Source organism: Levilactobacillus angrenensis (genome assembly GCF_003946085.1).
GTDB lineage: Bacteria > Bacillota > Bacilli > Lactobacillales > Lactobacillaceae > Levilactobacillus > Levilactobacillus angrenensis.
On the sequence record NZ_RHOB01000009.1, the window covers coordinates 57,672 to 141,854 of the forward strand.

Here is an 84,183-nt window from a genome sequence, read left to right on the forward strand (position 1 = left end):
GTTAATCCTAATTCATAACCCATCTTAACTTGCTTGACGTCGTCCTTGAAACGCTTCAAGCTACCTAATTTACCTTCGTAAATGACCACGCCGTCACGAATCAAGCGGACGTCGCTGTCAGCGGTAACGTAGCCTTCGGTAACCATCCCACCGACGATTGTCCCGACCTTAGAAGCATGGAAGATATCCTTAACTTCGATTTGGCCAATGACTTGTTCTTCGTAGGTTGGTTCCAGCATCCCCTTCATCGCCGTTTCGATTTCATCGATGGCGTTGTAGATGACGTTGTGCAAACGAATGTCAACCTTGTCACTGTCGGCTTGGGCCCGCGCTTGTGGCGTTGGCCGAACATTGAAGCCAATGATGATGGCATCTGAAGCTTCCGCTAAGGTAACATCACTTTCGTTAATGGCCCCTACGGCAGAGTGAATGATGTTGACCCGGACACCGGAAACATCAATCTTCTTCAGACTCCCAGCTAAGGCTTCGACGGAACCTTGAACGTCAGCCTTGATGATGACGTCAACTTCCTTCATTTCGCCTTCCTTAAGGGAATCAAATAAGTTGTCCAACGTGACGTGACTCGTGTTGCGGCGTTCCTTGACCAAGGCTTCCTTGGCCCGTTCTTCACCGGCAGCCCGCGCCGTCTTTTCATCGTCGAAGACCACGAACCGGTCCCCGGCTTCTGGCACGTCGTTCAACCCTGTAATTTCAACAGGAGTTGATGGGACGGCATCCTTGATGCGACGGCCCCGTTCGTTGACCATCGTCCGCACCCGACCAAAGGTATTGCCGACAACGATCGGGTCACCAACGTGTAAGGTCCCTTGTTGAACCAACAGTGTGGCAACAGACCCTTTACCTTGATCCAAACGAGCTTCGATAACACTCCCGGCACCGTTTTGTTCAGGGTTAGCCTTCAATTCCAGCACTTCGGCCTGCAACAAGATCATGTCGAGTAATTCATCGATGTTCTTGCCAAACTTCGCAGAGATTTCTACGAAGATGGTGTCGCCACCCCAGTCTTCTGGAATCAATTCGTATTCCGTCAATTGTTCCATCACGTGGTTCGGGTTAGCACCCGGCTTATCGATCTTGTTGACCGCCACGATGATTGGCGTTCCCGCTGCCTTAGCATGGTGAATGGCTTCGATGGTTTGGGGCATGACACCGTCATCCGCAGCAACCACCAGCACCGTAATGTCGGTGATTTCCGCACCACGGGCCCGCATTTCGGTAAAGGCCGCGTGTCCTGGGGTATCCAAGAAAGTAATCAGCTTGTCATTGTAGTGGACTTGGTAAGCCCCAATGGCCTGCGTGATCCCCCCGGCTTCACCCTCGGTAATGTGAGAGTGCCGCAAGTGGTCCAGCAACGTGGTCTTCCCGTGGTCAACGTGACCCATGATCGTGACAACTGGTGCTCGAGATACTTGATGATCCTTGTTGGCCATTTCAGCGTCAAAGGCCTTGTCGATATCAGAAACGTCGACTTCGACTTTTTCCTTGGCTTGAATGCCGTAGTCGTCAGCCAAGATTTCAATCGTATCCTTGTCCAGGGATTGGTTTTGGTTGACCATGACGCCTAACATGAAGAGCTTCTTCACGATTTCAGCTGAAGAACGGTGTAAGATTTTCGCCAAGTCTTGAGCGTTCATCCCGTCACTGTAGACTAAGACTTCTGGTAACGCCTTGTTCTTCCGTTCTGGTGCGCCCTTGTGTTGGTTCGTGTCTTTGATCCGTTGGTTCTTCTTGTAACGATTATTGTTGTTATTACGGCGGCGGTTATTGCGGTTGTTCCGGTTATTCCGGCCCCCACGACTGTTGCCATTGTTACTACCACGCCGGCCGTTACTATTATTTGTATTATTATTCAAGCTTCCACCAAATCTGCCGGTGCCGGAATTGTGTTGCTGACTTCCAGCCTGGCTGTTATTTTTATTATTGTTACGGTGATTCTGATTACTGCCCCCATTACCATTGTTATGGTTCCGGTTACCGTTGGCAGTTTGCTGACCACGGTGGCTATCGTTACCAACATGGTTCTGCTGGTTGCCCCGATTGGCAGTGGTCTGTGACTGACTTGCCGAACGCTTATGCGTTGTGGCATGTCCCGTCTGGTTACCGGTTTGGGCCGGCCGAGCCGCTTGCACCTTTTCAGGTTGCGACTGGGTCTTCCCGTGGGACTGAAAAGCAGCCCGTAACTGACGTTCTTCGTTCTCGCCGAGCGTTGACATGTGGTTTTTCACCGGAAAGCCCTTAGTTGCGGCCTTATCGATGATCTGTTTACTGGAGACGTTAAGTTCTTTGGCGAGTTCATAAATTCGCTTTTTCCCCATATCTTCACACTCCTTCATATTCTACCGATCACGAGAACGTCAGGCGGCTACTTAAGTAATTGTTGTAACTTCCGGACGAATCCCGGATCAGTAATTGCTATGACCGTGCGCGCCGACCCGATGGCCGTGCTCAATTGGTCCTTGGTAAATGAGTCATTCAATGGAACGTCATAGCTCGTTGTTTTGTCGCGGAATTGCTTTTGACTACTCTTACCGGCATCGCTGGCCAGAAAGACCAGGCGCGCTGATTTATCCCGCACAGCGGCTAAGACAAAGGATTCGCCGGTGACCAGCTTACCTGCTCGCCGCGCCAATCCTAATAATTGTAAAGCGCGCTCAGAATTAGTCATTGTCAAATAATTCCCGCCGCGCTTGTTGATGATCAACGTACGCAATCAAATCATCGTAAAATTGGTCATCGATTTTGACACCAAAGGCGTGGTCAAAGGTCCGTTCTTTCTTTGCCTTTTGGGCAATGGCGACATCCAAACTAATGTATGCGCCGCGACCGGACTGCTTCCCCGTCGGATCAATGCTGACCTCTTGAGCTTGGTTCCGGACGACCCGGACCAATTGCTTTTTCGGTGCCATTTCCCCAGTCACAATATCTTTGCGCATGGGGACCTTCCGTTGTTTCATGGACCTAACCCTCCTTTAGCACAACGCTACTCGGCGTCGTCGCCGTTATCAGTCGTGTCAGTGGCATCGTCAGTAGCGGCTGCTTCATCAGCAGGCGCTGCCGGCGTTGTCGTGTCATCAGGCGTTGCGTCAGTAGCCGTGTCACTAGCAGCGTCATCAGCAGCTGGTGCTGGTTCAGCCGCGGTGCTATCGTCACTGGCAGCCTCGTCGTCAGTAGCCTGATCAGCTTCCATTATAGCAGATGCTTCGGATTCTGATTTGATATCAATCTTATAACCGGTCAACTTAGCGGCTAAACGAGCATTTTGCCCGCGCTTACCAATGGCTAAGGACAACTGGTAATCCGGCACGATGACTTCACAAGCCCGTTCGTTGTTGGGATCAAAGATGACGTCTAAGACTTCCGCTGGGTTCAAGGCATTGGCGATGAACTTGGCTTCGTCATCCGTCCATTCCACGATATCCATGTTTTCGCCACCGAGTTCGTTAACGATCGTTTGAACCCGTTGCCCCCGTGGGCCCACAGTGGTCCCCACTGGATCGATGTCCGGGTTGTTCGAGCGAACCGCTACCTTGGCCCGGTCGCCAGCTTCACGCGCAATTGCCATAATCTCCACAGTCCCATCGTAAACTTCTGGGACTTCTTGTTCAAACAATCGCTTCAATAAATCAGCGTGCGTCCGGCTAACGAAGACTTGTGGACCCTTAGTCGCATTTTCGACCCGGGTCACGTAAACCTTGATGCGGTCGTGAATCCGGTACGTTTCGTTAGGCATTTGATCTTGACGACCCATGACGGCTTCGACCTTACCCAAGCTGACGTAAACGAACCGTGAGTCTTGGCGTTCAACTTCCCCGGTCACGATTTCGTTTTCGTATTGGCTGTATTGGTTGTAAATGATGTTACGTTCGGCTTCGCGGACCCGTTGCAAGATGACTTGCTTAGCGGTTTGCGCCGCGATTCGGCCAAAGTTCTTGGGAGTCACTTCAAACTTGATGTCATCCCCAATTTCATAACCCTTGTTGATGGTCAGTGCTTCATCCAAGCTGACTTCCAGCCGAGAATCGTAGACCTGGTCAACGACCTTCTTCACGGCAAAGACGTGAATGTCCCCCTTACGTTGGTCGAAGTTGACCTCCACGTTTTGGGCTTGGTCATAATTACGCTTGTAGGCCGACACCAACGCCGCCTCGAGCGCATCGATGACGATTTGCTTGTCGATGCCTTTTTCCGTTTCCAGAACGTCTAAGGCACCCAATAATTCTTTACTCATGTGTTGTTTCGCTCCTTATTTAGAACTTGATGGCCAACCGGGCTTGGGCAATGGCGTCACGTGGAATCGTCAGAGTCTTGATACGACCCTTCAAGTTCACGGTCAGTTCCATGCTGTCAGCGCTCAGTGAGTCTAACGTTCCTTCGTAAACCTTGCTGTTACCGATCTTTTGGTAAAGTGACACGTGGATGTAATCGCCCACGGCTTTTTCAAAATCAGCTGGCTTCTTCAGTGGTCGTTCAGCACCCGGTGAGGATACTTCTAAGAAATACGCTTGAGGAATGGGATCAGGGTCGATGCTGTCTAACTTCTCAGACACTTCATCACTGACCATCGCACATTCTTCAATGTTGATGCCCCCGGGCTTATCGATGTAGAGCCGCAGGTACCAACTCTTGCCTTCCTTGACAAATTCAACGTCAACTAATTCAAACTGATGATGCGCCACGATTGGCTGGGCTAAGGCCGTCACGGTCTCGACGACAGTACTCAAAGAATTCCGCCTCCTACATTTATCCATTAAAAAGAGTGAGCATTGACTGCTCACTCATTTAAAAAACGAGTTTAACTACAAGTACTACAATACTACACTAAGCCCGAGATTGCAACTGTTCTGCCGCCTAGGCTTCGCAAGTTACCAGTAATAAAATAAATCCCACGATGGTAATGAACTCAAAAACTAAGAAATTCAGCCGCGTCGTGGTCATCGACCGGAGACTAATAGTCTTAATCAGGGTCAAAACGAATGCCACCACGAAGTACGCCAGGACCATGGCCAAGAACGTGGCTTCCCCGACGCTCGCCAATGTACCGAACAAAATGTAACCTAAGCCAATCAAACAATAACCTGCCAGAAAAATCCACCCATCTGGTAACCGCACGAACCGCCGTAACATGGTGAACACCCGCTTTCGCTAAAGTTTATTAATGGTTTACGTTTCCTTGGTTCAAGTATAACATAATTCTTTCATTTTGTAAGCGTTTCCATAACGCTAATCCGGTCAATTGCCGGGTGAGTCACTGCCTGCTTTTTTATCCGGTAGAAACGCTGATTTGCCGGTCTTGGCTATGGTTGATAATTAGTTAGTGATTGAACTATCTGATAACTGAGTGACTTGGCGCGACACTCGTTCACCAACTAAAGGGCTAAGAGATAGAAATCAGCTAGAGCCAGATTCAGCATGTTAGGATTAATCGGTTACAGCTTTGTAGCGAGAGCTGGCCGCCTGCCGTCCGCCCAATACAAAAAGAGGTCAGGACCGAAGTCCCCACCTCTTATGCACCAATTTTATTTGGCTGAAACGTGCGTCCACAGACACTGGTTCCGCCTGCTGCCACACGCTTTTACATCATATCATCAAATAAACTCAATTGGTTTTCATCCGGCAAGCCCTTCAGCACGCCGTTTTCCGTCATGAAGTCGATGATGGTCTTGGAAACCTTGCCGCGTTTAGCCAGGTCTTCCTTGGAAATGAATGGCCGGTCATTACGGGCCGCCACAATCTGCTTAGCCACGTTCAACCCCAAGCCAGGTGCGGCTTGGAACGGGGCAATCAACGTGTCGCCGTCAATGATCCAGTCAGCAGCATCGGAACGTTCCAGGTCAATCATCTTGAACTTGAAGCCCCGTTCTAGCATTTCGTTGGCTAACTCCAGCACCGTCAAGAGGTTCTTGTCCTTGGCGGAAGCATCCATCCCCTGGTCATTGATGGCCTTCATGGCCGCCTTGACCGCCGTCTTTCCTTGTGCCATGGCCACGACATCGAAGTCGTCAGCCCGCACGGAAAAGTAGGCAGCATAGTAAATGATGGGGAAATAGACCTTGAAGTACGCTACCCGCAGTGCCATCAACACGTAGGCTGCGGCATGGGCCCGCGGGAACATGTACTTGATCTTCAAGCAAGAATCAATGTACCAATCTGGGCAATCCGTTTGCTTCATCTTCTCTTGCCATTCGTCCGGAATCCCCCGGCCCTTCCGCACGTGTTCCATGACTTGGAAGGACGTTTCAGAATCCAGGCCGAAGTTGATCAAGTCGGTCATGATGTTATCCCGACACCCAATCACGTTGGCAATGGTGGCCGTACCGTTTTTGATCAGCTCTTCGGCGTTGCCCAACCACACGTCGGTCCCGTGAGACAGGCCAGAGATCTGTAGCAGTTGGGAGTAGTTTTGCGGATTGGTTTCTTCCAGCATTCCCCGGACGAAGCGCGTCCCAAATTCAGGCACACCCAGTGTCCCCGTCTTGGACTGAATCTGTTCCGGCGTGACACCTAGAGAATCCGTACCAGAGAACAGCGCCATGACCCCAGGATCATCCATCGGAATCGTTTGCGGATCGACCCCGGACAAATCTTGCAGGGTCCGAATCATGGTCGGGTCATCGTGTCCCAGAATATCAATCTTCAAAATATTATCATGGATCGAATGGAAATCGAAGTGGGTCGTTTGCCAAGCGGCGTTCTGGTCGTCGGCTGGGTACTGGATCGGCGTGAAGTCGTAAATGTCCATGTAATCCGGCACAACAATGATCCCCGCGGGGTGTTGACCAGTGTTTCGTTTGACCCCGGTCACGCCCTTGGCCAGCCGATCGACCTCGGCTCCCCGAAGGTTCTGCTCAGTATCGCGCTCATAGGCCTTCACGTACCCGTAACCCGTCTTATCGGCCACGGTCCCAATCGTTCCGGCCCGGTAAACATTCTTCTCACCGAACAAGACTTTGGTATAGTTGTGCGCGATCGGTTGGTAGTCCCCGGAGAAGTTCAAATCAATATCGGGAACCTTGTTTCCCTTGAACCCCAAGAACGTTTCGAACGGAATGTTGTGACCGTCGCCAATCATCAGAGTCCCACACTTGGGGCAGTTTTTCTCGGGCAAATCATAACCCGAGCTGTACTCACCCTTGGTGTAGAAATGCGAATACTGACAGTTCGGGCACCGGTAGTGCGGCGGCAAGGGGTTCACTTCGGTAATCCCAGTGAACGTCGCCACCACACTGGAGCCAACGGACCCCCGTGACCCAACCAAGTACCCGTCCTTGTTGGACTTGGCTACCAGCCGTTGGGCAATCAAATAAATCACGGAGAACCCGTTACCAATGATCGACTTCAGTTCCCGGTCAACTCGGTGTTGCACCAGTTCGGGCAACGGATCGCCGTACCACGCGTGGGCGGTGTCCATGGTCCGCTGACGAATTTCGTCTTCGGCCCCTTCCATTCGCGGCGTGTACAGCTTGTCTTTTAACGGGTGAACCTCGTCGATTTCGTCCGCAATCTTATGGGTGTTGGTGACCACGATTTCCTTGGCCGTGTCTTCACCCAGATAGGCAAAGTCGTCTAGCATCTCGTTGGTCGTCATGAAATGAGCGTCCGGCAATTCCTGCCGGTTCAACGGGTTGGCACCCCCTTGCGAGTGAATCAAGATCTTTCGGTAAATAAAGTCCTCGGGATCCAGGTAGTGCACGTCGCCGGTCGCCACCACGGGCTTGTCGAGGTCGTGGCCCAACTTGACCATGTTGCCGACGATTTCTTCCAGGTTAGCCTCATCGGCAATCAGACCGGAATCAATCAACGGTTGGTAAGCCGCCTTGGGTTGGACCTCCAGGTAGTCGTAGTACTTGGCCTTCGCCGCAGCCTCGACCTGACCTTTTTGCATCATGGCGGTGAAGACCTCGCCGGATGAGCAAGCCGAACCGACCAGAATGCCTTCACGGTAGTGGTCTAACACGCTACGCGGCACCCGCGGAACGCGGTAGAAATAGTCCACGTTGGACGCGGAGACCAGCTTGAACATGTTCTTCAAGCCCGCTTGCGTCTGTGCCAGCAAAATCGCATGGCTTGGCCGGGCGTGTTTGTAAGCATCGTTATCGGTCATGTGATCGTTCAACTGATCGTGGTACTGAATATCGTAGCGGTCCTCGGCATCCTTTAAGAACAAGTAGTTCAAGTGTCCCGTCGATTCCGCATCATAAACGGCCCGGTGATGGTGTTCCAGACTGACGTGGAAGCGTTTAGCCAACGTATTCAGCCGGTAACTCTTCAACGTTGGGTATAAGAAGCGGGCCAATGTCAAGGTATCAATGATGGGATTAGGAATCTCCGGCATCCCGTGGCGCTGGTAACCGGTGTTCATGAAGCCGACATCGAAAGTCACGTTATGGCCGACGATGATTGCGTCGCCACAGAACTTGCGGAAGAGCTTGAAGACTTCTTCTTCCGACTTGGACCCTGCGACCATATCATCGGTGATACTGGTCAAATTCGTAGTCTGCTCAGACAACGGGAAACCAGGGTCGATGAACTCTTCAAATTGGTCGATCACGTTCTTGTGTTGCATCTTAACGGCTGACAATTCAATGACCTTGTCGTAGATGGCGGACAGCCCCGTCGTTTCCACGTCAAAGACCACATAGGTCGCGCCGTCTAGGGGAACGTGGGCACTGTTGTACCCAATCGGTACCCCATCGTCGACGAGGTTGGCTTCGACACCGTACAGCATCTTCACGCCCGCTTTCGACCCCGCATTAAAGGCGGCTGGGAAGCCTTGCACGTCGGCGTGATCCGTAATCGCCAGAGCCGGCATGCCCCACTTTTTCGCGCGACTGACGTAATCGCCAATCGGGTTGGTGGCATCCATTTGGCTCATGGACGTGTGCAAATGCAATTCAATGCGCTTCTCATCGGCGGGTGCCGTGTCTTGACGGGTGGCGTGCTTGACCTGGTTGATGTCGTAGGCGTTGAGGGCCAAATCATGCATGTACGTGTCTTCTTGGACACTCCCCCGTACCTTAACCCAGCTTCCCTCTTCAACTCCGGCAAATTGGGCTTCGTCTTCCGCTCCCCGTGAGAATTTCTTCACGGCAAACGATGACGTGTAATCGGTAATCTTCAGCGTCAACAGCTGACGACCCGAACGTAATTTCCGAACTTCCTTGTCGAAGACGTAGCCTTCCACCACCACGGAGCGTTCCTCTTGGGTAATGTCGACCATTCGAGTAATCGGTTGGTCGCCCTTGATGGTCTTCCCAATCTGGGTAGGACCCGTGGCGGCTGGGGTATCCCCCTGAGCGGCCCGTTTCTGGTTAGCCTTTTCAATGGCTGCGGCGGCCTGTTGGGCTAGTTGCGCATCCGTTTTTTCCTGTCGCGCCTTGAACTCGTCGATTTTGGCCTGCGACTTGGACTCGTCGACCATCACCCGGATATTGAACTTGGGAAAACCGGCATCCCGGTAGGTGGCTTCCAACGGTCCTAGGGCTTGGTTGGCTAGAAAATCTTTGACCACTTCATTTTGCGCATAGAGTAAGACCCGGTTGTCGGCGTCCAGTTCCGGCACCTGCGACTGGCACAACTCCTGAACCAAATTACTGGTCAGGCCACTGTTTTCGACGACCCATTTCCAATAATCGCCCAGTGCCCGGTTGGTCAATTCGGGAGCGTCGACCTCCAGGGTGGCTTCGACTTGGGCAATGTCTTTGAACGCCATTTGTAAATGGTTATGGAAATCTACGAAAGCCGTGAACGGCATTAAACTAGGCAACTTTAAGAAAAAGTGCCAGCGCCGTGACTGCTCGTGCACCGTTAGCCGGTCAATGGTGGCCGTCTGAAAATACGGTTGTTCCGCAGCGGCGGTCAGATCTAGTTGTTGTAATAATTTTTCAAATAAAGCATGGCGATCTTCGTCCACGAGGAAACTCCTTTCGTTACTTAAAACTGATTGGTGACTAAAATAATTGCGGGAAAACTTGAAATATACTGGGAAATTAGATCCTGGTATCACAGTGATTGACGACCTGTACTTGGGCAAAACACTATTATACCAGCCAGGACCGCGATCCTATATTGACCCCAGTCTAGCTGAACACTCACCTAGATCTTGGCGTAGGCTGATTGGGTCTAACCACTCCCGTAGCCGAGAGTGAAGTGAAATCCAGGCTCAGCCGGGGAATTTAGCAGCGCTCTTGGCTGATAAACTGGTGACTTTGAGACGTGGTCTTCGGCCCAAAGCAAGGGGCGAGACCTTGGCTCGGCCCGTCCTCCCCCAGCGTTCCAGCCTGGCATTTCACGTAACGTCAGGCGGCCAGCAAAACACCAACCTGGGACCAAAAAGACCAGCCGCGACAGCTGGTCTTTACGGTGAGGTTAGTCAATATCTTTAAACAAAATCTCGACGGTACTTGCTACCTCGTCTTTGATCACTTCGACCGTCTCACCAGTCTTGCGAATCTTAATTTCAACGATGCCTTCGCCAGCCTTCTTACCGATCGTGATGCGGACTGGAATCCCCATCAGGTCTGAGTCAGCGAATTTGACACCAGGACGTTCCTTCCGGTCATCGGTCAACACCCGGTAGCCCTTGGCCGTCAATTCATCTTCCAATTCGGCAGTCAGGTTCGCTTGGTCTTCCTTCTTCAGGTTGACAGGAACCAGGTGAATGTCAAATGGCGCGATGTTACGGGGCCAAACCAGACCATTTTCATCAGCTTGTTGTTCCGCAATGGCGGACAATAACCGGCTGACACCGATCCCATATGAGCCCATGACGACTGGCTTTTGCCGGCCGCCTTCGTCTAAGACCGTGGCCCCTAAGGCATCGGAATAACGTGTGCCCAGCTTGAAGATGTGGCCGATTTCGATACCACGGGTAAACTTCAAGACACCGGAACCGTCTGGTGACAGGTCACCCGGTTGGACTTCGCGTAGGTCAGCGTAGGCATCGACCCGGAAGTCGCGCCCGGCGTTGGCGTTTTGGTAGTGATAGCCGTCTTCATCGGCACCGACGATCACGTTGACCATGTCACCAACGTATTGGTCCGCTAAGATCTTCACGTCTTCGCCCACACCCACGGGTCCTAAAGAACCGAAGCTGGCGTTCAGATACTTTTGCGCATCTTCAGGCGTCGCTGGGTCTAAGAAATCAGCGTCCAAGTAGTTCTTTAACTTGGTTTCGTTGACTTCGTGATCCCCACGAACCAGGACCATAACAGGTTGTTCATGGTTGGCCACGTACAACATGCTCTTGACCAATTCTGAGGACTTCACATCAAAGAATTCAGCGACTTCATCAATGGTCTTGGCCCCTGGCGTTGCGACCTTTTTCAGGTCTTCTGGTTGAGCGTGAGACTTCTTACTGATAAAGAGACTCTTGGCCATTTCCAAGTTAGCCGCATAATCAGAAGAGTCGGAGTAAACGATGGTGTCTTCACCAACTGGCGCAATGGCAGAGAATTCCTTGGAATCCTTACCACCCATGGCCCCACCGTCACCAACGATGGCCCGGTAGTTCAAGCCGACCCGGTCAAAGATGTTTTCGTAAGCCTGTTCCATTTGGTCGTAGATCCGGTTAAGGTCTTCATCGTTAATGGAGAAGGAGTAACCATCCTTCATGATAAATTCGCGGCCCCGCAATAACCCATAGCGCGGACGGTCTTCGTCACGATACTTGGGCTGGATTTGGTACATGACCAGCGGCAAGCGTTTGTAGGACTTAACCGCATCACGAATCAACATGGTGAAGGTTTCTTCGTGCGTCGGTCCCAAGATAAAGTCGGTGTCATGCCGGTTCTTGAGCTTAAATAAGTTAGGCCCATAGGTGTCATACCGGCCGGATTCTTGCCAGAGACTTGCCGGCAAAATAGCTGGCATCAACGTCTCCACGGCATCGATCTTGGCCATTTCCTCGCGGATGATGGTTTCGATGTTGGTCAAGACCCGGTAAGCCAGTGGCAAGTAAGCATAAACCCCCGCCGTGACCTGACGGATGTAGCCTGCCCGCAACATCATTTGATGGCTGAGGGCTTCCGCACCGTTTGGCACTTCCTTTAAAGTTGGAATGAGTAGTTTCGATTGTTTCATAGTTCAATATTCCCTTCTCGTAACGACCGAATTTGTTAATGAATGAAGTAGCGTTCGATATCGTTCCACGTGACTAACAACATCAGCAGAACCAAGAACCCTACACCCACCAACGTAATCGCCGCTTCCACATTTTCGGAAAGTGGTTTGCGCCGGATGGCTTCAATGAAGTTTAATAATATTTTACCACCATCCAAGGCTGGAATTGGTAGTAAATTGACAATTGCCAAGTTAATCGACAGAAAGGCCAGGAAATTCAAGACCCCGACGGCCCCATACTGAGTCGCCTGCGACGTCGTAGCAAAGATGGCCACGGGCCCACCTAAGTCATTTAGACTAAAGTGCCCGGAAACCATGTGCCACAGGGCGCCAAAGAGTGCCTTGGTCATGGTCCAAGTTTGCGTAAACCCGGAGGCTAAAATGGCCCCCACGTGTTTGTCTTGGGCCTGGGTAATCCCAATCATCCCGACCGTCTTGCCATTCGACTTTTGACCCGCCGGCGTTAAAGTGATGTCTTTAGTCGTCGATCCCCGTTTGATGGTGACCGTCGTCTTCTTGTTCGCTAGCGGCTGGATGGCGGTACTTAAATCCGTCCAGCTGGTGGTCTTCTTGCCGTTGACCGCCGTAATCTTGTCGTTGTTTTGAATGCCAGCCTTCTTGGCGACGGCAATCGGTGAACTGGCCACTTGAATCTGGTTGGTGCCCATCGCGACGCCACCTTGAACAAATGACATCAACATGAAGGTCACGATGGCCAATAAAATGTTGTTCATCGGTCCGGCAAAGTTGGTCATCAACCGCCGACCCAGCGTGGCTGACTGGAACTGCACGTCTTTGGGCGCAATCTGTAGCTCAGTTCCGTCCGCTTCAATGATGGTGGCGTTGTGGGCCACAGCATAGCGTTTGACCTCAGACTCGTCACCGTTTTCGTACCCTTCGATCCAGAGTTCATCCTCCAGATCCGTGCCGGTGACTTCCAATGGAATCCCATTGAACAAAGTAGATTTCTTACTGGTATTGATACGTTGGACCTGGTCATCGGCGCCGACGTAAAGACTGACCGGCGTTCCCGGTTTAATCTCTTCTTCGTCGTCTTCAGCTCCGGCCATGCGGACGTACCCACCCACCGGCAACAGCCGTAGTGTGTAGGTCGTCCCGTCTTTGCCCCGGTGATAGACCAGCTTAGGGCCCATCCCGATGGAGAATTCCCGCACCAAGATGCCGCCGCGTTTGGCAAAGTAAAAATGCCCAAACTCGTGCACGATGACCAGAATCCCAAAGACGATGATAAAGGTAATAATCGTTGTAATCACAGGTGTCGTCCCTTCTTCAGTTAAGAGTAGCGTGTCGTTTTTTACATCTGCCCCCTAGCATACCCTAAGGACCCTAAGCGGCGCAAGCGAACAGCCACACTTAGATCAATCCGAATAGATGGATGACTGGAAGAACTAACAGTAAACTATCAAACCGGTCTAAAATGCCCCCGTGACCGGGTAAGATCTTCCCGGAATCCTTGACACCATAGTAGCGTTTCAACGCGGATTCGACCAGGTCACCAAATTGGCCCACGATGGAGAAAATCAGCGTTAAGACAATCATGATGCCCAGGTTGAACTGACCGATCGGGAAGAAATACCAAAATACTGTTCCCACGATGGTGGCCACCAGGCTCCCACCGATCGACCCTTCCCAAGTCTTGTTGGGACTGATGTGCGGTGCCAGCTTGTGCTTACCTAATTTACGGCCAATCATGTAGGCCCCGGAATCGGTCGTCCACACGATAAACAGCGCGTACAAGAGTGCCACTAGGCTCACACCTCGGGCAGCGATGAAGAAGTGAAACCCAATCCCGATGTATAGCATGCTCAGGGTGATTACCCCAGCATCGTCAAAGGAAAACCGGTTCTTGGAAACGACCGTCCGTAATAATAATAACAAGACGAAGAGATAGACGACGTACCAAGGGTTCAAATAACTGGGGACCCAGTGCCACCAGCTATTGGGCGCAATCACCGCAATGATGCCGATACCCGAGATCCAAGCTTCCGGGCTGACCAATAACTTTTTGCGCATGATCAGGACTTCTGATAAGGCGACTAGCCCCAAGGCAATGGCCGCAATGTCGACCCAGATACCCCCCGCGATGATGATGGGAATAAAGATAATCAAGGCGATAACCGCCGTAATGACCCGTTGTTTCATAATTAAAAACTCCTCAGTTTAATTTTTCTCCGGTTCAGGTGTCAGCCCACCAAAGCGCCGGTGACGCTGTTGATACTCATAAATAGCCTCTTCCAGGGCTGTTTGGTCAAAGTCCGGCCAATGTTGTTGCATGAAGACAAACTCGCTATAGGCGACCTGCCAGAGCATGAAATTCGAGAGTCGTTCTTCACCGCTGGTCCGAATCAACAGATCAGGATCCCGCAATTCCCCCAAATCATGGGTCATCAACTGGCGGTCAATAGCGGCATCATCAATGGCTTCCGGAGCCAATTGGCCGGCCTGAACTTGTTTGGCCAGTTCTTGAACGGCCGTCACGATTTCAGCACGGCCCCCGTAATTGAGGGCAAAGTTCAACACCATCCCCGTGCAATGCGCGGTATCCGCAATGGCGTTGTTCACGGCTTGCTGGGTTGCTTGGGGCAATTGATCCGTGTAGCCCATAACCTTGACGCGGATATTGTTCTTGATCAGGTCCGGTACAAATGTCCCGAAGAAATCGACCGGTAGCTTCATCAGGTAGTTGACTTCGGTTGTTGGCCGTTTCCAGTTTTCCGTAGAAAATGCATAGAGGGTTAATACCTTAACGCCCAAATGGCTAGCAGCCTTCGCCACCGTTTTAACCGTATTCATCCCCTGCTTATGCCCGGCGATTCGCGGCAAATGCCGTTGTTGGGCCCACCGACCGTTACCATCCATGATGATGGCCACGTGAGCTGGAATCTTGGTCTCGTCTAACTGTCGCTCCTCGACTTCACCTGTCGCTTGATTTTTATTTGAAAATGAAAACACGGCGCACCTCCATTGTGGTCTTTACAACCTCTCATCATAACAAAAAAGAGACCGGGAAACTATCCCGGCCCCCAAATTGAGCGAAAACTTAAATTTTGACCGGTTACTCAATTAACCGCCATTCGCCACGCTTAGCATCTGCTAACGTGCCAAAGTAGCTCAACAGGTTGTTGGCGTCATCGGCGCTAACTTGGCCCAATAGGTTCAAGCCTTCCCCGGTTGGTAATGGATCTGAGAGGTCCGTAATTTCATTGCCATTTTCAATGGTTGCCTTAGAGAAAGCCACGATCCAGTCGTCACCAATTAATTGGGTGACCACGAAGAAGAGGTTGAAATCATCACTCACGAAAGCGGGTTGGGCGTAAACGCCATCTTGGATTTCTTCCAGTTCCGCACCGTTATAGTTCAAGATTGAGACGTTCTCGGCGTTGACCGGGTTGTTCAACCGGAAAACCATCTTGCCGAATTCCTTTGAACCCGGGGTGATTTCAATGTTTTCTGGTTCTTCTTGGTTATTTTGCTTGTCTTCTGCCATGTTTAAGCGCTCCTTGTCCGTGAATTAGTCGGTCATAACTTCTTTTTCTTTGTCGGCCGCAATGGCATCAACACCCTTGATGGCCTTGTCCGTTACCTTTTGAACTTGGTCTTCCAGGTTGTGTAAGTCATCATCGGTGTAATCGCCATTCTTGTGGCCCTTTTTGATGCTGTCCATGGCATCACGCCGGACGTTACGAACCGCCACTTTACCTTCTTCGGCAGTCGCCTTAACTTGCTTGGCAATTTTCTTACGGCGTTCCTCGGTCAGTTGTGGAATGACCAACCGAATGGCCGTTCCGTCGTTGGCTGGCGTAATGCCGACGTCAGATTCCATGATGCCCTTTTCGATGTCTTCCAAAGCAGACTTATCATAAGGGGTCACCATCAAGACCCGGGGTTCGGGAATGGTGATGGACGCCACTTGGTTCAGTGGCGTTGCGGCACCATAGTATTCCACCATGACCCGGTTCAAAATGCTGGCGTTGGCCCGGCCGGCCCGAATCGTTCCCAATTCGCGCTTTAAGGCGTCTTCTGCCTTCTTCATCTTTGTTTCTGCAGTTGTTACAATCTGATCAGCCATAATTATTTACCCCTAACTGTCGTCCCAATATTCTCGCCCTCAACGACCTTGCGGATATTGCCCGCTTGGTTCAAGTTAAAGACGACAAATGGAATGTCATTATCCATTGAAAGTGAGCTAGCCGTGGTATCCATCACGTGTAAGCCCTTGTTAATAATATCTAACTGCGTTAATTGGTCAAACTTCACGGCGTTAGGATCCTTGTTCGGATCAGCTGAGTAGATACCGTCAACCCCGTTTTTGGCCATCAAGATGGCATCAGCGTTGATTTCAGCTGCTCGTAAGGCTGCCGTGGTATCCGTGGAGAAGTACGGGGAACCCGTGCCCCCAGCGAAAATCACGACGCGTTCCTTTTCCAGGTGCCGAATGGCCTTGCGCCGAATGTAAGGTTCTGCAATTTGACGCATTTCAATAGAAGTCTGTACCCGCGTTGGCACCCCAATTGATTCCAGGTTGTCTTGCAGAGCCAGTGCGTTCATGATGGTCGCTAACATGCCAATGTAGTCGGCTTGGGCCCGTTCCATGCCCATCTGTTCGCCAGATACGCCACGCCACATGTTACCGCCACCAACCACAATAGCGATTTGAATGCCCAAGTTATAAACACTCTTGACCTCTTCCGCTACGGTTTTAATTACTGGCGGATTGATACCAAATCCCTTGTCGCCGGCTAAAGCCTCGCCACTGAGCTTCAGCATAATCCGTTTATACTTTACGTCCGCCATTGTGTTTCCTCCTATTGTATTCTGACAATAATTCTATCATAAACGCGGGGCGAGTGATAGTCAGGGGCAACGAAAACCCGGAATTCCTTACAAAATCGCTGATATTTTCCGTTGCGACCCGCTATTCTCCCACCATCAAGTCAGGTCAGTCTAACAAAAAAGCGTAGTCCCTCACCGGAATCTACGCTTTTGTTTCAAAAATTAGCCGTTGATTTGGTCTTGAACTTCTTTGGCCAGGTCAACCGTCTTCTTTTCGATTCCTTCACCAACTTCGTAACGAACGAAGGTGACTAACTTGCCACCCTTGCTAGCAACGAATTGGCTAACAGTTTGGTCGCCGTCTTTAACGAATGGTTGGTCAGCTAAGCTGATTTCAGCCAAGTACTTGTGCAAACGACCTTCGACCATCTTTTCAACGATCTTTTCAGGCTTGCCTTCGTTCAAGGCTTCTTGCTTCAAGACTTCGCGTTCGTGAGCTAAACGATCAGCAGGAATGTCATCGCGAGAAACGAATTCTGGGTTGATGGCAGCAACGTGCATCGCTACGTCCTTGGCAGTGGCTTCGTCAGCACCTTCCAGAACAACCAATGCGGCGATTTGGCCACCTTGGTGCAAGTATGAACCGAAGACTTGGCTATCCGTCTTCTTTTCAACAGCGAAACGACGTAACTTCACGTTTTCACTAGTTACTTGCGTTGTCTTAACGATGGCTTCGTTGATCGTGTCGCCATCAGCAGTTGGTAATGCCAAAGCAGCATCCAAGTCAGCTGGTTGCTTGTCAGCAATCGTGTCAGCAATCGTGTCCACTAAGGCGTTGAACGTGTCGTTCGTGGCAACGAAGTCGGTTTCAGAGTTCACTTCGATGATAGCAGCGGTGTTACCGTCTACCTTCACGCGAGCCAAACCGTTAGCAGCAATGTTGCCGCTCTTCTTCTTGGCCTTAGCGATACCCTTTTCACGTAAGAAGTCGATGGCTTTGTCCATGTCGCCTTCAGAAGCAACGAGGGCCTTCTTAGCATCCATCATCCCAACTTGAGTCTTGTCCCGTAACTCTTTAACTTGTGCTGCAGTGATTTTACTTGCCATGTGTAATGGCCTCCTTTTATCAATTCATTCAAGGCATCAAAAAAGACTGACTCAATCTCAGGCCATTATCGGTCCTAAACATTAAGCCAGCCTAAGGTGCTTTAAATCATATTTGGAAAGTCGCGGTTACCCACGACCTTGCATTTAATTACTTGTTGTCGCCTTCAACGGCGTTAACGATGCTTTCCATTGAGTTGTCAGCGGTCTTCTTGTCGCCCTTAGCGGCATCGGACTTTTGACCTTCAAAGGTCTTTTCGTCAACTTGATCTTCACCTTGACGGCCTTCAACGATAGCGTCAGCCATCTTAGAAGTGATCAAACGAACGGCACGGATAGCGTCATCGTTAGATGGGATAACCACGTCAATTTCGTCTGGGTCAGTGTTCGTATCAACCATGGCAACGATCGGAATGTTCAACTTTTGTGCTTCGTGAACAGCGATTTGTTCCTTGCGAGGGTCAACGATGAACATTACGTCAGGCAACTTAGGCATGTCTTCGATACCGCCTAAGAAACGTTCCAACTTGTCTTGAGACTTCTTCAGCAAGGAAACTTCCTTCTTAGGAAGAACGTCAAAAGTACCGTCAGTAGCCATCTTCTTCAAATCTTTAAGACGCTTGATCCGAGTTTGGATGGTTTCCCAGTTGGTCAAAGTCCCACCTAACCAACGGTGGTTAACGTAGAATTGACCGGCACGAGTAGCTTCTTCTTCGATAGAGTCTTGTGCTTGCTTCTTAGTCCCAACAAACAGAACAACGGCGCCCTTAGCAGCTTCGTCCTTCATGTAGTTGTAAGCAGCATCGATTAACTTCACCGTCTTTTGTAAGTCGATGATGTAGATACCGTTACGTTCCGTGAAGATGTATTGCTTCATCTTAGGGTTCCAGCGACGCGTTTGGTGACCAAAGTGGACACCGGCTTCGAGCAGTTGTTTCATTGAAATAACAGCCATGATAAAATGCCTCCAAATAGTTTTTGATTTCCTCCCCCACGCTCATTTGACTGGAGAACTCGCAAGCGAGCACCCCTCCGGTCATCACGCGAGGTGTGAATTGGCGCATACGCACCGAAAGTTATTATACAAAACACTGGCACTAAACACAAGAGAAAATTACGCCGTCCGCGATTAAATTGGCTTTTTTTTCTGAATATGGTAAACTGCTAAGGAATTAAACGAGGAGGAAACGAAATGATAAAAGCGGTCGTCTTCGATGTCGATGACACGCTCTATGACCAAAAGGCGCCTTTCGTAGCCGCCTTAGCCCCACTAGTAACCAACTCAGAAAGTTTTGATTTCACCCAAGCCTTGCAGGATTACCGTTGCCAAAGTGCTGATGCCTACGCCCAGGTGGCCAATGGCAACTGGACGCACGCGGAAATGGCCGTCAACCGGTTGAATGCCACGCTGCAACAACAGCAGCGCGGCCCGGTGACCCCCGCTATGGCCATGTCCTTTGAACAAGCCTACGCTGATGGGCTCAAGCACATTAAGCTCTTCCCCGGCCTGTCAACGGCCCTCGACCAGCTGAAAGACCAGTTCAAACTGGGCATTATTACCAATGGTAAAACGCAACACCAGCTGGCAAAAGTGATGCAATTACAAATGCACCGCTGGGTCGACCGGGATAACATCATCACGTCTGAAGAATCTGGCTTAGCCAAGCCGGATCCTCAGATTTTCACTTTGATGAATCACCGCTTAGACCTACGCGCCAGTGAAGTGGCCTACGTGGGTGACTGCTACGGCATGGACGTTCAAGGGGCCAAACAGGCCGGCTGGCACGCCTTTTGGTTTAACCATCGCAATGCGGAAATGACGAACGGCAACTGGATTCCCGACCAAACCGTTGGGGATTCGCTGGAGCTACAGGACCTTCTGTTGGCCCTCGCCGCCGTTCCCGAGATGTCATAAGATTACTAAATTTGTAAACTGGTGAGTTGACAGTAATGCTGGCTCGCCAGTTTTTCTTTGGTCAGTTGGTGACTGTGGTGGGCCCTAACCTCAGCCAACACCGTCGACACAGCTGGTTCCAGTGGACTGGTTACTTTCAGCAACATTGTGTTAGAGAACAGTCGCAGATCAGCTGTAACCTGCAGCTTGGGGCTAAGTTGATTGGTACTAGCACGCACTTTTGTAGCCGGGAGTTCGCCAAATATGGGTTCAGCCGTGGGAGTTGTCTTAGGGGCGCGGTTCATGCCGCTTAGACAACTGGCGTCTTTGAGACGTGGTCCATCGGCTCAAAGCGAGGCCGAGACCGTCCCTCAGGCTCGGTCCGGTCCGCCCACCGCGTTCCAACCCATAGTTGGCGGACGGTAGGCGGCCAGTTCTCACTAAGATGCTGTAAACGACTAATTTTACACCATGAGTGCGTGGTGACAATGCTTCTAGCTGATTTTTATCTTTAGCTACATAACAAAAAATGACCAGCCAACTGAAAATTCAGCTGACTGGTCATTTTTAGAATAGCTCGTCCAAGGACCAACTATCAAATTTACAGGTTAATGCTTAAAACTTAACTTCGTTTTCAGCCTTGCCCGTTTCGATCAATTGCTTGTTATTGTTCAAAGCAAATTGAACCATGTTCTTAACGGCAGTCTTGGTGTAGAAGGCAATGTGTGGCGTAACCAGAACATTTTCGCGCTTCATCAAGTTCTTCAACCGTTCGTCAGGAATAGCATCGAAGCTGCCAAAGTCGGTGTTGAAGATACCAACTTCGTCTTCGTAAACATCCAAGGCAGCACCGGCAACCTTGCCGCTGTCCAAGGCACGGATCAAAGCATCAGTGTCGATAAGGGCACCACGGGCAGGGTTCAAGATCCAAACGCCATCCTTCATCTTGCTGAAGGCATCATCGTTCAACATCTTGTCGTTGTCCTTCGTTGCTGGGGCGTGTAAGGAAATAACGTCAGCTTGGGCGTACAATTCGTCCATGGAGTCCACGTAGATCCCTTGCTTTTCCAGTTCTGGGTTGTGGTAAACATCGTAAGCGATGACCTTAGCACCAAAACCTTGGTAGATCTTCATAGCAGCGCGGCCAATCCGACCAGTTGCCACAACACCAACCGTCATCTTGTTCAATTCGTCAGCAATGTCTGGGGCCCAAGTCAGGTCACCGTTGGCTTGCTTGCGGTCGAACGTAGGGGTCCGACGTAACAAACGCATCAGTTGGGTCACCGTTAATTCAGCGATGGCTTCTGGTGAGTAAGCTGGGACGTTCGTAACCTTGAAGCCGTTACGCTTAACAGCGTCAGCATCAACGTTATCAACCCCAACGTTCCGTAATGACAGATTAGTTACCCCATTAGCGGCTAACTTGTCTAAGACTGCCGCCGTGTAAGGCTTTTGTTGGTAGACAACTGCGCCGTCATAGCCCTTAGCAAGATCGACCGTCTTTTCGTCCAGCAGATCTCCAACAGCCTTAACTTCAATCCCTTGGTCCTTTGACCATTGCTTCAAGTAAGGTTGTTCATCGTCACGAATGCCATAAGCAATAATTTTCACAGTTTGTTCCTCCTAAAAAAATATCTGTTTCATTTCTGAAGCACTTAATTAGTTTAACACAAATCTTGGCTTGTGCACCACTAAACACGTATTCCGTGTGCCGCCAAATATGCTAATTTGTGTTGTCGGCTCTGATGCTTGAAGGCCCATTCCGCGTGAAGCGCGTCGTGTTTAGTGTCAAATTCCTCGCTGTAGAGCACTTTGAGCGGTCGATGGACCTTGGTGTATTTCGCGCCTTTGCCGGCCAGGTGTGTGGCAAATCGTTTGGCAACATCCGTGGTGAAGCCGCCATACAACGAGTTGTCTGCGCACAAAAGCACATAGAAATAATACGCCTTATTGGCGGCCATAGAGCAACGCCTCCACTTCTGGCGTGTAGTGGCCCTGCGCATCATACACGGTCAGTGGTGCGGGAAAACGTACGCCACCGGGCTTGCCGTCCTTGATGGCTTCAACCAGGACCATATTGGCTTCACGGTTGGGTTTGGGGTAGACCAACCGAATCCGCTTAGGTGCCAACCGATTGTCAGCCATGAGCTGGAGCAACTGGAACAAGCGGTCCGGTCGATGGACAAAGTAAGCCTTGCCGTTCATTTTGAGTAGTCCACTGGTCGTTTCAACGATGGTGGCCAGGTTCGTCAAAATCTCGTGACGAGCAATCGCCAGGTAGCGATTCGGATTCTTTTGACTGTCCGGCAAATCCTCAAAGTATGGCGGGTTGCAGGTCACCACATCCGCCGAATCCTTGGGAATCCACTGATTCACCTGCGCCAAGTCACCCTCGTAGACAGTCATTTGGCCCGCTAACTGGTTCAAGGCCACACTGCGCCGCGCCATGTCAGCCAGCCGCGGTTGGATTTCCACTTCCGCAATCTGCCCACGGGTCTTGTGACTCATAAACAACCCCACCGCGCCGTTACCAGCACACAGGTCAACGGTTTGACTGCTAGCGCGCAACGGGAGTTTGGCAAAATCCGCGAGCAACACGGCGTCTAGCGAAAAGGCAAACACTTCGGGACTTTGGATGATCTGAATATCTTGACTGTATAACTGGTCGATCCGTTCATCGGGTTTCAAGGTCAATTTGACCACCCACTTTCAAAATTTTTAGAGATAACTTGCAACGGTGCCGTTTTTTTTGCATACTAGATGAAATGGTCTCATTCGAGAGGAGCGCACCACATGTTTTATAAATTTCTACGTGGCGTGGTTTGCACGATTCTATTTCTCATCAATGGTCGCGCCCGCTACGTTCACCAGGCTGACTTACCGGATGGCCCCTACGTCTTAGTGGGCCCGCACCGTACTTGGTTTGACCCGGTCTACTTCGCGATGGCGGCATACCCGCGCAAGTTCAGTTTTATGGCAAAAGAAGAATTGTTCCAAAACCCTATTTTCCGATGGTTGTTGAAACATGTCAATGGTTTCCCAGTAAATCGTGACCACCCGGGTCCGTCTGCTATCAAGACGCCCGTGCGTATCTTGCGTCAAGGCGACTTGTCTCTGATCATGTTTCCTTCCGGTTCCCGCCATTCTAGTGAGCTCAAGGGAGGCGCGGCAGTCATTGCCAAAATGGCTGGTGTTCCGTTGGTCCCCGCTGTCTATCAGGGGCCGTTAACCTTCAAGCAACTGTTCTCACGCAAGCCCGTAACGATTGCCTTTGGCGCACCGATCGTCATTGACCGGAAAATGAAGCTCAACGAAGAAGGCCAAGCCGTCATCGAAAAACAGATGCAAGCGGCCTTCGACCAACTCGACCAGGAGATCGACCCTAATTTCCACTACGTCGATGTCACGGGGGAAAAGAAAGAATAAGCAAAAAGGATTGTTCCGCCAGCAGCCGCTGACGAGAACAATCCTTTTTTGACTACCAATCTTTAACTAACACTGCCTTACTGATAGTCACCAATCCTGGCTGACGCAGGCCCTGTTTTCACTAGTCTTAGTGGCAAAAACAACATATTAATTCCACTTTCAACGTTCCAGACCATAGTTGGCGGACGGTAGGCGGCCAGCACAGACAATTCTACTCCACGTGCGCCGCGTTTTGCAGTTCGATCATGTCGTAGTAGTAGCCGCGTTGGGCCATCAGCTCGTCGTTGGTCCCGCGCTCGACGATTTTCCCTTGGTTCAAGACCAGAATCAGATCCGCGTTTTGAATCGTAGACAACCGGTGAGCAATCGCAATCGTCGTCCGGTTTTCCTGAATGCGGTCCAGCCCGTTTTGAATCATCGTTTCCGTTTCCGTATCAACGTTAGCCGTGGCTTCATCCAAGATCAGAATCTTAGGATCCGTGACCACCGTTCGGGCAAACGTAATCAGCTGGCGTTGGCCGGCCGAATACTCCGTCCCCCGTTCCAGCACTGGTGTTGCATACCCTTGTGGTAGCTGATCGATGAACTCGTCAGCCTGAACAAAGTGGGCCGCGCGTTGGACCTGTTCATCCGAAATATCCGGATTGAACATGCGGATATTGGTCTGAATGTCCCCGTAAAAGAGCTGCGGTTCCTGCAAGACCAGCCCCATTTTCGACCGTAATTCGGCCGCTGGATATTCCCGGATATCGCGACCATCAATCAAGACTTGACCTGATTGGAATTCATAGAAGCGCATCAACACGTTGATCGTTGATGTTTTCCCTGACCCCGTCTGGCCGACCAAGGCGACCGTTTGCCCCGGTTCTGCCACGAACGAAACGTCGCGTAAGACCGGGTGTTCTTGGTCATAAGCAAAGGTCACGTGGCGAAATTCAATCTTGCCGGCCGTGATTTTGGCGTCCGCTACCGGATGCTGTTGCGGTGCCAAGGTCTGGTCATCAATGATCCGTAAGACCCGTGAGCCCGCGACCATCCCGTTTTGGAAATCACTGAGGTTATCCATCATGTTACTCATCGGACTGTAGAAATTGTTCAGGTAAGTAATGAAGGCGTAAATGACCCCGGCCGCCACGACCTCGTGGACCCCGCGAATCCCAAAGATTCCCAGGACAATGACCGTGCCCAACGCGTAAAACAGGTTGATGATGGGACTCAATAGCAGTGAGTTGGTCCGAATCATATCGCGCCGCGTGCCGTAATAGGCCTCGTTGGTCTTCTCAAAGTTTTTAGCCGTCCGCTTTTCTTGCCGGAATTCTTGAATGACACTGATTCCAGTAATAGCCTCGGCCAACTTAGTGTTCAGTTCACTGAGCCGTTCACGCATGCGCCGGTAGACCTTGGAACTGAACCGTTGGTAGTACCAGATCGTTAATGCCAGGAATGGTACCAAGACCAGCGTCCACAACGCCACAGTCACGTCGGTCACGTACATGGCAATGAATGACGAAATAACCGCAAACAGTGCCAGCACCAAGGTGTTGAACAGTGCCCAGAAGTTTGAGAACGTCATGGTGTCGTTCATCAGCCGCGACAGGATCGACCCGCCCGGCGTTTGGTCAAAGTAGCGCATCCCCTTACCATGTAAATCATTAAAGAGTTTGCGGCGAACATTTTCCAGCATGTATTCAGCACCCATGGTACTGGTGTAGTTTTGCCAGAACTGGAAAGTGGCCTTCACGATCATGCCGAACAGATATAGCCCGGCAAATAGCCACATGATAACGATGGTAGCGTTACTGGTTCGTAAATACTTGTCCATGTAGGTCTGCAGCAGCCACGGCAAGAAGACATTGACCGCGCTGATCAACGCCGACAGGACCACGGAGCCGATGAAGAACCACTTATACGGCGCCGCAAACTTGAAGAGCCGCTTGATCACCGTCAGTTGTTCCTTGCTGGACATGCTGTGGGCCCAAGCGGACTTGTGCGTGTTATCTGCCATCACTGATGCCTCCCTTCACTTGTGTTTCGAGCTGTTGCTGGTTAAACATGCGTTGATACCAGCCGTGCGCCGCCATCAGCTGTTCGTGGGTCCCGCGTTCGACCACGGCCCCCTGATCCAAGACCAAGATTTCGTCGGCATTCATGACGGAACTTAACCGGTGGGCGGAAATAATCGTGGTCTTATTGGCCCGTTCGGCCTTCAAGTTTTCCAAGATCTCCGCTTCCGTCTCGGCGTCCACGGCTGACAGCGCATCATCTAAAATCAGTAATTCCGGATTGATCAACAAGGCTCGGGCAATCGCTAGCCGTTGCCGTTGCCCCCCAGATAAGGAAATGCCTTCTTCACCGACTTCGGTATCGTACCCCGCCGGTAATTTAGCAATTTGCCCCGCCAGGTCACTCTTTTCTGCCGCGGCCTCTACCTGCGCTTGAGTGGCGTCGGGCCGGGCAAAGCGAATGTTTTCAAAAATATTTGACGAGAACAAGAAGCTTTCCTGTGGCACGTACCCAATGGCTGGCAAATAGCTATCCAGCGCGTACGCCTTAATGGGATGGCCACCAAAGTCGATTTCACCCGTGTAGTTGTCAAACTCCCGCAGGATCAATTTCATAATCGTCGACTTTCCTGCGCCGACCCGCCCCACGATACCGAGCGTGTGACCGGCTGGTAGCTCAAAGTCGATCCGTTTTAGACTGGCCCCCGCGTTATCGGGGTAGTCAAACTGCTGGACGTGATAACTCAGCGTTCCGGTTGGCCGCGCCTGAATCCCATTGGTCTGATCGATGATGTGGGTCTTTTGGGCCAGCAGATCCATGACCCGGTCATAGCTGGCATTGCCCCGTTCCATGGTATTAAACAGCATCCCCACGGCAAACATCGGCCACACCATCATCGCCAGGTAGCTGATGAAAGAGACCAAGTTCCCAATCGTAATCACGTTATGTGTGACGAACAGCCCCCCTAAGACGATGGTGGCCACGTATGAGATTGAGATGATCAGGGTGATTGCGGGGTCAAACATCGAATCCAGCCGGTTCACGCGTCGGTTGATGGCAATCGTCTGATCGACCTGGTGATCAAAGTCAGCAACATCGGCGTCGTCTTGGCCCAATGCTTTGATGACCTTGATGCCACTGATACTTTCCTGGGCCTTGTTATTCAGCCGCGAAAATGCCGCCTGGGACTCACCAAAAGCCCGGTGAATTTTCTGTCCCAAATACCACGAGATGACCGCGAGAAATGGGAATGGCACGATAGCCAGCAACGTTAGCCGCCAGTCGATCAACGCCATCATGGCGATCAGCGTCGTGCCCCCGGTAATGATGGCATCGGCGAACTGCAGAATCCCCCCACCGGCAACCCGTTGGACGGCTTCCAAGTCGTTGGTTGCGTGGGCCATCAAGTCCCCAGTCCGGTACTTCTGGTAGAAGACCCGGTCCATTTGCATGAAGTGGTTGAACAGCCGGTTACGTAATAGTTGTTCCAACCGTGCCGCTCCGCCCCAGATGGCGTTACGCCAAATGTAGCGCGTGCCGTATTGGGCAAGGGCCGCCAGCGTGACGAACAACAAATCCATGGCTAGCATGCGCCCCGTCATGGTCTGCCCGTGAATGCCGTCGACCATGTTCCCGATGATCCGCGGGGGAATAATCGCAATCAACGCGGTTAACAACAGGCCAATGACCCCCACTAGGTATCGCCGCCATTCCAATCGGAAATACCAAGATAGTTTGCGAAAAATACTCACGAACATCCCTCCTTAAAAATTAGAATATGATTAAAATATAGCACAGACTTACTCATTTTACTGGAAATTTGAGAAATTACAACGAAAAAGACTCGCCCCAGGAAGAAACCTGGAAGCGAGCCTCAAATAAACCAACTTATTTTTTGTGCGCATTTTGTTGCATGGCGTTCATCATTTGATGAAGTTTCCGCTGTGAAGGCTTTTGGCCCATTTGCAACATCATTGCCCGTAATTGGTCTTCGTTGATTGGTGGATTGTCTTTCAGATAGTTTTCCATGTACTTCCGTGCGCCGAAAAAGCCACCCGCTGCACAGGCCAACCCCACGACGATCACGATTAAGATCCAGATCCAAGTTGCCAAGTCGTTTCCCCTCCTTTGATGAAGTCATTCATTTAACAATTCTACACAAACTTAACCCAAATTAAAAGAGCGAATCCTAAAAAGGACCCGCCATGACGCCTTAATCGTCCCGCAAGCCCTTGTCGCGTTGAATCTGCCGGACCTTTTCCGGGGTAACTTCCTTGCCATCCTTGTTGTAGACCTGGAGCATTTCCACTTGGCTACGGAAGCTGGCCTTGAAGAGTTTCAGGTATTGTTGCCGCAGGCCGGCGCGTTCCGTCTTTTCAGCGGGCGTCAAGCCTTCAGCCTTGTTTTTGTGTGCGAGTTCATTGATGCGGACCAATAGCGTGTCCATCGTTGGTTCTGCCATGAACAGTCCTCCTTGTAAAAAAGTATTTGAGTTTAGTTACGAGATTTCCTTGAAAATTCAAGTCGATACCTATCATATCAGGGTTATTTTCAGATTTCAACTAATTCACCCGAACATCTGTTTGAAAACGTTCGCTACCTATGCTACAATTGCACTAAACAAAACTACGAATGACGAACGAGGTGGCAGAAAAAATGAGTAAGGCTTCTGAAAGCAAACAAATCGCCGTTCTCCGCTTCATTTGGGAACGGGTCAATGAAAAAGGGTATCCCCCTACTGTCCGGGAAATTGGAGAAGCCGTCGCGCTCTCTTCAACCTCCACGGTCCACGGTCACATCGCCCGTCTGGAAAAGAAGGGCTTGCTAGTCAAGGACCCGACTAAGCCACGGGCATTGGAAGTCACCCCCGCTGGTTTGGAAGAACTGGGCGTCCACGAAGAACAAACTAAGATTCCTGTGCTAGGCACCGTTACGGCTGGTGAACCCATTCTGGCCGTCCAGGAAGCCACGGATTACTTCCCTGTGCCACCAGAATTTGAAAATGACGATGACCAACTCTTCATGCTAACGATTCGCGGCGAGAGTATGATCAACATCGGCATCCTCAATGGCGACCAAGTCATCGTCCGCCGGCAACAGTCCGCTGACAACGGTGATATCGTCATTGCCATGACGGAAGAAAACGAAGCGACCTGCAAGCGATTCTTCAAGGAAGCTGATCACTTCCGGCTCCAACCAGAAAACGACACGATGGCGCCGATTATCTTGAATCACGTCAGCATTTTGGGTAAAGTCGTGGGTCTCTTCCGCGACGATGTCCACTAACTTTGACATACTTAGATTAAAAGCCAACTCTCAATTTTCGAGGGCTGGCTTTTTTCTGGTTAAATCACTTCGCCTTGGTAATGGCTTTCTGGCAGCGTGGAAAAATCATAGGCTGCCAGGGCTTCGGCTTCGCGGAGGTAAGCGTGCAGTCCTTCCGCTAACATTAAGTTCAAGATAGTATCCTTTTCGTGCAAGACCACGATTGGCTTCTTGCTGTGGAAAGCATAACCAATCTCAAAGGCTGTACCGGAATCGACCTGGTCATCCACGAAGTCGACCAAGGCGACCACCACGTCTGCCTGATCGATTTGTTGGACGTCCATTTGGAAGGTTTCCGTCGCCCATTTTGGTGTGCCCATTTCTAAATCACGGATTTCATTCAACCGCGGGCTAAAAACGTTGCCCACCCGGGGATTGGCAGCTAAGGCCTTTTCCGCCCGTTCAATCCGGGAAATCTGTTCATCATCAAAGAAGGGGCCTGCTAAGTACACGTTAGTCAATCGAATCTCCTCATTTCTCTCTCGAATGTCCTTATTATACCGGAAACGTTAACTCTATGCGATAGGTTTTTGATTAATATTCGGTTATAATTCCTCAAGAAGCCGTTTTCAAGTTCTCAACTAAAGAAATATTCGAGTTTGCCTATTACTTCACGTTCACCCCTGCTTGACGGCCGCCCCCTAACCTTCCCGGCTTCTTTCATGCTATACTTGACTTAACTTATCATGCGGAGGGGTTAACATGTTCTTAGGAATTGCGATTTTGGGTGCCATCTTCATTGTCATTACCTTATTTTCGGTCATCAACGCTGGCCATCGGGGAGAGTCTCGGCGGGGGCCATTACTTGTTTTAGTGCTCACAATTTTAATCACGGCCGGAGCCGTTTGGAAGCTACCTTACTGGTCTGGCCAGCAAAAATCGGCCCAGTCCACCGCCAGTTCCGTCTCCCAGACGTCGACCATCAGCTCACAGTCGGGCCAAGCGTTTGCCAGCAGTGACCACACCATGACTCAGGCCGACGCCGAAAAGCAGGTCACCCAGCAACTAGCCAAGTCATTGAAGAAGTTGGGGCCCGTAACCTTTGACAAGGCGACGAAGACCTACACGCTGACAATTACCAACAAAAATTTGAAACAGACCATCAAAGGCCTCCACGCAGATCCAAGTCAGGCTAAGCAAGCCAAGTGGCCCAAGTTTGCACATAACTTCATCCAGACCAGTGCCTCATTAAAGAAGGCGCTGGGCAAGGGCTACAGCCTGGTCATGCGCGTTGGCAAGCAGTCGCCGGTCCTGGTCTACAAGGACGGCTACCTCACGAAAAACCAATTTGAATAGGTATTATTGAAAATGAAAGCCGGCACGTTTCGGTGATCTAAAGTAAATGCAAACGAGCCTGGGATGTTTGGTCCCGGGCTCGTTTTTTATGGAAATTTAAAGGTTGAAAGCTGAATTAGTGCCTTGACTCCCGGAACAACAGCGTTTTGTCCACCCAAACTAGTGAAACCAAGGCCTGCGTCAGTCAGGATTCCGCCTGCTCTGGGGAACACCTCCAGCCTGAGGAGCGGTCTTCCGGTTCGCTTGAAAGACTGGCAAGGACCGCCAGTCTCTCAAGTCGTCCCACGCTGTAGGCTGAGACAAAACCTCAGCCAACACCGTCGCCACAGCTGGATCCACCCTGGCTGCCTCCGGCGAGGGTGATAATTGTCAGCAACACTGTGTTAGTTAAAGGCGGACTGTCAAATCAGCTGTCACCTGGGGCTGAACCAATTGTTGCTGGTATGCACTGCTGTAGCCGTGAGTCCGCCAAATATGGGTTCAGCCGTGGGAGTTGCCTTAGCGGCACGGTTCATGCCGCTTAGACAACTGGCGTTTTTGAGACGTGGGTTTCCGGCTCAAAGCGAGGCCGAGACCGTCCCTCAGGCTCGGTCCGGTCCGCCCACCGCGTTCCAACCCATAGTTGGCGGACGGTAGGCGGTCAGCTCAAACTACGAAGCTGTGAACGACTAATTTTAACGTGAGAAGTCGCGTGGCGATAATGCTCCTAGCTGATTTTCATCTTTCAACCTTCAGATGCAAGCTTTTATTGTTGGCGATATTGGCGTTGCTGGTGTTGCCGGCCGGCCAAGTAATATGGCGCGGTCTCTTTCCCGACAGCCAGTTGGGTATCACGACCGTCGTTACTCAGCTGTTGTTGGAAAATAGCTTCGTATTCAGAGACACTGACGGCCCGGCGGTTGGTTAATTGTTGCGCCAAAGTTGCCTCGTCAAACCCATCGCGGTAGGTCGGCTGCAGGATACCGCTGAAGAATTCTCCCTCGGCTCCCGACCCATAACTGAAGAAACCTAAGCGTTCACTGCCAGTCAAGGTGCCGTGCCGCAGTAAGGACAAAAAGCTCAGATACAAGGAACCGGTATACAGGTTTCCCACCTCGCGATTGTCCGCTTGACTAGCCTCAAACGCCGCCGTTAAAACGGCCTGTTGCGGGGTGGTTGCCTCTGGTAAAATCTGCCGCAACCCCTTGCGCCCCATTTTTGTGAACGGGAGATGAAACACAAAGGCGGAGAAATCAGCGATTGACCGTTGCGTTTGTGCTTGGTAATCCGTCCAGACCGTCTTGAAAAAATCTAGGTAGACGTTGGTTGAGTATTTGCCATCGACCAGCGCCTCGGTCCGGTAGGTCGGCCGCCAAAAGTCCATCACGTCTTCGGTATGGTAACTGCTGACGGTATCCAACGCTAGAATCTGCGGGTTCGCCGTGACCAGCATGGCAACGGCGCCGCCTCCCTGGGTGACCTCACCAGCCGTGCGCAAGCCATAGCGCGCAATATCGGCCCCAATGACCAGTACCTTGGCCGTGGGGTGAACCCGCACAAAATCGGCCGCCAATTGTAAGCCTGCAGTCGCTCCATAGCATGCCTGCTTCAGCTCAATGGCACGCGTGTTAGCTGGCAATCCCAGTAAGTGCGCCAGGTACACGGCCGTCGCCTTAGAATTGTCCACGCCAGATTCGGTGCCAAACAAGACCATGCTGATCTCAGCCTTCGTGGTCGCTGTGAGAATCTGGCTCGCCGCATTGGCTGCCATAGTCACAACGTCTTGTGTTGGCGGAATGACCGCCTGCTTAGATTGGCCAATGCCAATGAGATACTTATCAGGATCATCCCCCCGAGCCTGTGCCAGATCGACCATATCTAAATACAGCCCAGGCGTATAAAAACCAATCTTATCAATGCCTACAGTTACGGTCATGGTGTCAAAGTCCTCCTAAAATCTTCTCGTTAAGTTAACGGCCATTGGTCGTGTTTTGACCAGTACCCTCTGATTTTTTGTGTGACAATCGTGCCTGTTCTAGTCAAATTACTTTAGCACGACTCACTAGTCATTGGCAAATTTCTTGAAATTGTATGATACAATTCGACTAGTGGATATTCTCACACAATAGCCGTTGTATAGCTTTTTGTCTATTACAATTCGCCTTTTTTCAGCTGATGTAAGGTTCGCTTCAACTGGGCCTGAGTGTCTGCTGTGACGACTGGATACGTTGGATGAATATTCTGCAGGCGTTTGACCAAAATGTTCGAGACAATTAGTCGTGCAGCTCCCTTATCATCGGCGGGAATAATGTACCAAGGCTCCTTCTTCGTGGCCGTATTTTCCAGCATCTTGGTATAGGCAACTTGATAATCAGCCCAAAAGGCCCGTTCACTCATGTCACTGGGCGAGAATTTCCAATTCTTGCTGGGAATCTCGATGCGCCGTTCGAACCGCTTCGTCTGTTCTTCACGGGAAAGGTGCAGGAAAAACTTGATGGTCACAAAGCCCTGATGCCGCAAGTACGTTTCAAAATGACGGAGGTCATGGTAGCGCCGATCAAAAAATTTATCACCGACGTCCGCCAAGGTGTTCACACCTGGTAGATTCTGTTTCAACAGCATTTCCGGGTGAACGTGACTGATCAAGACATCTTCATACTGTGAGCGATTGAAGATTCGAATCTCTCCGCGCTCTGGCAATTCTTGATTGACGCGCCATAAGAAATCGTGATTCAGTTGTAAGTGCGTCGGTTGCTTGAAGCTGATCACACTGGTACCCGAGGGATTCAACCCGCTAAAGACGTGGCGAATCAGCCCGTCCTTCCCCGCGGTATCCATCCCCTGCAAGATGATGATGACACCGGTCTTCTTTTGCGCGTACAGCCGCGTTTGCAGGTCACTTAAGGTGGCCACGTTGGCCGCCAGTGCATTGGTGATCACGGCCTGTTCTGGTCCACGGTCCACCCGCGTAGCCAGCTCACTGAGATTGACGGGGTCTTCCCCGGTACAACGGTAACGACTTTCAGTACTCAAAACGCATCGCCTCCTGTTATTAAAAATCATAGCATTCTTTGCCACCCATGACTGGTTAAAAGTGTTAAAATTCACGAAAAAACTTTTTCCTGTCGAAATGAGTGCGTTTGTTCGGCGGCCTTGCTATACTTAACTTGTAACCACTTACCAAGTTCATGAAGGAGTTTCCAATATGAAAAAAATTACGGCATATTTTGTGCGTCATGGCCAAACGATGTTGAATCATTATAACAAGGTCCAGGGCTGGATCGACTCCCCCCTCACGGAAAAGGGTCGCGCCGATGCCAAGCGCGCTGGCGAACAGCTCAAGAACGTTCAGCTGGCAGCCGCCTACAGTAGTGACTCCGGTCGCGCCATTGAAACGGCACGCATCGCCCTACGGCAAAATCCAGAGAACATGAACATCGTGTCTTACCAATACCCTGAATTTCGGGAACAGTGCCACGGCTACTTTGAAGGCAATGATTTAAATCAAATGTGGCAATTCGTTGGCGCCCAGGTCAAAATGACTTCCGAATCCGCAGTTCTGGGCACCTACGGCTTGGAAAAGGCCCGCGACTTGATTCACAAGGCCGACCTCTACGGAGAAGCCGAAAGTAACGACATGTTCTGGGAACGTTTAGACCGCGGCTTTAACAAGCTTCGGGATAACTCGAAAGACGGTGACACGGTCTTAGTCGTTTCTCACGGGATGACGATTCGTTCCATCGTGGACCGTTACGCCCCAGAACTTGACGAAGGTGTGGCCACAATCAACGGGAGTATCACGAAGTTAGAAATTACCGATGATGATATTCACGTTGACTTCTTCAACAAGACTGATTTCCAATCTTAATTTCTTTTCCTAGGGAGGACAGACTCATGAAAAACATTCATCGCTCAGCCAATAATCGCGTCTTTGCTGGGGTGCTCGGCGGCCTCGCCGAACACTTCGACTGGAACGTGGGCGTCGCTCGGATCTTATTTGTGGTCTTGGCCATCACGCCCGCTTTTCCCGGCATCATTGCCTACTTGATTTTGTGGATGATCATGGGCGATCCTGAATAGTCAGCTTCTCATGCAGTTCCCCGATTTTTTCGGTCGAACTGTTTTTTTAGTTGACGTGGCCGCACCAATCTTCTAGAATTTAGGGTGTAACTTGTTACGTCATGAGCAATGTGCTTGGTTGCTCCAAATACAAGGAGGTCTCTATCATGGCAAACTCAGAAAAGACTTTGGTACTGGTAAAACCTGACGGTGTCGCAGAAGGACACGTTGGTGAGATTATTTCACGGCTGGAAAGAAAGCGCTACCAAATCACGGCATTAAAGGTTATTCGCGCCACTCCTGAACAACTTGAAAGGCACTACTGCGAACAGGTCGACAAGCCCTATTTCCACGAAATCGAGACCTACATGATGGAGGGCCCTTTGGTCGCTATCATCGTGACAGGGACCGATGTAGTGAAGGCCGTCCACAATTTAGCGGGCAAAACACGGCCTAACGACGCCCAACCCGGGACGATTCGCGGCGACTTTGCTCATGAATATCCCGATGGCATCCTGAGAAACATCGTACACACCGCGGATAGCCGCGAAAACGCGCACCACGAAATCGCCATCTGGTTCCCTGAACTAGCGGTCGAAGCCCATCAGCAACAAGCAGCTAAGCAACAAAAAGTCACCGAATAGAAAATCGGCGGGTCTCGCAACTGAGGCCCGTTTTTGTGCCATCTCTGCTATAATCAACTGTAGCTAAGGTGGTGAATCACAATGACTTTTCCGGAAGATATTTTTGAAGCGGCGGCCTACGAATGGCTGAAGCAACAGGACTTGACGCAACACACGCCCAAGGAAGTCACCAATGCTTTGACCGAGGCCATCAGACAAGCCAAGGGCTTAGCACCAGCGACTGAAGATCCGTGGCAAGCTAAACCATAACCAAAGGACTGATTCCATGACCGGTAAATTAGCCTACATCGACGCACTAGCCTTGATCCCGCATCCCGAGGGCGGCTGGTACCAACAAACGTTTCAGAGCAACGATAAAGTTTTTGATAATACCAGCCAAGATGCCCGTTACCAGTACACGAGCATTTACTTCTTGCTGGACGACACGCATCCCTCACATTTCCACCGACTCACTCACGACGAGCTGTGGTTCTTTCACGACGGTGCGCCCATCACGATTCACTGCATCGCCCCCGATGGCAACTACTCGCAGGTAACTCTGGGCGCCGACGTCACTGCCGGTGAACGCTTGCAGTTCAAGGTCCCCCACGACACGATCTTCGCCTCGGAGGTGACCAGACCCAATGCGTTTGGCTTGGTCAGTTGTGTGGTGGCCCCCGGCTTTGATTTTGCAGACTTCACGTTGATGAGTCGCGAAACGTTGCTGGCTGATCATCCGGGGTTGGTGGCTGTGATTGAACGGTTGACGGATTAGGAAATAGATTTTTTTACCGCAGTTGTCCCCACTTAAAGGGCCACGTCTCTCCAGCTCGAAAAGACGTGGCCCTTTTTAATTCATCTTTAATCGACAGCATAACACACTTTTAGCAAGTTTAGCTGATAAAAAAATCACGCTTATTCCTCATCCGAATGTAAATCGTCATTGGCCACCAGTCTCGGAACCAAATCAAATACAGTTCCTATAATACTTAAAAATCCACCACTCGCAAAGACAGTCCCAATAATAGTATGCCCCAGCATAATTAACCAAAAAGAAGCAACAATAAACAATCCACAAAGCATAAGCCCACCGATCATTGCAATCCAAGCAAGACGACCACGTCGCTTTTGACGCTTACTTTCCAATTCACGACGGTGCCTGGACTCGTCCACACCATTTTGAATAATTTCTTTGGCGGCATCTGGATAAAGCTTTTGATAGCCTTCTAAAATTGCTGGATGAGGAATCGGTCCAGAATACATCTCCATCGTTGCAATAATATGTTCTTTATCTTCAGGTGGCAGGTGCTGAATTTTGTCTAAGATTTTCGTGTTTGTGCTTAATTCATCCGATTGTTCACTTTTCGCTTTTTCCTGTGTGGTGTTTGGTGAGCTGTCTGTCATACTTGATTACTCCCGACGCCATATCCTCGCCAACTTTCTTCCAGTCATTCGAAATGGCTTGGCTAGCTGTTTTATTTTTTTGAAATTTAAGGGAATCTTTCGCACTTACCCGCGCTGAAAAAGTCAGATGCTTAGTCAGCGACCTGACAATCTTAGCACTTGTAGCATTCGCCATCCTCATAAAATTAGAAACACGAATTGAGTTGAAGTCTTGCATGATTACTCCTCTCCTTTCAAGTAAACCTAGTTTAGGGTATCCTAGAAAAATTAGCAAGTTAAATATTCTTTAACACTTGAGTTAGCAGCATCGCAACCACCTTCCTTACAAAAATTTAGTAGCTTTATTCAACTATCCAAACAAAAAGTCAGGAACCTTCCTACATAGAAAGACTTCCTGACTTTTTTACTACAATCCAAATATTAAGGAGAGTACAGGATTTAAGCTTCCCATAATGCCGGCCTTTTAAGGCTGTTTGCGCAAAAAACGTGCAAACAAATGTTTCTAAACTAAATTTGTTCCCCCAATTACCTTGCTCACGCGAACGTAGGTTCGTATAATTGAAACCGAGATTGTACACAAAAAAGGCGCCCACCCCGTCAGGAGTGAGCGCCTTCGTGTGTTACTTGATAAAACTGTTAATCTTTTTGTTGCCACTAATAAATAATCCATTAGCAAGCTTAATCCGGGTAGTATCGCCGTATACAACTACCTTAGAAACGTCAAATTGTGTCCCAGCCGGTTGCCAATCAACAACTTTATGAAGCGCCTTATCCCTGTACCGATGTGACCCATGTACCGATTTAACTCGTTTAACGCCACCCTTAGGGCTATAGTACAAGCGATTAACGTTAGCCCGGTTGGACGTAATATACAGTCCATTTGCTAACTGGAACCGGGTAATTTTACCATACTTTACTACCTTAGCAATCGAAAAAACAGTGCCCGCCGGAAAATGGTCTACCTTATGTTTGAACTTAATATCCTTATAGCGATTAATTGGCGTCCGGGCATAGATCATCTTGGGATTGTATCGGTAGTAGATGGCCTTCTTCGGCTTAGTTGCCTTAGTTGCGGTGCCATAGTAGTAGTTTGAGTACATTTGGGACACATCGAAACCACCATAACACCCAGGGAAGTGCATGCTTGACGTCCATTGCCAGCCGTTATATCCAGTATAAAGCTTAAACCCGGACGGGTTATAAGGATAGTTAGCCACCCAACCGCCACGGCCCGAGTTGTTCAATGGCACCGAATTAATCCAGCTACCCATCGTATAAACGTCCGTCTTAGGATAGCCCATGCGGTGGACTTCGTTGATCCAAGCCTTAACAATTTTGGAGTTCTGATTCCAACCAGAGTTGGTGGCTTCAAAATCAAGTACGATCACACTGTTCTTGCCCAATCCTGCCTTAAGCGCACTTCGGGCTGCCATCCGGGCTTCGGCCTTAGCCCCAGCCACTGTCGTAAATCGGGCAAAGTGATAGCCGTTGACGTGTAAGCCAGCAGATACTGCGTTACGAATGCTCGGCTTGGCCGTTTGGTCAGTGAAGTACGTGCCCTCGGATAGCTTAGCTATCATGGCTTTAACCCCATACTTTTTCATCGCACGCCAATTGGCAACGGTCATGAGCCCATTGTTATTGGACGTATCCACAACATCATAATGCGGCATTACTTCACATCTCCCTCCGTAGTGGCCGTGCCTTCTGGCACATTTAAGGGTGCTGGTTCAGCGGGCTCTGTTGCAGACTGCTTGTCCAGTTGTGCTTGCTTATCAGCGAACGCTTGCTCTGTGTCCGCCAGAGCCGCATTGTATTCAGTCTGCTTTGTTTGGGCTTTCGTATTAGTACCCGACATGAGCTGATAGGCCTTCTCAATAGCCGCGGCCACAAGAACTGGATCAACATTATGCCCCCATCCTTTTAGTTGGGAAATCACACCGGCGATTGCTCGTTCTCGTTTCTCTTCTCCTGGCATTTCATAGTTCGTTGATAATTTGTGAACCCAACTTGCGGCCAATTGATCCACTATGCTTAAAACTTCTCGTTGACCAGCGGACTTGTTCGCTGCAATCTTGGTTTTCAATGCCGGGTTGATCCGGGTAAACCAGCCAACCAGGGCAAAAATTAAGACACCTAAGATACCGGTGTCACTGAGTAATTTAATAATCTTCGTAAATTCGTTCATGCGTTTTCCTCCTAAAGCTCACCATACCGTTCCCGGTACGCTTGATTCTCACGTTCTAAAGCGGCATTGCGTTTTCGTAAAGCTTCATTTTCACTAACCTTCAAGGCAATCTGCTGGTTAAGTTCTTGTTCCATGGCATCTTTCTTAGCCTTCAATTCGTTCAAATCTTTCGCAAATTGTGCTTGATCACTCTCACGTTCTTTACGAAGCGACTCATTATCGGCCTTGACTTGTTCCATAATGTACTTCTCCATGCCCTGACGATCATGGTCAGCTTGCCGTGTGTCAGAATGATAACTATGAATAACAGCCCAGATAGTGGTTGCAAACGTTCCCAGTGCGCCTAAAGCAACTGCCCAGGACTTAATATCCATGCGTGTCCCCCCTAATCAACGTACCGACTAGCAAGAACAGCATGAGTAAAGCGAACACCCACGTTAGGTTAAACCGCACATCAAACAAGCCCCGAACAATAAAAGCCACTGATAAGGCCCCCATTGCCGGTGATAGGGCGACTAGGCCACTATCGCGTAACCACCGCTGATTGTGAAAGACACCAACCAGAATAGCGATGCCACAGATAATTAACCACAATGAAAACCACCAGTCGTCAGCAAAGGCAAAGATTGCATGTTCAGCTGGTGAAGGTGGTGGCGGTGGCGTCACCCGTGGATCGTCTAAATAACCTTGATGAAACCAGATATACAAACCGCCTATCATTGAAAATAAGCCAAAACAAAAATGATTCCAATGCGAAAAGGCCCGTTGAACCGGGCCATCTTTAATACGATGCAATCACTTCACCCCTTTCCCACAAAAAATCCCATCAAAAAAGCACCAATCATCAATCCTAGGCCACAGGCGTAGAAGATGAGTCGGTGCTGGTAGAGTTTTTTGCGGAGCCAAGGACATTCTTCACATCGTCCTGCAAGTAGGCTGGGACTTCTTCAATAGTACGACCACCGTCCAAAACGTTGGCGGCATAGATAGCGGCTAAAGCTGAAAATTTAAAGTTTAACATAGTTTATTATCTCCTTATTTGTTTGATTGTAGTTGTGTCAAAGCGGCTTGGGTATCAGACCGAAACGGGACTGGTACGGCTTCAATGGAACGTGTGCCGTCAATAATTGCATGTGCGTAAATCTGTGCCAATGCAGAGTATTCCATTTCCATCACCTCCTAAGATTCACTTGCTGCCGAACTAGCTGGGGCTGCTGAACTCGTTTCAGCTGAGCCAGTGTCAATCGGAGCGCTAGTTGTTGCCAGCTGTGAGGACAAGTAGTCGACAGCCTCCATCAAGCCTTGCTGAGTCAACGCATTGGCTGACTTAAGGCTTTTATTTTCAGTTTGCAATGACTCAACCTGTTTAAGCACTTGAGTATGCGGATCATAAGTTACTTCGGCGTCTGGATCATCCACACACAACATTTGTGGCTTGCCGTCCGAACCTATGATTTGTTTTCCATTATCATCTAAGGCCGGTACTTGCTTCATCTTGACCATCTTCCAACCGATAAATTGGTCAACCCCGTAGGGAACCGGTCCTAAGGCGTACACGGCATAACCGTCCGGCTTATCAATCGGTGCGGTTGCGTAAATTGTTTTCATGTTTGACAATCTCCTTTGCTTTTTTGATCGAACAGTTGGGTTTCACATACTTATGATAGAAGCCATATGAGTTGGTGTGCTTTAGCCAGCCCCAGTAGCTAATCATACTGGCCGCATCATGGTACGTTAGGTGGTCTTTACGCCCAACTTTGGCTGCCTTCCTACGAATCCGGAGAGCTAACTTACGGCGTAAAGTGACATGGTCGCGGTAAAACCGATAGCCCAGAAAGTCAATCGGTCGACTACCAACTCGAAAAAGCTGCCAGTTAGGCTTGATGGCTAGTCCTTCGGCTTTAAGATAGGTATCCATCTGGTCACGGGATCGATGCAACTTCTTTTTGTTACCACTCAACATGACTAGGTCGTCCATATATCTGACATAGTGCGGTACCCGCCAGTTGTTTTTTACCTGATGATCAAAATCCTCCAGATAAAAGTTGGCCAGCCATTGTGAAGTATACAAGCCTAGTGGTAATCCCGGTGAGTATGAGTCAATAATCGCCCCCAACAGTCGTAAAACTTGCGGATCTTTAAAACGGTGTTGCAGTTTTAGTTTCAGAATGTCTGTGTTGATTGAAGCGTAAAAGTGGTGAATATCCATCTTGAGACAATACTTGGTATGTTTGGGGTCGTTCTGTAACCACTTTGGGATCACCTTGCGCCCCTGAGCCATCCCACGACCGGGAACGGTGGCCAGATTGTACTCATACATGCTTTTTAAAAAGATTGGCTGCAGCACCAACATAATCGACCAGTGAATAATTTGGTCCGGGAAAAACGGGGTTGTGGTTATTTGACGGTCCTTATCCATTTCATGGGCTGTCCATGTTTTGACTTTGGCCGGCTTGAATTCACCCGACAGCAATAAATACTGGATCTGCTGAATCGTTTCTTCTTCATGGCTGAGCCTTCGGCTCACCGACTTTCGGTGCCGTTTTCCAATGGCTGCCTGGTGAAGTGCTAACTTAATGGTTTCCGGATCCGCAATATCATGGATCAAATTACCATAGCGTTTCAATCAATCACTTCCTTCTGAATTTAAATAACTTATTAACCTCAAGAACTTTCAATTTACTTACTAGCCCCTGCTTTGTAGCGGCGAATTTTTACCAAGTGGTACGGAGTCGTTGATGCATTACTTGTGTTTGCCGTGTTTCAGTTAATATGGAGGCGAGAGCCGACATTGGAGTTCGTGTCAGACGACGAGTTGTTGCCGTTCCAGTACCAAAGACCGGAGTTGCCAGCGTTCCAATTCCAGCTGCCTGCATCAACAATCCCAAAAGTCCTGGGGGAGAAATCCCCCAGACCTCCTTACAAAGCCTTCTTAAGGAGGCGAGAGCCGACATAGGAGTACGCGTCAGACGACGAGTAGCTGCCGTACCAGAACCAAAGACCGGAGCTGCCAGCGTGCCAAAACCAGCCGCCACCAGTGTAGACCACATAGTTACCACTGCCATAAACATAGCCATAGTCATGATAGTAAGTGTTGTATGAATCACTATTGAAAGAAGTTGGCGCCGTTACTCCAGGATGCTCCTTATCAAATCCAAGGCCAGTAATATTTCCATTCTCAGAATTTAATGAATAATTGAGCTTGTAATAGGGACTTGTGAACACGTCTGACGCATACTTAGTTGCGTCATCGCATGAGTATAGAGACAAGCTATTAATGTTTAATCCGTCTGTCCACATTGCCAAGTTTCCATAGAGATTTTCAATCCCGCGGTAAGTCATTGGTTTGGCACCGCTGGTTACAAATCCAGATGACCCTTTCACATTGTCAGTAGCTCCGTTGTTCATTAAGGAGTTCCCAGTATTGTCGGTGTTCCCTTTCATAATTGACTGGGAATCGAGAGTAGCGAATTCAATCGTGAACAGAACTTGCAAGGCGTCTAGTGTATGCACGTCCCACAAGTGATAGCCCTTCTTACCATCTGTGTTATTAGCAACCGCTGAACTTCTTAGCTGAACAATAGTTTGACTAGCTGTTGGCGTAGCTCCAGTTTTTGACTGTAATTTGCCTGAAGCAATCGACCCTTCGTATCGGGAAACATCGACATAGTCTAGCTCTTTCTTATTGCCAAAATCATAGAAGCAGTTTGGCAAATACCAATCGTCGCCTTGCTTAACCAACGAAACTTGCCAAGTGCTTAATGGTTTATTTTTGTCTTGGGTTTTACGGATGTAGAATTTTGGCACGCGAACAAACGTGTTGCCATACGAATCGGTGACGGTTTTGTCCATCAATCCCCATGGGCCACGAGTATCAAAGTCGTTTTGAGCGCCATTGATACCAGCTTTTAGACCCACCGCAGCATCGGTCCGCTGTAAGGCACCAGATGAAGAACCATCCCAACTAACGCCGTAAATGTTACCGTCAACGGTTGGCAATGGGTCGCTGACCGTAAAGTAGCCGCTTGACCCGGCTGCATTTTCAGCATTAAGGCGGAACAAGTAATCACTTCCAGCTTCAATGCCATCAGTAACCGTCCCAGTAAGGCTATCAGGATTTAGTGCAACTTTCATCCAGTCCGTGCTGCCTTGCTTTTGATACTCCAGGCTGTATCCGGTTATTTCAGAGCCACCATCACTTTTTGGTGCCGTGACCGTGTAGTCGAAACCTTTTTTGCCAGCGTCGTACTCAACTGTCAGTGACGGGATTCCCGGCACTACGGCGGTCCCCAAAGTAATCACATCAGTATAGTCACTGGAACCCACCGCGTTTTGGGCTGCTGCTTTGAAGTCATACGTCTTCGGAATGTCAACGCCAGTGAGCTGGCCGGTTAAGTCATCTGGCTTAACAATGACCGTTGTCCAGTCATCCACGCTATGATCTTTCCACAGCAAATTGTACTGTAGGATGTCACTGAAACCGTCCTTCTCAGGCGCAGTCAGTGTATAGTCAAAGGCTTTGCTAGTTGCGTTGTACTTAACTGCCAGCTTTGGAATTCCAGGCGTCTTCGCTGTTAGAATCCATTTCCATATGGTTGTAGTACCGTTATAAGTGAAGCTCCACATCGCCCCGTCTGGACCTATCCCGTAGCCGGTAACTAAGCCGTCAAAATCGCAGAAATATTCTCCAATAAGCGAATGACCAGTTGGGTTATTTTTAGCGTCAATGTCAACTAAGAGCTTGCCGGTATCTTTGGTGCCGATAATCGCTTTCAGTTTGGTATCCACGTCTTCCCCACTAGCAATCACAAATTTAGCGGAGCCATCGTCACCAGTTAATTTATGTTTTTGCCAGTTAACAGTGTCCGCAGCCTTGACCTTGTCGCCAACCTGTGTGTCCGCATATTCCTTGGCCGATGTGAGTGCTTCCGCGTCGCCATCGGAAACATCCTTGGTGGTCGCAATGGCATTGCCTTCACCGTCCACCGCACCCTTTTCCAGCGTGACGGATTCCTTGAAATCCGCCGGCTTGCTACCATCGATGACGGTGGCAGGGATAAGGCTTTTTACATCGTCCGTTTTGACGTAATCGGCCAAGGTCACCTTCAATTCCTCGTTGGTCACTGCACCAGCTGGGTTGATTGATAGGTCGACGTTACTGGATTGACCCACTACAGTTTCCAGATCAATTCCTAAAGCCGACCCCATTGCATCTTGATGGATATAAACGGGATCTTTTAACACGGTGACACTGTACAGCACCTCCTTACCATCACCATCGACAGCGAACAATCCAACCGAATTCATTTGATAATCATTTGGTGCTTTTGTTTGGTCGATTGCGATATTTACATCCACCGTGCTGTCATTGATGACTGTCACGGTATTAATGTCAGCCGTTTGCTGAACGTTATCCAGCGACGTTAGGACTTGTAGCTCGGTAACCGACTGATTAAAAAGATTAGTGGTACTGATTTCTGCTTTGGTAAATTTGGCCGTTGTTTTATTGGCGATAAGCCGTGCGGCTATTGACTGGGCGGCAGTCGTGAAGATGGTTGTTGCGCTTCTCTGCTCGTCATTACTTGCCACTATTACCCCTCCTTTGCTTTAATCGTTTGTCTAATTTTGGTGACACTAGCTAGCCCTGCTTGTCCTTGCATTGAGATATGGCGGTCCTGCGAGACGTTCATAGTTGACCGGATGTTCTGGTGAACCATAGTATAAGAGGTCATATAGAGATTACTTTTGACTGTCGTCCGGAACTGCACCGTGGCTACCTGCACACCCGCGACTACCGAACTGCGGATACGGTCCAGAACCATGGATTCCTTGCGTTGCGAGTCGATATACTCGGCCGGAACATTGGTGACCTGGATGGCTTGGGACTCATCCTTGACTGGCTCAACGTTGATTTCTGAGTATTTGGCACCCAAAGAGTCTGCAATTAAGCGGATAAGACTGTTATAGGTGCCATCCGTTTGACGCGCTAGCTGACGGGTCTTGATCAGGAAGCGGTAGAAATCGTCGTCAAATCCATTGCGGTTGACGCCCCAGTCAGCTCCAAGTTTGTCCAACCACCCGCCAGCGGCTTCGTCAATGCTTCGGGATTTGTCGACCTTGTCGACAGTACTCTGTGCATTTTCCATGTCGTTAGCTAGCAGTGACCACACGAAGGCCATCACCGAATCCAGATCGTTGGCGACAGGCGTTGGCAGCTCATTGAGCAAATCTGACAGCTCGTAGTGCCCATTACTGTCCATCAACGACCACCTCGATTCCGCCATCGGCCATGACGACCGTTTCAAACTCATCTAGCTGGATGTCACTCGCCCCTAGTGAGTCCGCTGACTTGCCTAGCTTGACGGTTGCTGAGGCAATGCCGGGCACGTTGTAGATGGCCTGAAAGAGCTTGGTATAGACGACCTTCCCTCCCATTTCAACACTCTCAACGTAGTTGGTGATGCCTTGCTTCATGGCATCCGGCCCGTTCGTTGGATCAAATTCATCAGCCGCTTGGATTGTGACGGATGCATGTAAGGCCACCTCAGCCGCCGTATCAAAGCTGATTTGGTGCGGGTGGCCCCCGATATCATCCACTTGCAGGCTGATACCGCCGACTGTTTGAATGCCAGCCCCGATGCTATCCAAAATGGCCGCCGCGATAGCTTGCTGAGTGCCTCCTAAAACATAGATGTGAAGCGACTTGGGGGGGTTCCCCTGGTCGTCCGTCTCCGTGGTCAGGTTAGAGACGATTTGCGCCTTCTTGACCCCGGCCACGTTATAGAGCGCTGTGTAGATTCCGGATAAAGTAGGCCCCGGTTGTGACGTGACCTGCAGGTGGATTCGATTGCGTAGAGATGTGTCTGCCTCGACGTCGACACCCCCACTAGCCGAAGCATCGTTGGTGACCGACTCAACTTGGGCCACATCGTCGACCGGAACCGTGATGGTACCGGCCCCAACATTGCTATCTGGTCCTGTATCAACTGCGGCCGCCCAGCCAGTGCCTCGCCCGGTACCGGTGCCGTCATCGACTAAGTTCACGTTATCGTAGAGCTCGAAGTCGACGCCGTCCTTAGTCCCGTAGGTCATAGGCTCGGTGATCGTATACCCCGGTTCACCGGTGAAGCTCAGCTTGACAGTGGCTGCCACCGCCGGATTACGATGCAAGCCGTAGTTTGATGCCAGCCGATCTAGGCTGACACCAGTCGCCGTATCGATAAATCCCGCGAAGTAAGAGGCTTCGATATCTTGATACAAGATAGCTTGAAACCATGAAAAAAGGCGGATGACAATGCCGAAAGCAGAGGCTTCATCCGTCTTCGTATCTTCACCGTACTTAGCTTTGACCGTATCACTCATTTGGGCGACCAAGTCGTCGTTGTCGGGCACCGCCATGCCCTTGTCATCAATCATCGAGACTCACCTCCGTTTCCAGTGTCTGCTGCTGTGATTCGTCTTCACGCTTCAAGTACACGATTTTCAAGTCAGCTGTTCGGTCGCTATCGGGATCACTCAGCTCGACCGATAGAACCGATGCCACCCGCGGTTCTTGCTCGGTGATAGCATCGGCGATATCTGTGGCTAGATACTCTTTGCTGACCCGCTTACCGAACATGTTTTCGGGGTCAACCCCCATTTCGTCGGCGGGCTCAAACTCCAGCAAGCGTGTCTGGACGATAATTTTGACCGATTGGGCCAGCTCATCATCGCCATTGACCGTGTTCAGGTCTCCGTTGACGATGTCCAGGTCACCATCAGCATTTAGCTTTAAGTCCATCACATCACCTCCAAAATCGTCGCATCATTGATGTCGTGCTTCCGGCTAGACGCCTTGGTGAAGGCGCCGGATCCCGAAAAGTTATCCGTGTCACCATCCATGAAGAGAATTGCCACCGTACTGCCCACCTTGATATCATGCTGGGCGCTTTTCGACACCCGGGCCCCGTGGATGACACCAATCCGGCTCCCGTCGCTGTCTTTTCCCAACGGCTGGACATCGGCGATATGAGAAGCTGCATCATAGCGGACCACTGTGGCGTACTTGCCCACTGAAAGCTGGTCCATGATACTATCCACGACGTCTTGCAATACGTCATGAAAAACTGCCTCGACATTCTTGGCCATTAGGCATACACCTCCATCGTCGTGATCATTCCCGAGTCATCACAAGTATGCTGACCGGACTGGACTCGCTTAGTCCCACTGAAGACGGGGCTATCGACTTGGATGATAGATCCCGTTGATACCTGATACTGCAGGAGCGACTGGATTTCAACCGTCTTCTTTTTCGAATCCTCATCATCCTCGTTGTAGACCGGCTCAGCAATTAGGCCCGTACCTCCGTGTTTTCCCTTCTGATGCATCGTCAAGTAGAGGTGTTCCTGGTAGCCATTTGCCTTGCTCAGGTCATCGACACACAAGATGCCTCGCCGACGGTAGGCCTTAGAACCGCCCTTTTTGGCTGCTTTCTTGATGAGCGTCACGGGATTTCCGTTGGCTGTATAGCCTGACTTGTAGGCCGCGCCCGGCTTCGCTAGCTTGAGCTTGCCAAGTGTGATGCCAGCTTCCCGTGCTATTCTCCGAATGGCGGTGCTGACCGTGGTTCCGGGGCCGAGAGACAGGCTAACCTTTTTCTTGACATTTTCATCATGGCCTTCCTTAAAATCGAAGTTGAAGGTACCAGTCACCCCGTCAGTGCTGTACGGCTGAGTATGCGTAATGAAGCCTTCAGTCAGTAGCCCCACGCCGGACTCACTGTAGCCGGCAAAAAGTTTGATATGGCGTTTTTCCTTGAAAATCTTGCGGTGTGAGGCTGACAGGTTCATGACTGACACACTGCAAGTCTGGGCCGTTGTCGAGTCGCTAAAAGGGACGGTGAAGCCAATGCCAAAAGAGTAGTTAAGCTTCTGGTGGTAGTAGAACTTATAGGTCTGGCTCTTTGTGATCACCCAAAGTTCTACTCGGCGGCCGTACAAGTACTTTGTCGCCATTTAGTCCACCTCCTCATCATCATCGACATCGATAGGCCCCGGCGTCGCAGTATCTTCTGGGTCTAAATCATCTTCGAAAAGAAAGACTGACACCATAAACTCATCGATGCCACACCTGGTCGCTTGCCCCGATTCGTCCATCGGGATGAGTGACGTCGCTGGTAAGCGCGGGTCCGGGTTCCCCTTGAAGAGCGGCGTATCTAAGACCAGCTTCTCGTCACGTACTAGTAGAGTCTCATCAAGTAAACTGACTCTGACGGTGAAGAAATCGTCCTCGTCGTTGTACTTGAAGGTTAGCAGATACGTTCGTCCATCAAGATCGTACTCAAAGGTCTCCGGTAGATTCTCAACGTCTACCGGCACGTAGTTTCTCAGCGCCATATCATCACTCCTTTACTTGACTCGCAGTCGTTTAGGGTACTTGCCCATCTTGGGGTCCGGGTACATGGTCTTCTTCTCAGACCCGTTCCATTTGCGAAGTTGCGTCACAGTTGTGTGATAGGTCTTCGCCAGTCCCCAATAGGTCATACCGTACTTGACGGCGATGGTTTTCTTCTTCGACTTTTTCTTGGTCCCGGATTTCGACTTCTTCCCGGAATTCTTCTTCGTCTTCTTCTTAGTGACCACCTGAGCCTTGTAGGCAAACTGGAAGGTCATTGTGATCTGGATCATGCCCTTGTAGGGCGCATCTAGCGTCTTCTCAAGTCCCGTCATGAAGAGGTGCTTGTAGTAGATGTGGTTGAACCCAGGCTTGACCCAGTCCGACTTATAGACTAGCTCCGTTCCATCAAACTGCCATTTTCGCAGATTCTGAAACTGTTTCTGGACAGTTTTGGCGACCAACCCTGCTCCTGACACATCATCCTTCTTGCCGGACCATAGACGGTCACCAGCTTTCTGATCAAAAAGCCAGCCGGTGACGGTGATGGTCTTACCCGTTCGGCGAACGTGGTCGACGACCGGATCATCGTGATCGATGGGGTAAGTCGTCGCCTCACTTTCGTTGGATTCGGACTCGCTGGACGCGAAGATGAAGACTTCCAGCCCCGTCATTGAATTAGTGGCGTGAAGACTAGCGTGTGGAGCCAGAAACCGCTCGGCATTCTGCTTGCGTTGCGCGGCGATGCGCTTAAGTGCCGTCTTGTGACGCTTAGACTCGTACTTGTCACGCTCAGATTTAGCCGATGAGAGCTTCTTTTGGGCGTTTGATACCTTAGAAGACGCATTGCTAGCCTTACTCTTGAAATCTGAGCTTTTGAGCTTGGCGTTGGCCTTATCGATTTGCGTTTGCAAAGTCGAGATGTGCTTCTTTTGGGCCGCAGTGAGCGGCTTAGGTGTCTTCCGCTTGGTTAGCTTCTTGTCACTCTTTTTCTTCCGGTAGTAGTTAACTCCCTTATTTAAACTGTCAATTTCTTTCTGGTTTGCACTGATTGTTGCTTTGAGATTGGCTTTTTCCGATAGGATCGAGCCATTTTTCTTTGAAGCGCTGGTAAGCTTTGAGCGGGCAGACTTGACCTTAGCCTGCTCGGCTCGCCATTGCTTGGTATATACGGCCATCTATAGCCCTCCTTACTCAAAAGCATTCCCAAGTTCGTTGGTGAAGAGGTTGACCATGACGTCCTTGACCGCAGACTTCATCTTGCCGATGGCCTTGCTGTCAGCATTGCCCATGATCTTAACGTTCAGGCTGACCTTCACGTCCGGCTTGCCACTCTTAGTGCTCCGCAACATCTTCTTGCTGTCGGCATTGCTGGTGACGTGTGAGGCCTTATCGAACTGCATAATTTCAGGCCCTTTTTCGCCTACCAAAAAGGGCTCGTTAACTGGTGTTTGACCACCATTAGCAAACCCTTTTCCGAACGCTGCTTTAATTTTCTGGGCACCGGCCACGTGTGAGCTAGTGTAGCCGCCACGCTCCCATTGTTTGGAGAACTTTGCGGCCAAAGAACTAACGGATCCTTTTCCCCGCAGAACGCTCTTCAAGACTGCACTATCTGACCCATCTCCATTGAGGGCGAAGGCTAATTGAGTGGCAGCTGATTTCCAATTTCCGCCATGTTTCTTGGCATAGCTGATCAAGTTGGATTTACGCCCACCGAGCCATTGGCCTAGTCCAGATGCTCCACCACCGGGATTGATGGCCCCCGAGTTCAGGCCTGATTCAAAGGACCAGTTCCCAAGAACGGCGGCAATCCCGGCACTAGTTGCCGCTGGGTATGCGCTCTTGATGGCTTTGGCCAGAGTACGAGCACGACTAGCCACACTTCCGGACAAGCCACCGACCGAGATGTCATCAGTCTGCAGATTCTTCTTGATCCAGGCGATGGCTGACTTGCCAAGTTGCTGTTTAAAGAGTTTTTGTAGGCCAGTGTCCTTGGTAGACTTGGGCTTGACGCTCTTCATCTTAGTGACATCTTCCCAACCAGCGGTTGAAGAGCCGCCAATGGAAAACATCTTATGCTTGGTAGCCCCAACGTGGACGTGTGTCCCGCTAGGACCCAGTTTAGCGATAGCTTGACCTGTTTTGACCTGGTCACCCTTGTGGACCAACAGAGTAGCCCCAGAGTTACTTTTACCATTAAGTTCTTGGTAGATGAGTGATTGGCCGCCACCACGCGTTGCGATGTACTCACCAATCCCATTACTGCCGCCCCAGTTACGGGGCGCACCTCCGGCACCAGTGACGACACCAGGATACATGGCGTAGACCGTCTTAGCACCGGAGAAATCGACACCATCATGGGAGCTAAAGCCGCCGCTGACAGCGCCACGATTACCGAAGCCCGATGATACAGACCAGCCCGGCCCCGGTGTATGCTTCCAAGTGCCACCGCCGTCGATGAGACTGTTGATGACGGACCAGCCAGCCGAGTACCATTGAGGGCCCACGGAGTTAGCCGCGTCCAGAGTGGCCTTATGCAGACCCCGTCCTAAGTCAGTTCCATTGGTCCCCTTGGCGTTGCCAGCGAAGTCACGGTCCCATGCTGCCTGCGGATGAGCCTGATTTTTCGAAGCCAAGCTGATAAGCTTGCTCTTAGAAGCACCAGTCCCTTTAGCAAAGTGTGGTAGGTAAGGCTTGGCTTTCTCGACCTGATCGCCATTAAAGACTTCGTCGCCCTTGCGAAGCGGAGCAACTACGTCATTGCCGATAGGCTTAAGGAGTTGGTTGCCACGGCCTACCAGTTCTTGGCGTGGCCCCGACTTCGAGTCGTTCAGCACCGCCAGCTGGTCGCTCCCGATTGGCCCGTTAGACCCGGTGGCGTAGTGAATCGGCTTCAAGACAGATTTGTTGCCGCCAAACTGTCCCAGCGCCGTATCGATGCCAGAGATACCGCCATTAAGTGAATTGACCGCTGACTTCATTGCGCTGTGGGCGTATGGCCCCAATTTGCTCATAGCATCGCCAAAGTCACTAGCGGTCGCCTTGGCGTCAGAAGTCATACCCTTGTGGAGTGAATCCATTTGGGAGTTGACCCCATGGCGCATCTGCTTGACCTGCTTGACGCCGCCCTTTTGCATCGAATCAAAATCTGAAACGGTGTTTTTGCGCAGCTTGTTGGTTTGCCGGTTAGTCGATGACGTGATTCCCTTGAAATCCCGTGTGTTCGTCGACTTGAAGGTCTTGACCGTTTTACCGGACTTCTTCGTAGCCTTGGAGTAGTTGCCGGTGATATCTCGCGAAATCTTAGTCATCGACTTCTTGGTCGACTTCTCGGTTCCGGATAAGCTAAGTCCCTTGACACGCGTCCCAACGCTCGCAGAGCCGGCTGTAGGTGATACGTTCGTCGTGCCTGCCACGTATCCGGGAAGCGTCTTCCCAGCGCCTAAACCACCGTGAAGCAGCTTCTGCGTATCCTTGGCGTTGATGACATGCTCACCAGCACGGAGTTGGGTGATAGCCGGCCCTTTACCCAATAGGCGGTAGGTCCCCGTCTTAGGGTTATAGGCAACTTCTTGCCCGGCTTCGTTGACCATGGCGGGTCCCGTCTTCTTGATGGGGCCACCAGCCGCATGACTCAAACCACCGATATCTGTACCGGCACCGGCACCGTAGCCCTGAGTTGGTGATACGATGGGGTGATCATGATTCTTTTTAGCGGTGTTGTTGGCTTGTTCAATGTTTTTCTTCATGTTCGGGATAGCTTTTTTCCACAGCTTGACAAATCGCTGTGTGAAGGCGTCCCCAATCTGAGCCCCGATGATGGCCCCAACGGGGTCACCACCAGTTAAGGCGAGGCCCACCGCGGCCCCAACGCTCTTACCAGTGATGCTCCAAACGGCCTTGCCGCCTTTCTTTGAGCTGACGCCGTATTTGAAGGCGGTCGATACATCAGAGCCAATGTCACTAGCCCAGGCAGCCCAAGCGAGCCCCATGGCCGTGTTGCCCATTTTCAGGCCGATATGCTTACCGGTCCGAGCCGAGCCAGCGTACGAAGCTTTACTAAATGCCGCACCGGATTTTTTACCAGTACGAGCCGCACCAGAGTAGCTGTACTTGGCACTAGTCTTGCCCTGGCGTCGGCCAATCTTTGCGGAATGAGCGTATGAGTAGTTGGTGGCTGTTCGACCAATGACGCGCCCGGTCTTGCCCGACTTGCTTGCCATATAAGTAGCACTAGTCGTCCCGACCTTGCGACCAATCTTGCTACCGTCGCCAAGTGGTGATGACCCGCCACCTGTGACCGTGACCTGAGCAGCGTTGATCGTCATTCGTGAGACGTTCTTACCAGCAGAATCAGTGGCATACGTCCCACTTGGCGAGTAGCTCTTAGGTGTTTTAGCCCAGGGTGCTCGCCCTTGGTTCATGTTGGCCGATAATCGATGGATTTTAGAGTAGACACCCCAGAATCGACTTGCGACCCGTCCTAAGGTCCTGAAGTTCTTGACCAGCATGCCGGTGATTGTCATCAATGGAGAGAAGGCCGCCACACCGATTGCGGTGTACGTGACCCAGGTCTTCTCCTTGCCACTAAGGTCATCAAACCACTTGGTCAACTTGGAGACGTGCTTGAGCGCATCGTTGAGCACTGGCAGCAGGCGGCCACCCATGACCGTGGTGACATTCATGACGTTCTGCTTAAAGATCTTCCACTGCTGCTGGGTCGATTTCATGTTCTTGTTGGCTAGCTGGGTGATGTAGTCTTTCTTTGGAGCCTTCGAAACTTGCTTCTCTAGCTTTTTCAGCTCAGTAGCATTCTTAGACAGTAGCATCGCAGACGTTTGTCCAGTCGTTCCAAAGAAAGTGTGGAAGAAGTCGAATTGCTTTTTGTCTGACATGCCCTTCATGTGCTTTTGGAAGAGCAAGAAGATATCGGACAAATCTTTCAGCTTACCCTTGCTGTCTCGCAAATCATCAGCCGACAGGCCAATCGATTTAAGCGCTGGAACTCCACTCTTTTCGCCAGGAGAAGCCAGCGAGTTGTAGACCTTTCGTAAACCAGTACCGGCAACGGATGCTTCTTGACCATTGTTTGAGAGTTCTCCTAAGGCAGCGGAAACTTGGCTGATAGACTGATTGGCCGTCTTACCAGTAGCACCGACATAGGTCATACCATAGCCTATGTCTTTGAAGTCCGTCGCTGTAAGGTCGGCGGCGTACGCCAACTCATTAACGACTTTCTTGGTGTTTTTGGTCATCGTGGCCGTATTCTTTGACCGCAGACCAAAAGCTTCAAGGGCGGCCGTCGAGTTGTGGACGACGTCAGTATAGTTATCACCAGAGGCAATGGCCCCTTTGACCAGCGTCTCTTGCGCCGCTAATGCTTGCTTAGAAGAGTAGCCCCGTCGGACCAGCTCCTCGTAGCCCTTGGCGATTTGCTGTTGACTGACCCCGTACTTGTTGGAGATACCCAGCGACTGCTGTTGCATCTTCTTAACGTTACGAATAGCCTCGCCAGCCTTTTCACCGCCAGTGGTCAGCAAGTTGGTGATGACCAAGTACTTGTGCTGGAGCTTAGCTGCTTGGGTGACCCCGATTGCTAAAGCCCCGCCCATAGCCGCAGACATGACCTTAGTCTTCTGCCCGGCATTGAGCATCGAGTTTCCGACACGATCTATCCCCCGCGCCATCCGACTGGCTACTGTGTCGCTCTTGCGGTCGAGGTTGTCGTACTGCTTGATCAGCTGATGATAGCCGGCAGAGTTAATCTTCCACGCCATCTCGATATATGAGCTTCGTGCCGCATTATCCATACGCTAACCCCTCCCTTTCGAGCCGAACAGTAGTTCGGATAATTTGTTGGCAAAGACGTTTGCTTGCTCCTCCTGCAGCTTGTAGGCCACCGAGTTGATGACCTGCAACTGAGCCGAAGTCATTGATTCCGCTTCATCCAGCGTGCACAGGCCCATAGACACGGGCCGGTAGTAGTTAGCCCGCTGGCCTGTGACCTCATCAAGCTTCTTGTGATGCCCGATATAAGGGTTAGCGAAACATCCGACTCATGAAGTTGTCGACCTTACCCATTGTGTCGTATACCCCAGATTCTTGAGCCCATTGGATCAGCATTTCAGTGGCGGCATCCATGAGTTCGCTGTAGCCATTGTGGTGATCAAAGTAGTCCAAATCCTTGACGTTCTTGTTGGTAATGATGTTTTGAACGATTCCAAGATTGAATTCATAGTCAAGCACCCGTCCCAAAGCATCCGTGGCCTGGTCCCGCATTTGCAAGATGGTCAGCGTGCCCGGGAATTCGAGATTGTACTTGTGAACGGTGCCGTCATCATCAGTGACTTCGGTCTGCCGTTTGCGCGAACTTTCCGAGACTTTATCATCGAAGAAGCTCCAATCCATTTGTGGATTGTGGATAACGATGTCCATGAAATTTTGGTACAAAATAGCAAGTGATCGCGATCCGTTAGGCATCGAGGCTGGGTCATAAACCTTCCGTTGAGCCCAGGCGGTCCCAGGGAAGACAACTGTCATCTTTGTTCCATCATCGAGATCAATTACTTCGGATTTCAGATTCTTGTTGATTTTATTGGGCTTTTTAGTTGCTTGTGCCTTAGTCGTGGTAGCCGCTACCTTTTCGTCTTTTTCAGTCATATCAAGCACTCCTTAAATTTTGGGATTAAAAAGCGACCCGGGAGTCGAACCCTGGCCGCTTGGCGTTATTCATCTAAAGTTTTGTGTTCATAGTCCAGTACAACAATGGTGAAAGTCCGTGTTGGGAAGTCCTTGCCATCGGCCACTTCTGGTGGCTGCTTGATGACACAGTGATCGCCGCCGACGTACTCCGTCCCATCGTTCTTGTGGAGCGAAAATGTTTCACCGGTATTGTACAAATTCAACAGCAATTTAAAGGATGGCGATCCATACATCATGTTCGCCGTCCCGGTACCCAAGGAGTTATCATTTTCAGACAGCCCCACGTTTCCTTGCGGGTCAGAAATACCCGTGAACTTGGCCTCGTCCTTGGAGAAAGTGATCATGTCACCGTCCTGGAAGTTTTCTAGCAAATGCGTTTCACCGGATTGCAGGACCAGCGGGTATTGGACCTCTTTGGCCCGGTAAAACGCCGCTGTCCGCCCGTTCCCCATCGTCAAGGAATCGCCGGAGTTATAAGTTTCAGCCATATGATTTCACCTCCTAAGCTAAAGCGTCTTGCGTGATACCGACATTGATGTGGTTGATGGCGCCGCTTGGCTGGTAGTCAAAGAAAGCGCCCTTGTACAAGCGCTTAGCGATATCCGTCTTACGCAGGTCAGCGCGTTGCTTGACTGTCAAGTTAAAGATGCCGTCGCCAGTATCGTCATCGGTATCGATAATGGTCTGAGATGTTGCTTGATTGAGGATAGTCCGTAAAACCTGTTCAATCTTGGCGACTCCCGCCTTATCAAAGGTCAGCTTGCCGCTGGTATTGAGCAAATTCTGCAGCTGGTTTTCAGTCTCTGACTTGATCCAGTCGGCACCGTGGTAAGTGTCAATAAAGTCGCCTAGCGGGTTGGCATCAGTCGTCTGATTACTGTGAGCGCCTTTGGTGTAATAGGCGATATATCCGTTCTTATCGAGAGTCTGCATATCAGTGATAGGCAGGCTTTCTGGCGTAATATCAACCAGGTCAGAGACGAACTTCCAACTGATTGAGCCGACAGTCTCGGCACCACCCTTGCCAACTAGTGCGGCCGTGTAGTACTCGTCCGCATCCGTGTGGTAGAAGCACCACGTCCGATGGAAGTCCTTGAAAGGATTCTCCTTGGTAAAATCAGATACTTGTGGGAAGAAGAAGTGGAATCCCTTACCGTCGTACCCACCCTTTTCGATGAGCGTTGCCAAATCCAAAGCGTCTTCTTCGTCGTATTCCGGCATCAAAGCGAATTCCCAGTTACGGTAGAAGTAGTCAGCCACCGCCTTAGCTACCCCAGTGAGCTTAGTCCAGTCCACATCACCGGTAGCAGTCGTAGGCGATTCGCTTTCAGTGATTTCAGCACCGTCAGCCGTCGGCGTGCTCTCTAAGTCTTCTGGCGTCGGAGCGGCCGCTGTAAAGCTCCCAGAGTTGTCCTTGACGTAGCTGGTGATAGCTACTAGTTCTGGTGCGTTGGGTTGCGCAAATACGGCATACGCCGCGTTATAAGCGGGCGTTCCCATCGGGTAGTCGGCCATCACGTCTTCAATGGTCGTGTACTCTCCATAGCCCTCCTTGTCGCCCTTGACGAAGAGATTAGGGTTCGTCAATCCGACGGTTGGCTGCGGGTGGTCGATATCAATTGTGACATTAACATCGGTCACATTTGGAATTACAATTCCTGCCATTTTTAAGCCTCCTTATTTTCTTGTTCGATAGAATCAATCGTTTGAACATCATCAGTGAAGTGGTCTTGCACGCGAATGCGGATGTCGAACCCTACCCGGCGTTTTTGCACACCCTCAATGTAGGGAACATCGCGACGTTCTGCCTGGCCCTCTTCAACTAGGTAGATGCCAACGTCCTCAAATGTCAGTGAAGCTTCTTGCGTCCGCAGAACCTTCAAGGCCTTCTGAGCCAAGCTCATAGCCTTGATCATGTCGTCAGCGACCGCATCGATAGACCACGTGCACTCCCAAATCTCGTCGTCAACCACGTCAACTGACAGCGGGATATAGGGGGTGATTGGTTCATACGTCAAAAACGGGTCCTTAGGCTGGCGACCCTCAAAAGAGGATTCATATACCTCAGCACCCGTTTTATCTTTGAGCACGGCAATCAGGGGCCGAATAAGCTCCCGGTAGTCGTAAGTATCAGTCATCTTCAATCGCCCCCAGTCCGTAAACGATAAATCCGCCTTGGGCCTGGAACCCCGTATGGCGCAGTACCTTGTATCGAATCTTTGGGCTGCCTTTTACTGTAACGTGAGACCCCTCGGGAACAATACGCTGGGAGTACCAGAACGCATCGTAGGTGACAACTTGGCCGCCTAGCTCCTGGCTCATGACTGCTTGCATGTTGGTGTTCAAACTGGCCGGGATAAGCGGTTCGTTGACGTCGTAGGGCTCGGCCTCACGGGGTACGAGTTGTCCTAAGTCATCCGGTTCAGCACCATCAAGACTGGCACTTGGTTCGATATACAGCGGAACTGCCTCTTCAGCCAAGATGTCGCTCACATCTTCTTGCACACTTATCCCTCCTCACTAGTCAGTGGCAGTCGGGTCGCTTTCAGTGATTTCAGCACCGTCAGCCGTTGGGGTGACCGTCAAGTCACCCGGCGTCGGTGCCTTCTGTTTTGGGACCGTCCACCCCTTGACAGATGCTCGGTCAGATTCATCTAAGGTGCCGGTGTCATCGATGTTGGTGGCTTCGTAGTCACCGTCTGCAACGACCGTCCCTGGCTTAAGACCAGTGATGTCAGCCTTCGTCTTAACGCCAGTGAAAGCCGCCTCAGATTCGCCCTTCTTGTAAATTGTTAAATTTAATGCCATTAAAGTTTTCCTCTTTTCGTAATTTTGTACTTAATTGACTTGCCCAGCTTGCCGGTGTCGACTAATGGGTCATTCTTGCCCTTGTTGGCCACAGTAAGCGGGGCGTTAGCTGGTTTCTTTTTACGGCTAATCGATTTCCTAATTTGTTTCTGCATGGTCACCCCCAAAGCTGTCATGACTTGGTTTGCTGTCACTTCACCATTACTACGCACGATGCGGTGCGCTCCAGACGTGATAGTGTGCTCCCATTTTCGATGCTTAGCATCATAAGTGGAACGCAAAAAAGACCGGGCCGGAATATCGACTGATTTAAGCTGGTACACCTTGCCTTTAGGACCTGGGATATAAAGGTATTTACCCTTCTTAGGCTTGATGTGAGCCCCATACTCATTGACCACTGCAATCATTTGCAAAAATTCAGACTGCTTTGGCAGAATCCCAACTACTACAGCCTTACCTGAAAGATTATCTAGTTCACGCTTAATACGAGGGAGGTGGTTGTAATGGTCTTTAATCACTGGACCACGCTCTTCCTTGTGAGCTGTCCAGCCCGTACTGCCGTAATAGTCGAAGATAGCCGTCTAGATATCGGTCATGAACCTTGGAGTAGTCGACCTTGGTCTTGGTGATGGGACCGATGGTGAAAGACTGCACGCCACTGGCCGCGACCTTTTCGGCCGTAAGCAAATGGCACGCAAACAACCGAGTAGCCCGCTCAGCCGCCTTTGGGGGAAGGCTGACCCATTGAGCAACCTCGGCTTGCGCATCATCGATAGCGTCCAAGATTACCTGGTCAGCCAGCGTCGCAAACTGTGGGTATGCCTTGAGTTGTGATACTGTCAGTGTCATCTAACTCACCTCACTTCGATGGGACCAGGGCTAGCAAGTCAGCTTTAACCGTCTTGCCAGTGTGGTCGACATCATGATCATCAAGCCAAGCCGTGATTTCAGCGACCGTGTTGGCTGACGTCGGCTTCACATCAGGGGTGCTTTCGGTGATTGTGGCGCCATCAGCGGTAGGCGTGACGGTTAGCTTCTCGGGTGCTGGCGCCTTTACGCTTTTGGGTCGTCATCCGTGCTGTCAGCCTTTGGCGAGTTGATGGTTGGAACCACAAACTGGCTAGCGACCTTAAATCCATACTTGACGATGCCCAGCTTACGTGGGTCCGTGGCCACCTTGAAGACAGGCTTACCGTCTTCGATAGCTTGCCGGTACCCACTGATGCTGGATACCACGGAGGTATCGATATCGGTCCCGATGACTTGCATCGCTGAGACCCGCTTTTGGATGATGGCTTCGACCCCACCGTTCTTAAACTCGTCTCGCGTGATGACAAAGGCGTTAGCTGGGTTGGCAGTCGCGTAGGCTACGGAGCCTGGTGCAAAGGCATAAGCCGCCGTGGTCCCGTCAGCGGCGACTGGGATATCATCGTCTTGGATGATTTGAAGTCCGTTGTAGTACGAGATTGGCGCTCCGCCTTCGGATGGCTTGACGTCATCAATCAGGTTCTGTGCCCGCATTTCAAAGTAGGCACTCGAATTCATAGCCAATTTGACTAACTTTGGGTTAGCCATGTCGCCCATCCGAGCGAGTGCGGCCAATAAGTCCCCAGCGGACAGTTCCTTTTCAGTGCCGACCCCGTAGGACTTAGCCGTCAAAATGTCAGCGTTAGCGTAGGTCGCATTTAAGACGTTCAGCAGACGCTTCATGTCTTGACGTACCCAGAATTCGGAGAACCGACTGATAATCTGTGACCGAACCGGTGCTCCCGTGACCAATTGGCCGAAGTCAGTGGCCGAGTAGGATTTGTTATCAAACACTTTCATGGCTTGGCTGATACCAGTCGTCAGCGAGTCAGTGTCGATATCCTTGGTGTCGCTCCATTCTTCGGCGTCCCCTGGCAAATCGTTGATGTACGGCATGTCAATGGTCCGTCCGGGCTGAAGCAGTCGGCTTCCCCATACAGGGTCTGCACCCAGCACACCGCTCTTGATGAAGGCGTTCGTGTTGCTGACCTGTTCTTGCACGTAGTCCAGAAAGACTTGTGGTTCAATCAAGTCGGCGAGTGAAGTAATCTTTGTAAATGCCATTGTTTATCTAATCCCCTTTCGATTTCATCCGTTGATACTCGTCCGGGTCCTTGCGATAGAGCTCAACGCGCTCATCAAAACTAAGCTCGCTCCACTTCTTCGTGATCAAGTCCTTAGGCAACCCGCCCGTCTTGGGGTCACTCTTGCCCTTGGCTTGGTCACGGACCTTCTTGTCAACTGATTGGGTGTAGGTATCGTAGAAAGTCTCGACGTTAGCCTTGCGTTTGTCTTTGTCGGTGTCGCTCAGCATGGAAGCAAAGGAAGCTGGCAGGCCCTTATCGGCCAGCAGAACCTTGGTAGCTGATAAAGCATCACGGGCGTTTAACTTAGCCTCACGAGCGTCTAGTTCCTGCTGTCGTTCTTTATCACGCTTCTTGGCCTTTTCATCAGCTGAAAGCTTAGCGTCGTCTTGAGCCTTTTTAACCGCATCAGCAATCAGTTTGGGCAACTCGTTGGTTTTGAAGTCTTCAACGTCCTTCTTACCTTGACCCTTAGCTGCGGCCGCAAGTTGAGCCCGGGTGAAGGTCTTTTCCGACTTCCCACCTTCCTGCTGATTCTGTTCATCGGTTTCATTCGGCTTTGGTTCTTCGTTTTCACTCATCGCAAAAATCCTCCTTTTTAACGCCTCGTGGGCGAATTCACTTCTACGTGCGATAACGGGTCAGCTGTTCTTTTTGACGCCTGCAACCGAAAAAAAGGCATGAAAAAAGCACCCGTGATGAGTGCTAGTTCTATCCTGCTAGTGCATAAAGATGAAATCATCGTGTGGGATCAGCGAGCATCGGCAGTTAGGATGGATAGGTATCCCTGGAGCTTCTTTAAGGCGATATGGCCCCTTGTCAGCAATATCCACACATTTAGGGCAGGCCCCTGGCTCGTTGACCACATCAACTTCATTAATATCGACAATCTCATAAATCTTACGATTCACTTCGTTGATGGCTCGGGCCGATTCAGTCCGTAACAATCGTTGAGCCTTGTAGTCCATTGAATCGACACTACCTGTGATGGTCGAAGGCGTTGCTTGCTCACTATATGGGAAAAGCTTATGAGTAAAGTCATCAATGCCTAATCCCGACGTAAGGTGCTGAGACACGATATTTTGAACTTTTCGCGTCATTTCTTCGTTGTCCTGCCATAGTCGCGGCGACCACTGCTTAGAAGCGTCCTTAAAGCTATCTTTGACATAGGTATCGTAGACTTCACGACGCATTTTGTGAGCTCGATTGATGTAGTCTTGTCGCCGCTCAGCCAGCTTTAAAGCCTCGGCCTTACGATCAACTTCCTCAGTCACATCTTGGGCCAAACGCTTGGCCACTAAAGCATGCTGTTTAGCGGTGGCCACGGCCATGCGGACTGCAATGATGCTCATCAGTAGATACTCGCGGTTAATGCCGGCGGTGACCATCGCATACTTAATGTGGTCACTTGCTTGGGGCGGAATCGTCACGGTACGCAAGTCGTCTAAGGCCTGCTTCCACTGTGTCATGTCCCATCGAGAGATACGCTGGTTGACCTGAGAGATAGTCAAGCCATTTTCGTCGGCGTAGCGAACGTAGAAAGCCATCAAGTTATCCCTGATGCCTTTTAACGCCTCACTGTAGTAACTATCCGTTTGACGATTGCTGACGTCGTCCCGCTGGAGTAGCAGGTCTATCCGTTCCCGCTCCTGCACCTGGCTTATCGTCGGACTCATCATCTAGGCCACCTGCTTTCTTCTGACTGTCGGTCAGGGCATCTAACCCTATAGATTGAACCGTTTTCTGATCAGCTTTTCTCTGATCAGCCATTCGGGACTGTTCTTGCTCCTTAGGCACCCCGGTCACATCGGCTGCCTTATCTTGGATAGTTTCGTCGCTGATGGCACCAGTATCCTTGAGACTCTTGAGGTTGGTGATGATTTCAGCGTCATTCTTCGGCAGATTGAGCGTAAAGGTCGGCTTGAAGCTGTCCATCACGTCGGCCCCCGGAAGTAGCTTGATATGATTCCAGTAATTGCCCAGCAGGCTCAGCCGCCGCATGAGTCCCTTAGTGTACAAAGCTTCTTGTGTGGCAATCTCTTGATCACTACCCCACAGCTTGTAGGACATTGCCGCCCCAGTTGCTTGGCCGGAGAAGTTCTCGTCTGACATGTCGGGCGTGTTGGTGTCCTTGTGCATGTCCTTCATGAGTTGGTCAACGTAGGTTTGCCAGTCGGAGGCGTTGAGTTCCTTGGTGAGGTATTTGGCGTCGGTCGGCACAATGGTCGGGGAACTGCCGGGGTTGTCAATGATACGTGGCTTCAAGAACATCATGTTTTTGGTAGGATCAATCTTACGGACCCGGACCAGTGGATTACCGTTATCGTCGTAGAGCTGCTTGCCCTCGGCATCGGTGACGGTCTCTTTGTACTCATCTTCGATATCGCCGCTGATGACTAGAATCGAATTGTTAAAGTCCTCCTCCGAATTAGCCATCTCAGACAGTGACTTGTCATAGGCATCGATTGTATCGAGTTTTGACTCCCACGCCCCCATCCGGTTGTCAGCCAGACTGTACTCGGTCATTGGCACTTTACCGAAATAATGATCCTCAGTGGGCCCATCAACCGAAAGGTTCCCATTGGGGTTCATATCTGAGCGGTAGTGGTAGATCTTGCTGTCGGTGTAGACGTCCACGTAGAAGACTGGCTTGTGGTCGAAGCGGACCAAGTAGTAACGTACGGCAAAGAGACTGTGCATACCGATGGTCGTGTCATATACGATAAAGGCGTTGGCTGGGTCAACTGGCCGGACTGCTACTGAGTTGCTGTCCTTACGCACGTACATCAACTCGTAGGCGCGCCCGGTAGTGACTAGGTTGGTTCCCATGACCATCTCGTGGTACTGCTCGCTGTTATCGGCATTGAAATCCTTCAGTAAGTCCGTGATGACAGCTTCTTGAGCATCGTCGACATCGGAGTTGTCGTACCCAAACTTGATGGGATTGCCAAATTGGTAACCAACACGGATGTTGGTGATATAGCGCGGTAACCCACTAGCAATGCGGTTGTCCGCCCGGTTGGGGGCCTTGTGTGACGCCCAGTAATGGATGTCATTATCGCCATTGTAGTAGCGCTCCAGTGTGATGATTCGAGGGACCTGCAGGCGGTAGTGGTCAGTAATGTACTTTTGCACCAGTTCGGCCACTTTCGCCGGGTCGTCCTTGATGGCCTCCCAATTGTCCGCCGGCATCCGGTAGACCTGATTGGCGTCGAAATCGAAACGGTCACCCGTCAGCATGGCCTGCTTGCCGTGAGTTGGGTAAGGGCTTGGCAAACTCATAGCCCAAGCCCGCGGGTCGTTGTTGTTGCTCACTAGTAATCACCTCCTAAACCGTATTGTTTGAGCATTGATACCTGACTGGCCATCCGTGGCCGGTCGTCAATGTGGACCTTATTTTGAATGGATTCTGCCACCCCAGTTAGCGCATCGGGGGCATCGTCGTGTTCGTTTTTTCCTTCACGTTGGTAGCGCGTCAAGAAGTCGAATAGGTCAGGCCATCTATCCCGCCAATTTACGGGGAAGTAGATGTGACCCATAACCCAAGTCGAATTTGATAAGATGCGAGCGATTTTGTTCTGGCTATTGTGAAACCACTGCACCTTCGTAACGTTGCTGTGGTAGTTACCGTGCAGCCGTCGCTCAACCTGTCGGGCAAAACCGCGCCCACCGTTGTTAGATTCGATGGTGGCAACGTTGACCTTATTCTCGAATAGCGATTGGGCCACAGCTGGTTCTGTCATCTCCATTGGGTCTTGCGAGAAGACTACGTCCAAGATATAGGCCTCGTCGTTGTATACCCCATAGACGTAATGAGCCAACCAGTCAGAGCCTTCGTCGGCAGTATCGGTGTATGAAAAAATCCCCCGAAAGAGCGGATTGCCCTGCTCATCTCGTGGGATTTCGTCGTAAGTTTTGAAGTGCTTGTACAATCGTCCTTCTTGGTCAATTGGTTTTTGCTGGTAGTTGGCCGCCGCAATCTCGGGCGATTGGGTCTTAAACGTTCGCTCGTACTGCGCACGGGAAAGAATATCCTCACAAAGCATGGTTCCGTCGTCCTGGAGAGCTTTCATACTGATGTGCTTGACCTTATACCCTAATCCGGGTAATTCGGCCAGAGCGCGTCCGGCGAGGTCTTGAGATGACCACCGTGTCATGATAATAATGATTTTCCCGCCGGATTCTAGTCGTGACAGCATGGTGTTTACGAACCATGACCACTGCGCGTCTAGGGCTACTTCGTTGAAAGCTTCTTGGGCGTTCTTGATAAGGTCATCGATGATCATGACGTCAGCCCCGAACCCTGTCGCGGTACCAGTTGGTGACGTGGCCAAATAATTATTGTATCCGCCTTGCAGTGACCACAAGTTCATGGCTCCGTCACCTTGCTTGATGCCGACGCCTGGGAAAACATCCGAAAACACCGGGATATCCGGGTCCGCCTTAACCTCTTGAATAGCGTTCCGTACCCCCTTCGAGAAAGTCGTTGAAAGCGTCTCATTATAAGAACCGGTCATGACCTTTATCGATGGGTCTTTACCCAACAACCACTGAACGAAAAGCCCTGCTGTGCGCGATTTTCCGTGTCGGGGTGGCTCATTGATGACTAGGATATCATCGTCGGATTTAACGAAGTCTTGCAGGGAATCACACATCTCTACTAAATAGCCCCGGCTCCGCTTGTAAAAGTCTGGGGCCATTAACCGAGCATAGGAAAAGAAATGGCGCCGAGCCAGTTCAACCCGCGCGCCTTGTCTGATAAGCTGCATGTCAGCCATCGTCATCATCAGCTAGCTTGGCTAACTGCTTCTCAGATAAATTCTTGTAGGGGTCACTGACCTGTACGCCTACGCCACCAGATAACTCGGTCTCCTTACGGTCACGCCACTCGTCTGGTTTGCGATTCTTTAGCCAAAAGATAGCAGCCGTCGTATCTGGTGGGACCTCACGTCGAACGGTCTTAGTAAGTGTCCCCTCGTCATCAGTGGTCTCCGTTACGTCCTCAGTGATAAAACCTTTAGCTCGTTTGAGCAGTGCCGATTCAACTTCACGGTCAACCACTTCTTTACCCTTTTTTAGGGCGTCAGAAATGTCAGGATGGCTCTTCTTCCATTCATAAAGTGTGGGCCGACGAATTCCAATATTATGCGCAATTTGTTCATCGGTCAGGCCATCTCGGGCCCAGCCCTCCAGCTTGGTCAGTCCCTCATGGGTCAACCAATCTTGATACTTGCCTTTACCCATGGGGGCGCCTCCTAATCCATAAATACACAGGCCATCGTAAACTGACCCATTGGAAATCCCTTGCCGTACACAACGTTCGGACCGTACTTAATATATCCCGAATGGCTCTCGTACAAGTTGTCAGTGTTGTCATCCTTGATAGCCAAGTGAATTGGCTTCTCTTGCCGGACTAAGCTCTTTAGCAGCTCATCCGAAGGCTTGCCCAGTGGGACCATAATCTGAACCAGCTTGTCTACGTAGTTTGATCCAGAGTCAACGACTCTAACTGCCACGTCACTACTAAGACTGTTTAGTTCTTCATCATTGATCAAGACATGGAAATACTTTGGGTCAAAAAGGCTAATTAATGTACCGTCGCTAACCCGGATTGAGTGCTTGTTTTCTTTATCAGTCACGATCAACAACCTCCTGTGCCTGCTTGTGGTTTTCCCACGTCATGGCGCCTTTGTAGTAGACTTTGCCATCGATATCAGCAAAATGAGCTTCTTCTTTGCTATAGCTCTCAGTGAAGATATAGTCCTTGTTAACAATCATGCCATCACCGGAACCAGCTTCGGGCTTAAGCGGGATATAACTAATCAGCTCCCCGTTAGGTTGACTGACGGTAATGTAATTTGGCAGATCGTCCCATAGTTTGGCCTTCTCTTTGTCGCTTAATTGCTTTTTCATTTTTGACATCCTTTCTTCCCGCAATCTCTTCCACAGAAAAAGCACCACTCTTTTGCGAGTGACGCTTTGCATACTGCTCTCTGACCCACGGGTCCAAATCGCGTTCAATTTTATGCCCTGTTTTAGACGCATATGAGCCATTTTTCCAATACATGGGTGTTTGTTTGCGTTTTACCATAAGTAGGCCAACCACCCTATCAGAATACCCACAGCAAGCGCCGTAAGTCCCACTATCAAATCTTCAACACTTCGTCGCCACATCGAGCATCCCTCCAAAACGGATAGACATAAGTCTAACCACCAAATTTATGTAACAAAAAAGACCCAGTCGTCCAAACTGAGTCTCTACGAAATCACCTAACCGATGCAGGCGAGACTTCTCACTGAGAGGAGTCTTCACCTCTTTTCAATTAGATTTTTGACCCAATGTTAAGCAAGATTTGTTTAGGGCCAATGTACTGGCAGGGATTCGCACCCTGCATAGCCTTAGTGTGCCATGGCTGGATTCTAACCAGTAACCTCACGCTTATCAGGCGTGCGCTCTTCGATTGAGCTTACATGTCCGACCTTGTCCCATGAAGGTAGGAATTTCAGTTCTTACCCTCATGAGTCAATGCGTCTACCTATTCCGCCACAGTACGTGATGGACGCTATATCCTTGGATGAACGGGAGATCCCATCTCCTTTGAGTTATTTGCCCAATACGTGCAACGGGAGTCGAACCCGTATCTTCTTTACTCTGCCGTTGAGCTATGCACGTTACTCAGGGAGGTGATCTTGTGGCCGGTTCATCATTCCACCACAATGCACGCAGCGGGGTTCGAACCCGCGTCGGGCAATGACTGCCTGCTCTGCCATTGAGCTATGCGTGTTTTTCTTAATTCTTTCGATGATACTAGAATAACCCTTAAATATGGCCAGTGCCTGCTGACTTACTGCACAAAAACTGCACTTAAACTGCACCAAAACTGCTTTTTTTAAAAACATGGAGGTCATCTAGCATGTAACAATCGGCAAACTCTAGCAGTGCCTGCGGCTTACGAACGTGGAAGTAACTCGATTCTGAGAATCCCAGTCCCATGAAGCACATCGTATCTGTGTCCCCCTGCAGGTACAAACTGCTAAGAATGCTGCGGCTGTCCTGTCCACAATGCTTAATGGCCACAACTGTCTGCTTTACGATTTGCTCCGCGTATAGCCGCCGTACGATACGAGCCTCCGCCGCGTTACCTGCTGGCTTGGCCTTTGGCATCCCATCGTAGCTGGGAGACTTCAGATCTGTCATAGACTGACCACTTACCCGGACCATCTTAGGCAGTGTCACCCTAAGGAAGTGTGTCACTTTTTGAGTCGTCGCTTCTTCGTCAACCTCGGGGAACAGCGTCCCCATATCCATACTGTCAAAATCCAACTCTGTCATCCCTCGCCAGCCCCTTCACCGTGCGTTTTGTGGTATAATTTATCCATTCGAATGTTTTGTGGAGGGCTGCTGGCGGGCGGCCCTTTTTTACGTCTACATAAGAATCATCATATCGACAACTCCAGCAATCATCATAAAAATCCAGAATGTGAAGGATCCCATCTTCTTCTGGTTCCAGCGACGATTGGCCATGTCATCAGCGAAGATTACTGTGATAAACGCTAGCAGCAGCTTCCAAAACAATGGCCACGTCATCGCTTCACCTCTGACAGCTGAACCATCGGAACTTCTGACATACCCTGGTGGCCCTTCAACCGCACAAGTGCTGTGAAATTTTTACGTCCGGGGCGCCGAATCACGCCAAAACAATGGCCTGTAAAATCTTCCGCGTTGTGGTGGACCGTGTGTATGACGGGTGCACCCCCATCGTCACGCATGACCACGCCGCTTCTGTACTTCTTGACCGTCTCTGTATCAAATGGTGGCCGGTGCCACACTACCGTTGTGCCTCGCTTAATCATCACTCATATCCTCCAAATCATCAGGTACTTTCCGCTCAATCCATGGCGTCCCAGCGAACTCAGCCACGGCTGCAGCCATTCTAGGTGATACTTGCTGCCAGTAAGGCGAACGAATGCTGTAAGACATGTTTTCCTTGCTGATGCTAATTGCCGGATGGTCCTTGGCGTCGAACATCACAATTTCAGTCGGCACGATTAGTGGTTTGAACCCTTCGCTCTCAGCGATTTTTTTGAACTCAGCGTACTTCATCGTTTGACCTCCTCAGGTTCATCAATCGGCTTAAAGTATTCGGCGTCCTCGGGGTCGACCCCCATAAGCCACGCACCCTCTTCGCTGCCGCACCCCCACAGCATGTCGGGGATACTAGGGGTCTGTGACCACTTGCTACCTTTTTCGACATCGGCGGGCGGCTCGTCGTCAATCGTGAAGCCATCACCGTCACAAGCGTCAGCTTGAAATGATTTGATGCACACGTAAAACTTTTCACCAGTCATTTGTCTTCCTCCCCAATCTGGTACCCGTCTAGCCACGCGCGGGCAGCCACTTCTGGATGATTTCTGATGAATTCCATTCCTGGCGAACCAGCCACCTCCAGCGAACTATAGAATAGGTCAGCAATTCCATCCTCACGTCTATCCTCAATTTCTTGTGCTGCCCATCGGGTAATCACCGGCAACTCGGCATACGTCTTCTTGAAGACCTCATCAGCAATCGGCCAGTGCTCGCCGTCGGTACCTGTGGCAATCCAATCACCAAAATCAAAAATCATGTACTTTTCTTCAAGCTGGTAACATTCATAGTCTTCATTCCACTTGATACCGTACTTGGCTTTCAACTGGTCGAAGTTATCCTGAGTAAGCTGTTCGGCCGTGATGGTCGCCGTCTTGCGATAAATCTTAATCACGGTCGTCACCTCCTGCCAAAATCTTGCCAAATTCGTTAAAGTCAACCTTGACCAGTAACCTTTTATCGCCAAGACTCAACATCGTCCACCCGGGGTTATTTTCCGCTGCATAGTCAATCTTCTTTAGATTTACCCATACGCGGTTGTCGTCTCTGTCTTTGACCATGATCCAACTAGGCTCACTACTGTAGCTGTACATCGGTCTTCGCCCCTTTCGCTTGATGTTCCCGTGCATGTTCCGCCATCCGCCGCTTTTTCTTGCGCATGGTCGACTTTTTCGTGTGTTTCCGCTGCTTACTCATGACTAGCCTCCTTACCCCGTGTCTGTACAATCGCCCATAGAATCTCTGCCGCTGGTCGTGTTCGCTTTAGTCCAACGGTGGTCCGGTCAATTTTCAACGTCAACCGGGACCAGTTTTTATCGGGACAAAGGATGCCATCGACCCGCTGCGGAATCAACCGCTCTTCAAGCAACTGTTGTGCTAACTCCCACTGGCACACTAAGAAATTATTGTCTCCATAGAAGGACAAACCGTGTCCTGATGTGAAGTCAGCCATACACGATTTGACCTCATAGAAGTCAAACTGCCCAAGCTCCACGGCAATCGCTCCGTCAGCGTACTTCTTAGGCTTGAATCCGACGAAATCTACGCGCCTGTTGTCCTCAGTGTCCATGTCGAAGTTCACCTCTGGGCTCCAGTACATCCCCTGGGTGGTGAGCCGCTTCTCGACTAGGTGACTGAGTCTTGCTGTGATGTCTGGTCGCTTACTCATCTTCTACCTCCTCAATGCCATCAAGCTCCGCATCGTACCGGTACTGCTTGTGTGGGTCAATCGATTCAGACTCAGGGAACCACTCAGAAAACGACTGGCTATCACTACACTGTAGCCTCCAGTCCTCTGCGGCTTGCACCATCAACTCACCGCCTGAACTTTGGAATAGGTCTTCGCCTATCTGTTTCATCCAATCTCCTCGATTCTCCAGCCATTAATGACTGGCTTTTTCTGCTGCCATAGAGCCGCCTTCACCTTCCACGTAGGCACGTGGTCCAAGTAGTGTGTCCGTGCGTAGGACAGGCGACACTCGTGGTATCCCTTGCTGCTCGTCAATCTAACTCGCATCAGTAGCCATCATCCCCATCAGAATCATTGCTACCGTCTTTGTAGTTCCCTTCCTGGAAGAGAAACGCGTTGTAGTGGTAGGTTAGGTACAGTGCTTGCGATTCTGTGAAGCCATTATCAATACATGCATCGAAATATTCCTTCTGACTGGCCGCGATTCCCTTAGCTGCCTGTGTAAAAGCTATGAGGCTTAGCTGAAGTTGATTGCTGTCGTAATTGCTCATTTCATACCTCCTGCTTCTGTCACCGTGACTTCAATTCTCGGATCGTCTGAATAATACTTACTAGCCGATAGATCAACAATACAGTTGTCATCCTCCCAGATAACGCCTGTGAGCGCGTCTTCAATAAGCTTGACGTAATTGGACGTGTCAGGCTTAACTATTGGCCGATGAATGTTCTGGGCCCGTCTAGCATGTTCAATTCGGCTAACGCTGGTTTGTATTGGTCGATAAATGGCTATACGGACCACTAATTGCTTCCGGCCAATTAGATCACCGTGATACTGTTTACTAGCTTCTAGTGACACGTACTGCTTATATGCCCGACTCTTCGAGGGATCATATGCATGCCCATTACGATTAAAACGCGGACGTGCTGCTGGTACTGGTTCGCCATATACAACTAACTCAATCACCAGCGACACCTGCCAATGGTAATTCTGTCTGCTGCATCATCATCTTTGTAGCCGTCGATGGCTGCCAGTCATCGATGAACCGCATTGCTTTGTCGAAGTCCTTGGCCTTAATCTGAATCCGTGCACGGACGCCGCAGACCTGATTCAAGCCGCCGTTGATGTCCTTATAGAGTGCTGACCGCTGTTCCTTAGTCAGCTGCAGGTGCCGGTCTTGGATGTACTCACGCACTGCTTTAGATACCCCGTGGCTGACAGCCGTGTAGTCTCCGGATTCCAGCCGGCGATTCTGCTCGAAGTCGTCCATGCGCTCCTCAACCCCAGTTAGTCGTTTGTTGGCGCGATTGGCGTTCTCCATCACCAGCAGAAGCTTTTCTTCCGGTGTCATTGGGAGAACGACCTGTTGAGCTTGTCGCTTGGCCTGCTTCTCCATCGCGATGAAATACTCACGCGCTTGCTTACCCTTAGGAGTCCGCTGAATCATAGACAACTCCTTTGCCATGTCCAAAGTCATGGCGTACTCAATGCGAGGCCGGCCACCACGGCTTTTCGCCGAAATTGGCGTAAAGTCCTGGCCCTCCGTAAAGCCGTATTCAATCATGCCCTTGAACCAGTTCGAAAAGTCCTTGCCGACCTCTAGAAAGTCGTGCAGGTCTCGTGCATCGACGGCCACTGTACCGTCGTCTTGCTTAAAAGTTTTGATTAACTCATTCATTTTTAGTCCTCCTGTTCCGTAAGTGCATCGTCCATCCGGTCCCGCTGCGCCTGTCTGACCACTTCGTCAATTTCTGCAGGGAAGGCGGTCCCAGCGTCATACATAAACGACTCGAACCGCCGTTTGGTGAAGATAGCCTCCGCATGCACGCCCCGGTCACTCTTGACTTCAAAGGTGTGCGGCGAGAAATAGATCTCCGTATCGCCCCGCACGCTGTGTATCAGCGTGTAGTCGTTGAAGTCGTTCGTCATAAACCGTGGATTGAGATGCTCCCAGCTGTACCGCACACCCTTGTAGATGATTGCCATCACGATGTCCCGGACTTGCTCGCGTCCCTTGACCGTGGCTTGTACGCCACTTGTCCGGACGTGGAGCTTACCTTTCTCGGCAATGATCGTTAGCTTACGGCTGTAGACACCCGCCGCTACTGCTTCCTGTACTTGCATGGCTGTGCCTCCTTGCATTTCAGGCTGTTTACTCATGCTTCTGCCCCTTCCTTCTCTGACCGCCGTGCCTTAAATCTTGCGATTCTCTCGGCCAACGCGGCCTTTTCTTCTTCCGTGAATTGCTTGGGGGCCGTTGGCTGGTCTGGCGTCTTCTCAGGCGTCTTCTGAGCCCACGTTGGCAGTGTCTCCTTGGCCCTTGTTGGCTTAGAGCTCCCGCGGCCGTTCTTCATGCGTTGATCGTGTTCTGCAGCCGCCTTTTTGGCCTGATCAAGCGTTGTAATCTTGCGTTTCTGCCACCCATCAATCACGGCTTGCATGTACTTAAGCGCCCCGCGCGATTGGACGTTATGCTCACCGGCGATGGTGATGGCGAAGTCAATCACGTCCGCTGGCAGTTGCTCAAGCCAGTCGTTAATCTCAGGCATGGCGATAGCGTTGGGGAATCCCCACAGGCTGGTCCACTTATCGATCACACTTGATCGGGTGATACCCGCGTCATCATCATCTAAGTCAGTACCAGTCAAGTCAAGGTCAGTACTAGTAAGTTCTTTATGTCCTACCGGTTGACCTCCACCTTGCCCAACTGGTTGGCCTACTTCGTCTAAACCAGTTGACCTACTTTTTTCATTTGTAGTTGGGTTACTGGTTGGGTAACCAGTTGACCTACCGTAAAGTTTGACCACCCGATACTCAGGTGGCTTGACGTTTTTCTTACCTTTGATGTACTTGATCAGTCCAAGTTGTACCAGTGAATTTCTTGCCTTATCGAGGCCGGGCTCGGATAATCCTGTCAGACTAAGCAGTGCCGAATTTTTCATGCGAAACTGAGCATCCAACTTCCCTTCATCGTTCGCGTAGTCTAGCAACTCGCGATACAGATTATTCTGGCCGTTAGAGACGCTCGCTTCATACATTTTAAAATTGCGGTACGCTCGTCGTTGTTTGAAGTAATCCATGCTGGCACCTCCTTTAATCAATCAGTTCATCAGCATCGATGATGTCGCCCAGAACCTTAGTTGACCGACAGTAGTCGCACGTCTCACAGCGCTCCGGTTCTTCCTGGCCATCGATGATGGACTTGAATCGGTGTTCCTGATCCTTGACCCGCCACATCGCATCATCTAGCTTGTCCTGCGGGATTGAGATGACCGCCTTGTCGGGCGGGTCTTGCTTGGTGACTGCAACAATGTAGGGCGTACATAGCACACCGTACTGTTGACGAACTAGCTCTTGGTAGACGGCCATTTGGAGCTGGTAGTCGTAGGCATAGACGAATGGGACGTAGCGCCGTGTGCGGGTATCCCAGACCTGCTTGTGTAGGTCCTGCGTGGTCTTTAAGTCGAGGAAGATGCCTCGCTCAAGGTTCAAGCAGTCCAGCTTGCCCATCCAGTCGATACCGTCAATCGTCCCAGTGACAATCGATTCCTTAGCGCCCTGGTAGAGTGCCCGGAAGGTGGCATCGCCGTCTAGCGTCTTAATCATGCTCTCGGCCACCTTATACGGTGCCTTAAGCTGGCCCTTAGTTTTGCCCCTAGTAGAAAGCATCACGTCTTTGTGAGCTTCTATGAAGCGTTTGTGGGACGCTGGGGACTCGAAATAGCTGTGAAGGTAGTTACCGACCAGCAAGGCCGTTGGGTCTCGCTGGGGCTTCCAGTCGCCGTTGAGTTCTGCTAGCGCCTCAGCCTCACACGCCACGAACTTTTTGAACCACGTTGGGCTCATGTAGTTCTTGTTGGCCGTTTGACTGTAATAATTAGTCGAACTTAGAGTGAACCCCGTTGTTGAAGAGGTCCGTTTGCTCGGTGCCGTCTGCATCACTGTCAGCCTCCTTTTTGTCAATGTCTTTGATCAAGCTGTTCGCCGTTTCGCTGTCGGTCAATGATTCGGCCGATGCGGATTGCTCCGATACTGACGCGCTGGCAACTGATACTGACGCGCTCTCGCTCTTCTGGGGAGCTTCTGACGTCTCCGAGGTGTCCTTGGCAGGCCCCGGTTCAATCAGGTCAGCAACGGTCTTCTTCGGTGTCACATCCTTGGCAGGCTGGTCGTCGTCATACTCGTTGGAAGTTGTGTTGTTTATGGCCCCCACTACCAAGTCCGAATCATCTGAGGTATTCAAGATGTTCTTAGCGGCCCGATTCAACACCGTCCGCTTAGCCATTTCATCGCTAAACTTGTTTTGAACGGCTCCCTTTGAACGGGTCTGCGACCAGCTGTTCTTGATTTGCTTGAAAGTCATGATGGTGTATTGGTGAGTACCATCAGCCATCTCAATGACGGCGTAGACGTACTTGATTTGTCCGTCCAGGCCCTCTAACGTTGGCTCCCAGTTAGTGACGACGATTCGGTCGTCCTTAGCTGATATATCGAATTTATCGCCTTCGTGGACCACGTTGGCCCAGCAATCATCAACATTTGACAGGCGTTTAAGTGCCGCTTGCGTTCCAAAGTATGATCGTTGCATTTGAACCTTCTGGCCATACTTGATGAAGTAGACCTGGGTCTTGGCTGGTGACAGTCCTTGAACGACCATATCCATCAAGGCGTTAGCAATCGAGGTTTTCATCTCGGGGACGTGCGCCGCGATTTGGATAAGGTCACCATCGTTACTGCTCTTTAACGCGAAGAATGCGGATTTAAGGGCATTTCCAACGGCGTAGTTAGCAGGCAATTTCAGCCCGTTTTCCTGGTTCATCATTTGATTGATTTGGTTCTGAACCCCCACGTCCAGTGAACGCTGGGTTTCAGCAACTTCGTTTGTGTTCATCTACTTCTACTCCTCACCTAAGTCTGGTGACCAGCCAATCAGCTTATCGCTGATGCTGTACAGTTCATCGATATCAACGTTTCCAAGCTTGTCGCTTTCGGCCAACTCTTGAATTTTGTGAAAAAGCGCCGACTTAATATCGTCTAACTCGGCGGTGTTGGTACATACCACCGGCTTCGGTGTGAACCTGCTGTTCGTCCGTACCATCACATCCATGAGATCACCTCCGCGTCCTTGAACTCTTCCAGGATTCCGGCGAGATTGTCGTAATCGTAGTTGATTGGGCGGCCGTAGTCCTCGGCCTGACTGTCAAGGTAGTCGTGCATCGAATCTTCGTTGGTCGGAATGTAGCTTCCATCAACGTCCCAGTAGGTCTCGCCGGACTCCATCGGATTGCCATCCGTGTCGTAAACACTGTTATCACTGACTGGTTCAGCATCGAGCTGATTCATGTACCGGTAAAAATCAAACGTCGCATGATCTGGTGCAATCATTGAATCCGCCGCCCTTCTGCTGTAAAATTGAAGTTGAAAATACTTGAGACAAGTAATTTTTCTGTGAGTTCTGACGGCCAGGTCAGGGCTCTTTTTTTGTGCCAAAGTTTCATTTTTTGTCCTCCTTATAGTCCAGTCCGAAGAAGTCATCCGCCCAGGCTTTCCAGCCGCCGTAGTGATGTACCGATTCGGATAGTTTGTAGCCACCGTAAATGCACAGGAACATGAAGCAGAACCACGACGCAAATTCGCCGAAGTAGTAGTAGAACACATCCATTCTTGTCACCTCCTTACCAAGGTAATTCTTCCCAGTGACGGTCTAAGAACTCCGCCATGGGGCCAGCTTTGAAAAGCCAACGTGTCCCGGGCCCCGCAGCCTCTTTGATTTCATGATGGTCAACCATTTGTTGAATCTCTCGGCTGTACCGCGGATTCTCCAGGATGCTGGCTTTGATCCAAGTCGTTGACTTCTTGCCAACCCACTCACGTAAATCTTGCATGGTCCACGTTCGACCGGTCAGTGCTTGACCACGAAGACTCTCGATTTCGTCACGTTGGACCAACTCGAAGTTATCCGGAATGGCGATTTCGATATTTGCTTTGATACTCTGTGGTGCTTGCATCATGTCGTCACCCTCCTATTCGCTTGTTGTATGAATCGAAGACGCTTTGAATGTCCTCACCCGCATACTTGGCTTTCATCGCAATGTCCGTCTCCTCAGCGCCGATTTCTTCAACATATTCCCGGAAGTAGTCCCGGATGAGAAGCGTTTGCTGTGGCGATCTAAGCTCTGGCTTAGTACCGATGGCCTCATCGAATGCATCTTCCAACTTTCGCCGCTCATTCTCTTCTTTTCGCTGTTGAAACAGGGCCGCCATTACATCGTCATGTTTAGTCTTATTTTTCATAAAAGACGGAATATGGTAATCCTCCCGTGCCCCAGAAAAATTAAGCCAAATATTTTGCAGTGTGTCCGCCAACGATATTCTCGTTGGCTTGTCCGTGTTACGAGTGCCGTTCTTCAAACGACTTAGCTGACCGACAGACACATGAACCTTACCAGCTACTTGCTTGTGTGTTAGCGAACCCTGAATCCCATCTAGGGCAAGCGTTAGTTGTTCTGAAAATTTGCTTTGCATCTTTTTCCTCCCATCGTGATTGGAAATTGAATTCAATCACTTTTCCTAAGCTCACAGTTATCATTGATACTGGAGTTCAAATGACTGGTCATTTGCTTTGGAACATTCAATCATGTACAAGCGATCAAGATAGCCCTCGCCATTTGCTTCAACCATCGCCGCAATGATATCTGCGGTATGATTACTACTTTCTGCAACGAAGTTGATCTTTTCTTGCCGTGTCATCTTGGTACCCCCTGTTCCTTGACAATTAAAAAACTGCCTTAATTGACTCAAATATCTTTTGTGCTTCTTCAATTTTAGATATGGGTAAATCATTGATTCTTTTGAGTCGTAGTTTCGTTCGAATGATGCTGTTGAAGGCTTGCGACAATGAATCATATCTAACCGGAGTTTCTTCGGAGATTTGTTTAGCAAAATCTGTAATCTCCTTTTTAAACGTTGCTAACTCGGTTGGAACGTTACCCGGATGATTGTCCGCAATAGCTTTTCTTACCTGTTCTTTGACCATTTGTTGCAACTGTTCTTGTGTTACTTCCATTATTTGGCCACCTCCTTTGGCAATAAATCTTCTACTTGGATTTCCAGTGCCTTAGCCAACTTAATTGCTGTCTTAAGTCCGGGAGTCTTATTTGTATTTTCGATTCCACTAATGGTTGTTTGTGGTACACCACTTAAATCTGAAAGTTTTGCTTGCGTTAATCCTTTTTGACTACGAATCATAAATAGTTCTTGTCCTGATGTCATTTCATCACCTCATCTCTTTCTACTCTTTAGAGTATATACTCAATTGATATAATTGTCTACTCATTTGAGTAACTATGTTCAAAAAAATAATGTTATGTTTAAGACGTACTCAATTGGGTTAGGATGTGATACTAATGGATAAAACACATAGCACCTTCTTTAAAGAACGCTTGTACTCTTATATGAAAGAACAAAACATAACATTAAATCGTGTAGCAACCTTGTCTGGCATGGCAACTACTACACTTAGCAATATTGTCAATCGAGGATCCGCTCCTCGCATTGACACGGTGTATAGAGTTTGCACGGGGCTTGGCGTCAGCGTCCATGACTTCTTCGACTTTCCGCCTTACAACGAGGTGGAAAAATGAACTTAATACCTATATTCCTTTCTTCAATGAACTAATTACTAAATCGTTCATCGAAAGGAGGTGACTAAAATGATCTTTAAGAACCAGCTAATCTCAGTATCTTCTGCCGTTGCTAAGTCAATAGGCAATGGTAACCAAAATCATTTGATTTTATTTACCAGTTCAACCGCCATTATTGGTGATTTACTATCTGATGGTGATCACGTTGAATCTAGCCCCGTTTACTCAGCTTTATTCGAAGGGCTTACCTCTTCTAGCAAGCTTTTCGACGAAACTATCGATAAATTTGGCAAAAGTAATAGCTACGACAGTACTAGTAAACGTCAGATTATTTCCCGAATGAGAGGGCAGAAGGACTCTATCGTCTATCTTCAAAACGTAACTATCCAATCGCTGTCTTCACTGCAGCCCTTAAATGTCGACTTCTTAGCAGTAGACTTGGATAAAATCACTAGTTTCACTATTGGTTCTTCTTCGATGCAGAATTCTCAATAGCTATTTGAACATGACGCTCTTGGTTACTAGCGATAATCTTGAGCGTTTTGTTTAGGTTACGAAGTTCTTTGAGCACCTCAGCTTGGAACTCTTCTTTTTTCATCAGCTCACCTCCTCAGGCTGTTTGTTCACTCTCCGTGATGAATTACTGTAAAAAAATAGTTCATCTGCGGACTTCCCATAGAAATCAACCATCTTTTTCATCGTTTCAAAGGACGGTGTTTTAACACCAGCTTCAATCTTAGACAGCATTGAATAGCTGATTCCAATTGATTTAGCGGCTTCCGGTTGAGTTAATTTCAATTCTTCCCGGGCCTTCTTGAGTGGGTTCATGTTTATCCCTCCTTCACTCTACGTGAATATAGTACCATCACTAAGAGTGAACGTCAACACTTATAGTGAAAATTATTTATTTACTCTTTTTTATCACTTAGAGTGATAGTATGCTGTAAATAAATACAAGGAGTGAAGAGTATGACTAAAGGACAGCGTATCGCTGAACTACGTAAGCGAAAGCACGAAAGTCAAAGCGAATTAGCCCGAGCAGTCAATGTCAGTGCCAGTACGATTGGCATGTGGGAAACCGACCAGCGCGCTATCAAGGATGATGACCTTTCTGCTTTAGCCGATCATTTCGGCATCACAGTCGACTATCTTCTGGGCCGTAAGGTAGATCTAGGTAGTGTCCCTGTTGCTGCACATATCGACGGAGATTTAGCAGATCTAACCGACGAAGAGCGTCAGGAAATCAACGACTACATCGAATTTAAAAAGGCACAGTATAAAAAGCGCCACGAAAAGGACTGAGGCTTATTGAATAGACTTGAAACTCTGATGGCGCAGTATCCAAACATCATTTTCAATTTCGAAAAATTGCCAATGCGCCTAAGCGGTCTCGCTCTTGGGAACGAAGTCGCACTTAATGAAAGCAAGACAGCCGATCAACTATGCCAGTGGATACTAGAGGAAATTGGCCATGTTGAAACTTCGGTTGGCGACATTACCGATTATGGATCGTTAGAGAATATGAAACAGGAACGACGGGCTCGTGTTTGGGGATTTACTCACTTGCTGACACGGGCTGACATGGACCGTTTACGTCGCGAATATGCGTGTGAGGACTCAGATTACCCCGCCGCTGATGACATCGGTCTTGAATTACCATACCTGCATGAAGTTGGTTTGGCGTATGGATTGCAGTACAAACATGTTTTAGACTGAAATATGAGGTGAACACGATGAAATGCCCTATAGACGGGACTGAATTTAAAGACGAATTTGTCCAGCTTAAAGATGGAAAGATATGTACACAGTGTGCGGCACAGGTTGGTATGATTTATGGCTCATCACTGACCGAAGCAGAGTCTGAAAAGCATTCCCTAGCCGAAGTGAAGACGCTGATGTCGACAAACTCGAAGGTGACCACTCAAGATGAAATTGACTTCCAAAAAAACGAGGTCAAGCATCGACGGATACCAACTCACAACCAAAAATCGCAGCAACCCCGGTCTAGTAAATCAGCTATTTTGGGTACCGTCAGCCTAGTCGTAATAATCCTAGTCGGTGGAATTATAGTAAAGACATCTAGTGGTCATGATACTAAGCAAGCCGTTTCGTCCTCTACATCCTCATTGACGCCGAGTGAAAAGCTGGCATCAATCAAGGATAACGAACAATTAGCTTCCTATGATCCGGTAGGCAAAGCATTCGATTTATCTACCCTTTCCGGTCGTTCGAATTCTTGGCTATCAAACCAGGGTGGTAAAGGCATCATCGTCAGCAATGCCAAAGTGATTGGCCTAGGAGCCGACAAACAGAAGAAATATCATATTTTGGCCAAAATCCCTAACTCATCAGTTATGACTCTAACCGTTGTCGGCGGTAAAAAGTCTGGCAAAGTCGTCAAAGGCGGTAAGATCACGGTATATGGCCACTTTGTCGGTAAGACAACTATCGACAGTGCTCAGGTAAAGGCTGGAATCAGTGAAGATTACGCTGGTACATCGGCCTTGAACTTGGCGGCTGATGAAGTTGTGTCTTACCAGTAAAGCCCCTAATCGGGCTTTTCTTTAACAGGCTTAAAGAACATACGTTTGGCAAAGTCAAGTGTTGACCTTGCCATTGAAAGGAGAATTAACCATGGCAAGTATTACCAAGCGAGGCAAGAGCTGGCAGGCCAGGATCAGCTATAAAGATGCCGATGGCAAGTTCAAAACGAAAACCCACGGAGGATTTAGGACGAAGAGCGTGGCTACCGCATGGGCCAATCAGTTTGAGGTAGACAAAAATAACGGTGATCTAGTTGTCGATACTCCTCCACTCTTTCCCGACTACTTCTGGTCCTGGTTCGAGACCTATAAAGAATCGTCCGTACGTGAGCGTACTCGCCTAACCTACGTCACCGCTCACCATATCCTTGAAGAATATCTTCCAGCCGAGAGAATCGACCTGATGGACCGGCGTAAGTACCAACTTTTCCTGAAAGAATTTGGTAAAGACCACTCTAAGGCCACTGTTTCTAAAATGAACTCGCTTTACCACGCCTGTATCAAGGATGCTTTATATGACGGTCTCATCAAACGTGATTTTATCGAAACGGCCTCTCTGGTTTACGATAAGGAACGGACCCGAAAGATTCAGTATCTGAGTGTGGCCGACCTGCATACCCTTATCGATTACTTGCTAGAAACGCGTAATCGGAACTTTACGTCAAAGTACATGATTCTGACTGCATTGCTGACCGGAATGCGTCCAGGGGAAGTTCAGGGCTTACGGTGGGACGATATCAACGAACCCTTCCACACTATCACCGTCACTCAGTCCTGGAACGAAACCAACCGCGATTTTCAGGATTTGAAGAATGAATCCTCCCACCGAGTAATTCGAATCGATGGGTGGTTAATTGGACTACTTAAAGAAATTAGTCATAAAAATAAAAAAGGAAGTGTCTTCGTAGATCAGTACGGAGACATTCCCACATCCTCAGCTGTGAACAAAGCTTTACGTGCGGCGATGAAGGCATGCGATGTCGTTCGCCAAGGTTTCCACTTCCACTCGTGCCGCCATACCCACGTTGCCTATCTCTTATCCGAGGGAATTGACCTGTACGCCATTTCAAAACGCTTGGGTCACTCCAGTATCACAATCACAGCCAACACGTATGCCTATCTAATCGACGAATATAAGGTAAAAACTGACACCAAGATTGCATCTTCAATTGAGTCGCTTGAACCCAAAACTGAAGACCACTTTGCACAAATTTTGCCCAAAGGCTCTACTAACACCGAGAATACGGCAACCTAAAATCCTGCACTCACTAAACTAGGCCTTAGCAAATAAGCCTTTGCGCAAAATACGCGCAAAATGTTTTTAGCTTTTTGTGCTTTCTAGTCAGTTTTAAATAAAAAGAACCCCGCCAAATGCTTATTTGACGGGGTTCTTATTTTTATGAAAATCGTTTAAAAACGCTTGATAAGGAGAGTACAGGATTTGAACCTGCGCGCCGGTATTAGCCGGTTCGACGGATTTCGAGTCCGTTGCATTACCACTCTGCCAACTCTCCAAGTCACTACTTAATATATTTTACCAATAATGACTATAAATGCAAGTATGTTTTAAAATTTTCGTTGCGTCAACACTATCGGATCAAACGGATCGATCCAAATCGGTGCCGTATCCACTAGCCCAATTGGCGAAATATTAGTACTGTCCAACTTGGCCGCCAGCAGTTGCTTATCGGCGTTTTGGGCCGTCGCAATCTCCCAGTCCGTCCATTCCGACTGCCAGGTGGCCCGACTCACGATAATCAACAGCTGATTAGCCGCCTTGATTTCCTTGCGGAGGTGTCGGCGAATTCGGTTAGCACCGGCACAGTTGAAACACACCGGCGGCTCCTGCTCATGAAAGCTGACCGATGGGAACTCCCAGTACTTATCCGCCCATTCCTGGAGCTGGACTTGAAACGAATGGGCTAACGGATCGGCTGACTGATAGCTGATAAATAGATCACTCATCATCCAAACTCCCTTCCTCTTTGACTTGGCTTAATTGTAACTGGCTTAAAAGTCAAAACGATTACAAGCAGGTGTTTTTCTAATGAATACTATATAACAAATCTAATTTACTTTCTAGTCATAACGGTTGTCTAGCTAAATCATCAGCACCCGAGGTAATGAAAATCCGGGTCGCGCCCCTCCCGGTAACAGGCAAACGCGCGGGTCAACTCATTGTGAAACGTCACCAAAATGGCTGGCGTGGCCCAAGTCGAAGCTGCCCAAAAGACCGTGTCATCCGGCTCCCGGTTGTCATTGGGGTAACGATGATAACCCCAATTTTCATCCCAGATAGTCCCTTGCGTGTTCAACCAGTCTTCGGCCAGCCCCGCCTGGACGACCGCCATGACGTCCCCATTATCGCGTATCAGCGCCGCAAGCTTCTCCCAGTCTAATTGCCAGTCATGCAGCTTAGGTGTCTGCTGGCGCGTTCCTAAGGGTGTGTGACGTAGTTGAATCGGGGTCAGGTCAATAAAATCCATCGTCATCATCTTCCTTTCCTCTATTCTACCTGGAACTGACAAAAATTGCAGGACCCACTTATCAGTTTTGCTGGCAAGTCATTTTTAGCGTGAGCATATTAGTTGCGGTCAAACAGCAATCGTTGCATAATATAATTATAAACTAATCAAAACGATTAGTTGATATACACATTTTCTCCCCTTTTGCACCACTCTCGCAGATTCCGCACGAATCTTGATTCATCCCCCAATAGTCTTCCTCAACGGGCTGTTTTCTTTATAGCCAGGGCCGCCTCCCACGGTCCTGGCCTTTTTGTTGTCCAGATTTTCTTTTAGTGGTGGCGGTTTCAGGTCTATACTAATTTTAAACACTTTTTTCGAGGAGGATTTTTTGTGTCTCAGCCTAAACGTTCCTGGTTTCTCTTTAGCATGATGCTCATTGCTGCCAATCTGCGGCTCCCCATTACCTTGATGCCACCTTTGCTGCCCAACCTTGAGCAGACGTTGCATTTGCCCAGCTCGCTAGCTGGCCTACTCACCTCGATTCCTCTGGTGACCTTCGCCATCTTCTCGCCAATTATTGTGAAATTAGCGCAGCGCTGGGGCAATGCGCGAACCGTGCTTTTGCTATTTTTCCTATTGATTCTCGGCAGTTACGGTCGGATCATTCCCAACGTCGTCGCACTATTTCTCGGGACATTTTTGGTCGGCATCGGCGTGGATAGTGGTAACGTCTTGGTTCCCGCTCTGATCAAGGAGCGGGTTCCCGACCAAATTCAGCTGGGGACCAGCCTTTACACCCTCTCTATGCTGCTGGTCGGCGCTTTAGGCACCGCGGCCGCCGGCTACCTCATTTCGACGTTGAGCTTTGGCGCCACCCAAGCGATTCTGGGCAGTATCAGCATTATTGCTGTGCTCTGTTGGGTACCCAATCTGCGTGGTGACCATGCGGCGACGCTCACTCCCAAACAACGCGCACAAGTGCCGCGCTACCACAGCGTTTGGCGGCAACCGTCCGGGTGGTTGATCACCCTGTTCTTTGGCCTGCAGTCGCTGGTTTACTACGTCCTATTGACCTGGTTGCCCACGATTCTGACCACTCACGGACTATCGACCATCGAGGCCAGCAACTTGCTCACGCTCTTCCAGCTCAGCGGCTTACCGTTGGCCTTTCTCGTGCCTTACCTCTTTAACAAACGTCACGGTGTCCCCCTGTTGTTGGGTATTATGACATTAGGTTACGTGGTGGCGCCGCTCACCTTTTTACTGCCGACCCATTCATTGCCATTTCTCACGGTCATGGCCCTCATCAGCGGCTTGGGCTCCGGGGTCGCTTTCAATCTGGCCATCATGTTCTTCACTGAAAAGACCCACAACCCTTATCAGACGGCGGCGATTTCCGGGATGGCGCAATCGGCCGGCTATTTACTGGCGGCAATCGGCCCCATTCTATTTGGGACGCTAGCGACCAGCCTTCACGCCTGGAACCCAGTCTTAGGACTGCTGGTTCTCTTCGCGATTGCTTTGACCGTGACGGGCATCATCGTTGACCGCCACGCCATTATCGTGGATTAACTCGTGAGCATAACGATTGACTATATGTATATAATTATGGATAATATAACCGTAAACTAAAACATTTTGTTAGCCAACGCGAAGGAGGTCATCCCATGTACCAGCATCTTTTAGTGCCGCTCGATGGATCGAGCAACGCCAACGAAGCTCTCAAGGAGGCCATTTCATTGGCCAAGGGTTGGGACGCCAAGCTATTACTGCTGCACGTGACCGATATCAACCAGTTCGGCGGCTACGGCCGGGGCCTGGCTTACACGGAGGTCATCGCTTCTATGCGTGAAAACGCCACTGAGCTGATGGACCAGGCCAAGAAACAAGCCACCGCAGCCGGCGTGACTGTCACCACGGCCAGCCTCGAGGGCGCCCCCAAGCAGCAGATCACTGATGTCGCCAACGATGATGAAAACGGTATTGATTTAATCGTGATTGGTAAGTCCGGAACCAATGCCTTTTCCCGCCTCGTGGTCGGTTCCACGACCACCTACGTTGTCCAGCACGCTCAGCCCAATGTGTTAGTCGTTAACGATATTGCAGAAGATTAAGTTTCTTAACTAACCGTTTGTCAAATCAGTTCTAGCGACTAGTCTCTAACACAGTGTTGCTGACAGTCGTCAATCTGCTGGAGACAACCAGAGGTGGGACGCCTTTGAAGACTGGTGGTTTTGCCAGACTTCAAAGCGAATCGGCAGACCGCTCCTCAGGCTGGCGATATCCCCATAGCAGGCGGAGTCTTTCGCTGACGCAGGCCCTGGTCTCACTAATTTTAACAGACATAACACTATCATTCCGCGAATTGCCGCGTCAATGATACCCTCAACTTTCAGTAATGGAATCTAAAAAAGGGGTTCTATGATATTTGGTGTTGATAGAGAAATCTGTCGACATCATTTTTTGTATAATAAAAGGGCACATTGCCCCACCACAACAACATAGTCGACGAAAACCAATTGAAAGTGAGAATGACAACGTGTCCCAAGACCAGTCTACAAGAGATTTACTACAAATTAAAGACCAAAACATTATTAATTTCAAAGTTCAAGATACTTCACGTGATGCCTTACGGATTTATGCGGACTTAACTTATTCCGTCAGTGTTTGCCCACGTTGTGGCAAACACGAAATCGTTAAGAATGGAGCCAAGACAGTTAGAGTTAGAATACCCAATATCAGCGAGCG

104 protein-coding genes and 3 tRNA genes (1 of these 107 cut by a window edge) are annotated in these 84,183 nt (G+C 50.0%); 18 read left to right on the forward strand and 89 right to left on the reverse strand.

Going from position 1 to position 84,183, the window contains the following annotated elements:
* From infB to rpsB, 16 genes are all read right to left on the reverse strand, one after another.
* Positions 1-2,336 carry the 5' portion of a translation initiation factor IF-2 gene (infB, locus tag EKM83_RS06875; protein WP_125575897.1) on the reverse strand. 76 nt of this gene lie to the left of the window's left edge, so 2,336 of the gene's 2,412 nt are visible here — the first part of the coding sequence; the start codon lies at positions 2,334-2,336; its stop codon lies off the left edge, out of view.
* Positions 2,337-2,383: 47 nt separating this feature from the next.
* Complete coding sequence (locus tag EKM83_RS06880; RefSeq protein WP_125575898.1) at positions 2,384-2,686, reverse strand: L7Ae/L30e/S12e/Gadd45 family ribosomal protein; 303 nt, start codon at positions 2,684-2,686, stop codon at positions 2,384-2,386.
* Positions 2,679-2,975 (reverse strand): RNase P modulator RnpM, encoded by a 297-nt coding sequence (gene rnpM, locus EKM83_RS06885; RefSeq protein WP_125575899.1) that lies wholly within the window; start codon positions 2,973-2,975, stop codon positions 2,679-2,681. Before rnpM ends, EKM83_RS06880 begins: the two co-directional genes overlap by 8 nt.
* A gap of 26 nt (positions 2,976-3,001) precedes the next feature.
* Positions 3,002-4,249, reverse strand: a complete 1,248-nt coding sequence (nusA, locus tag EKM83_RS06890; protein ID WP_125575900.1) for a transcription termination factor NusA — start codon at positions 4,247-4,249, stop codon at positions 3,002-3,004.
* A gap of 19 nt (positions 4,250-4,268) precedes the next feature.
* Entirely contained in the window at positions 4,269-4,742 is a 474-nt protein-coding gene (gene rimP, locus EKM83_RS06895; RefSeq protein WP_125575901.1) for a ribosome maturation factor RimP, read from the reverse strand.
* 127 nt (positions 4,743-4,869) lie between these two features.
* Complete coding sequence (locus EKM83_RS06900; protein ID WP_125575902.1) at positions 4,870-5,145, reverse strand: hypothetical protein; 276 nt, start codon at positions 5,143-5,145, stop codon at positions 4,870-4,872.
* 448 nt (positions 5,146-5,593) lie between these two features.
* Complete coding sequence (locus EKM83_RS06905; protein WP_125575903.1) at positions 5,594-9,931, reverse strand: PolC-type DNA polymerase III; 4,338 nt, start codon at positions 9,929-9,931, stop codon at positions 5,594-5,596.
* A gap of 455 nt (positions 9,932-10,386) precedes the next feature.
* Entirely contained in the window at positions 10,387-12,099 is a 1,713-nt protein-coding gene (locus EKM83_RS06910) for a proline--tRNA ligase (RefSeq protein WP_125575904.1), read from the reverse strand.
* A gap of 35 nt (positions 12,100-12,134) precedes the next feature.
* Positions 12,135-13,412 (reverse strand): RIP metalloprotease RseP, encoded by a 1,278-nt coding sequence (gene rseP / locus EKM83_RS06915; RefSeq protein WP_125575905.1) that lies wholly within the window; start codon positions 13,410-13,412, stop codon positions 12,135-12,137.
* Between the two features lie 100 nt (positions 13,413-13,512).
* Complete coding sequence (locus tag EKM83_RS06920; protein WP_125575906.1) at positions 13,513-14,301, reverse strand: phosphatidate cytidylyltransferase; 789 nt, start codon at positions 14,299-14,301, stop codon at positions 13,513-13,515.
* Between the two features lie 18 nt (positions 14,302-14,319).
* Complete coding sequence (locus tag EKM83_RS06925) at positions 14,320-15,111, reverse strand: isoprenyl transferase (RefSeq protein WP_125575907.1); 792 nt, start codon at positions 15,109-15,111, stop codon at positions 14,320-14,322.
* A gap of 103 nt (positions 15,112-15,214) precedes the next feature.
* Entirely contained in the window at positions 15,215-15,646 is a 432-nt protein-coding gene (locus EKM83_RS06930; RefSeq protein WP_125575908.1) for a hypothetical protein, read from the reverse strand.
* A gap of 24 nt (positions 15,647-15,670) precedes the next feature.
* Positions 15,671-16,228, reverse strand: a complete 558-nt coding sequence (gene frr / locus EKM83_RS06935; protein ID WP_125575909.1) for a ribosome recycling factor — start codon at positions 16,226-16,228, stop codon at positions 15,671-15,673.
* 2 nt (positions 16,229-16,230) lie between these two features.
* On the reverse strand, positions 16,231-16,953 hold the full coding sequence (gene pyrH, locus EKM83_RS06940) for a UMP kinase (RefSeq protein ID WP_125575910.1): 723 nt from the start codon (positions 16,951-16,953) through the stop codon (positions 16,231-16,233).
* A gap of 201 nt (positions 16,954-17,154) precedes the next feature.
* Positions 17,155-18,039, reverse strand: coding sequence for a translation elongation factor Ts (gene tsf, locus EKM83_RS06945; protein ID WP_125575911.1), 885 nt, complete (start codon positions 18,037-18,039; stop codon positions 17,155-17,157).
* A 148-nt stretch (positions 18,040-18,187) separates the two neighbouring features.
* Positions 18,188-18,991 (reverse strand): 30S ribosomal protein S2, encoded by an 804-nt coding sequence (gene rpsB, locus EKM83_RS06950; protein ID WP_125575912.1) that lies wholly within the window; start codon positions 18,989-18,991, stop codon positions 18,188-18,190.
* A gap of 237 nt (positions 18,992-19,228) precedes the next feature.
* On the opposite strand from rpsB, the gene EKM83_RS06955 reads away from it, so the two are divergent.
* Complete coding sequence (locus tag EKM83_RS06955; RefSeq protein ID WP_125575913.1) at positions 19,229-19,951, forward strand: HAD family hydrolase; 723 nt, start codon at positions 19,229-19,231, stop codon at positions 19,949-19,951.
* Positions 19,952-20,545: 594 nt separating this feature from the next.
* Here the strand turns inward: EKM83_RS06955 and EKM83_RS06960 are convergent.
* The 3 genes from EKM83_RS06960 to EKM83_RS06970 all read right to left on the reverse strand — a co-directional run bounded on the left by EKM83_RS06960 (position 20,546) and on the right by EKM83_RS06970 (position 22,633).
* Positions 20,546-21,541: a D-2-hydroxyacid dehydrogenase gene (locus tag EKM83_RS06960; RefSeq protein ID WP_125575914.1), complete on the reverse strand. Its 996-nt coding sequence runs from the start codon at positions 21,539-21,541 to the stop codon at positions 20,546-20,548.
* A gap of 80 nt (positions 21,542-21,621) precedes the next feature.
* Positions 21,622-21,891, reverse strand: coding sequence for a GIY-YIG nuclease family protein (locus tag EKM83_RS06965; protein WP_125575915.1), 270 nt, complete (start codon positions 21,889-21,891; stop codon positions 21,622-21,624).
* Complete coding sequence (locus EKM83_RS06970) at positions 21,878-22,633, reverse strand: tRNA1(Val) (adenine(37)-N6)-methyltransferase (protein ID WP_125575916.1); 756 nt, start codon at positions 22,631-22,633, stop codon at positions 21,878-21,880. Before EKM83_RS06970 ends, EKM83_RS06965 begins: the two co-directional genes overlap by 14 nt.
* Before the next feature lie 90 nt (positions 22,634-22,723).
* Between EKM83_RS06970 and EKM83_RS06975 the strand changes: the two genes are divergently transcribed.
* Complete coding sequence (locus EKM83_RS06975) at positions 22,724-23,356, forward strand: lysophospholipid acyltransferase family protein (RefSeq protein WP_125575917.1); 633 nt, start codon at positions 22,724-22,726, stop codon at positions 23,354-23,356.
* 211 nt (positions 23,357-23,567) lie between these two features.
* Here the strand turns inward: EKM83_RS06975 and EKM83_RS06980 are convergent, their stop codons facing one another.
* The 4 genes from EKM83_RS06980 to EKM83_RS06995 form a co-directional block, all read right to left on the reverse strand.
* The gene (locus tag EKM83_RS06980; protein ID WP_125575918.1) at positions 23,568-25,361 is read right to left on the reverse strand and encodes an ABC transporter ATP-binding protein; all 1,794 of its coding nucleotides are present in this window, start codon (positions 25,359-25,361) and stop codon (positions 23,568-23,570) included.
* A complete protein-coding gene (locus EKM83_RS06985; RefSeq protein WP_125575919.1) occupies positions 25,351-27,111 on the reverse strand; it encodes an ABC transporter ATP-binding protein in 1,761 nt (586 codons plus the stop codon). The genes EKM83_RS06980 and EKM83_RS06985 overlap by 11 nt, the downstream gene beginning before the upstream one ends.
* 136 nt (positions 27,112-27,247) lie before the next feature.
* Positions 27,248-27,472: a YneF family protein gene (locus tag EKM83_RS06990; RefSeq protein WP_125575920.1), complete on the reverse strand. Its 225-nt coding sequence runs from the start codon at positions 27,470-27,472 to the stop codon at positions 27,248-27,250.
* Between the two features lie 100 nt (positions 27,473-27,572).
* Positions 27,573-27,821: a DUF896 domain-containing protein gene (locus EKM83_RS06995; RefSeq protein ID WP_164505614.1), complete on the reverse strand. Its 249-nt coding sequence runs from the start codon at positions 27,819-27,821 to the stop codon at positions 27,573-27,575.
* Positions 27,822-28,015: 194 nt separating this feature from the next.
* Between EKM83_RS06995 and lexA the strand changes: the two genes are divergently transcribed.
* On the forward strand, positions 28,016-28,645 hold the full coding sequence (gene lexA, locus EKM83_RS07000; protein ID WP_125575921.1) for a transcriptional repressor LexA: 630 nt from the start codon (positions 28,016-28,018) through the stop codon (positions 28,643-28,645).
* Positions 28,646-28,704: 59 nt separating this feature from the next.
* On the opposite strand, the gene EKM83_RS07005 is transcribed toward lexA, so the two are convergent.
* A complete protein-coding gene (locus EKM83_RS07005; RefSeq protein ID WP_125575922.1) occupies positions 28,705-29,145 on the reverse strand; it encodes a nucleoside 2-deoxyribosyltransferase in 441 nt (146 codons plus the stop codon).
* A 241-nt stretch (positions 29,146-29,386) separates the two neighbouring features.
* Here EKM83_RS07005 and EKM83_RS07010 point away from each other — a divergent pair, with 241 nt between their 5' ends.
* Positions 29,387-29,980: a hypothetical protein gene (locus EKM83_RS07010; RefSeq protein WP_125575923.1), complete on the forward strand. Its 594-nt coding sequence runs from the start codon at positions 29,387-29,389 to the stop codon at positions 29,978-29,980.
* Between the two features lie 745 nt (positions 29,981-30,725).
* Here the strand turns inward: EKM83_RS07010 and EKM83_RS07015 are convergent.
* Positions 30,726-31,895, reverse strand: coding sequence for a hydroxymethylglutaryl-CoA synthase (locus EKM83_RS07015; RefSeq protein WP_125575924.1), 1,170 nt, complete (start codon positions 31,893-31,895; stop codon positions 30,726-30,728).
* Between the two features lie 215 nt (positions 31,896-32,110).
* The gene (locus EKM83_RS07020) at positions 32,111-32,992 is read right to left on the reverse strand and encodes a PPK2 family polyphosphate kinase (RefSeq protein ID WP_125575925.1); all 882 of its coding nucleotides are present in this window, start codon (positions 32,990-32,992) and stop codon (positions 32,111-32,113) included.
* 172 nt (positions 32,993-33,164) lie between these two features.
* Here EKM83_RS07020 and EKM83_RS07025 point away from each other — a divergent pair, with 172 nt between their 5' ends.
* The 5 genes from EKM83_RS07025 to EKM83_RS07040 all read left to right on the forward strand — a co-directional run bounded on the left by EKM83_RS07025 (position 33,165) and on the right by EKM83_RS07040 (position 35,416).
* Positions 33,165-33,827 (forward strand): histidine phosphatase family protein, encoded by a 663-nt coding sequence (locus EKM83_RS07025; RefSeq protein ID WP_125575926.1) that lies wholly within the window; start codon positions 33,165-33,167, stop codon positions 33,825-33,827.
* Between the two features lie 26 nt (positions 33,828-33,853).
* Entirely contained in the window at positions 33,854-34,039 is a 186-nt protein-coding gene (locus EKM83_RS07030; RefSeq protein ID WP_125575927.1) for a PspC domain-containing protein, read from the forward strand.
* Between the two features lie 146 nt (positions 34,040-34,185).
* Positions 34,186-34,662, forward strand: coding sequence for a nucleoside-diphosphate kinase (gene ndk / locus EKM83_RS07035; protein WP_125575928.1), 477 nt, complete (start codon positions 34,186-34,188; stop codon positions 34,660-34,662).
* Between the two features lie 81 nt (positions 34,663-34,743).
* Positions 34,744-34,911, forward strand: coding sequence for a hypothetical protein (locus EKM83_RS13300; protein WP_164505615.1), 168 nt, complete (start codon positions 34,744-34,746; stop codon positions 34,909-34,911).
* Positions 34,912-34,927: 16 nt separating this feature from the next.
* The gene (locus tag EKM83_RS07040) at positions 34,928-35,416 is read left to right on the forward strand and encodes a cupin domain-containing protein (RefSeq protein ID WP_125575929.1); all 489 of its coding nucleotides are present in this window, start codon (positions 34,928-34,930) and stop codon (positions 35,414-35,416) included.
* A gap of 140 nt (positions 35,417-35,556) precedes the next feature.
* On the opposite strand, the gene EKM83_RS07045 is transcribed toward EKM83_RS07040, so the two are convergent.
* The 58 genes from EKM83_RS07045 to EKM83_RS07305 all read right to left on the reverse strand — a co-directional run bounded on the left by EKM83_RS07045 (position 35,557) and on the right by EKM83_RS07305 (position 76,053).
* Positions 35,557-36,045 (reverse strand): DUF2335 domain-containing protein, encoded by a 489-nt coding sequence (locus EKM83_RS07045; protein ID WP_191987405.1) that lies wholly within the window; start codon positions 36,043-36,045, stop codon positions 35,557-35,559.
* Complete coding sequence (locus EKM83_RS13305) at positions 35,999-36,262, reverse strand: hypothetical protein (protein WP_164505616.1); 264 nt, start codon at positions 36,260-36,262, stop codon at positions 35,999-36,001. The genes EKM83_RS07045 and EKM83_RS13305 overlap by 47 nt, the downstream gene beginning before the upstream one ends.
* A 403-nt stretch (positions 36,263-36,665) precedes the next feature.
* Positions 36,666-37,718 (reverse strand): GH25 family lysozyme, encoded by a 1,053-nt coding sequence (locus EKM83_RS07050; protein WP_125575930.1) that lies wholly within the window; start codon positions 37,716-37,718, stop codon positions 36,666-36,668.
* On the reverse strand, positions 37,718-38,233 hold the full coding sequence (locus tag EKM83_RS07055) for a hypothetical protein (protein WP_125575931.1): 516 nt from the start codon (positions 38,231-38,233) through the stop codon (positions 37,718-37,720). The genes EKM83_RS07050 and EKM83_RS07055 overlap by 1 nt, the downstream gene beginning before the upstream one ends.
* An 11-nt stretch (positions 38,234-38,244) precedes the next feature.
* Positions 38,245-38,607: a hypothetical protein gene (locus tag EKM83_RS07060; protein ID WP_125575932.1), complete on the reverse strand. Its 363-nt coding sequence runs from the start codon at positions 38,605-38,607 to the stop codon at positions 38,245-38,247.
* Positions 38,597-39,028 carry a hypothetical protein gene (locus EKM83_RS07065; protein WP_225418640.1) on the reverse strand — a complete coding sequence of 144 codons (432 nt, stop codon included), beginning with the start codon at positions 39,026-39,028 and terminating at the stop codon, positions 38,597-38,599. Before EKM83_RS07065 ends, EKM83_RS07060 begins: the two co-directional genes overlap by 11 nt.
* Before the next feature lie 55 nt (positions 39,029-39,083).
* Positions 39,084-39,254, reverse strand: a complete 171-nt coding sequence (locus EKM83_RS13310) for a CD1375 family protein (protein WP_011667838.1) — start codon at positions 39,252-39,254, stop codon at positions 39,084-39,086.
* Positions 39,255-39,268: 14 nt separating this feature from the next.
* Positions 39,269-39,400, reverse strand: a complete 132-nt coding sequence (locus EKM83_RS13530) for a hypothetical protein (RefSeq protein ID WP_258522740.1) — start codon at positions 39,398-39,400, stop codon at positions 39,269-39,271.
* Positions 39,401-39,412: 12 nt separating this feature from the next.
* Complete coding sequence (locus EKM83_RS13450) at positions 39,413-39,841, reverse strand: hypothetical protein (protein WP_225418641.1); 429 nt, start codon at positions 39,839-39,841, stop codon at positions 39,413-39,415.
* Positions 39,810-40,859 (reverse strand): RNA-directed DNA polymerase, encoded by a 1,050-nt coding sequence (locus EKM83_RS07075; RefSeq protein WP_125575933.1) that lies wholly within the window; start codon positions 40,857-40,859, stop codon positions 39,810-39,812. Before EKM83_RS07075 ends, EKM83_RS13450 begins: the two co-directional genes overlap by 32 nt.
* Positions 40,860-41,152: 293 nt before the next feature.
* On the reverse strand, positions 41,153-43,822 hold the full coding sequence (locus EKM83_RS07080) for a fibronectin type III domain-containing protein (protein ID WP_125575934.1): 2,670 nt from the start codon (positions 43,820-43,822) through the stop codon (positions 41,153-41,155).
* Between the two features lie 2 nt (positions 43,823-43,824).
* Positions 43,825-44,493: a hypothetical protein gene (locus tag EKM83_RS07085; protein WP_125575935.1), complete on the reverse strand. Its 669-nt coding sequence runs from the start codon at positions 44,491-44,493 to the stop codon at positions 43,825-43,827.
* Entirely contained in the window at positions 44,483-45,649 is a 1,167-nt protein-coding gene (locus EKM83_RS07090) for a baseplate J/gp47 family protein (RefSeq protein WP_125575936.1), read from the reverse strand. Before EKM83_RS07090 ends, EKM83_RS07085 begins: the two co-directional genes overlap by 11 nt.
* Positions 45,642-46,013, reverse strand: a complete 372-nt coding sequence (locus EKM83_RS07095; RefSeq protein WP_125575937.1) for a GPW/gp25 family protein — start codon at positions 46,011-46,013, stop codon at positions 45,642-45,644. Before EKM83_RS07095 ends, EKM83_RS07090 begins: the two co-directional genes overlap by 8 nt.
* A complete protein-coding gene (locus tag EKM83_RS07100) occupies positions 46,013-46,360 on the reverse strand; it encodes a hypothetical protein (protein WP_125575938.1) in 348 nt (115 codons plus the stop codon). Before EKM83_RS07100 ends, EKM83_RS07095 begins: the two co-directional genes overlap by 1 nt.
* Positions 46,360-47,226 carry a hypothetical protein gene (locus EKM83_RS07105; protein ID WP_125575939.1) on the reverse strand — a complete coding sequence of 289 codons (867 nt, stop codon included), beginning with the start codon at positions 47,224-47,226 and terminating at the stop codon, positions 46,360-46,362. The genes EKM83_RS07100 and EKM83_RS07105 overlap by 1 nt, the downstream gene beginning before the upstream one ends.
* Entirely contained in the window at positions 47,227-47,607 is a 381-nt protein-coding gene (locus EKM83_RS07110; protein WP_125575940.1) for a phage baseplate plug family protein, read from the reverse strand. It abuts the gene before it with no gap.
* Positions 47,608-47,619: 12 nt separating this feature from the next.
* A complete protein-coding gene (locus EKM83_RS07115; RefSeq protein WP_125575941.1) occupies positions 47,620-48,783 on the reverse strand; it encodes a phage baseplate protein in 1,164 nt (387 codons plus the stop codon).
* Between the two features lie 12 nt (positions 48,784-48,795).
* The gene (locus tag EKM83_RS07120) at positions 48,796-53,418 is read right to left on the reverse strand and encodes a phage tail tape measure protein (RefSeq protein WP_125575942.1); all 4,623 of its coding nucleotides are present in this window, start codon (positions 53,416-53,418) and stop codon (positions 48,796-48,798) included.
* A 229-nt stretch (positions 53,419-53,647) separates the two neighbouring features.
* Positions 53,648-54,268 carry a hypothetical protein gene (locus EKM83_RS07125; RefSeq protein ID WP_125575943.1) on the reverse strand — a complete coding sequence of 207 codons (621 nt, stop codon included), beginning with the start codon at positions 54,266-54,268 and terminating at the stop codon, positions 53,648-53,650.
* A 65-nt stretch (positions 54,269-54,333) separates the two neighbouring features.
* Entirely contained in the window at positions 54,334-54,798 is a 465-nt protein-coding gene (locus tag EKM83_RS07130; protein ID WP_125575944.1) for a hypothetical protein, read from the reverse strand.
* Positions 54,799-54,811: 13 nt separating this feature from the next.
* The gene (locus EKM83_RS07135) at positions 54,812-55,975 is read right to left on the reverse strand and encodes a DUF3383 family protein (protein WP_125575945.1); all 1,164 of its coding nucleotides are present in this window, start codon (positions 55,973-55,975) and stop codon (positions 54,812-54,814) included.
* Positions 55,976-55,977: 2 nt separating this feature from the next.
* Positions 55,978-56,448 (reverse strand): phage neck terminator protein, encoded by a 471-nt coding sequence (locus tag EKM83_RS07140; RefSeq protein ID WP_125575946.1) that lies wholly within the window; start codon positions 56,446-56,448, stop codon positions 55,978-55,980.
* Positions 56,441-56,815 carry a hypothetical protein gene (locus EKM83_RS07145; RefSeq protein WP_125575947.1) on the reverse strand — a complete coding sequence of 125 codons (375 nt, stop codon included), beginning with the start codon at positions 56,813-56,815 and terminating at the stop codon, positions 56,441-56,443. The genes EKM83_RS07140 and EKM83_RS07145 overlap by 8 nt, the downstream gene beginning before the upstream one ends.
* A 15-nt stretch (positions 56,816-56,830) precedes the next feature.
* Positions 56,831-57,118 carry a hypothetical protein gene (locus tag EKM83_RS07150; RefSeq protein WP_125575948.1) on the reverse strand — a complete coding sequence of 96 codons (288 nt, stop codon included), beginning with the start codon at positions 57,116-57,118 and terminating at the stop codon, positions 56,831-56,833.
* Positions 57,118-57,636 carry a hypothetical protein gene (locus EKM83_RS07155; RefSeq protein WP_125575949.1) on the reverse strand — a complete coding sequence of 173 codons (519 nt, stop codon included), beginning with the start codon at positions 57,634-57,636 and terminating at the stop codon, positions 57,118-57,120. The genes EKM83_RS07150 and EKM83_RS07155 overlap by 1 nt, the downstream gene beginning before the upstream one ends.
* Entirely contained in the window at positions 57,629-57,967 is a 339-nt protein-coding gene (locus EKM83_RS07160) for a DUF4054 domain-containing protein (RefSeq protein ID WP_125575950.1), read from the reverse strand. The genes EKM83_RS07155 and EKM83_RS07160 overlap by 8 nt, the downstream gene beginning before the upstream one ends.
* A gap of 204 nt (positions 57,968-58,171) precedes the next feature.
* On the reverse strand, positions 58,172-59,209 hold the full coding sequence (locus EKM83_RS07165) for a phage capsid protein (RefSeq protein WP_125575951.1): 1,038 nt from the start codon (positions 59,207-59,209) through the stop codon (positions 58,172-58,174).
* Between the two features lie 7 nt (positions 59,210-59,216).
* Positions 59,217-59,810, reverse strand: a complete 594-nt coding sequence (locus EKM83_RS07170) for a DUF4355 domain-containing protein (protein WP_125575952.1) — start codon at positions 59,808-59,810, stop codon at positions 59,217-59,219.
* 138 nt (positions 59,811-59,948) lie between these two features.
* Positions 59,949-60,905 carry a structural protein gene (locus tag EKM83_RS07175; RefSeq protein ID WP_125575953.1) on the reverse strand — a complete coding sequence of 319 codons (957 nt, stop codon included), beginning with the start codon at positions 60,903-60,905 and terminating at the stop codon, positions 59,949-59,951.
* Positions 60,817-62,544, reverse strand: coding sequence for a phage portal protein (locus tag EKM83_RS07180; protein ID WP_125575954.1), 1,728 nt, complete (start codon positions 62,542-62,544; stop codon positions 60,817-60,819). The genes EKM83_RS07175 and EKM83_RS07180 overlap by 89 nt, the downstream gene beginning before the upstream one ends.
* Entirely contained in the window at positions 62,544-63,998 is a 1,455-nt protein-coding gene (gene terL, locus EKM83_RS07185; RefSeq protein WP_404819591.1) for a phage terminase large subunit, read from the reverse strand. The genes EKM83_RS07180 and terL overlap by 1 nt, the downstream gene beginning before the upstream one ends.
* A 1-nt stretch (position 63,999) precedes the next feature.
* Positions 64,000-64,473 carry a helix-turn-helix domain-containing protein gene (locus EKM83_RS07190; RefSeq protein WP_125575956.1) on the reverse strand — a complete coding sequence of 158 codons (474 nt, stop codon included), beginning with the start codon at positions 64,471-64,473 and terminating at the stop codon, positions 64,000-64,002.
* An 11-nt stretch (positions 64,474-64,484) separates the two neighbouring features.
* Positions 64,485-64,868: a hypothetical protein gene (locus tag EKM83_RS07195; protein ID WP_125575957.1), complete on the reverse strand. Its 384-nt coding sequence runs from the start codon at positions 64,866-64,868 to the stop codon at positions 64,485-64,487.
* Positions 64,861-65,142 (reverse strand): hypothetical protein, encoded by a 282-nt coding sequence (locus tag EKM83_RS07200; protein WP_125575958.1) that lies wholly within the window; start codon positions 65,140-65,142, stop codon positions 64,861-64,863. The genes EKM83_RS07195 and EKM83_RS07200 overlap by 8 nt, the downstream gene beginning before the upstream one ends.
* A gap of 490 nt (positions 65,143-65,632) precedes the next feature.
* A tRNA-Ile gene (locus tag EKM83_RS07205) sits at positions 65,633-65,706 on the reverse strand.
* A 138-nt stretch (positions 65,707-65,844) separates the two neighbouring features.
* Positions 65,845-65,902, reverse strand: a tRNA-OTHER gene (locus EKM83_RS13320).
* 192 nt (positions 65,903-66,094) lie between these two features.
* Complete coding sequence (locus EKM83_RS07215; RefSeq protein ID WP_125575959.1) at positions 66,095-66,562, reverse strand: ArpU family phage packaging/lysis transcriptional regulator; 468 nt, start codon at positions 66,560-66,562, stop codon at positions 66,095-66,097.
* A 513-nt stretch (positions 66,563-67,075) separates the two neighbouring features.
* Positions 67,076-67,333 carry a hypothetical protein gene (locus EKM83_RS07220; protein ID WP_125575960.1) on the reverse strand — a complete coding sequence of 86 codons (258 nt, stop codon included), beginning with the start codon at positions 67,331-67,333 and terminating at the stop codon, positions 67,076-67,078.
* Positions 67,330-67,578 (reverse strand): hypothetical protein, encoded by a 249-nt coding sequence (locus EKM83_RS07225; RefSeq protein WP_125575961.1) that lies wholly within the window; start codon positions 67,576-67,578, stop codon positions 67,330-67,332. Before EKM83_RS07225 ends, EKM83_RS07220 begins: the two co-directional genes overlap by 4 nt.
* Positions 67,575-67,988 (reverse strand): hypothetical protein, encoded by a 414-nt coding sequence (locus tag EKM83_RS13405; RefSeq protein ID WP_191987406.1) that lies wholly within the window; start codon positions 67,986-67,988, stop codon positions 67,575-67,577. The genes EKM83_RS07225 and EKM83_RS13405 overlap by 4 nt, the downstream gene beginning before the upstream one ends.
* Positions 67,981-68,187, reverse strand: coding sequence for a hypothetical protein (locus EKM83_RS07235; protein WP_125575962.1), 207 nt, complete (start codon positions 68,185-68,187; stop codon positions 67,981-67,983). The genes EKM83_RS13405 and EKM83_RS07235 overlap by 8 nt, the downstream gene beginning before the upstream one ends.
* 95 nt (positions 68,188-68,282) lie before the next feature.
* Positions 68,283-68,762, reverse strand: a complete 480-nt coding sequence (locus tag EKM83_RS07240) for a hypothetical protein (protein ID WP_125575963.1) — start codon at positions 68,760-68,762, stop codon at positions 68,283-68,285.
* A gap of 347 nt (positions 68,763-69,109) precedes the next feature.
* Positions 69,110-69,334: a hypothetical protein gene (locus EKM83_RS07245; RefSeq protein WP_125575964.1), complete on the reverse strand. Its 225-nt coding sequence runs from the start codon at positions 69,332-69,334 to the stop codon at positions 69,110-69,112.
* Positions 69,331-69,756, reverse strand: coding sequence for a RusA family crossover junction endodeoxyribonuclease (locus EKM83_RS07250; RefSeq protein ID WP_318531775.1), 426 nt, complete (start codon positions 69,754-69,756; stop codon positions 69,331-69,333). Before EKM83_RS07250 ends, EKM83_RS07245 begins: the two co-directional genes overlap by 4 nt.
* Positions 69,740-70,459, reverse strand: coding sequence for an antA/AntB antirepressor family protein (locus EKM83_RS07255; protein WP_125575966.1), 720 nt, complete (start codon positions 70,457-70,459; stop codon positions 69,740-69,742). Before EKM83_RS07255 ends, EKM83_RS07250 begins: the two co-directional genes overlap by 17 nt.
* Positions 70,460-70,461: 2 nt before the next feature.
* Complete coding sequence (locus EKM83_RS07260) at positions 70,462-70,905, reverse strand: hypothetical protein (protein ID WP_125575967.1); 444 nt, start codon at positions 70,903-70,905, stop codon at positions 70,462-70,464.
* A 32-nt stretch (positions 70,906-70,937) separates the two neighbouring features.
* Positions 70,938-71,861, reverse strand: a complete 924-nt coding sequence (locus tag EKM83_RS07265) for a DnaD domain protein (protein WP_125575968.1) — start codon at positions 71,859-71,861, stop codon at positions 70,938-70,940.
* Between the two features lie 13 nt (positions 71,862-71,874).
* Positions 71,875-72,720 carry a PD-(D/E)XK nuclease-like domain-containing protein gene (locus tag EKM83_RS07270; RefSeq protein WP_125575969.1) on the reverse strand — a complete coding sequence of 282 codons (846 nt, stop codon included), beginning with the start codon at positions 72,718-72,720 and terminating at the stop codon, positions 71,875-71,877.
* Positions 72,659-73,672: a RecT family recombinase gene (locus EKM83_RS07275; protein ID WP_125575970.1), complete on the reverse strand. Its 1,014-nt coding sequence runs from the start codon at positions 73,670-73,672 to the stop codon at positions 72,659-72,661. Before EKM83_RS07275 ends, EKM83_RS07270 begins: the two co-directional genes overlap by 62 nt.
* A 6-nt stretch (positions 73,673-73,678) precedes the next feature.
* Entirely contained in the window at positions 73,679-73,888 is a 210-nt protein-coding gene (locus EKM83_RS07280; protein WP_125575971.1) for a hypothetical protein, read from the reverse strand.
* On the reverse strand, positions 73,879-74,166 hold the full coding sequence (locus EKM83_RS07285; RefSeq protein ID WP_125575972.1) for a hypothetical protein: 288 nt from the start codon (positions 74,164-74,166) through the stop codon (positions 73,879-73,881). The genes EKM83_RS07280 and EKM83_RS07285 overlap by 10 nt, the downstream gene beginning before the upstream one ends.
* 109 nt (positions 74,167-74,275) lie before the next feature.
* Entirely contained in the window at positions 74,276-74,443 is a 168-nt protein-coding gene (locus tag EKM83_RS13325) for a hypothetical protein (protein ID WP_164505617.1), read from the reverse strand.
* 13 nt (positions 74,444-74,456) lie between these two features.
* Complete coding sequence (locus EKM83_RS07290; protein ID WP_125575973.1) at positions 74,457-74,792, reverse strand: DUF771 domain-containing protein; 336 nt, start codon at positions 74,790-74,792, stop codon at positions 74,457-74,459.
* A 4-nt stretch (positions 74,793-74,796) separates the two neighbouring features.
* Entirely contained in the window at positions 74,797-75,306 is a 510-nt protein-coding gene (locus EKM83_RS07295; protein WP_125575974.1) for a helix-turn-helix domain-containing protein, read from the reverse strand.
* Positions 75,307-75,366: 60 nt separating this feature from the next.
* Positions 75,367-75,531 carry a hypothetical protein gene (locus EKM83_RS13330; RefSeq protein WP_164505618.1) on the reverse strand — a complete coding sequence of 55 codons (165 nt, stop codon included), beginning with the start codon at positions 75,529-75,531 and terminating at the stop codon, positions 75,367-75,369.
* A 25-nt stretch (positions 75,532-75,556) separates the two neighbouring features.
* Positions 75,557-75,847 carry a hypothetical protein gene (locus tag EKM83_RS07300; RefSeq protein ID WP_125575975.1) on the reverse strand — a complete coding sequence of 97 codons (291 nt, stop codon included), beginning with the start codon at positions 75,845-75,847 and terminating at the stop codon, positions 75,557-75,559.
* Complete coding sequence (locus tag EKM83_RS07305) at positions 75,847-76,053, reverse strand: helix-turn-helix transcriptional regulator (RefSeq protein WP_225418642.1); 207 nt, start codon at positions 76,051-76,053, stop codon at positions 75,847-75,849. The genes EKM83_RS07300 and EKM83_RS07305 overlap by 1 nt, the downstream gene beginning before the upstream one ends.
* Before the next feature lie 134 nt (positions 76,054-76,187).
* Here EKM83_RS07305 and EKM83_RS07310 point away from each other — a divergent pair, with 134 nt between their 5' ends.
* The gene (locus EKM83_RS07310; RefSeq protein ID WP_125575976.1) at positions 76,188-76,424 is read left to right on the forward strand and encodes a helix-turn-helix domain-containing protein; all 237 of its coding nucleotides are present in this window, start codon (positions 76,188-76,190) and stop codon (positions 76,422-76,424) included.
* 69 nt (positions 76,425-76,493) lie between these two features.
* Positions 76,494-76,919 (forward strand): hypothetical protein, encoded by a 426-nt coding sequence (locus EKM83_RS07315; RefSeq protein WP_125575977.1) that lies wholly within the window; start codon positions 76,494-76,496, stop codon positions 76,917-76,919.
* Here EKM83_RS07315 and EKM83_RS13335 read toward each other — a convergent pair.
* Both EKM83_RS13335 and EKM83_RS07320 read right to left on the reverse strand, forming a co-directional pair.
* On the reverse strand, positions 76,885-77,022 hold the full coding sequence (locus EKM83_RS13335) for a hypothetical protein (RefSeq protein WP_164505619.1): 138 nt from the start codon (positions 77,020-77,022) through the stop codon (positions 76,885-76,887). The two genes, EKM83_RS07315 and EKM83_RS13335, sit on opposite strands and share 35 nt — an antisense overlap.
* The gene (locus EKM83_RS07320) at positions 77,022-77,252 is read right to left on the reverse strand and encodes a helix-turn-helix transcriptional regulator (protein WP_125575978.1); all 231 of its coding nucleotides are present in this window, start codon (positions 77,250-77,252) and stop codon (positions 77,022-77,024) included. Before EKM83_RS07320 ends, EKM83_RS13335 begins: the two co-directional genes overlap by 1 nt.
* A 141-nt stretch (positions 77,253-77,393) precedes the next feature.
* Between EKM83_RS07320 and EKM83_RS07325 the strand changes: the two genes are divergently transcribed.
* The 4 genes from EKM83_RS07325 (at position 77,394) to EKM83_RS07340 (ending at position 80,222) form a co-directional block, all read left to right on the forward strand.
* Positions 77,394-77,726, forward strand: coding sequence for a helix-turn-helix domain-containing protein (locus EKM83_RS07325; protein ID WP_125575979.1), 333 nt, complete (start codon positions 77,394-77,396; stop codon positions 77,724-77,726).
* Between the two features lie 6 nt (positions 77,727-77,732).
* The gene (locus EKM83_RS07330) at positions 77,733-78,140 is read left to right on the forward strand and encodes a hypothetical protein (protein ID WP_125575980.1); all 408 of its coding nucleotides are present in this window, start codon (positions 77,733-77,735) and stop codon (positions 78,138-78,140) included.
* 17 nt (positions 78,141-78,157) lie between these two features.
* The gene (locus EKM83_RS07335) at positions 78,158-78,967 is read left to right on the forward strand and encodes a hypothetical protein (protein WP_125575981.1); all 810 of its coding nucleotides are present in this window, start codon (positions 78,158-78,160) and stop codon (positions 78,965-78,967) included.
* Positions 78,968-79,058: 91 nt separating this feature from the next.
* Complete coding sequence (locus EKM83_RS07340) at positions 79,059-80,222, forward strand: site-specific integrase (RefSeq protein WP_125575982.1); 1,164 nt, start codon at positions 79,059-79,061, stop codon at positions 80,220-80,222.
* Between the two features lie 171 nt (positions 80,223-80,393).
* On the opposite strand, the gene EKM83_RS07345 is transcribed toward EKM83_RS07340, so the two are convergent.
* From EKM83_RS07345 to EKM83_RS07355, 3 genes are all read right to left on the reverse strand, one after another.
* A tRNA-Ser gene (locus EKM83_RS07345) sits at positions 80,394-80,481 on the reverse strand.
* Positions 80,482-80,533: 52 nt separating this feature from the next.
* On the reverse strand, positions 80,534-80,932 hold the full coding sequence (locus tag EKM83_RS07350; protein ID WP_125575983.1) for a TIR domain-containing protein: 399 nt from the start codon (positions 80,930-80,932) through the stop codon (positions 80,534-80,536).
* 143 nt (positions 80,933-81,075) lie between these two features.
* Positions 81,076-81,453, reverse strand: a complete 378-nt coding sequence (locus tag EKM83_RS07355) for a hypothetical protein (protein ID WP_125575990.1) — start codon at positions 81,451-81,453, stop codon at positions 81,076-81,078.
* A 372-nt stretch (positions 81,454-81,825) separates the two neighbouring features.
* On the opposite strand from EKM83_RS07355, the gene EKM83_RS07360 reads away from it, so the two are divergent.
* The 3 genes from EKM83_RS07360 to EKM83_RS13455 form a co-directional block, all read left to right on the forward strand.
* A complete protein-coding gene (locus EKM83_RS07360; RefSeq protein ID WP_225418643.1) occupies positions 81,826-83,007 on the forward strand; it encodes a CynX/NimT family MFS transporter in 1,182 nt (393 codons plus the stop codon).
* A gap of 95 nt (positions 83,008-83,102) precedes the next feature.
* Positions 83,103-83,549: a universal stress protein gene (locus EKM83_RS07365; protein WP_125575984.1), complete on the forward strand. Its 447-nt coding sequence runs from the start codon at positions 83,103-83,105 to the stop codon at positions 83,547-83,549.
* Between the two features lie 425 nt (positions 83,550-83,974).
* Positions 83,975-84,183, forward strand: a 209-nt coding sequence (locus EKM83_RS13455) for a transposase family protein (protein ID WP_225418644.1), incomplete at its 3' end; no start/stop codon positions are given.

What these genes read in the sequence shown, in the direction of transcription:
- EKM83_RS06880 (WP_125575898.1), bottom strand. Translation starts at nt 2,686, where the DNA reads ATGACTAATTCTGAGCGCGCTTTACAATTATTAGGATTGGCGCGGCGA.
- rnpM (WP_125575899.1), bottom strand. Translation starts at nt 2,975, where the DNA reads ATGAAACAACGGAAGGTCCCCATGCGCAAAGATATTGTGACTGGGGAA.
- nusA (WP_125575900.1), bottom strand. Translation starts at nt 4,249, where the DNA reads ATGAGTAAAGAATTATTGGGTGCCTTAGACGTTCTGGAAACGGAAAAA.
- EKM83_RS06900 (WP_125575902.1), bottom strand. Translation starts at nt 5,145, where the DNA reads ATGTTACGGCGGTTCGTGCGGTTACCAGATGGGTGGATTTTTCTGGCA.
- EKM83_RS06910 (WP_125575904.1), bottom strand. Translation starts at nt 12,099, where the DNA reads ATGAAACAATCGAAACTACTCATTCCAACTTTAAAGGAAGTGCCAAAC.
- EKM83_RS06920 (WP_125575906.1), bottom strand. Translation starts at nt 14,301, where the DNA reads ATGAAACAACGGGTCATTACGGCGGTTATCGCCTTGATTATCTTTATT.
- EKM83_RS06930 (WP_125575908.1), bottom strand. Translation starts at nt 15,646, where the DNA reads ATGGCAGAAGACAAGCAAAATAACCAAGAAGAACCAGAAAACATTGAA.
- frr (WP_125575909.1), bottom strand. Translation starts at nt 16,228, where the DNA reads ATGGCTGATCAGATTGTAACAACTGCAGAAACAAAGATGAAGAAGGCA.
- pyrH (WP_125575910.1), bottom strand. Translation starts at nt 16,953, where the DNA reads ATGGCGGACGTAAAGTATAAACGGATTATGCTGAAGCTCAGTGGCGAG.
- tsf (WP_125575911.1), bottom strand. Translation starts at nt 18,039, where the DNA reads ATGGCAAGTAAAATCACTGCAGCACAAGTTAAAGAGTTACGGGACAAG.
- rpsB (WP_125575912.1), bottom strand. Translation starts at nt 18,991, where the DNA reads ATGGCTGTTATTTCAATGAAACAACTGCTCGAAGCCGGTGTCCACTTT.
- EKM83_RS06955 (WP_125575913.1), top strand. Translation starts at nt 19,229, where the DNA reads ATGATAAAAGCGGTCGTCTTCGATGTCGATGACACGCTCTATGACCAA.
- EKM83_RS06965 (WP_125575915.1), bottom strand. Translation starts at nt 21,891, where the DNA reads ATGGCCGCCAATAAGGCGTATTATTTCTATGTGCTTTTGTGCGCAGAC.
- EKM83_RS06975 (WP_125575917.1), top strand. Translation starts at nt 22,724, where the DNA reads ATGTTTTATAAATTTCTACGTGGCGTGGTTTGCACGATTCTATTTCTC.
- EKM83_RS06980 (WP_125575918.1), bottom strand. Translation starts at nt 25,361, where the DNA reads ATGGCAGATAACACGCACAAGTCCGCTTGGGCCCACAGCATGTCCAGC.
- EKM83_RS06995 (WP_164505614.1), bottom strand. Translation starts at nt 27,821, where the DNA reads ATGGCAGAACCAACGATGGACACGCTATTGGTCCGCATCAATGAACTC.
- lexA (WP_125575921.1), top strand. Translation starts at nt 28,016, where the DNA reads ATGAGTAAGGCTTCTGAAAGCAAACAAATCGCCGTTCTCCGCTTCATT.
- EKM83_RS07010 (WP_125575923.1), top strand. Translation starts at nt 29,387, where the DNA reads ATGTTCTTAGGAATTGCGATTTTGGGTGCCATCTTCATTGTCATTACC.
- EKM83_RS07015 (WP_125575924.1), bottom strand. Translation starts at nt 31,895, where the DNA reads ATGACCGTAACTGTAGGCATTGATAAGATTGGTTTTTATACGCCTGGG.
- EKM83_RS07025 (WP_125575926.1), top strand. Translation starts at nt 33,165, where the DNA reads ATGAAAAAAATTACGGCATATTTTGTGCGTCATGGCCAAACGATGTTG.
- EKM83_RS07030 (WP_125575927.1), top strand. Translation starts at nt 33,854, where the DNA reads ATGAAAAACATTCATCGCTCAGCCAATAATCGCGTCTTTGCTGGGGTG.
- ndk (WP_125575928.1), top strand. Translation starts at nt 34,186, where the DNA reads ATGGCAAACTCAGAAAAGACTTTGGTACTGGTAAAACCTGACGGTGTC.
- EKM83_RS13300 (WP_164505615.1), top strand. Translation starts at nt 34,744, where the DNA reads ATGACTTTTCCGGAAGATATTTTTGAAGCGGCGGCCTACGAATGGCTG.
- EKM83_RS07040 (WP_125575929.1), top strand. Translation starts at nt 34,928, where the DNA reads ATGACCGGTAAATTAGCCTACATCGACGCACTAGCCTTGATCCCGCAT.
- EKM83_RS07045 (WP_191987405.1), bottom strand. Translation starts at nt 36,045, where the DNA reads ATGACAGACAGCTCACCAAACACCACACAGGAAAAAGCGAAAAGTGAA.
- EKM83_RS13305 (WP_164505616.1), bottom strand. Translation starts at nt 36,262, where the DNA reads ATGCAAGACTTCAACTCAATTCGTGTTTCTAATTTTATGAGGATGGCG.
- EKM83_RS07050 (WP_125575930.1), bottom strand. Translation starts at nt 37,718, where the DNA reads ATGCCGCATTATGATGTTGTGGATACGTCCAATAACAATGGGCTCATG.
- EKM83_RS07055 (WP_125575931.1), bottom strand. Translation starts at nt 38,233, where the DNA reads ATGAACGAATTTACGAAGATTATTAAATTACTCAGTGACACCGGTATC.
- EKM83_RS07060 (WP_125575932.1), bottom strand. Translation starts at nt 38,607, where the DNA reads ATGGATATTAAGTCCTGGGCAGTTGCTTTAGGCGCACTGGGAACGTTT.
- EKM83_RS13310 (WP_011667838.1), bottom strand. Translation starts at nt 39,254, where the DNA reads ATGTTAAACTTTAAATTTTCAGCTTTAGCCGCTATCTATGCCGCCAAC.
- EKM83_RS13530 (WP_258522740.1), bottom strand. Translation starts at nt 39,400, where the DNA reads ATGGAATACTCTGCATTGGCACAGATTTACGCACATGCAATTATTGAC.
- EKM83_RS13450 (WP_225418641.1), bottom strand. Translation starts at nt 39,841, where the DNA reads ATGAAAACAATTTACGCAACCGCACCGATTGATAAGCCGGACGGTTAT.
- EKM83_RS07085 (WP_125575935.1), bottom strand. Translation starts at nt 44,493, where the DNA reads ATGGACAGTAATGGGCACTACGAGCTGTCAGATTTGCTCAATGAGCTG.
- EKM83_RS07090 (WP_125575936.1), bottom strand. Translation starts at nt 45,649, where the DNA reads ATGATTGATGACAAGGGCATGGCGGTGCCCGACAACGACGACTTGGTC.
- EKM83_RS07095 (WP_125575937.1), bottom strand. Translation starts at nt 46,013, where the DNA reads ATGGACTTAAAGCTAAATGCTGATGGTGACCTGGACATCGTCAACGGA.
- EKM83_RS07100 (WP_125575938.1), bottom strand. Translation starts at nt 46,360, where the DNA reads ATGGCCAAGAATGTCGAGGCAGTTTTTCATGACGTATTGCAAGACGTC.
- EKM83_RS07105 (WP_125575939.1), bottom strand. Translation starts at nt 47,226, where the DNA reads ATGGCGACAAAGTACTTGTACGGCCGCCGAGTAGAACTTTGGGTGATC.
- EKM83_RS07110 (WP_125575940.1), bottom strand. Translation starts at nt 47,607, where the DNA reads ATGGCGCTGAGAAACTACGTGCCGGTAGACGTTGAGAATCTACCGGAG.
- EKM83_RS07115 (WP_125575941.1), bottom strand. Translation starts at nt 48,783, where the DNA reads ATGGCCGTATATACCAAGCAATGGCGAGCCGAGCAGGCTAAGGTCAAG.
- EKM83_RS07120 (WP_125575942.1), bottom strand. Translation starts at nt 53,418, where the DNA reads ATGGATAATGCGGCACGAAGCTCATATATCGAGATGGCGTGGAAGATT.
- EKM83_RS07125 (WP_125575943.1), bottom strand. Translation starts at nt 54,268, where the DNA reads ATGACTGAAAAAGACGAAAAGGTAGCGGCTACCACGACTAAGGCACAA.
- EKM83_RS07130 (WP_125575944.1), bottom strand. Translation starts at nt 54,798, where the DNA reads ATGGCTGAAACTTATAACTCCGGCGATTCCTTGACGATGGGGAACGGG.
- EKM83_RS07135 (WP_125575945.1), bottom strand. Translation starts at nt 55,975, where the DNA reads ATGGCAGGAATTGTAATTCCAAATGTGACCGATGTTAATGTCACAATT.
- EKM83_RS07140 (WP_125575946.1), bottom strand. Translation starts at nt 56,448, where the DNA reads ATGACTGATACTTACGACTACCGGGAGCTTATTCGGCCCCTGATTGCC.
- EKM83_RS07150 (WP_125575948.1), bottom strand. Translation starts at nt 57,118, where the DNA reads ATGGCATTAAATTTAACAATTTACAAGAAGGGCGAATCTGAGGCGGCT.
- EKM83_RS07160 (WP_125575950.1), bottom strand. Translation starts at nt 57,967, where the DNA reads ATGACACTGACAGTATCACAACTCAAGGCATACCCACAGTTTGCGACG.
- EKM83_RS07165 (WP_125575951.1), bottom strand. Translation starts at nt 59,209, where the DNA reads ATGGCATTTACAAAGATTACTTCACTCGCCGACTTGATTGAACCACAA.
- EKM83_RS07170 (WP_125575952.1), bottom strand. Translation starts at nt 59,810, where the DNA reads ATGAGTGAAAACGAAGAACCAAAGCCGAATGAAACCGATGAACAGAAT.
- EKM83_RS07175 (WP_125575953.1), bottom strand. Translation starts at nt 60,905, where the DNA reads ATGAGTCCGACGATAAGCCAGGTGCAGGAGCGGGAACGGATAGACCTG.
- terL (WP_404819591.1), bottom strand. Translation starts at nt 63,998, where the DNA reads ATGCAGCTTATCAGACAAGGCGCGCGGGTTGAACTGGCTCGGCGCCAT.
- EKM83_RS07190 (WP_125575956.1), bottom strand. Translation starts at nt 64,473, where the DNA reads ATGGGTAAAGGCAAGTATCAAGATTGGTTGACCCATGAGGGACTGACC.
- EKM83_RS07200 (WP_125575958.1), bottom strand. Translation starts at nt 65,142, where the DNA reads ATGAAAAAGCAATTAAGCGACAAAGAGAAGGCCAAACTATGGGACGAT.
- EKM83_RS07215 (WP_125575959.1), bottom strand. Translation starts at nt 66,562, where the DNA reads ATGACAGAGTTGGATTTTGACAGTATGGATATGGGGACGCTGTTCCCC.
- EKM83_RS07220 (WP_125575960.1), bottom strand. Translation starts at nt 67,333, where the DNA reads ATGAAGTACGCTGAGTTCAAAAAAATCGCTGAGAGCGAAGGGTTCAAA.
- EKM83_RS07225 (WP_125575961.1), bottom strand. Translation starts at nt 67,578, where the DNA reads ATGACTGGTGAAAAGTTTTACGTGTGCATCAAATCATTTCAAGCTGAC.
- EKM83_RS07235 (WP_125575962.1), bottom strand. Translation starts at nt 68,187, where the DNA reads ATGTACAGCTACAGTAGTGAGCCTAGTTGGATCATGGTCAAAGACAGA.
- EKM83_RS07240 (WP_125575963.1), bottom strand. Translation starts at nt 68,762, where the DNA reads ATGAGTAAGCGACCAGACATCACAGCAAGACTCAGTCACCTAGTCGAG.
- EKM83_RS07245 (WP_125575964.1), bottom strand. Translation starts at nt 69,334, where the DNA reads ATGAGCAATTACGACAGCAATCAACTTCAGCTAAGCCTCATAGCTTTT.
- EKM83_RS07255 (WP_125575966.1), bottom strand. Translation starts at nt 70,459, where the DNA reads ATGAATGAGTTAATCAAAACTTTTAAGCAAGACGACGGTACAGTGGCC.
- EKM83_RS07260 (WP_125575967.1), bottom strand. Translation starts at nt 70,905, where the DNA reads ATGCAAGTACAGGAAGCAGTAGCGGCGGGTGTCTACAGCCGTAAGCTA.
- EKM83_RS07265 (WP_125575968.1), bottom strand. Translation starts at nt 71,861, where the DNA reads ATGGATTACTTCAAACAACGACGAGCGTACCGCAATTTTAAAATGTAT.
- EKM83_RS07270 (WP_125575969.1), bottom strand. Translation starts at nt 72,720, where the DNA reads ATGCAGACGGCACCGAGCAAACGGACCTCTTCAACAACGGGGTTCACT.
- EKM83_RS07275 (WP_125575970.1), bottom strand. Translation starts at nt 73,672, where the DNA reads ATGAACACAAACGAAGTTGCTGAAACCCAGCGTTCACTGGACGTGGGG.
- EKM83_RS07280 (WP_125575971.1), bottom strand. Translation starts at nt 73,888, where the DNA reads ATGGATGTGATGGTACGGACGAACAGCAGGTTCACACCGAAGCCGGTG.
- EKM83_RS07285 (WP_125575972.1), bottom strand. Translation starts at nt 74,166, where the DNA reads ATGATTGCACCAGATCATGCGACGTTTGATTTTTACCGGTACATGAAT.
- EKM83_RS13325 (WP_164505617.1), bottom strand. Translation starts at nt 74,443, where the DNA reads ATGGATGTGTTCTACTACTACTTCGGCGAATTTGCGTCGTGGTTCTGC.
- EKM83_RS07290 (WP_125575973.1), bottom strand. Translation starts at nt 74,792, where the DNA reads ATGATGCAAGCACCACAGAGTATCAAAGCAAATATCGAAATCGCCATT.
- EKM83_RS07295 (WP_125575974.1), bottom strand. Translation starts at nt 75,306, where the DNA reads ATGCAAAGCAAATTTTCAGAACAACTAACGCTTGCCCTAGATGGGATT.
- EKM83_RS13330 (WP_164505618.1), bottom strand. Translation starts at nt 75,531, where the DNA reads ATGACACGGCAAGAAAAGATCAACTTCGTTGCAGAAAGTAGTAATCAT.
- EKM83_RS07300 (WP_125575975.1), bottom strand. Translation starts at nt 75,847, where the DNA reads ATGGAAGTAACACAAGAACAGTTGCAACAAATGGTCAAAGAACAGGTA.
- EKM83_RS07305 (WP_225418642.1), bottom strand. Translation starts at nt 76,053, where the DNA reads ATGACATCAGGACAAGAACTATTTATGATTCGTAGTCAAAAAGGATTA.
- EKM83_RS07310 (WP_125575976.1), top strand. Translation starts at nt 76,188, where the DNA reads ATGGATAAAACACATAGCACCTTCTTTAAAGAACGCTTGTACTCTTAT.
- EKM83_RS07315 (WP_125575977.1), top strand. Translation starts at nt 76,494, where the DNA reads ATGATCTTTAAGAACCAGCTAATCTCAGTATCTTCTGCCGTTGCTAAG.
- EKM83_RS13335 (WP_164505619.1), bottom strand. Translation starts at nt 77,022, where the DNA reads ATGAAAAAAGAAGAGTTCCAAGCTGAGGTGCTCAAAGAACTTCGTAAC.
- EKM83_RS07320 (WP_125575978.1), bottom strand. Translation starts at nt 77,252, where the DNA reads ATGAACCCACTCAAGAAGGCCCGGGAAGAATTGAAATTAACTCAACCG.
- EKM83_RS07325 (WP_125575979.1), top strand. Translation starts at nt 77,394, where the DNA reads ATGACTAAAGGACAGCGTATCGCTGAACTACGTAAGCGAAAGCACGAA.
- EKM83_RS07335 (WP_125575981.1), top strand. Translation starts at nt 78,158, where the DNA reads ATGAAATGCCCTATAGACGGGACTGAATTTAAAGACGAATTTGTCCAG.
- EKM83_RS07340 (WP_125575982.1), top strand. Translation starts at nt 79,059, where the DNA reads ATGGCAAGTATTACCAAGCGAGGCAAGAGCTGGCAGGCCAGGATCAGC.
- EKM83_RS07350 (WP_125575983.1), bottom strand. Translation starts at nt 80,932, where the DNA reads ATGAGTGATCTATTTATCAGCTATCAGTCAGCCGATCCGTTAGCCCAT.
- EKM83_RS07355 (WP_125575990.1), bottom strand. Translation starts at nt 81,453, where the DNA reads ATGGATTTTATTGACCTGACCCCGATTCAACTACGTCACACACCCTTA.
- EKM83_RS07365 (WP_125575984.1), top strand. Translation starts at nt 83,103, where the DNA reads ATGTACCAGCATCTTTTAGTGCCGCTCGATGGATCGAGCAACGCCAAC.